The organism is Streptomyces sp. NPDC031340, assembly GCF_055569945.1.
In genome coordinates this window covers 1-109038 of record NZ_JBVIIE010000024.1, presented here as the reverse complement: position 1 = coordinate 109038, position 109038 = coordinate 1, and the positions used below count along the sequence as shown (strand labels likewise).

113 protein-coding genes and 1 pseudogene are annotated in these 109038 nt (G+C 73.4%); 55 read left to right on the top strand and 59 right to left on the bottom strand.

Translation table 11 applies throughout. The features are described from left to right. Positions 1 to 109: 109 nt before the first annotated feature. The 5 genes from ACZ5GT_RS20465 (at position 110) to ACZ5GT_RS20445 (ending at position 6041) form a co-directional block, all read left to right on the top strand. Positions 110 to 1576 (top strand): glycoside hydrolase family 43 protein, encoded by a 1467-nt coding sequence (locus ACZ5GT_RS20465; protein WP_469026301.1) that lies wholly within the window; start codon positions 110 to 112, stop codon positions 1574 to 1576. Between the two features lie 234 nt (positions 1577 to 1810). Next, positions 1811 to 3106: an extracellular solute-binding protein gene (locus ACZ5GT_RS20460; RefSeq protein WP_469026408.1), complete on the top strand. Its 1296-nt coding sequence runs from the start codon at positions 1811 to 1813 to the stop codon at positions 3104 to 3106. A gap of 6 nt (positions 3107 to 3112) precedes the next feature. Further along, the gene (locus tag ACZ5GT_RS20455) at positions 3113 to 4111 is read left to right on the top strand and encodes a carbohydrate ABC transporter permease (protein WP_469026294.1); all 999 of its coding nucleotides are present in this window, start codon (positions 3113 to 3115) and stop codon (positions 4109 to 4111) included. Positions 4112 to 4170: 59 nt separating this feature from the next. Further along, positions 4171 to 4935 (top strand): carbohydrate ABC transporter permease, encoded by a 765-nt coding sequence (locus ACZ5GT_RS20450; protein WP_360754652.1) that lies wholly within the window; start codon positions 4171 to 4173, stop codon positions 4933 to 4935. A gap of 56 nt (positions 4936 to 4991) precedes the next feature. After that, on the top strand, positions 4992 to 6041 hold the full coding sequence (locus ACZ5GT_RS20445; protein ID WP_469026289.1) for an endo-1,4-beta-xylanase: 1050 nt from the start codon (positions 4992 to 4994) through the stop codon (positions 6039 to 6041). Between the two features lie 165 nt (positions 6042 to 6206). Here the strand turns inward: ACZ5GT_RS20445 and ACZ5GT_RS20440 are convergent, their stop codons facing one another. Together ACZ5GT_RS20440 and ACZ5GT_RS20435 are read right to left on the bottom strand one after the other, a co-directional pair. Further along, positions 6207 to 6395 (bottom strand): DUF5999 family protein, encoded by a 189-nt coding sequence (locus tag ACZ5GT_RS20440; RefSeq protein ID WP_324784809.1) that lies wholly within the window; start codon positions 6393 to 6395, stop codon positions 6207 to 6209. A 410-nt stretch (positions 6396 to 6805) separates the two neighbouring features. Then, a complete protein-coding gene (locus ACZ5GT_RS20435; protein WP_469026285.1) occupies positions 6806 to 7387 on the bottom strand; it encodes a hypothetical protein in 582 nt (193 codons plus the stop codon). Between the two features lie 550 nt (positions 7388 to 7937). On the opposite strand from ACZ5GT_RS20435, the gene ACZ5GT_RS20430 reads away from it, so the two are divergent. Next, complete coding sequence (locus ACZ5GT_RS20430) at positions 7938 to 9455, top strand: glutamate-cysteine ligase family protein (protein ID WP_469026281.1); 1518 nt, start codon at positions 7938 to 7940, stop codon at positions 9453 to 9455. Positions 9456 to 9464: 9 nt separating this feature from the next. Here ACZ5GT_RS20430 and ACZ5GT_RS20425 read toward each other — a convergent pair whose 3' ends face one another. Further along, positions 9465 to 11201 carry a substrate-binding and VWA domain-containing protein gene (locus ACZ5GT_RS20425; protein ID WP_469026278.1) on the bottom strand — a complete coding sequence of 579 codons (1737 nt, stop codon included), beginning with the start codon at positions 11199 to 11201 and terminating at the stop codon, positions 9465 to 9467. Positions 11202 to 11388: 187 nt separating this feature from the next. Here ACZ5GT_RS20425 and ACZ5GT_RS20420 point away from each other — a divergent pair, with 187 nt between their 5' ends. Next, the gene (locus ACZ5GT_RS20420) at positions 11389 to 12189 is read left to right on the top strand and encodes a CPBP family intramembrane glutamic endopeptidase (protein WP_469026273.1); all 801 of its coding nucleotides are present in this window, start codon (positions 11389 to 11391) and stop codon (positions 12187 to 12189) included. Here ACZ5GT_RS20420 and ACZ5GT_RS20415 read toward each other — a convergent pair. The 4 genes from ACZ5GT_RS20415 to ACZ5GT_RS20400 all read right to left on the bottom strand — a co-directional run bounded on the left by ACZ5GT_RS20415 (position 12179) and on the right by ACZ5GT_RS20400 (position 15574). After that, positions 12179 to 12997, bottom strand: a complete 819-nt coding sequence (locus ACZ5GT_RS20415) for a PhzF family phenazine biosynthesis protein (protein ID WP_469026266.1) — start codon at positions 12995 to 12997, stop codon at positions 12179 to 12181. The genes ACZ5GT_RS20420 and ACZ5GT_RS20415 overlap by 11 nt on opposite strands. Before the next feature lie 308 nt (positions 12998 to 13305). Beyond that, entirely contained in the window at positions 13306 to 14751 is a 1446-nt protein-coding gene (gene argG, locus ACZ5GT_RS20410; protein WP_469026261.1) for an argininosuccinate synthase, read from the bottom strand. Between the two features lie 131 nt (positions 14752 to 14882). Continuing rightward, positions 14883 to 15275, bottom strand: coding sequence for a VOC family protein (locus ACZ5GT_RS20405; RefSeq protein WP_469026256.1), 393 nt, complete (start codon positions 15273 to 15275; stop codon positions 14883 to 14885). Further along, positions 15272 to 15574 carry an ArsR/SmtB family transcription factor gene (locus ACZ5GT_RS20400; RefSeq protein WP_469026249.1) on the bottom strand — a complete coding sequence of 101 codons (303 nt, stop codon included), beginning with the start codon at positions 15572 to 15574 and terminating at the stop codon, positions 15272 to 15274. Before ACZ5GT_RS20400 ends, ACZ5GT_RS20405 begins: the two co-directional genes overlap by 4 nt. Positions 15575 to 15660: 86 nt before the next feature. Here ACZ5GT_RS20400 and ACZ5GT_RS20395 point away from each other — a divergent pair, with 86 nt between their 5' ends. Together ACZ5GT_RS20395 and ACZ5GT_RS20390 are read left to right on the top strand one after the other, a co-directional pair. Further along, the gene (locus ACZ5GT_RS20395) at positions 15661 to 16098 is read left to right on the top strand and encodes a GNAT family N-acetyltransferase (RefSeq protein ID WP_469026246.1); all 438 of its coding nucleotides are present in this window, start codon (positions 15661 to 15663) and stop codon (positions 16096 to 16098) included. Between the two features lie 212 nt (positions 16099 to 16310). Further along, positions 16311 to 16943: a PadR family transcriptional regulator gene (locus ACZ5GT_RS20390; protein ID WP_469026240.1), complete on the top strand. Its 633-nt coding sequence runs from the start codon at positions 16311 to 16313 to the stop codon at positions 16941 to 16943. 78 nt (positions 16944 to 17021) lie between these two features. Here ACZ5GT_RS20390 and ACZ5GT_RS20385 read toward each other — a convergent pair whose 3' ends face one another. Further along, a complete protein-coding gene (locus tag ACZ5GT_RS20385; RefSeq protein ID WP_469026236.1) occupies positions 17022 to 17450 on the bottom strand; it encodes a type II toxin-antitoxin system Rv0910 family toxin in 429 nt (142 codons plus the stop codon). Positions 17451 to 17663: 213 nt separating this feature from the next. On the opposite strand from ACZ5GT_RS20385, the gene ACZ5GT_RS20380 reads away from it, so the two are divergent. From ACZ5GT_RS20380 to ACZ5GT_RS20370, 3 genes are all read left to right on the top strand, one after another. Further along, entirely contained in the window at positions 17664 to 18221 is a 558-nt protein-coding gene (locus ACZ5GT_RS20380; RefSeq protein ID WP_469026232.1) for a peptidase, read from the top strand. 46 nt (positions 18222 to 18267) lie between these two features. Then, a complete protein-coding gene (locus ACZ5GT_RS20375) occupies positions 18268 to 19272 on the top strand; it encodes an EamA family transporter (protein WP_469026229.1) in 1005 nt (334 codons plus the stop codon). A 169-nt stretch (positions 19273 to 19441) separates the two neighbouring features. Further along, positions 19442 to 20371: a DMT family transporter gene (locus ACZ5GT_RS20370; protein WP_469026224.1), complete on the top strand. Its 930-nt coding sequence runs from the start codon at positions 19442 to 19444 to the stop codon at positions 20369 to 20371. Between the two features lie 9 nt (positions 20372 to 20380). Here ACZ5GT_RS20370 and ACZ5GT_RS20365 read toward each other — a convergent pair whose 3' ends face one another. Both ACZ5GT_RS20365 and ACZ5GT_RS20360 read right to left on the bottom strand, forming a co-directional pair. Continuing rightward, positions 20381 to 21037, bottom strand: a complete 657-nt coding sequence (locus ACZ5GT_RS20365) for an FMN-binding negative transcriptional regulator (protein WP_469026215.1) — start codon at positions 21035 to 21037, stop codon at positions 20381 to 20383. Beyond that, positions 21037 to 21720, bottom strand: a complete 684-nt coding sequence (locus tag ACZ5GT_RS20360; RefSeq protein ID WP_469026209.1) for a pyridoxamine 5'-phosphate oxidase family protein — start codon at positions 21718 to 21720, stop codon at positions 21037 to 21039. Before ACZ5GT_RS20360 ends, ACZ5GT_RS20365 begins: the two co-directional genes overlap by 1 nt. 66 nt (positions 21721 to 21786) lie before the next feature. Between ACZ5GT_RS20360 and ACZ5GT_RS20355 the strand changes: the two genes are divergently transcribed. Beyond that, positions 21787 to 23118 (top strand): aminotransferase class I/II-fold pyridoxal phosphate-dependent enzyme, encoded by a 1332-nt coding sequence (locus ACZ5GT_RS20355; RefSeq protein ID WP_469026202.1) that lies wholly within the window; start codon positions 21787 to 21789, stop codon positions 23116 to 23118. Positions 23119 to 23146: 28 nt separating this feature from the next. Here ACZ5GT_RS20355 and ACZ5GT_RS20350 read toward each other — a convergent pair whose 3' ends face one another. Then, positions 23147 to 24175 (bottom strand): DMT family transporter, encoded by a 1029-nt coding sequence (locus ACZ5GT_RS20350; RefSeq protein WP_469026199.1) that lies wholly within the window; start codon positions 24173 to 24175, stop codon positions 23147 to 23149. Between the two features lie 75 nt (positions 24176 to 24250). Here ACZ5GT_RS20350 and ACZ5GT_RS20345 point away from each other — a divergent pair, with 75 nt between their 5' ends. Next, positions 24251 to 25201, top strand: a complete 951-nt coding sequence (locus ACZ5GT_RS20345; RefSeq protein ID WP_469026196.1) for a LysR family transcriptional regulator — start codon at positions 24251 to 24253, stop codon at positions 25199 to 25201. A 72-nt stretch (positions 25202 to 25273) separates the two neighbouring features. Here ACZ5GT_RS20345 and ACZ5GT_RS20340 read toward each other — a convergent pair whose 3' ends face one another. Beyond that, positions 25274 to 25741 (bottom strand): pyridoxamine 5'-phosphate oxidase family protein, encoded by a 468-nt coding sequence (locus tag ACZ5GT_RS20340; protein ID WP_469026191.1) that lies wholly within the window; start codon positions 25739 to 25741, stop codon positions 25274 to 25276. Positions 25742 to 25881: 140 nt separating this feature from the next. Here ACZ5GT_RS20340 and ACZ5GT_RS20335 point away from each other — a divergent pair, with 140 nt between their 5' ends. Next, a complete protein-coding gene (locus ACZ5GT_RS20335) occupies positions 25882 to 26538 on the top strand; it encodes an isochorismatase family protein (RefSeq protein WP_469026188.1) in 657 nt (218 codons plus the stop codon). Here ACZ5GT_RS20335 and ACZ5GT_RS20330 read toward each other — a convergent pair. Beyond that, a complete protein-coding gene (locus ACZ5GT_RS20330) occupies positions 26525 to 27031 on the bottom strand; it encodes a Rieske (2Fe-2S) protein (RefSeq protein ID WP_469026183.1) in 507 nt (168 codons plus the stop codon). The two genes, ACZ5GT_RS20335 and ACZ5GT_RS20330, sit on opposite strands and share 14 nt — an antisense overlap. A gap of 164 nt (positions 27032 to 27195) precedes the next feature. Between ACZ5GT_RS20330 and ACZ5GT_RS20325 the strand changes: the two genes are divergently transcribed. The 7 genes from ACZ5GT_RS20325 to ACZ5GT_RS20295 all read left to right on the top strand — a co-directional run bounded on the left by ACZ5GT_RS20325 (position 27196) and on the right by ACZ5GT_RS20295 (position 33409). Continuing rightward, a complete protein-coding gene (locus ACZ5GT_RS20325) occupies positions 27196 to 27960 on the top strand; it encodes a HipA family kinase (protein WP_469026176.1) in 765 nt (254 codons plus the stop codon). Between the two features lie 17 nt (positions 27961 to 27977). After that, positions 27978 to 28406 carry a DUF3037 domain-containing protein gene (locus tag ACZ5GT_RS20320; RefSeq protein WP_469026396.1) on the top strand — a complete coding sequence of 143 codons (429 nt, stop codon included), beginning with the start codon at positions 27978 to 27980 and terminating at the stop codon, positions 28404 to 28406. 126 nt (positions 28407 to 28532) lie between these two features. After that, positions 28533 to 29294 (top strand): 3-oxoacyl-ACP reductase FabG, encoded by a 762-nt coding sequence (gene fabG, locus ACZ5GT_RS20315; protein WP_469026169.1) that lies wholly within the window; start codon positions 28533 to 28535, stop codon positions 29292 to 29294. 12 nt (positions 29295 to 29306) lie between these two features. Beyond that, positions 29307 to 30062, top strand: coding sequence for an SDR family oxidoreductase (locus ACZ5GT_RS20310; protein ID WP_469026165.1), 756 nt, complete (start codon positions 29307 to 29309; stop codon positions 30060 to 30062). Between the two features lie 191 nt (positions 30063 to 30253). Continuing rightward, positions 30254 to 31837 (top strand): ABC transporter substrate-binding protein, encoded by a 1584-nt coding sequence (locus ACZ5GT_RS20305; protein WP_469026160.1) that lies wholly within the window; start codon positions 30254 to 30256, stop codon positions 31835 to 31837. Positions 31838 to 31927: 90 nt separating this feature from the next. Continuing rightward, positions 31928 to 32611 carry a uracil-DNA glycosylase gene (ung, locus tag ACZ5GT_RS20300; RefSeq protein WP_469026155.1) on the top strand — a complete coding sequence of 228 codons (684 nt, stop codon included), beginning with the start codon at positions 31928 to 31930 and terminating at the stop codon, positions 32609 to 32611. Between the two features lie 240 nt (positions 32612 to 32851). After that, entirely contained in the window at positions 32852 to 33409 is a 558-nt protein-coding gene (locus ACZ5GT_RS20295; protein WP_469026149.1) for a hypothetical protein, read from the top strand. Positions 33410 to 33469: 60 nt separating this feature from the next. Here the strand turns inward: ACZ5GT_RS20295 and ACZ5GT_RS20290 are convergent, their stop codons facing one another. Both ACZ5GT_RS20290 and ACZ5GT_RS20285 read right to left on the bottom strand, forming a co-directional pair. Further along, positions 33470 to 33916, bottom strand: a complete 447-nt coding sequence (locus tag ACZ5GT_RS20290) for a hypothetical protein (RefSeq protein ID WP_469026144.1) — start codon at positions 33914 to 33916, stop codon at positions 33470 to 33472. Between the two features lie 112 nt (positions 33917 to 34028). Continuing rightward, positions 34029 to 34550 carry a DinB family protein gene (locus tag ACZ5GT_RS20285; protein ID WP_469026137.1) on the bottom strand — a complete coding sequence of 174 codons (522 nt, stop codon included), beginning with the start codon at positions 34548 to 34550 and terminating at the stop codon, positions 34029 to 34031. Positions 34551 to 34693: 143 nt separating this feature from the next. On the opposite strand from ACZ5GT_RS20285, the gene ACZ5GT_RS20280 reads away from it, so the two are divergent. Continuing rightward, the gene (locus tag ACZ5GT_RS20280) at positions 34694 to 35599 is read left to right on the top strand and encodes a Gfo/Idh/MocA family protein (RefSeq protein ID WP_469026129.1); all 906 of its coding nucleotides are present in this window, start codon (positions 34694 to 34696) and stop codon (positions 35597 to 35599) included. Here the strand turns inward: ACZ5GT_RS20280 and lnt are convergent. The 5 genes and pseudogenes from lnt to ACZ5GT_RS20255 form a co-directional block, all read right to left on the bottom strand. Further along, positions 35523 to 37040, bottom strand: coding sequence for an apolipoprotein N-acyltransferase (gene lnt / locus ACZ5GT_RS20275; RefSeq protein WP_469026390.1), 1518 nt, complete (start codon positions 37038 to 37040; stop codon positions 35523 to 35525). The two genes, ACZ5GT_RS20280 and lnt, sit on opposite strands and share 77 nt — an antisense overlap. A 164-nt stretch (positions 37041 to 37204) precedes the next feature. Continuing rightward, positions 37205 to 37693: a nuclear transport factor 2 family protein gene (locus ACZ5GT_RS20270; protein WP_469026123.1), complete on the bottom strand. Its 489-nt coding sequence runs from the start codon at positions 37691 to 37693 to the stop codon at positions 37205 to 37207. 201 nt (positions 37694 to 37894) lie between these two features. Further along, positions 37895 to 38083 (bottom strand): annotated as a pseudogene (locus ACZ5GT_RS20265) (phosphotransferase-like protein); the annotation flags it as partial. Between the two features lie 33 nt (positions 38084 to 38116). Next, a complete protein-coding gene (locus ACZ5GT_RS20260; RefSeq protein WP_469026116.1) occupies positions 38117 to 38296 on the bottom strand; it encodes a hypothetical protein in 180 nt (59 codons plus the stop codon). A gap of 295 nt (positions 38297 to 38591) precedes the next feature. After that, positions 38592 to 39467, bottom strand: coding sequence for an undecaprenyl-diphosphate phosphatase (locus tag ACZ5GT_RS20255; protein WP_469026108.1), 876 nt, complete (start codon positions 39465 to 39467; stop codon positions 38592 to 38594). Between the two features lie 443 nt (positions 39468 to 39910). Between ACZ5GT_RS20255 and ACZ5GT_RS20250 the strand changes: the two genes are divergently transcribed. Further along, on the top strand, positions 39911 to 40846 hold the full coding sequence (locus ACZ5GT_RS20250; protein WP_469026101.1) for a DUF6807 domain-containing protein: 936 nt from the start codon (positions 39911 to 39913) through the stop codon (positions 40844 to 40846). A 21-nt stretch (positions 40847 to 40867) separates the two neighbouring features. Here ACZ5GT_RS20250 and ACZ5GT_RS20245 read toward each other — a convergent pair whose 3' ends face one another. Then, positions 40868 to 41338 (bottom strand): winged helix-turn-helix transcriptional regulator, encoded by a 471-nt coding sequence (locus ACZ5GT_RS20245; protein ID WP_469026094.1) that lies wholly within the window; start codon positions 41336 to 41338, stop codon positions 40868 to 40870. Between the two features lie 193 nt (positions 41339 to 41531). Between ACZ5GT_RS20245 and ACZ5GT_RS20240 the strand changes: the two genes are divergently transcribed. Further along, the gene (locus ACZ5GT_RS20240) at positions 41532 to 42701 is read left to right on the top strand and encodes a thiolase family protein (protein ID WP_469026087.1); all 1170 of its coding nucleotides are present in this window, start codon (positions 41532 to 41534) and stop codon (positions 42699 to 42701) included. A 130-nt stretch (positions 42702 to 42831) separates the two neighbouring features. On the opposite strand, the gene ACZ5GT_RS20235 is transcribed toward ACZ5GT_RS20240, so the two are convergent. Next, positions 42832 to 43608, bottom strand: a complete 777-nt coding sequence (locus ACZ5GT_RS20235; RefSeq protein WP_469026081.1) for a TVP38/TMEM64 family protein — start codon at positions 43606 to 43608, stop codon at positions 42832 to 42834. A 413-nt stretch (positions 43609 to 44021) separates the two neighbouring features. Here ACZ5GT_RS20235 and tuf point away from each other — a divergent pair, with 413 nt between their 5' ends. Together tuf and ACZ5GT_RS20225 are read left to right on the top strand one after the other, a co-directional pair. Further along, positions 44022 to 45203, top strand: a complete 1182-nt coding sequence (tuf, locus tag ACZ5GT_RS20230) for an elongation factor Tu (protein ID WP_469026076.1) — start codon at positions 44022 to 44024, stop codon at positions 45201 to 45203. Positions 45204 to 45339: 136 nt separating this feature from the next. After that, on the top strand, positions 45340 to 46185 hold the full coding sequence (locus tag ACZ5GT_RS20225; RefSeq protein ID WP_469026072.1) for a spermidine synthase: 846 nt from the start codon (positions 45340 to 45342) through the stop codon (positions 46183 to 46185). Between the two features lie 46 nt (positions 46186 to 46231). Here the strand turns inward: ACZ5GT_RS20225 and ACZ5GT_RS20220 are convergent, their stop codons facing one another. Further along, positions 46232 to 47242, bottom strand: a complete 1011-nt coding sequence (locus tag ACZ5GT_RS20220; protein WP_469026066.1) for a DUF8017 domain-containing protein — start codon at positions 47240 to 47242, stop codon at positions 46232 to 46234. Positions 47243 to 47406: 164 nt separating this feature from the next. Here ACZ5GT_RS20220 and ACZ5GT_RS20215 point away from each other — a divergent pair, with 164 nt between their 5' ends. Both ACZ5GT_RS20215 and ACZ5GT_RS20210 read left to right on the top strand, forming a co-directional pair. Then, a complete protein-coding gene (locus ACZ5GT_RS20215; protein ID WP_398283750.1) occupies positions 47407 to 47844 on the top strand; it encodes a DUF4442 domain-containing protein in 438 nt (145 codons plus the stop codon). A 204-nt stretch (positions 47845 to 48048) separates the two neighbouring features. Continuing rightward, entirely contained in the window at positions 48049 to 48705 is a 657-nt protein-coding gene (locus tag ACZ5GT_RS20210; protein ID WP_469026061.1) for a DedA family protein, read from the top strand. Positions 48706 to 48763: 58 nt separating this feature from the next. On the opposite strand, the gene ACZ5GT_RS20205 is transcribed toward ACZ5GT_RS20210, so the two are convergent. Beyond that, positions 48764 to 49297: a gamma carbonic anhydrase family protein gene (locus tag ACZ5GT_RS20205; RefSeq protein ID WP_469026054.1), complete on the bottom strand. Its 534-nt coding sequence runs from the start codon at positions 49295 to 49297 to the stop codon at positions 48764 to 48766. A gap of 108 nt (positions 49298 to 49405) precedes the next feature. Between ACZ5GT_RS20205 and ACZ5GT_RS20200 the strand changes: the two genes are divergently transcribed. Further along, complete coding sequence (locus ACZ5GT_RS20200; protein ID WP_469026048.1) at positions 49406 to 50170, top strand: acyltransferase; 765 nt, start codon at positions 49406 to 49408, stop codon at positions 50168 to 50170. Positions 50171 to 50236: 66 nt separating this feature from the next. Here the strand turns inward: ACZ5GT_RS20200 and ACZ5GT_RS20195 are convergent, their stop codons facing one another. After that, positions 50237 to 51094, bottom strand: a complete 858-nt coding sequence (locus ACZ5GT_RS20195) for an EamA family transporter (protein ID WP_469026040.1) — start codon at positions 51092 to 51094, stop codon at positions 50237 to 50239. A gap of 131 nt (positions 51095 to 51225) precedes the next feature. Between ACZ5GT_RS20195 and ACZ5GT_RS20190 the strand changes: the two genes are divergently transcribed. Together ACZ5GT_RS20190 and ACZ5GT_RS20185 are read left to right on the top strand one after the other, a co-directional pair. After that, positions 51226 to 51798: an XRE family transcriptional regulator gene (locus ACZ5GT_RS20190; protein ID WP_469026036.1), complete on the top strand. Its 573-nt coding sequence runs from the start codon at positions 51226 to 51228 to the stop codon at positions 51796 to 51798. Between the two features lie 50 nt (positions 51799 to 51848). Then, positions 51849 to 52406: a YbaK/EbsC family protein gene (locus ACZ5GT_RS20185; protein WP_469026032.1), complete on the top strand. Its 558-nt coding sequence runs from the start codon at positions 51849 to 51851 to the stop codon at positions 52404 to 52406. 9 nt (positions 52407 to 52415) lie between these two features. On the opposite strand, the gene ACZ5GT_RS20180 is transcribed toward ACZ5GT_RS20185, so the two are convergent. Next, positions 52416 to 53513 carry a cation diffusion facilitator family transporter gene (locus ACZ5GT_RS20180; RefSeq protein WP_469026029.1) on the bottom strand — a complete coding sequence of 366 codons (1098 nt, stop codon included), beginning with the start codon at positions 53511 to 53513 and terminating at the stop codon, positions 52416 to 52418. A 61-nt stretch (positions 53514 to 53574) separates the two neighbouring features. On the opposite strand from ACZ5GT_RS20180, the gene ACZ5GT_RS20175 reads away from it, so the two are divergent. Then, a complete protein-coding gene (locus ACZ5GT_RS20175) occupies positions 53575 to 53934 on the top strand; it encodes an ArsR/SmtB family transcription factor (protein WP_469026026.1) in 360 nt (119 codons plus the stop codon). A 43-nt stretch (positions 53935 to 53977) separates the two neighbouring features. Here the strand turns inward: ACZ5GT_RS20175 and ACZ5GT_RS20170 are convergent, their stop codons facing one another. After that, positions 53978 to 54385 carry a CoA-binding protein gene (locus ACZ5GT_RS20170; protein WP_469026023.1) on the bottom strand — a complete coding sequence of 136 codons (408 nt, stop codon included), beginning with the start codon at positions 54383 to 54385 and terminating at the stop codon, positions 53978 to 53980. A gap of 216 nt (positions 54386 to 54601) precedes the next feature. Between ACZ5GT_RS20170 and ACZ5GT_RS20165 the strand changes: the two genes are divergently transcribed. Continuing rightward, positions 54602 to 55360 (top strand): hypothetical protein, encoded by a 759-nt coding sequence (locus ACZ5GT_RS20165; RefSeq protein WP_469026020.1) that lies wholly within the window; start codon positions 54602 to 54604, stop codon positions 55358 to 55360. After that, positions 55357 to 55923 carry a SixA phosphatase family protein gene (locus ACZ5GT_RS20160; protein ID WP_469026016.1) on the top strand — a complete coding sequence of 189 codons (567 nt, stop codon included), beginning with the start codon at positions 55357 to 55359 and terminating at the stop codon, positions 55921 to 55923. Before ACZ5GT_RS20165 ends, ACZ5GT_RS20160 begins: the two co-directional genes overlap by 4 nt. 92 nt (positions 55924 to 56015) lie before the next feature. Here ACZ5GT_RS20160 and ACZ5GT_RS20155 read toward each other — a convergent pair whose 3' ends face one another. Continuing rightward, a complete protein-coding gene (locus ACZ5GT_RS20155; RefSeq protein WP_469026011.1) occupies positions 56016 to 56306 on the bottom strand; it encodes a hypothetical protein in 291 nt (96 codons plus the stop codon). Positions 56307 to 56466: 160 nt separating this feature from the next. Between ACZ5GT_RS20155 and ACZ5GT_RS20150 the strand changes: the two genes are divergently transcribed. From ACZ5GT_RS20150 to ACZ5GT_RS20140, 3 genes are all read left to right on the top strand, one after another. Further along, positions 56467 to 57093 (top strand): YigZ family protein, encoded by a 627-nt coding sequence (locus tag ACZ5GT_RS20150; protein WP_469026008.1) that lies wholly within the window; start codon positions 56467 to 56469, stop codon positions 57091 to 57093. A gap of 138 nt (positions 57094 to 57231) precedes the next feature. Further along, the gene (locus ACZ5GT_RS20145; RefSeq protein WP_469026004.1) at positions 57232 to 58395 is read left to right on the top strand and encodes an exonuclease SbcCD subunit D; all 1164 of its coding nucleotides are present in this window, start codon (positions 57232 to 57234) and stop codon (positions 58393 to 58395) included. After that, on the top strand, positions 58392 to 61382 hold the full coding sequence (locus ACZ5GT_RS20140; protein WP_469025996.1) for an AAA family ATPase: 2991 nt from the start codon (positions 58392 to 58394) through the stop codon (positions 61380 to 61382). Before ACZ5GT_RS20145 ends, ACZ5GT_RS20140 begins: the two co-directional genes overlap by 4 nt. On the opposite strand, the gene ACZ5GT_RS20135 is transcribed toward ACZ5GT_RS20140, so the two are convergent. After that, entirely contained in the window at positions 61376 to 61822 is a 447-nt protein-coding gene (locus ACZ5GT_RS20135; RefSeq protein WP_360753437.1) for an Lrp/AsnC family transcriptional regulator, read from the bottom strand. The two genes, ACZ5GT_RS20140 and ACZ5GT_RS20135, sit on opposite strands and share 7 nt — an antisense overlap. Positions 61823 to 61916: 94 nt before the next feature. Between ACZ5GT_RS20135 and ACZ5GT_RS20130 the strand changes: the two genes are divergently transcribed. Then, positions 61917 to 62435, top strand: a complete 519-nt coding sequence (locus ACZ5GT_RS20130; protein WP_469025985.1) for a rhodanese-like domain-containing protein — start codon at positions 61917 to 61919, stop codon at positions 62433 to 62435. A gap of 169 nt (positions 62436 to 62604) precedes the next feature. On the opposite strand, the gene ACZ5GT_RS20125 is transcribed toward ACZ5GT_RS20130, so the two are convergent. Then, positions 62605 to 62745 carry a hypothetical protein gene (locus ACZ5GT_RS20125; protein WP_469025981.1) on the bottom strand — a complete coding sequence of 47 codons (141 nt, stop codon included), beginning with the start codon at positions 62743 to 62745 and terminating at the stop codon, positions 62605 to 62607. Between the two features lie 248 nt (positions 62746 to 62993). Between ACZ5GT_RS20125 and ACZ5GT_RS20120 the strand changes: the two genes are divergently transcribed. After that, the gene (locus ACZ5GT_RS20120; RefSeq protein WP_469025978.1) at positions 62994 to 63503 is read left to right on the top strand and encodes an immunity 21 family protein; all 510 of its coding nucleotides are present in this window, start codon (positions 62994 to 62996) and stop codon (positions 63501 to 63503) included. A gap of 201 nt (positions 63504 to 63704) precedes the next feature. Here ACZ5GT_RS20120 and ACZ5GT_RS20115 read toward each other — a convergent pair whose 3' ends face one another. Both ACZ5GT_RS20115 and ACZ5GT_RS20110 read right to left on the bottom strand, forming a co-directional pair. Beyond that, positions 63705 to 65393, bottom strand: coding sequence for a DUF885 domain-containing protein (locus ACZ5GT_RS20115; RefSeq protein ID WP_469025975.1), 1689 nt, complete (start codon positions 65391 to 65393; stop codon positions 63705 to 63707). A gap of 33 nt (positions 65394 to 65426) precedes the next feature. Beyond that, complete coding sequence (locus ACZ5GT_RS20110; protein WP_398264951.1) at positions 65427 to 65918, bottom strand: Lrp/AsnC family transcriptional regulator; 492 nt, start codon at positions 65916 to 65918, stop codon at positions 65427 to 65429. Between the two features lie 60 nt (positions 65919 to 65978). Here ACZ5GT_RS20110 and ACZ5GT_RS20105 point away from each other — a divergent pair, with 60 nt between their 5' ends. Further along, entirely contained in the window at positions 65979 to 67244 is a 1266-nt protein-coding gene (locus ACZ5GT_RS20105) for a trans-sulfuration enzyme family protein (protein WP_469025972.1), read from the top strand. 312 nt (positions 67245 to 67556) lie between these two features. Here ACZ5GT_RS20105 and ACZ5GT_RS20100 read toward each other — a convergent pair whose 3' ends face one another. The 6 genes from ACZ5GT_RS20100 to ACZ5GT_RS20075 all read right to left on the bottom strand — a co-directional run bounded on the left by ACZ5GT_RS20100 (position 67557) and on the right by ACZ5GT_RS20075 (position 76317). Further along, the gene (locus ACZ5GT_RS20100) at positions 67557 to 69032 is read right to left on the bottom strand and encodes a GNAT family N-acetyltransferase (protein WP_469025966.1); all 1476 of its coding nucleotides are present in this window, start codon (positions 69030 to 69032) and stop codon (positions 67557 to 67559) included. A gap of 124 nt (positions 69033 to 69156) precedes the next feature. Next, on the bottom strand, positions 69157 to 71805 hold the full coding sequence (locus ACZ5GT_RS20095; protein WP_469025963.1) for a DUF7824 domain-containing protein: 2649 nt from the start codon (positions 71803 to 71805) through the stop codon (positions 69157 to 69159). Beyond that, positions 71802 to 73205: an SWIM zinc finger family protein gene (locus tag ACZ5GT_RS20090; RefSeq protein ID WP_469025960.1), complete on the bottom strand. Its 1404-nt coding sequence runs from the start codon at positions 73203 to 73205 to the stop codon at positions 71802 to 71804. Before ACZ5GT_RS20090 ends, ACZ5GT_RS20095 begins: the two co-directional genes overlap by 4 nt. A gap of 151 nt (positions 73206 to 73356) precedes the next feature. Beyond that, positions 73357 to 74943: an alkaline phosphatase D family protein gene (locus tag ACZ5GT_RS20085; RefSeq protein ID WP_469025957.1), complete on the bottom strand. Its 1587-nt coding sequence runs from the start codon at positions 74941 to 74943 to the stop codon at positions 73357 to 73359. 185 nt (positions 74944 to 75128) lie between these two features. Further along, on the bottom strand, positions 75129 to 75302 hold the full coding sequence (locus ACZ5GT_RS20080; RefSeq protein WP_469025953.1) for a hypothetical protein: 174 nt from the start codon (positions 75300 to 75302) through the stop codon (positions 75129 to 75131). A gap of 184 nt (positions 75303 to 75486) precedes the next feature. Beyond that, complete coding sequence (locus ACZ5GT_RS20075) at positions 75487 to 76317, bottom strand: alpha/beta fold hydrolase (RefSeq protein WP_469025950.1); 831 nt, start codon at positions 76315 to 76317, stop codon at positions 75487 to 75489. Between the two features lie 265 nt (positions 76318 to 76582). Between ACZ5GT_RS20075 and ACZ5GT_RS20070 the strand changes: the two genes are divergently transcribed. Next, positions 76583 to 77479, top strand: coding sequence for an RNA polymerase sigma-70 factor (locus tag ACZ5GT_RS20070; RefSeq protein WP_469025946.1), 897 nt, complete (start codon positions 76583 to 76585; stop codon positions 77477 to 77479). A 184-nt stretch (positions 77480 to 77663) separates the two neighbouring features. Beyond that, positions 77664 to 78425: a GntR family transcriptional regulator gene (locus ACZ5GT_RS20065; RefSeq protein ID WP_469025941.1), complete on the top strand. Its 762-nt coding sequence runs from the start codon at positions 77664 to 77666 to the stop codon at positions 78423 to 78425. 51 nt (positions 78426 to 78476) lie between these two features. Here the strand turns inward: ACZ5GT_RS20065 and ACZ5GT_RS20060 are convergent, their stop codons facing one another. The 3 genes from ACZ5GT_RS20060 to ACZ5GT_RS20050 form a co-directional block, all read right to left on the bottom strand. Continuing rightward, entirely contained in the window at positions 78477 to 79634 is a 1158-nt protein-coding gene (locus ACZ5GT_RS20060; protein WP_469025934.1) for an ROK family transcriptional regulator, read from the bottom strand. A gap of 121 nt (positions 79635 to 79755) precedes the next feature. Continuing rightward, positions 79756 to 80418, bottom strand: coding sequence for a response regulator transcription factor (locus ACZ5GT_RS20055; RefSeq protein WP_469025927.1), 663 nt, complete (start codon positions 80416 to 80418; stop codon positions 79756 to 79758). Positions 80419 to 80432: 14 nt separating this feature from the next. Further along, positions 80433 to 81602 carry a sensor histidine kinase gene (locus ACZ5GT_RS20050; protein WP_469025923.1) on the bottom strand — a complete coding sequence of 390 codons (1170 nt, stop codon included), beginning with the start codon at positions 81600 to 81602 and terminating at the stop codon, positions 80433 to 80435. Between the two features lie 108 nt (positions 81603 to 81710). Here ACZ5GT_RS20050 and ACZ5GT_RS20045 point away from each other — a divergent pair, with 108 nt between their 5' ends. From ACZ5GT_RS20045 to ACZ5GT_RS20035, 3 genes are all read left to right on the top strand, one after another. Further along, the gene (locus tag ACZ5GT_RS20045) at positions 81711 to 82643 is read left to right on the top strand and encodes an ABC transporter ATP-binding protein (RefSeq protein ID WP_469025920.1); all 933 of its coding nucleotides are present in this window, start codon (positions 81711 to 81713) and stop codon (positions 82641 to 82643) included. A gap of 2 nt (positions 82644 to 82645) precedes the next feature. Beyond that, positions 82646 to 83368, top strand: a complete 723-nt coding sequence (locus ACZ5GT_RS20040; RefSeq protein ID WP_469025917.1) for an ABC transporter permease — start codon at positions 82646 to 82648, stop codon at positions 83366 to 83368. 138 nt (positions 83369 to 83506) lie between these two features. Continuing rightward, the gene (locus ACZ5GT_RS20035) at positions 83507 to 83950 is read left to right on the top strand and encodes a hypothetical protein (protein ID WP_469025908.1); all 444 of its coding nucleotides are present in this window, start codon (positions 83507 to 83509) and stop codon (positions 83948 to 83950) included. A gap of 39 nt (positions 83951 to 83989) precedes the next feature. Here the strand turns inward: ACZ5GT_RS20035 and mug are convergent, their stop codons facing one another. The 12 genes from mug to bioB form a co-directional block, all read right to left on the bottom strand. Then, positions 83990 to 84490, bottom strand: coding sequence for a G/U mismatch-specific DNA glycosylase (gene mug, locus ACZ5GT_RS20030; RefSeq protein WP_469026380.1), 501 nt, complete (start codon positions 84488 to 84490; stop codon positions 83990 to 83992). 44 nt (positions 84491 to 84534) lie between these two features. Continuing rightward, positions 84535 to 85977 carry an adenylosuccinate lyase gene (gene purB / locus ACZ5GT_RS20025; RefSeq protein ID WP_469025903.1) on the bottom strand — a complete coding sequence of 481 codons (1443 nt, stop codon included), beginning with the start codon at positions 85975 to 85977 and terminating at the stop codon, positions 84535 to 84537. A gap of 99 nt (positions 85978 to 86076) precedes the next feature. Next, entirely contained in the window at positions 86077 to 86859 is a 783-nt protein-coding gene (locus tag ACZ5GT_RS20020) for an SGNH/GDSL hydrolase family protein (protein WP_469025898.1), read from the bottom strand. Positions 86860 to 86917: 58 nt separating this feature from the next. Further along, on the bottom strand, positions 86918 to 87931 hold the full coding sequence (locus ACZ5GT_RS20015; RefSeq protein WP_469025893.1) for a hemolysin family protein: 1014 nt from the start codon (positions 87929 to 87931) through the stop codon (positions 86918 to 86920). Continuing rightward, positions 87928 to 89262, bottom strand: a complete 1335-nt coding sequence (locus ACZ5GT_RS20010) for a hemolysin family protein (protein WP_469025890.1) — start codon at positions 89260 to 89262, stop codon at positions 87928 to 87930. Before ACZ5GT_RS20010 ends, ACZ5GT_RS20015 begins: the two co-directional genes overlap by 4 nt. A gap of 203 nt (positions 89263 to 89465) precedes the next feature. After that, a complete protein-coding gene (locus ACZ5GT_RS20005; protein WP_469025887.1) occupies positions 89466 to 89891 on the bottom strand; it encodes a GNAT family N-acetyltransferase in 426 nt (141 codons plus the stop codon). Between the two features lie 173 nt (positions 89892 to 90064). Further along, entirely contained in the window at positions 90065 to 92632 is a 2568-nt protein-coding gene (locus ACZ5GT_RS20000; RefSeq protein ID WP_469025882.1) for an ABC transporter permease, read from the bottom strand. A 4-nt stretch (positions 92633 to 92636) separates the two neighbouring features. Then, positions 92637 to 93554 (bottom strand): ABC transporter ATP-binding protein, encoded by a 918-nt coding sequence (locus tag ACZ5GT_RS19995; RefSeq protein WP_469025876.1) that lies wholly within the window; start codon positions 93552 to 93554, stop codon positions 92637 to 92639. Positions 93555 to 93782: 228 nt separating this feature from the next. Continuing rightward, positions 93783 to 94469 (bottom strand): class I SAM-dependent methyltransferase, encoded by a 687-nt coding sequence (locus tag ACZ5GT_RS19990; RefSeq protein WP_469025871.1) that lies wholly within the window; start codon positions 94467 to 94469, stop codon positions 93783 to 93785. A 198-nt stretch (positions 94470 to 94667) separates the two neighbouring features. After that, the gene (gene bioD / locus ACZ5GT_RS19985; RefSeq protein ID WP_469025863.1) at positions 94668 to 95384 is read right to left on the bottom strand and encodes a dethiobiotin synthase; all 717 of its coding nucleotides are present in this window, start codon (positions 95382 to 95384) and stop codon (positions 94668 to 94670) included. A gap of 1 nt (position 95385) precedes the next feature. Next, on the bottom strand, positions 95386 to 96666 hold the full coding sequence (locus tag ACZ5GT_RS19980; protein ID WP_469025858.1) for an adenosylmethionine--8-amino-7-oxononanoate transaminase: 1281 nt from the start codon (positions 96664 to 96666) through the stop codon (positions 95386 to 95388). Then, positions 96659 to 97897 carry a biotin synthase BioB gene (gene bioB / locus ACZ5GT_RS19975; RefSeq protein WP_469025853.1) on the bottom strand — a complete coding sequence of 413 codons (1239 nt, stop codon included), beginning with the start codon at positions 97895 to 97897 and terminating at the stop codon, positions 96659 to 96661. The genes ACZ5GT_RS19980 and bioB overlap by 8 nt, the downstream gene beginning before the upstream one ends. 147 nt (positions 97898 to 98044) lie before the next feature. On the opposite strand from bioB, the gene ACZ5GT_RS19970 reads away from it, so the two are divergent. Continuing rightward, a complete protein-coding gene (locus tag ACZ5GT_RS19970; protein ID WP_469025847.1) occupies positions 98045 to 99172 on the top strand; it encodes an 8-amino-7-oxononanoate synthase in 1128 nt (375 codons plus the stop codon). 42 nt (positions 99173 to 99214) lie between these two features. Here the strand turns inward: ACZ5GT_RS19970 and ACZ5GT_RS19965 are convergent, their stop codons facing one another. Next, the gene (locus tag ACZ5GT_RS19965) at positions 99215 to 99442 is read right to left on the bottom strand and encodes a DUF397 domain-containing protein (RefSeq protein WP_469025840.1); all 228 of its coding nucleotides are present in this window, start codon (positions 99440 to 99442) and stop codon (positions 99215 to 99217) included. 9 nt (positions 99443 to 99451) lie between these two features. After that, positions 99452 to 100312 carry a helix-turn-helix domain-containing protein gene (locus ACZ5GT_RS19960; RefSeq protein ID WP_469025837.1) on the bottom strand — a complete coding sequence of 287 codons (861 nt, stop codon included), beginning with the start codon at positions 100310 to 100312 and terminating at the stop codon, positions 99452 to 99454. 213 nt (positions 100313 to 100525) lie between these two features. Here ACZ5GT_RS19960 and ACZ5GT_RS19955 point away from each other — a divergent pair, with 213 nt between their 5' ends. Next, entirely contained in the window at positions 100526 to 100984 is a 459-nt protein-coding gene (locus ACZ5GT_RS19955) for an ATP-binding protein (RefSeq protein WP_469025828.1), read from the top strand. A gap of 93 nt (positions 100985 to 101077) precedes the next feature. Here the strand turns inward: ACZ5GT_RS19955 and ACZ5GT_RS19950 are convergent, their stop codons facing one another. From ACZ5GT_RS19950 to ACZ5GT_RS19935, 4 genes are all read right to left on the bottom strand, one after another. Further along, positions 101078 to 101647, bottom strand: coding sequence for a DUF6328 family protein (locus ACZ5GT_RS19950; protein ID WP_469025823.1), 570 nt, complete (start codon positions 101645 to 101647; stop codon positions 101078 to 101080). A gap of 82 nt (positions 101648 to 101729) precedes the next feature. Further along, positions 101730 to 102203 carry a C40 family peptidase gene (locus ACZ5GT_RS19945; RefSeq protein WP_398265079.1) on the bottom strand — a complete coding sequence of 158 codons (474 nt, stop codon included), beginning with the start codon at positions 102201 to 102203 and terminating at the stop codon, positions 101730 to 101732. 549 nt (positions 102204 to 102752) lie between these two features. After that, the gene (locus tag ACZ5GT_RS19940; RefSeq protein ID WP_398265082.1) at positions 102753 to 103061 is read right to left on the bottom strand and encodes a hypothetical protein; all 309 of its coding nucleotides are present in this window, start codon (positions 103059 to 103061) and stop codon (positions 102753 to 102755) included. A gap of 7 nt (positions 103062 to 103068) precedes the next feature. Then, entirely contained in the window at positions 103069 to 103704 is a 636-nt protein-coding gene (locus ACZ5GT_RS19935; protein WP_469025818.1) for an ATP-dependent Clp protease proteolytic subunit, read from the bottom strand. A gap of 98 nt (positions 103705 to 103802) precedes the next feature. Here ACZ5GT_RS19935 and ACZ5GT_RS19930 point away from each other — a divergent pair, with 98 nt between their 5' ends. The 7 genes from ACZ5GT_RS19930 (at position 103803) to ACZ5GT_RS19900 (ending at position 108799) form a co-directional block, all read left to right on the top strand. Then, positions 103803 to 104081 carry a type II toxin-antitoxin system Phd/YefM family antitoxin gene (locus tag ACZ5GT_RS19930; RefSeq protein ID WP_469025810.1) on the top strand — a complete coding sequence of 93 codons (279 nt, stop codon included), beginning with the start codon at positions 103803 to 103805 and terminating at the stop codon, positions 104079 to 104081. A 194-nt stretch (positions 104082 to 104275) separates the two neighbouring features. Beyond that, complete coding sequence (locus ACZ5GT_RS19925; RefSeq protein WP_351894403.1) at positions 104276 to 104578, top strand: urease subunit gamma; 303 nt, start codon at positions 104276 to 104278, stop codon at positions 104576 to 104578. An 11-nt stretch (positions 104579 to 104589) separates the two neighbouring features. Beyond that, on the top strand, positions 104590 to 104901 hold the full coding sequence (locus ACZ5GT_RS19920; protein WP_469025802.1) for an urease subunit beta: 312 nt from the start codon (positions 104590 to 104592) through the stop codon (positions 104899 to 104901). Then, entirely contained in the window at positions 104894 to 106615 is a 1722-nt protein-coding gene (locus ACZ5GT_RS19915; protein ID WP_469025799.1) for an urease subunit alpha, read from the top strand. The genes ACZ5GT_RS19920 and ACZ5GT_RS19915 overlap by 8 nt, the downstream gene beginning before the upstream one ends. Continuing rightward, positions 106615 to 107289, top strand: a complete 675-nt coding sequence (locus tag ACZ5GT_RS19910) for an urease accessory protein UreF (protein ID WP_469025796.1) — start codon at positions 106615 to 106617, stop codon at positions 107287 to 107289. Before ACZ5GT_RS19915 ends, ACZ5GT_RS19910 begins: the two co-directional genes overlap by 1 nt. 62 nt (positions 107290 to 107351) lie before the next feature. Beyond that, positions 107352 to 108029 carry an urease accessory protein UreG gene (gene ureG, locus ACZ5GT_RS19905; RefSeq protein ID WP_469025793.1) on the top strand — a complete coding sequence of 226 codons (678 nt, stop codon included), beginning with the start codon at positions 107352 to 107354 and terminating at the stop codon, positions 108027 to 108029. Then, complete coding sequence (locus ACZ5GT_RS19900) at positions 108026 to 108799, top strand: urease accessory protein UreD (RefSeq protein WP_469025790.1); 774 nt, start codon at positions 108026 to 108028, stop codon at positions 108797 to 108799. Before ureG ends, ACZ5GT_RS19900 begins: the two co-directional genes overlap by 4 nt. Positions 108800 to 109038: the final 239 nt, after the last annotated feature.

Sequence of the window (109038 nt, the reverse complement as noted above, 5' to 3'; positions counted from 1 at the left end):
TGCTGCGGCCCGGCGGGGTGTCGCCGGGCGGACCCAGCTTCTACAGTTCCCCTCCGTAAGGTTCGTCAGTGAGACCGAAAGTTTCGATTCCGTGGAGGGTGTGACGCGCATGCGGACCTTCGACAACCCCGTCATCGGCGGCTTCCACCCCGATCCGAGCGTGTGCCGGGTCGGGGCGGACTACTACCTGGTGTGCTCCAGCTTCGAGTACTTCCCCGGCGTCCCGCTGTTTCACAGCCGTGACCTCGTCCACTGGCGGCAGATCGGCAACGTCCTCGACCGGCCGCGGCAACTGGCGCTGCCGGACGGCACCCCGCCGTCCGCCGGGATCTACGCCCCGACCCTGCGCCACCACGACGGCCGCTTCTACATGATCACGACCAACGTCACCGACGGCGGCACGTTCCTGGTCACCGCCGAGCGGCCCGAAGGTCCCTGGTCCGATCCGGTGTGGATCGACGTGCCCGGGATCGATCCGGACCTCGCCTGGGACGACGACGGCACGTGCTGGTGCGCCGTGTCCGGGGTGGGCCTGGCGCGCATCGACCCCGCGACCGGGAAGGTGCTGGAGGGGCCGGTCGAGGTGTGGTCCGGCACGGGGATGCAGCATCCGGAGGCGCCGCACCTGTACCGCATCGGCGAGTGGTGGTACCTGATGCTCGCCGAGGGCGGCACCGCGCACGGGCACAGCGTCTCCGTCGCCCGCGCCCGCTCCCCGCGCGGACCCTACGAGCCGGCGCCGGGCAACCCGGTCCTGACCCACCGCAGCACCGACCTGCCGGTCCAGTGCACGGGCCACGCCGATCTGGTCCAGGCGCCCGACGGCAGCTGGTGGATGGTGCTGCTGGGCACGCGTCCGCGCGGCTGGTTCCCGTCCTTCCACGTGCTCGGCCGGGAGACCTTCCTGGTTCCGGTGGAGTGGGCCGACGGCTGGCCGCAGGCCGGCCCGGTGCGGGAGCGGCACCCGGCTCCGGCGGCCTGGCACCCCTTCCCGCCCGAACCGGTGCGTGACGATTTCGACGCGGCGGACCTGGCACCGTACTGGATCTCGCCGCGCAGCCGGCCGGAGGGGGCCTTCTCCCTCGGCGGGCGGCCGTCGTGGCTGACGCTGAACACCACGGGCGGCACCCTCGACCTGCCGGGCCACACCTTCGCCGGCCGCCGGCAGCAGCATCCCGACTGCCGCGTCGCGGCGCTGATGGACCCGGGGACGGGCCGCGGCGGGCTCTCGGTGCGCATGGACGAGGCGCACCACTACGACCTCGAGGTCGCCGGGGGACAGGTGAGCGTCGTCGCCCGCATCGGACCGGTCCGGCAGGAACTCGCGCGCCGTCCGGTGTCGCCGGGGCCGGTCACCCTGTGCCTGGAGTTCCGCGCCACGGTCTCCGGGCACGGCGCGGGGCCCGACACGGTCGTCCTCTCGGCCGAGGGCGGCGAACCCCTCGCCGAACTGGACGGCCGCTACCTCTCCACCCAGGTGGCCGGCGGCTTCACCGGCCGCGTGATCGGCATGTACGCCACGGAGGGCAGTGTGGCCTTCGACTGGTTCGACTACCTCCCCCTCGCCGGCGGCTGAGGCACACGGCCGGGCGTTTCCGGAAGCCTTCGGAAACTGTCGGCCCGCCCCGATGCGCCTTGACCACCCCGCGGTCCGCGCGCGTCGGCCGCAGATTCACCGTGCACAAGGGGTTGCCACCGTTCAGCGGCTGTCTCTAGGGTGCGGCAACAACGCATCTTTCTGGATCTTCTTCGAAACTTTCGATCCAGTGGACGGCCGTGGATGCGCCGTCCCGTACCCAAGGAGCGCATGATGGGCGACCGGGCACTGTCCCGCCGCGGCTTCCTCGCGGCCTCCGCCGCGGCCGGTCTCGGCATGACGGCACTGAGTGGTTGCGGCGGAGACTCGGACGGGGGGTCGTCTTCGGGGACGACCACCATCGAGTGGTGGAACATCTCCACCACCCAGCCGACGAAAAGCGTCTGGGCCGGCCTCGCCAAGAAGTTCGAGGCGCAGAACCCCAAGGTCAAGCTGAAGATCGTCCAGCTGGAGAACGACGCCTACAAGTCGAAGATGACGGCGCTGACCGCCTCCGGGAAGCTGCCGGACATCTTCCACACCTGGGGCGGCGGCGTGCTGCAGCAGCAGGTCGACGCCGGGCTCGTCGAGGACCTCACCGACCGGACCAAGCCGTGGGCCGACGGACTGCTGTCGGTCGCGAAGCAGCCGTATCTCCTCGACGACAAGGTGTACGGCATCCCGTTCGACATAGGCATGATCGGCTTCTGGTACAACAAGGCGCTGTTCGCGAAGGCCGGGATCAGCGAACCCCCCACCACCTGGGGCGGGTTCCTCGAAGCCGTGAGCAAGCTCAAGTCGAAGAAGATCACCCCCATCGCGCTCGCCGGCAAGGAGAAGTGGCCCGGCATGTACTACTGGGCGTACCTGGCGATGCGCACCGCCGGCGTCGACGCCCTGAGCAAGGCCGCCGACGACAAGGACTTCACCGGCGCCGGATTCGTCCAGGCCGGACAGCACCTGAAGGACCTCGTCGAACTCCAGCCGTTCCAGAAGGGGTTCCTCGGCGCCGCCTACTCCACGCCCACCGGACAGGCCGCCACCGTGGGCAACGGCAAGGCCGCCATGGAGCTCATGGGCCAGTGGGCCCCCGTCGTGGAGGCGGACGCGGGCAAGGGCCTCGGCGCGGACCTCGGCTTCTTCCCGTTCCCGGCCGTCGAGGGCGGAAAGGGCGCCATCACCGAGGTGTTCGGCGGAGGCGGCGGGCACGCCCTGCGCAAGGGCGCCCCCCAGGCGGCCGTCGACTTCCTGAAGTTCTTCGCCTCCGAGACGACGGATCTCGAACTGGTGAAGAAGACCCATACCCTCCCGGTGGTCCCCGGAGCCGAGAAGGCGCTCTCCGACCCCAACACCAAGTCCGTACAAGCCCAGTTGAAGGCCGCCACCGGCTTCCAGCTCTACCTCGACCAGGCCTACGCGCCCGCCGTCGGCCAGGAGATCAACGACAGCGTCGCCGCGCTCATCGCCGGTTCCAAGTCGCCCGCTCAGGTCACCCAGGCGATCACCAAGACCGCGAAGGAAGAGCAGTAGCCGGCGATGACCTCCACTTTCCTTCCGGACAAGCGGACGGGGCCCGGTGTCGTCGTCCCGCCCCCGGCCGGAGCCGCGGCCCGGGGGCGGGCCCGGCGGCGGGCGCTGAACTGGCTCACCGCGGTCGGCTTCCAACTGCCCGCGCTGGTGCTGTTCGTCACGCTGGTGCTGCTGCCGATGCTGTTCGCCCTCTACGCCGCCTTCTTCCGGTGGGGCGGCTTCGGCATGCCCTCCGACTACGTCGGCGGCGACAACTTCACCCGGCTGTTCGACGACCCGGTCTTCCTGGGCGACCTGTGGCGCTGCCTGATCCTGGTCGTGCTGTCGCTCGCGCTCCAGCTGCCGTTCGCGCTCGCCATGGCGGTGCTGCTGAACCAGCGGCTGCGCGGCCGGGCCGTGTACCGGATGCTGTTCTTCGCCCCGTACGTGCTGTCCGAGGCCATCACCGGCGTGCTGTTCAGCATGGTCTTCGCGCCGGGCGACGGGCTCGCCGACCATGTCCTGGGCGCCGTCGGACTGGACGGTCTGGGCGGGGAGTGGTTCGCCGACCCCTCCTACGTCATGGCCACCCTGTTCCTGGTCATGACGTGGAAGTACTTCGGCTTCCACATGATGCTCTACCTGGCCGGACTGCAGTCCATCCCGGCCGAGTTGACCGAGGCGGCGCTGATCGACGGCGCCGGGCCCTGGCAGCGCTTCCGCAACGTCACCCTGCCGCTGCTCGCGCCCACCCTGCGCATCAGCGTCTTCCTCTCCGTGATCGGAGCGATCCAGCTCTTCGACCTGGTCTGGGTGATCACCCAGGGCGGACCCGACCACCACTCCGAGACGATGGCCGTGACCATGTTCCAGTACGGCTTCAAGCGCTACCAGGTCGGCTACGCCAGCGCGGTCAGCGTGGTCATGTTCGGCATCTGCCTCGCCTTCGCCCTCTCCTACCAGCGGTTCGTGCTCCGCCGCGACCTCGAAGGGGCCACCACGACGATGAGGGGAGCCGGCAAGTGAGCCGCAAGACCGCACGCACCCTGCCCCTGCACCTGATCCTCGTCGCGGTCGGCGCGGTGATGGCCGTGCCCCTGGTGTACGCCGCCCTCTCCGGCTTCAAGTCCACCGACGAGCTCTCCCGCAACCCCTTCGGGCTGCCCGAACACTGGCTGACCGGCAACTACACCGGCATCCTCCGCTCCGGCGACTTCTGGCGGCTGGTCGGCAACAGCACGCTGATCGCGGTGGGCACGACCGTGCTCGTGGTCGCGGTCTCCGCGCTCGCCGCCTTCTCCTTCGCCCGGTTCGCCTTCCGGGGGCGGGAAGTGCTGTTCACCGTCTTCACGATGGGGCTGATGTTCCCCTTCGCGGTGGCCGCGCTGCCGCTGTTCCTGCTGCTGCGCTCCCTGGACCTGCTCGACAACCCGCTGGGCGTGATCCTGCCGCAGGCCGCGTTCGGGCTGCCGATGACGATCATCATCCTGCGGGCCTTCTTCCGGGAGATCCCCGGCGAGCTGGAGGAGGCGGCCACCCTCGACGGCTGCACCCCCTTCGGGTTCTTCTGGCGGGTGCTGCTGCCGATGGCGCGGCCCGCGCTCGGCACGGTCTCCGTGCTCGCGGTCGTCACCAGCTGGAACAACTTCTTCCTGCCGCTGCTGGTGTTCACCGAGAACAAGTGGTGGACCCTGCCCATCGGCGTCCAGCAGTTCCAGGGCGAGTACTCCGCGGAGTACGCCCGGGTCTTCGCCTACCTCGTGCTGGCGATGGTCCCGGCCCTCGCCTTCTACTCGGTCGCCGAGCGCCAGCTCGTCGGCGGCCTCACCGCCGGCGCCACGAAGGGATGACGAGCGCCCGCGGACGTACGGCTCACCCACACCATCCGACCGTGAGGAGTCGCACCATGCGCAAGACCCGTCTCAGACTCGTCGCTGCCGTGGCCACCGTCCTGGTCGCCGCGGGCGTCGGCACCACCTCGCCCGCCCAGGCCCACGACCGGCCGGCCACCCTCGCCGACCTGGCCGAGCGGCACGGACGCTACTTCGGCAGCGCCACCGACAACCCCGAACTCACCGACACCGCCTACACGGCGGTCCTCGGCAGCGAGTTCGACATGATCACGCCCGGCAACGGCATGAAGTGGTACGCCACCGAGCCCGAGCCGGGTGTCTTCGACTGGTCCGCGGGCGACCAGATCGTGGACCTCGCGCGCCGCAACCACCAGCGGTTACGGGCCCACACCCTGGTCTGGCACAACCAGCTGCCGAGCTGGCTGACCGACCGCGAGTGGACGGCCGACGAACTGCGGGCGGTGCTGAAGCGGCACATCTTCGCGGAGGTGCGGCACTACCGGGGCAAGGTCTACTCGTGGGACGTCGTGAACGAGGCGTTCAACGAGGACGGCACCTACCGCGAGACCCTCTGGTACAAGACGCTCGGCCCCGGCTACATCGCCGACGCGCTGCGCTGGGCCCACCAGGCCGACCCGCACGCCAAGCTCTACCTCAACGACTACAACATCGAGGCCGTCGGCCCGAAGTCCGACGCCTACTACCGGCTGGCCCAGGACCTCAGGGCGCAGGGCGTCCCACTGCACGGCATCGGACTGCAGGCCCACCTCGCCCTGCAGTACGGCTATCCGGCCACCCTCGAGGACAACCTGCGCCGCTTCTCCCGGCTCGGCCTCGACACCGCGCTCACCGAGGTCGACGTCCGCATGCTGCTGCCGGCGGACGCGGAGAAGCTCGCCCAGCAGGCCGACTGGTACCGGGATCTGACCGCGGCGTGTCTCGCGGTGCGCCGGTGCGTGGGCATCACGGTGTGGGACTGGACCGACAAGTACTCGTGGATCCCGGCGTTCTTCCCGGGAGAGGGCGCCGCGCTGCCCTGGGACGAGGAGTTCCGGCCCAAGCCGGCGTATGCCGCGATCAGGCAGGCACTCGGCGAAGAATGACGGCACGGACCCGCAACGGGGGGGAAGGGGGGAGGGTGCCTCGCCGCAACAGGGTGGCGGCGAGGCACCCCGGCGCTGCGGGCGTGCGTCAGGGCCGGTTCGCGGCGGGCGTCCGCGACCGGCCCCTGGGAGCTGCGGGCGGTCGGCGGGCCGCCCGTTCGTGAATCAGGCGGCCGTCATCACGCGGTGCGGGGCGATGATCTGACCGTCCGGCAGGAGCTCACCGGTGTCCTCGAAGAGCAGGACGCCGTTGCACAGCAGGCTCCATCCCTGCTCCGGGTGGTGCGCCACGAGTCGGGCGGATTCCCGGTCGGCGGAGTCTGCTGAGGGGCACGGCGGCTGGTGCTGGCACATTGGTGGGATCTTTCGCTCTGTCGTGGTGTTCGAGATGAATGGTGTGTCTGTCTCGCGGCGTGAAGCCTCGTCCATGGCCGCCCCCCGTTGACAAGTCGGTCGGAACCCAGTGTTGCCCCACGGGCGTCGATCCGCAGGGATTTCGCAGCACCGCTTCTCACAGGTTCAGGACGCGCCGTCCACCGCGGACGGTTCAGTTGGGCCGTACTGTCCCTTCGGGTGGTTTCACATGGCCGGATGGGGCTAGTCCTGACCGGTCGGAGCCGGCGGGAGGCTCGTGCGAGCACCCCGCGGCTCGCACGAGCGCAACGGGGGTCGGGCAGGAAGCGGGGCGGTGAGGTGCGGAGGCGACGTACCCCCGCCCCGGGCTTCGGGGACGGGGGTACGCGGGCGGGTCGTGCCGGGTGGGTTCAGGCGGTCTGGCGGAGCAGGGGCGCCGGGGTCACCCGGCGGGTCAGCGTCGGCAGCAGATCGGCGACCCGGTGCTGCTGGTGCGCCGCGATGCCGGGCGGGGCGGGCGCCAGCGGGATCAGGATGTCCGTGGCGGCGGGGTTGCCGGTGGCGCCGTCCGCGGCGCAGTCGCCGTGCAGCCACAGGGTGAGCATGTACAGGCCGGGCACGGACAGCAGACGTGGCTGGTAGGGCTGGGTCAGCGTCTCGGCCTGCCGCAGGGCCTGTTCGGTGGAGGGGATGTAGGGGCCTTCGAAGAAGTGCGAGAAGGCCCAGCCGTCGGCGGTGAGCGTGGTCTCGGCGGCGGCCACCGACCGGTCACCGGAGCGGATCAGGAACCGCCATCCGGCGAGCCGGGTGGCGGCGCCGGTGGCGGTGATCTCCTCCAGCACGTGGACGGGAAGCGGGAGCTCGGGAGTGACGGGTCCCTGGTGACGCAGCAGGGACGGGGTGCGGGCCTCCCGGACGGCGGCGGGGGAACCGAGGGCGGTGAGGACGGAGCGAAGTGCGGGCGCGGGAGCCGGGGGGACATGCAGCGGCATGGTGGGTCGCCTCTCATTCGGCAGGCACGGTGACGCGAGGGCGGGGGCGGACGGCGCTGTCTGCTCACGAGGCCGGAGAGGAGGGGGCCGGGGTCCGGTAACGAGGGATGTGGGTGAGGCCTGCCGCGCGTCGCCTCGACGGCGGGTTCCATGACCGCGGGCGCCAACTCTCCGCCTGTTCGCGGAGTTTATACGAGGTATGTTCAGGGGGTGTTTCATCTAGCCGTTTGCGGTGCACTCGGCAAGGGCGCATTCGGTCGGCGTTACGCGGGAATCATCCCGATTCCCGGTCGGCTCCGCAGCGATGACCTCGGAGAGTGTCCGGGAGGTGGTCGGCCAATTCTCGTCGGCGTTTTTCACGAGTTCGTGAGCTGTCCGCAACTGCGTAGTGACGCATGCCCGGCGAATGTGCCGCGGGTCACTTCCTCCAGCGTAGCGGGGTACGAGCCCGCGTGTGGACGTTATCGATCGGCTGGGCTGGGCATTATCCCACGTGACCAGGACGCCGGCGGCCGATCTTCGGCCCGCCCATTCGAGGAGGGACGCTTCGATGGGGGAGAAGGTCGTGGCAGGCGGGTTCGACCTGTCCGATCGGCAGCACTACCGGGACAAGCTCCGGCGGTGCCTGACGGGGCTCGAGCGGCTGTTGGCTCAGGAGCGCTTCGATCGGCCGAAGAACCTCATGGGTCTCGAGATCGAATTGAATCTGGTCGGCACCGACGGCATGCCCAAAATGCTGAATGCGCAAGTACTCGAGCGCATCGCGAGCCGGGACTTCCAGACCGAACTCGCCATGTTCAACCTGGAAGTCAACATCGCCCCGCACCGATTGGGCGGGCGGGTATTCGACCGCCTCGCCGAAGAACTCCGTACGTCACTGGCATATGCCGACAGAAAGGCGGGGGAGGTCGACGCGGGAATCGTGATGATCGGTATTCTGCCGACGCTCGACCGGGACGACCTGGTCTCCTCCAACCTCTCCGCGGTGGACCGCTACACCCTGCTCAACGACCAGATCGTGGCAGCCCGCGGTGAGGACTTCGCCCTCGACATCGACGGCGTGGAGCACCTCAAGTGCACGTCGAAGTCGATAGCCCCGGAGGCCGCCTGCACCTCCGTGCAACTGCACCTCCAGGTCACCCCGGGCCGTTTCGCCGACGTGTGGAACGCGGCGCAGGCCGTCGCCGCCGCCCAGGTCGCCATCGGCGCCAACTCCCCCTTCCTGTTCGGCCGCGAGCTGTGGCGCGAGTCCAGGCCCCCGCTGTTCCAGCAGTCCACCGACACCCGCCCGCCGGAACTGCAGGCCCAGGGAGTGCGCCCGCGCACCTGGTTCGGCGAGCGCTGGATCAGCTCCGCCCACGACCTCTTCGAGGAGAACCTGCGGTTCTTCCCGGCGCTGCTGCCGATCTGCGACGAGGAGGACCCGCTGGAGACCGTCGACGCGGGCGGCGTCCCCAAGCTCGCCGAACTCGTCCTGCACAACGGCACGATCTACCGCTGGAACCGCCCGGTCTACGGCATCGCCGACGGCGTCCCGCACCTGCGCGTGGAGAACCGCGTGCTGCCCGCGGGCCCGACCATCACGGACGTCATCGCCAACGCGGCCTTCTACTACGGCGTCGTCCGCGCCCTCGCCGAGGAACCGCGTCCGGTGTGGACCCGGCTGCCCTTCGAGGCGGCTGCGGCCAACTTCGACGCCGCCTGCCGGCACGGCATCGACGCCCGCCTGGAATGGCCGCGGCGCGGCCGGTACGCCGGCACCGCCCAGGTCGACGCGGTGACCCTGGTGCGCGACGAACTGCTGCCGCTCGCAGAGGCGGGCCTGACCGCGTGGGGCATCGAACCCGCCGACCGCGACCTGTACCTCGGGGTGATCGAGGAGCGGTGCCGCCGCCGGGTCAACGGCGCCTCGTGGCAGGCGGCCACCTTCCACCGGGCCCTGGAGTCGGGGCTGTCGCGGGAGTCCGCGCTGGCGGCCACCACCCGGCGGTACTGCGAGCTGATGCACGTGGGTGACCCGGTGCACACCTGGCCGGTGGGCCTGCCCAAGCCCGTGCCGCTGGGGTGAGAGGCCGGGTCACTCCGGGCCGCGTACCTTGCCGCTCGCCGCGACGACGGCCTTGAGGATGACCGTGTGGATCTGCGACGGGTCGCTCACCGACTGGCCCGAGCCGCCCGTCGCCTTCGCGATCTGCTCGGCCTCCTCCCGGTCGGCGTCGGGGCCCACGGCGATCACGATCAGCGGCACCGGACGCTCGGGGTCGGTGAGCTTCTCGAGTTCCCGGACGAGCCCGGCGCGGGAGATGCTGCCCGGGTCCTGGTTGACGCCGTCGGTGAGGACGACCAGCGCGTTGAACTTGCCGGGGACGTAGGAGGCGGTGGCCGCCCGGTAGGCGGCGAGCGTGGTGTCGTACAGGCCGGTGGCGCCGTTCGGCACCGGCTGCAGGCCGCGGAACGCCGCCGAGAGCCGGTCGCGCTGCGTGCCGTCGCCCTCGCGGTCGCCGAGCCGCCCGGTCGGCACCAGGACGCGGTAGTCCTTGTCGCCGTCCAGCCGGGTGGAGAACTCCCACAGGCCGATCTCGTCCCGCGGCGTGAAAGTTGCCAGAGCCTGCAGCAGCGATGCCTTGGTGACGTCCATCCGGGACCGGCCGGTGCCCGGCACCGGCTCCGCCATGGACGAGGAGGCGTCGACGACCGTGGTGAGCCGGGCGCTCTGCACCGTGATCGTCCAGATGCCGAGGGCCGTCTGCAACGCGGCGGCCGCGGCCGGCTCGGGCGCGGGCTCGGCGTACGGCTGCGGGGCGGCACCGCCGGCCCCGGCGACCACCGCCTTCGGCGCCTCCTCGTCGTCGGTCCGGAAGCCGTGCCGGTGCAGCAGCCGCAGCTGCTCCGGCCGGCCGAGCCAGTTCAGGAACCGCAGCGCGGCCCGGCTCTCGTCGGTGGTCAGCAGGCCCACCAGCGCGTACGGGTAGTCCAGCCGGGGCGCGCCGTCCTCGGGGTAGAACATGTCCAGCGCCGGGCCGCCGTCCGGCCGCGCGGAGTTGTAGGCGTACGCCGCCTGCTCGGTGAGGACCAGCGCCCGGTTGCGCTCGAGTGTCGCGGGGACCTGGCCGTCGGTGTCGGAGGTGCGCCGCGACAGTGACTTCATCATGGCCGCGGCCTGCGTGTCGCCGTCCTCCAGACCGGCGGCGCCCGTGGTGAGCTGGGTGAGGGCGAGCAGCCCGGTCGCGCTGTGCGCCGGATCGGCCGCGCCGAGCCCGAAGGAGCCGTCCCGCAGCGCGGCACCGGCCAGCTCGGTCCAGTCGTACGTCTTCCGCGGCCAGCCCAGCGACTTCGCGGCCGGCGGCGTCATGGCCACACCCACCGGGGTGGAGGCGACCGAGCCCGCCGGGGCCACCTCGACCGCGCCGGTGTCCGCCCTTAGCGGGTCCACCCACACGTCCGAGTCCGGCACCCACACCTGGACGTCGGTCCGCTCGCCGGTGCGGAGCGCGTCCGCGACCCGGTAGGACTCGCGCGGTGTCACCGTGATCGCGAGGCAGCTGCCGTCGGAGGTGACGTTCTCGTCGCGGGCCCGCTCGGCGGCGGCCTTCAGGGCGGGCGCGATGTCCGGGGAGGCGGCGAGCCGGAGCCGTACGGGGTCGTCGTGGCAGGACGAGCCGAAGGCCGGCAGCCCGCCGCGCACGGCCAGCGCGGTGCCCGCGGCCACGGTGAGCACGACGGCGGTCGCGACGGCCACCGAGCGGCGGCTGACTCGCCGACGGGGGCCGCGGACGCCCGCCCCATACTGATCGGGCAAGCTGTGACGTCCCATGACGGTGGTGCCCTCCCCTTGGTGAACCCTCGCGCCGCACACGGATGCGGGGGCCGCACGAAGGGGGGCACGCCACGTACGGCGTCCGTCCCCCGGCGGCCTGCCGCGCACGATCCTCGTAATTGCTTTCGAGACCCTAGCGGGGCGGCGGTGGGGACGAGGCGGGAACACTCAACTGGAGGCAGGTGTGCAGGCAGAGGCGGGCGCGGTGGCCGGTTCCTCTCCCGAGGAGCGGCCCTCGCGACGGATCTTCCGGGACGAGACACTGCTCGTCCTGGGGCTCTCGCTGGGCGCGAGCGGGGTTTCCGCCCTGATCAGCTTTGTCGGATCGGTCACCCGGCCAGGCGGTCTGAAGGACCAGGCGGCCACGCTCAACGCCTCGGCGGCGCCGGGGCGCCCCTGGCTGGATCTGGCCTGGCAGCTGTTCGGGATCGCCACCGCTCTGGTGCCCGTCGCGCTCGTGGCGCACTTCCTGATGCGCGAGGGGCAGAGCCTGCGCACGCTCGGCTTCGACCGCACCCGGCCCTGGCCGGACCTCGGGCGCGGGGCCGCGGTCGCCGCGGTGATCGGCAGCACCGGCATCGCCTTCTACCTGGCCGCGCGCGGGCTGGGCTTCAACCTCACGGTGGTCCCGGAGGCACTGCCCGACGTGTGGTGGAAGTACCCCGTGCTGGTCCTGTCGGCGGTGCAGAACGCCGTCCTGGAAGAGGTCATCGTCGTCGGCTATCTGCTGCGCCGGCTCGGCCGGCTGGGCTGGACGCCCGGCGCCGCGCTGCTGGGCAGTGCCGTGCTGCGCGGCTCCTACCACCTCTACCAGGGCATCGGCGGTTTCGTCGGGAACATGGTGATGGGCGTGGTCTTCGTCCTGCTGTACCGGCGCTGGGGCCGGGTGGGTCCGCTGGTGGTGGCGCACTCCCTGCTCGACATCGGGGCGTTCGTCGGGTACGCGCTGCTGGCGGGAAAAGTGGGCTGGCTGCCTACGGCGTGAGCAGTTCCCCCTCGATGACCGTGACCGCGCGGCCGGTCAGCAGGGTGCGTTCGCCGCGCAGTTCGGTGCGGACGAGGCCGGGCCGGTGGGAGGCCTGCAGGCCGGTCAGGACGGCGCGGCCGAGGCGCTCGGACCAGAACGGGGCGAGGGCGGTGTGGGCGCTGCCGGTGACGGGGTCCTCGTCGATGCCGACGTTCGGGAAGAAGCAGCGCGAGACGAAGTCGTGGCCGGCGGCCGGGTCGGCGGCTCGCGCGGTGGCGATGACGCCGCGCTCGGAGCAGCCGGCCAGGGCCTTGTGGTCGGGGGCGAGGCCGCGGACCGTCTCCTCGTCGGCGAGTTCCAGCAGCAGGTCGCCCACGTTCGGGCCGGTGTCGAAGGCGGCGCGCGGCGCGGCGCCCAGTGCTTCGGCGACGCCGTCGGGGACCTCGACGGACGTCAGCGGGGCCGTGGGGAAGTCCAGCGTGACCGAGCCGTCCTCACCGGGCGTCGTGACCAGCACGCCGCTGCGCGTGGCGAACCGCGCCGGGCCCTGGTGGGCGCCGGTGGTGCCCAGCACGTGGGCCGTGGCGAGCGTGGCGTGGCCGCACAGGGCGACCTCGGCCGCGGGAGTGAACCAGCGCAGCGCCCAGTCGGCCTCCCCGCCTTCGGGCAGCCGGTGCGCGAACGCCGTCTCGGCGTGGTTCACCTCCCGGGCCACCTCCTGCATCCAGTCGTCGTCCGGGAAGGCGCCGGCGTCGAAGAGCAGGACCCCGGCGGGGTTGCCGGCGAAAGGACGGTCGGTGAAGGCGTCGACGATTCGAATCCGCATGCCCCGACGCTAGGGCGCGCCCCGGCCCCGGACCACGGCCAATCCCGGATACCTGGCACTTGTCCGGTGGTACGACGTCGGAGCCGACGGGGCCGGAGGCCACGGCGGTCCGGAGCGGACGGGCCGCAGGCCGGGGAGCTGGGGATCGCGGCGCCGGCAGCGGGCAGGCCGCGGGCAGGAGGCCCGGACCGGACAGCCGCAGGCCCCGACGCCGTGCGGGCGTCGGGGCCTGGGACTGCGGAGCGGTGTGCGGCGGAGGAGGCGTTCCGCCCGTACCGGAGCCGGGGGACGCCTCCCGCCCGGGACGGTCAGTCCGTGCCGGACTCCATGGCGGCGCGGTCCAGCAGTTCCTCGTCCTCCGAGACCTCGCCGCGGGAGGCGATGGCCTCCGCGCCGCCCTCCGGCATGCTGCCGATCAGGCCGGTCGCGGCCGCCTGGGCGGCGCCGACGGCGGGGTGCGCGGTGCCGATCAGCCCGATCCCGGCGTACTGCTCCAGCTTGGCGCGGGAGTCGGCGATGTCGAGGTTGCGCATGGTGAGCTGGCCGATCCGGTCGACCGGGCCGAACGCGGAGTCCTCGGTGCGCTCCATGGACAGCTTGTCGGGGTGGTAGCTGAACGCCGGACCCGAGGTGTCGAGGATCGAGTAGTCCTCACCGCGCCGCAGCCGCAGCGTCACCTCGCCGGTGATCGCCGCGCCGACCCAGCGCTGCAGCGACTCGCGCACCATCAGCGCCTGCGGGTCCAGCCAGCGGCCCTCGTACATCAGCCGGCCCAGACGCCGTCCCTCGGTGTGGTACTGGGCGACGGTGTCCTCGTTGTGGATCGCGTTGACCAGGCGCTCGTAGGCCGCGTGCAGCAGCGCCATGCCGGGGGCCTCGTAGATGCCGCGGCTCTTGGCCTCGATGATCCGGTTCTCGATCTGGTCCGACATGCCCAGGCCGTGCCGGCCGCCGATGGCGTTGGCCTCCATCACCAGGTCGACCGGGGAGGCGAACTCCTTGCCGTTGATCGTCACCGGGCGGCCCTGCTCGAAGCCGATCGTCACGTCCTCGGTGGCGATCTCGACCGCGGGGTCCCAGAACCGCACGCCCATGATCGGCTCGACGGTCTCCACGCTGGTGTCCAGGTGCTCCAGCGTCTTGGCCTCGTGGGTGGCGCCCCAGATGTTGGCGTCGGTGGAGTACGCCTTCTCCGTGCTGTCCCGGTAGGGCAGGCCGTGGGCGATCAGCCACTCGGACATCTCCTTGCGGCCGCCCAGCTCGGTCACGAAGTCCGCGTCCAGCCAGGGCTTGTAGATCCGCAGGTGCGGGTTGGCCAGCAGGCCGTAGCGGTAGAACCGCTCGATGTCGTTGCCCTTGAAGGTCGACCCGTCGCCCCAGATCTGCACGTCGTCCTCGAGCATCGCGCGCACCAGGAGGGTGCCCGTGACGGCGCGGCCGAGCGGCGTGGTGTTGAAGTAGGCGCGCCCGCCCGAGCGGATGTGGAACGCCCCGCAGGCGAGTGCGGCCAGGCCCTCCTCGACGAGCGCGGCGCGGCAGTCGACCAGACGCGCGACCTCGGCGCCGTAGGTCTTGGCGCGGCCCGGCACCGAGGCGATGTCGGGCTCGTCGTACTGACCGATGTCGGCGGTGTAGGTGCACGGGACGGCGCCCTTGTCGCGCATCCACGCGACGGCGACCGAGGTGTCGAGACCGCCGGAGAAGGCGATGCCGACGCGCTCGCCGGCGGGGAGGGAGGTGAGGACCTTGGACATAGGAAGAGTATGCATGAATCCGCATGGCTATGCAAAGCCCTGTGCGCACATGCTGTGCGAGGCCGTGCGGCAGCCGTGCGGCAGGCGGTCAGGTGGCGCCGAGCGCGTGCTCCGGGTACGCGGACGCGCGCCTACCGGGGGGTGGTCGCGATCTGGATCAGGTTGCCGCAGGTGTCGTCGAGGACGGCGGTGGTGACCGGGCCCATCTCCACGGGCTCCTGGGTGAAGCGGACGCCGAGACCGCGCAGACGCCGGTACTCCGCCGTCACGTCGTCGACGGCGAACTGGGCGACCGGGATGCCGTCCTCGACGAGCGCGTCCCGGTAGGTCCTGGCGGCCGGGTGCTCGGCCGGCTCGAGGAGGAGTTCGGTGCCGTCGGGCTCGTCGGGCGAGACGACGGTCAGCCACCGGTGCTTGTCGCCGAGCGGGACGTCGTGCTTCTTCGCGAAGCCGAGGATCTCGGTGTAGAAGTGCTCGGCCTTGTCCTGGTCGTCGACGAAGACGCTGGTCAGATGGATCCTCATGAGGGGCTCTCCTCCGGTCCGGACGTGTCGGGCGCGGGCCATCGCTCGACGATCTGCCGCAGTGGGGCCGTGTTCAGGTCGTGGAACTTGTAGCGGCCCTCCCGCCTGGTCTCGACGAGCCCGGCGGCCTCCAGTACGGCGAGGTGCTGGGAGACCGCCTGCCGTGAGATGCCGAGCCGGTGCTTCATGCTCAGCCGGGAGCAGATCTCGAACAGGGTCTGTCCGGACTTCTCCGTGAGCTCGTCGAGGATGGTGCGGCGGGTGGGATCGGCCAGGGCTTTGAACAGGTCGTCGGCCACGACCCGAGAATAGGCAAGTGACTGCTTGCCTATCAAGCACGGACACGTGGCCGGTGATCCGGTCCGGCGGTGGATAGGCTCCCGGCATGCACCTTCGTGTGGACGTCGTCGGGGAAGCGAGCCAGGAAGTCGTCGACGCCTTCGGCCGGCTGCTGCCGCAGCTGTCGTCGACGGCGAAGCCCCTCGACCGGGAGGCGGTCGACCGGATGGTGAACTGCGACGCGAACACCGTGCTCGTGGCCCGCACCCCCGAGGCGATCGTCGGGACCCTGACGCTGGTGCTGCTGCCCCTGCCTTCCGGGTTGCGGGCCCGCGTCGAAGACGTGGTCGTCGACGGTGCGGCGCGAGGTCATGGGGTGGCCGCTCTGCTCACCGAGGAGGCCGTGCGGATCGCCCGGGAGGCGGGCGCGCGGACGGTGGATCTCACCTCCCGGCCGGATCGCGCGGCGGCGAACCGGCTCTACGAGCGCGCCGGGTTCCGGAGCAGGCAGTCGACCGTCTACCGCCTCCCGCTCGATCGTTAGCGGAGCCTCCGCCCTGACCCGGCGCTGACGCCCGACCTTCACTGTCCGGGCGTGGCGCCCGGCTGCCCTCGTCCGCCGTGGCGGGTTCGCCGACGCGAAGTCCCGGTCCCTGCATTCTCTCCACTCGCATCATGACGGGTCTTGTCGTCGGAACGATTCCGATATATCGTTGAGCCATCGCGACAGATCAACGATGGAATGGAGTGAGTGCGATGCGCAACCACGGATTCGAGCGTGGACACGGCGGACCCGGGCCCCGGGGGCGGGGCGGTTTCGAGGGACTGCGAGGTGCCTTCGGCCCCTTCGGGCCGGGCGGCGGCCCCGGTCCGGGGTTCGGCTTCGGCGGTCCGGGTTTCGGCCCGGGCTTCGGTCCCGGCCCCAGGGGGCGCGGTGGACCGCGGGGGAGGGCGCGGCGCGGCGACGTCCGCGCGTCGATCCTGGCCCTGCTGAAGGACCGTCCGATGCACGGCTACGAGATGATCCAGGAGATCGCCGAGCGCAGCGGCGGGGCGTGGAAGCCCAGCCCCGGCTCGGTGTACCCGACCCTCCAACTGCTGGAGGACGAGGGGCTGATCATCAGTGAGAGCGAGGGCGGCAAGAAGCTGTTCTCGCTCACCGAGGCCGGCCGCGCGGCGGCCGACGAGGGGCCCGACGCGCCCTGGGAGGAAGCCTCCCGAGGCATCGACTGGGAGGTGCTCGGCGAGATCCGGCAGGCCGGCTTCGGGCTGATGGAGGCCTTCGGCCAGGTCTGGAAGACCGGCACCAAGGAACAGCGCGACAAGGCGCTGGCCGTCATCAACGACGCCCGCAAGAAGCTGTACCTGATCCTCGCCGACGAGGACTGACGGCGGCCTGCCGCCGTGTGCCGGGCGCCCCGTGGACCGGTCCGCGGGGCGCCCTGACGCGTGTACGGGCCTCGGCCCTCAGGTCAGCAGCCCGTCCAGCCTGCGCAGCGACTCGTTCAGCGCGGTCGTGGCCGAGTCCTTGAGCCTGGCCGCCATCAGCGACACCGCGGCCCCCGTGAACTCCCCGTCGATCCGGACCGTCGTGGCGTCGCCGTCGGGCGTCAACGTGTAGCGCGTGGCGAGGTTCACGGCCATCGGTCCCTTGCCGCGGATGGCGAGCACCCGGGCGGGCTCCACCTCCTCGATGGTCCACTCCACCTCGGCCGGGAACCCCATGAGCTTCAGGTTCTCCTGGAACGTGCCCCCGGGCGCGAGTTCGGCCGGCCCGCCCCCGGGGAAGCCCGTGTGGGTCGCGTTCCACTCGCCGTAGGCGGACCAGTCCGTCAGTCGTGCCCACACCTTCTCCGCGGGGGCCCCGATCCGTGCCTCCGCGCTGACCTCGGCCATGCGACCACCTCTTCGTGTCGGGCTGTGGTGTCGCGGAACGTAGCCGCAGGGGCCGCAACATTCAATACTGATGAACCGTCAGATGTAGTCGTGTGCGGCCTGATCTCCTCCGTAAGGAGGAGATTCCGGCCCATGGAGTCCACTCCCTGTCGGACGCGGAAATGCTTCCGCCCGGCGATGACCGCAGGGCCCGGGGCTGATGGGGTAGGGGATGTGCGACCCCGTATCCCCAGGCAGTCGGCGGACGAGCCGGGCCTCGGCCTCCGTGCCGACAGTGATGCCGGACTCAGCGACGAGCTGGCAGCGGTGGTCTCCGGTGCCCGGCGGCGGGCGGTGCGGGACGGGGACCGGCAGATCGACACCGCCCACCTGCTGCACTCGCTCCTCGAGCAGGATCCCGAGGCGCGGGGCGTCTTCGGCGACGGGGCCGGGCTCGCGCGACTGCTCGGCTACCTCGTGCAGCGCAGCATCGGCTACGGCCTGCGCTGGCAGGGCTCGGTGGAGGACTCCGGCGCGGTGCCCCTGACACCGGAGACGGAGGGGTACTCGCCGCTGGCCGCGCGGGCGCTGGAGCACGCCCGCGAGCACGCCCGCGAGCGCGCCCGCGAGCGCGCCGCCGGACCGGCCCGCGGCATCGACCTGCTCGCGGCGATCGTGGCGGACCCGCAGGCCCGCGCGGTCGAGGTGCTCGGCCGCGCCGGCATCGCGGTCGAGGCCGTGCTCGCCCGGATCGAGGAGCTGTCGGCGCAGCCGGGAGCGTCCAGCCGCTGAGACAGGTGTCATCGAGGGTGACGCTCATGTCGTCCCCTGCCATCATGTGCCCGTGCATACGTCTGAGAGCAGTCAGGGCAGCCGCGGCCGGGGCGCCGGGCTCGGCCTCGCGCTGGGGTCCGCGCTGGCCTTCGGCGGATCCGGAGTCGCGGCGAAGCCGCTGATCGAGGCGGGACTGGATCCGCTGCACGTGGTCTGGCTGCGGGTGGCGGGCGCCGCCCTGGTCATGCTGCCGGTCGCGATACGCCACCGCACGCTGCCGCGTCGCCGCCCCGCGCTGCTCGCCGGGTTCGGACTGCTGGCCGTGGCCGGGGTCCAGGCCTGCTATTTCGCCGCGATCTCCCGCATCCCGGTCGGGGTCGCGCTGCTCGTCGAGTACCTCGCGCCCGCCCTGGTCCTCGGCTGGGTGCGGTTCGTGCAGCGGCGGCCGGTGACGCGGGCCGCCGCGCTCGGGGTGGTCCTCGCGGCCGGCGGTCTCGCCTGCGTGGTCGAGGTCTGGTCGGGCCTGAGCTTCGACGCCCTCGGCCTCGTCCTCGCGCTCGGCGCCGCCTGCTGCCAGGTCGGCTACTTCGTCCTGTCGGACCAGGGCAGCGACGCCGGCGACGACGCCCCGGACCCGCTCGGCGTCATCGCCTACGGCCTGCTCACCGGCGCCGCCGTCCTCACCCTCGTCGCCCGCCCCTGGGACCTGGACTGGTCGGTGCTGGCCGGCACCGCCGACATGAACGGCACCCCCGTCGCGGCCGGCCTGCTGCTGGCCTGGATCGTGCTGGTCGCCACCGTCCTCGCCTACGTCACCGGGGTGCTGTCGGTGCGCCGGCTCTCGCCGCAGGTCGCGGGGGTCGTGGCGTGCCTGGAGGCGGTCATCGCGACCGTCCTGGCCTGGGTGCTGCTCGGCGAGCACCTCTCCGCGCCGCAGATCGCCGGCGGGGCGGTCGTCCTGGCGGGCGCCTTCATCGCCCAGTCGTCGACACCCGCCCGGGGATCCGCCGAGCCGGTGGCGAGCGGCGGCCTGGAAAGGGATTTGTCCGCCCGTAGCAGCGCCGCCTAGGCTGCCGATCATGCATGCGAACGTGCTCGTCCTGTCCCCGCCCGCCGCCTGAGGCGGGCCCAGGTCCGACACGCCCGGCACGGCGCCGGGCCGGTCGCTGCTGCCCGCAGAAGCAGTCCACGGTCCCGCTGACCCGGGACCTCCTCACGCACTTCTGCGGAGAACACTCGTGTCGAACGCTGATCACGGCCTGCCCGTCGGGCGAGGCCTGCTCTACCTGATCGTCGCCGGTTTCGCCTGGGGCACCGCCGGCGCGGCCGCCTCCCTGGTCTACCGGACCGGTGACATGGGACCCGTCGCCCTCTCCTTCTGGCGCTGCGCGCTGGGACTCGTCCTGCTGCTGGCCGCCCGCCGGCTGCGCCCGCGCGCCCGGTCCGCCGTCCGTGAGCCGCTCACCCGCAGGGCGCTGCGGGCCGGCCTCACGGGCGTCGGGCTCGCGGTGTTCCAGACCGCCTACTTCGCCGCCGTGGCCGCGACCGGCCTGGCGGTGGCCACCGTCGTCACCCTGGGCGCCGGACCGGTGTTCATCGCGCTCGGCGCCCGGCTGACCCTGGGCGAGCGGCTCGGGCGGGGCGGCGTGGCGGCCGTCGCCGGGGCGCTGGCCGGGCTCGGCGTGCTCGTCCTCGGCAGCGGCGGCGCGACCGTACGGCCGTGGGGCGTGCTGCTGGCGCTGACGTCCGCGGCCGGGTACAGCGCGATGACCCTGCTGACCCGCTGGTGGGGCCGCGGCGGCGGGACGGACGCCGCCGAGACGTCCGTGGGGGCGTTCGCGGTCACCAGCCTGTGCCTGCTGCCGTTCGCCCTGGCCGAGGGGCTGTTTCCGCACACCCCCGACCCGGTCCGGCTGGTCTGGCTGCTCGCCTACATCGCGGCCGTCCCCACGGCGCTCGCCTACGCGCTGTACTTCGCCGGCGCCGCCGTCGTCCGCTCGGCCACCGTGTCGGTGATCATGCTGCTGGAGCCGGTGAGCGCAGCGGTCCTGGCGATCGCCCTGCTCGGTGAACGGCTCACCGCGGCGACCCTGGTGGGCACGCTGCTCATGCTCGGATCGGTGACGGGACTGGCCGCGGCGGAGGCGAGGACGCCGGCCCTCGCGTGACGGCGCGGCTCAGCGGGCCGCCTGCCACGTCCCCCGCCTGCGCAGCTGGTGCTCCCGGGCCGCCGCGTCCCGGGGGCCGCCGCGGGCCGCGAGCCCCGCCACGATCCGGTCCTGCACCTCCCGCGGCCGGTGACCGGCGTACTTGAACTTCGCGCGGACGCCGGTCACCTCCAGCCGCAGGCCCCGGATGCCCGCGAGCATCCTGCCGTACGGCTCCTCACCCACCGCGGCCGGCGCGGAGCCGCCCTCCGGCTGGAAGTGGCCGACCTGGCGGCCCAGCAGGCCGGCCTTCTCGGCCGGGTCGTCCACGATCCGGGCGGTGCAGCGGAGCTGGACGGCGGCGTAGAAGCTCGTCGGGGTGCCGTGCTCGGACGGGCCGTCCGGTTCCGCCTGCCAGGGGCCGGGGACGAACACGTAGTCGTCGACCACGCTCAGCAGCACCTCCGGGTCCGCCTCCAGCGCGGGCCACAGCGGGTTGGGCCGGGCGAGGTGGGTGACGACCTCGCCGTGCTCGCCGCGTCCGGCGTCGTAGAAGAAGTGCAGGGGCTGGACGTGGGGCGGCTCGCCGGGCAGGCCGTTGACGGCGAGCTGCCCGAAGTCGTGCACGGCGAGCCACTGCCGCCATTCGGCGTCGTCGTGGGGCGCGTCCCAGGGGTGCACCAGCATCACGGCACCGCCAGGTAGTCCGGGAGGCCGGTGCCGGGCGCCAGCAGGCCGTCGGCGACCGGGGCCTCGTAGCCCTTGCGCAGCGGGACGACGCCGGCCCAGTGGGGGAGGGACAGGTCCTCGGGCTCGTCGTTCACGCCGCCCGTGCGGACCTTGGCGGAGACCTCGTCCAGGTCGAGGCGGAGCACGGCGGTGGCGGCCAGCTCCTTCTTGTTCGCGGGCCGGGAGTCGGCCGCCCGGCCCGGTACGACATGGTCGACGAGCGCGTCCAGGGCGGCCCGCTTCTCCTGCGGATCCGTCACGTCGTGGGCGACGCCGTGCACCACCACGGAGCGGTAGTTGACCGAGTGGTGGAAGGCGGAGCGGGCCAGGATCAGCGCGTCCACGTGCGTGACCGTCAGGCACACCGGCAGCCCCGCGCCCGCCTGTCCCGTCATCCGCAGCGGGCGCGAGCCGGTCGAGCCGTGCACGTACAGCCGCTCGCCGACCCGGCCGTACAGGGTGGGCAGCACCACGGGCGCGCCGTCGCGCACGAAGCCGAGGTGGCAGACGTAGCCCTCGTCGAGTATCGCGTGCACCAGCTCCCTGTCGTACGAAGCGCGCTCCGCGGAGCGGGTGGGGACGGTGCGGTCGGTCGGTGTGTAGGCGGCGGGCGGTGGCGTCGGGTGCTGGGTGCCCTGCATGGCGGTCTCCGTCGGTACTCGGTGATCCGATTGCGGTCTATATTGCACTAGTGCATAATCTGCTTTGTGCTAGGAGAATATCGGATCGAGGGGCGGCGTGCGGCGGAGATCGCGGCGAGCGTCGAGCGCGCGGTGGGCTCCGGTGCGCTTGAACCAGGTGAACTTCTGCCGCCCATGCGGGAGTTGGCGATGCGGCTGGGAGTGAACGCCAACACCGTCGCGGCCGCCTACCGCACCCTGCGGGAACGCGGGGTCATCGAGACGTCGGGGCGCCGGGGCAGCCGGGTCCGGTCCAAGCCGGCCACCACCGGACGCGACCACATCCGGGTGGACGTGCCCGAGGGGGTGCGGGACGTGGCGAGCGGCAACCCGGATCCGGCACTGCTGCCGTCCCTGGCGAAGGCGTTCGCGGCCGCGGCGGAACAGGGCGACCGGGAGCCGGTGCTGTACGGCGACGCCCTGGTGGAGCCGGAGCTGGCACGCCTGGCGCGGGCCGGGCTGGACGCCGACGGGGTGCCGGACGGACCCCTCGCCGTGCTCTCCGGCTCGCTCGACGCCGTCGAGCGCGTGCTCGCGGCGCACCTCAAGCCCGGGGACACCGTCGCCGTCGAGGATCCGGGATGGGGCAGCCTCCTCGACCTCGTCCCGGCGCTCGGCCTGCGCACCGCGCCCGTCGGCGTCGACGACGACGGACCGCTGCCGGACGACGTGCGGCGGGCCCTGGACTCGGGGGCGCGCGCCCTGATCGTCACCGACCGCGCGCAGAACCCCACCGGCGCCGCGGTGAGCGCCACCCGCGCGGGTGCCCTGCGCGCGGTGCTGCGGGACCGTCCCGACGTCCTGCTGATCGAGGACGACCACGGCCACGGCATCGTGGACCTGCCCCTGCACCCGCTGGCCGGCGCCACCCGCTCCTGGGCCTTCGTGCGCTCGGTCGCCAAGGCGTACGGCCCCGACCTGCGGCTCGCCGTGCTCACCGGTGACACCGTCACCGTCGACCGGGTCACCGGCCGGCACCGGCTGGGGCCCGGCTGGGTCAGCCGCCTCGTCCAGCGCGCCGTCGTACGGTTGTGGACCGACGGCACGCCGGACCGCCGCGCCGTCGCCGCGGCCTACCGGGGACGGCGCGACCTGCTGATCGGCGCCCTGGCGGCGCGCGGCGTGGAGGCCCACGGGCGCAGCGGCCTGAACGTCTGGGTCCCGGTGCCGGACGAGACCGGCGCCGTCGCCCGCCTGCTGCACGCCGGCTGGGCGGTGGCCCCGGGAGCCCGCTTCCGCATGGACGCGCCGCCCGGCATCCGGATCACCGTCTCGGCCCTGGCGGACGGCGAGACGGAGGACCTGGCGGCCGCGATCGCCGCCGCGGTGAGCCCGGCCGCGGGGCGCGGGCACGTGTGAGCGGCCCCGCGCCCGGCCCGGCAGGCCGTCAGGACCTGGCCGCCTGCTCCGCCTGTTCTCTCGGCTCCGCCTGCTCCGCCTGCTCCGCCGGCCGGAGCGGGGAGCGGGCCGGCGTCGCGTCGGCCGTCCGGCGCCTCGGCCGCGGCCGGGCCTGGGTCAGGGCCGCCCCCGCCAGGACGATCAGCGCGCCGACCGGGGTCGACCAGCTCAGCGACTCGCCGAGGATCGCCACGCCGGCGGCCGTGGCGATGACCGGGATGAAGTAGGTGACCATCTGGGCCGTCGTCGGACCGACCTCGGAGACCAGGCCGTACTGGACGAGGACGGCGACGCCCGTGCCGAGCGCCCCGAGAGCGGCGACCGCGAGCAGCGGAACGGGGGAGAAGGTGGCCGGGAACGACGTGAACAACGGCGTGACGACGGCCAGTTGCAGCGTGGCGAGCAGCAACTGGGCGCCGGTCAGGGACAGGTTGGAGTGACCGGTGCCGGCCAGGGTGCGGCGGACGTAGATCCAGCCGACGGGGTAGCTCAGCGAGGCCAGCAGCGCCATCGCGGTGCCCTTCGCGTCCAGGCCGTGGAACCCCTGCCAGGCGCCGAGGACCGTCAGGACGCCGAGGAACCCGATGCCCAGTCCGGCGACCCGCAGCCGGGTCGGCCGGTCCTCGGAGAGGGCGACCAGGGACAGGGCCATGCCCCACAGCGGCGACGTGGCGTTGCAGATGCCGGCCAGCGTCGACGGGACGGTCAGCTCCGAGTACGCGAACAGCGAGAACGGCAGCGCGTTGAGCAGGAACGCGCCCACCGTCAGATGCCCCCAGGTCCGCGCGCCCCGCGGCAGCCGCTCCCGCTTCGCCGCCATCGCCGCCGCCAGCACCGCCGTCCCGAACACCAGCCGCCCGAGCGTCACCTGGAAGGGCGCGTACGCGGCTGTGCCGACCTTGATGAGCAGGAAGCTGAAACCCCAGATCAGGGAGAGGGCGGCGAAGCGCAGACGCCAGTCGAGGGTGCGGCGGCGGCCGGCCGGCCCGGTGGCGGCGACGGTGGTGACGGTGGTCATGACCGCCACCCTGCCGCCGACCCATGTGTTAGCACAATCGAGATTTCCCGCCCGGTATCTCGTAGCATCACTTACATGTTGAACCTGGAGCGCCTGCGGACCCTCGACGCCCTCGCCCGGCACGGCTCGGTCAGCGGCGCGGCCGAGGGGCTGCACGTGACGACGTCGGCCGTCTCGCAGCAGCTGGCCAAGCTGGAGCGGGAGGTGGGCCAGCAGCTCCTGGCCAGGAACGGCCGGGGCGTCCGGCTCACCGACGCCGGCCGGCTGCTCGCCGAGCACGCGGCGCGCATCCTGTCGCAGGTCGCGCTCGCCCAGTCCGATCTGGAGGCGCAGCGCGGGCAGGTGGTCGGCGAATTGCGGCTGGCCGCCTTCCCCACCGCCCTGCGGGGGCTGTTCCCGGCCGCGCTCGCCGCGCTGCGGACCGACCACCCGGCGCTGCGGGTGCGCTCGCGGGAACTGGCGCCGGAGGAAGGCGTGCGGGCGGTGCTCCGGGGCGACGCCGACCTGTCCGTCGTCCTCGACTGGTACAACAAGCCGCTGCCCATGCCCGACGGACTCGCCAAGGCCCCGATCCTCGACGACCCCGTGGAGGTCGCCATGGCCGAGGACCACCCGCTCGCCGGCCGGGACGAGGTCGACCTGGACGACTTCGCGGACGACGAGTGGGTCGCCTGGCCGGAGGGCGAGTTCTGCCACGAGTGGCTGCTCTACACGCTGCGCACCAAGGGCATCGAACCCCGTATCGCCCACTGCGCCGAGGAACACCACACCCAGCTCGCGCTGGTCGCCGCCGGGCTGGGCGTCTGCGTCGCGCCCCGGCTCGGCCGGGACCCGATACCGGCCGGGGTGCGCGCGGTGCCCGTGCGCCACCGCGTCCACCGGTACGTCTACGCGGTCTGGCGCGTGGACGCCGACCGGCGCCCGTCGATCCGCGCGGCGGTCCGGGCGCTGCGGGAAGCGGCGCCGAAGGCGCGGCGAACCACGGGCGCCGTGAACGGCGGGCGGGGTGAGCGCCGGGCGGGGTGAGCGGCGGGCGCCGGGCCGCACCGCGGACGGTGAGCGGCGGGCGCCGGGGTGCACCGCGGACGGCGGCGTCGGCTACCGCGACCCCAGCTTGCGGAAGTCCCAGGACACCGTCTTCGCGGGCGTCAGCCGCATCCAGGCGTGTCGGCCGTCGTGCGGTATCTCCTCCATGCCGAAGTTCTTGCGGGCGAACAGCGTCTCCGGCACGTCGAGTTCGGCGCACAGCTCACCGGTGCGCGGGATCTCGCCCACGAACTCCACGGACCCGGACAGCTCCACGCCCCGCAGCTCGTCGTACTCCTCGCCCGTGTCCACCACGATCGCGACCCGGGGATCGCGGCGCAGATCGCTCCAGCGCTTGCTGCGCACCACCGAGTACAGCCACATCGACGTGCCGTCCCAGGCGAACCACAGGGTGCTCACGTGCGGAGCGCCGTCCGCCGAGACGGTGGCGACCCGGCAGGTGCGCTGGGTGGTGAGGAACTCGTCCAGCTCGCCGGACGTCATCATGATCTTCCGGCCCCGGCGCTGCGTGACGGTCATGCGCCCACCTCTTCTCTCACGTCGTGCCAGAGGAACCCGTGATCCTCTGACATCACGTCAGAAAAGGATGAGCCGTCTTCCCTCCGTGCGCAATGCCGACTAGTCTCGCCCGCTCCCACCGTCGGTGACCAGGGGGACCCGTGCCGTCCTACGAACAGATCGGCGAACTCCTCGATCCGGCGACCACCGTGCTGCTCACCGTGGAGTGCCAGCAGGGCGTCGTCGGCCCCGACAGCGCCCTGCCCGAACTCGCCCGGGAGGCACGCGCCTCCGGCGCCCTCGCCAACGTCGCCCGGCTGGTGGCCGCCGCGCACGCCGCCGGCGTCCAGGTCGTCCACGCGATCGCCGAACGCCGCCCCGACGGCCGGGGCGCGAGCCGCAACGCCCGCCTCTTCCGCGCCGCCGGGAAACTCCCCGTCCAGCAGCTGTCCGGCACCACCGCGGTCCGCGTGGCCGCCCCGATCGAGGTCACCGAGCAGGACTTCGTCGTACGGCGGCTGCACGGGCTGTCCCCGATCCAGGGCACCGACGTCGACGCCCTGCTGCGCAACCTCGGCTGCCGCACCCTCGTCGTCACCGGCGTCTCCGCCAACGTGGCGATCCCCAACGCCGTCTTCGACGCCGTCAACCTCGGCTACACCGCCGTCGTGCCCCGCGACGCCATCGCGGGGGTGCCCTCCGACTACACCCCCGCGATGATCCGCCACACCCTCGCCCTGGTCGCCACGATCGTCACCACGGACGAGGTGCTGGGCTGCTTCCGCGGGCCCCGGCGCCGCCGGATCACCCCAGCGTGATCGAGTCCCCGCTGACGGTGATCTGCTCGGCGGGCAGCGCCTGGGTCGCCGGGCCCTTCTTGACGCTGCCGTCGGCGACGGAGAACTCGCTCTTGTGACACGGGCAGACGATGACGCCGTCGGCGATGCTGCTCACCGCGCAGCCCTGGTGCGTGCACTTGGCCGAGAACGCCTTGAACGTGCCGGCCGCGGGCTGGGTGACCACCACCCCCTGGTCCTTGAAGATCTTCCCGCCGCCTTCGGGGATGTCCGCGGTCTTCGCCAGGACGGTTCCGCCGGAGCCCGACGCGGAGCCGGACGCCGACTCGGACGCCGAGCCACCGCCCGCGGCGTCGCCGCCCGTGTTCGCGCCGGCCTGGGTGCCGGAGGAGCCCGAGGCGTCGTCGTCCGACCCGCACGCGGTCAGCGCGACGGCGAGTCCCGCCGCGCCCACCGCCGCCACGACGGTACGCCGGGCGGGTCCCGGAACGGGATGAAGCGGTTCGCTGGTCATGCTGACGTTCCCTTCATGCGACTTGGTGATCCGCACAGAGGTACGGCCGAACGGCAGGGGTTGTTCAGCCGAACCCGGGATCGAACCGGCCGCGGACCACGGGGAGGCGAGCCCGGGGCGGCGATCCGGGACATCGCTTCGCCGTAGGCCAGTAACCTGGGGCGATGCTCAAGGAAGTCAGCGCGACCCGTTACATCACGCCGTTGCGCGAGGGCGGTTCACTGCCGGGGCTCGTCGAGGCGGACGACTTCGGGACCTACGTCATGAAGTTCACCGGCGCGGGGCAGGGCCGCAAGACGCTGGTCGCCGAGGTCGTCTGCGGCGAACTCGCCCGCAGGCTGGGCCTGCGCACGCCCCGGCTGGTGACGATCGACCTCGACCCGGTGCTGGGGCTCGGCGAGCCCGAGCAACAGGTGCAGGACCTGCTGCGCTCCAGCGGCGGCACCAACCTCGGCATGGACTTCCTCTCCGGCGCCCTGGGATTCGACCCGCTCGCCTTCGCCGTGAGCGCCGAGGAGGCCGGGCGGATCGTCTGGTTCGACGCGCTGGTGAACAACGTCGACCGCTCCTGGCGCAACCCCAACCTGCTGATGTGGCACGGCGAGCTGTGGCTCATCGACCACGGCGCCACCATGATCTGGCACCACAACTGGCCCTCCGCCGATGCCTCCGCGGCCCGCCCCTACGACGCCTCCGACCACGCGCTCGCCCGCTTCCGCCCCGACGTCGCGGGCGCCGCCGCCGACCTGGCCCCCCGCGTCACCGAGGACCTGCTGGCCGAGGTGACCGCGGAGATCCCGGACGCCTGGCTCACCGACGAGCCCGGCTTCGCCACCCCCGACGAGCTCAGACGGGCCTACGCGCGGCCCCTGCTCGCCCGGGCCGCCGTCGTCCACGAGCGCGTGACCGGCATCGAGGAGGGCAAGTGAGCGAGCGGCACATCCACATGGCCGGTCACGTGACCGAGCGCCACATCACCCGGGCCGGGCAGGGCGGCGACCGGGACGTCTTCGAGTACGCCCTGCTGCGCGTCGTCCCCCGCATCGAGCGCGGCGAATGCGTCAACGCCGGGGTGCTCGTGTACTGCCGGGCCCGCTCCTACATCGGCGCCCGCACCCATCTGGACGAAGCGAGGCTGCTCGCGCTCGACCCGGACGCCGACGTGGCCGGCGTCCGGGCGGCCCTGCGGGCGGTGGAGGGCGTGTGCGGCGGCGGCGACGCGGCGGGGCAGGCCGCGGGCGACGACGCCGGGCGGCGCTTCCGCTGGCTGATCGCGCCGCGTTCCACGGTCGTCCAGCCCGGACCGGTGCACACTGGGCTCACCGCCGATCCGGCGGCGGAGGCGGAACGGTTGCTCGAGCTGCTGGTGAGGTAATGGATCACACCCGCCTCGTGTGGCGTTGACACCGAGTGCCAGGGCTTCTAGCGTCACGTCTGCCGAAGGTACTAAGCGGTCGCTCACCAAGCGGGCGTACTTTCTCAAGGGCGAGGAGAAGCAGCAATGTCCACCACTGAGCAGCGGGTCGCCGTGGTCACCGGCGGAGCGCGCGGCATCGGGGCCGCCACCGCCGTACGACTGGCCGCCGAGGGTCGCGCGGTCGCCGTGATCGACCTCGACGAGGCCGCCTGCAAGGACACCGTCGAGAAGATCACCGCGGCGGGCGGCAGGGCGATCGCCGTCGGCTGCGACGTCTCCGACGAGGCGCAGGTCGAGGCCGCCGTCGCGCGCATCGCCGAGGAGCTCGGCGCGCCGACGATCCTCGTCAACAACGCCGGCGTGCTGCGCGACAACCTGCTGTTCAAGATGAGCGTCTCGGACTGGGACACCGTCATGAACGTGCACCTGCGCGGCGCCTTCCTGATGTCCCGGGCGTGCCAGAAGCACATGGTCGACGCGAACTTCGGACGCATCGTCAACCTGTCGTCGTCCTCCGCGCTCGGCAACCGCGGCCAGGTCAACTACTCCGCCGCCAAGGCCGGTCTGCAGGGCTTCACCAAGACCCTGGCCAAGGAGCTCGGCAAGTTCGGCGTCACCGCCAACGCGGTCGCGCCCGGCTTCATCGCCACCGAGATGACCAAGGCCACCGCCGACCGCGTCGGGATGGGCTTCGAGGACTTCAAGGCCGCGGCCGCCACGCAGATCCCCGTGGCACGGGTCGGCGAGCCGGACGACATCGCCAACGCCATCGCCTTCTTCACGGGCGAGGCGGCCGGCTTTGTCTCCGGCCAGGTGCTGTACGTCGCCGGCGGACCACTCGACTAGGGGCAGGGGAACATGACTGCAGAACTCTCCGGCAAGGTCGCCCTCGTCACGGGCGCCAGCCGCGGCATCGGTTACGGCATCGCCGAGGCGCTCGTCGCGCGCGGCGACCGCGTGTGCATCACCGGGCGCAACGAGGAGGCCCTGAAGGAGGCCGTCGACAAGCTCGGCGCCGACCGGGTCATCGGCGTCGCGGGCAAGGCGCACGACCTCGACCACCAGGGCGAGGCCGTCGCGCGCACCATGGAGGCCTTCGGCCGCGTCGACTACCTGGTCAACAACGCCGGCACCAACCCGGTCTTCGGCCCGATCGCCGACCTCGACCTCGGCGTCGCCCGCAAGGTGTTCGAGACCAACGTCATCTCGGCGCTCGGCTTCGCGCAGAAGACCTGGCACGCCTGGCAGAAGGACAACGGCGGCGCCATCGTCAACATCGCCTCCGTCGCCGGTCTCGCGCCCTCGCCGTTCATCGGCGCGTACGGCGTCAGCAAGGCCGCGATGATCAACCTGACCCAGCAGCTGGCGCACGAGTTCGCGCCGAAGGTGCGGGTCAACGCGATCGCCCCGGCCGTGGTGAAGACCAAGTTCGCGGAAGCCCTGTACGAGGGCCGGGAAGCGGAGGCTGCCGCCGCCTACCCGCTGGGCCGGCTCGGCGTGCCGTCCGACATCGGCGGCGCGGCCGCGTTCCTCACCTCCGAGCAGTCCGACTGGATCACCGGCCAGACGCTGGTCGTCGACGGCGGCATCTTCCTGAACGCCGGCGTCGCCTGACGCGAAACACCTTCAAACGGGCGCCGTTGCACGAAAGCGGCGCCCGTTTCGGCGTACAGAAAGATCACAAACCCCTGACAACGTCGTCAAAAGCGCGCTGATCAAGCGGGCCGTGGACGGGCAGGTTCAGCCGGCGTGGGGCTGCGGTATGGTCTGCCAACCCTTGGTACGGCAGATCGAGGAGCGTGCGCGTGTTCAACCGGAACCGATGCCTGCGGAAGGTGGCGGCCATCGCGTCCATGTCGTCCCTGGTGGCCGGGTGTGGCGTTCTCTCGTCGGGCTCCTCCGACGACAAGGGCCCCATCGTCGTCGGGACGACCAGCGCCCCCAGCACCCTGGACCCCGCCGCGTCCTGGGACAGTTCCTGGGAGCTGTTCCGCAACATCTACCAAACGCTCCTCAGCTACCCCGAGGGCGCGACCACCCCGCAGCCCGACGCGGCCGACCACTGCCGCTTCACGGACCGCTCGAACACCACGTACAGCTGTGAGCTGCGTGACGGGCTGAAGTTCTCCGACGGGCACGCGCTGGACGCCAAGGCGGTCAAGTACTCGATCGACCGGATCAGGACCATCAAGGTCAACGGCGGTCCCGAGGGCCTGCTGGGCAGCCTCGACCGGGTCCAGGCGCTGGGCGACAGGGAAGTCGTCTTCCACCTCAACAAGCCGGACGCGACCTTCCCGTTCGTGCTCGCCACGCCCGCCATGTCCATCGTCGACCCCGAGGAGTACCCGGCCGACTCCCTGCGCAAGGACGGCAAGGTCTTCGGGTCGGGGCCGTACACGCTGCAGTCCTACGAGGACGGCAAGAAGGCCGTCCTCGCCCGGAACGGCAACTACAAGGGCTACGCCGACCGGAAGAACAGCGCGGTGACCATCCGCTACTTCCAGGACTCCGCCGAGATGGTCAAGGAGCTCAGAGCGGGCAAGCTCGACGTCGCCTTCCGCGGCCTCAACGCCGACGACATAGTCAACCTGCAACGGCACGACAACGACGGCGCGCTCCAGCTCATCGACGGCGCCGGCACCGAGATCAACTACCTGGTGTTCAACCCGAAGGACCCGTGGGCCGGCAAGCTCGCCGTCCGCCAGGCCATCGCCCAGGTCATCGACCGTGGCGCGATCGCGCACAAGGTCTACCGGGACACCGTCGAGCCGCTGTACTCCATGGTCCCCAAGGGCCTGACCGGGCACACCACCGGCTTCTTCGACGACTACGGCAGCCCCAGCCCCGCGAAGGCCCGCAAGATCCTCACCGAGGCGGGCATCACCCAGCGCGTCCCGCTCACCCTCTGGTACACCACCGACCGCTACGGCTCCTCCACCAAGCTGGAGTTCGAGGAGATCAAGCGGCAGCTGGACGACTCCGGCCTGTTCACGGTCACCCTCAAGAGCCGGCCCTGGAAGACGTACGTGACCGGCTACCAGAACGGCGAGTACCCGGTGTTCGGGCGCGGCTGGTTCCCCGACTTCCCCGACCCGGACAACTTCATCGCGCCCTTCGTCGGCGCCCAGAACGCGCTCGGCACGCCCTACCCGGCCCCCGAGATCACCGGCAAGCTGCTCCCGCAGTCCCGCAGCGAGAGCAACCGGGCCGAGGTGGTCAAGGAGTTCGAGGAGGCCCAGCAGATCCTGGTGAACGACGCCCGGCTGCTGCCCATCTGGCAGGGCCGCCAGTACGTGGCCGCCAGCGACGACATCTCCGGTGCGGAGCGGGCGCTCGACCCGTCGACGATCATGATGATGTGGGCGCTGTACCGCAAGACCAGCTGGTAGGAGCCGGCCGTGCGGTCGGCGGGCTGATTGTCAGTGGCCGCCTGTAGGTTCTGAGACCTGGAAACGACCGCACACCGTAAGGAAGTTGACGTGACCGACATCGCCATGCTGCCCGAGTCCTGGCGCGGCGTCCTGGGTGACGAACTGCAGCAGCCCTACTTCAAGGAGCTGACGGAGTTCGTCGAGGAGGAGCGGGCGAAGGGTCCCGTCTACCCTCCGCGGGAGGAGGTCTTCGCCGCCCTCGACGCGACGCCGTACGACGCGGTGAAGGTCCTCGTCCTGGGCCAGGACCCCTACCACGGCGAGGGCCAGGGGCACGGGCTGTGCTTCTCGGTGCGTCCCGGCGTGAAGATCCCGCCGTCGCTGCGCAACATCTACAAGGAGATGCACGAGGAGCTGGGCACGCCGATCCCGGACAACGGCTACCTGATGCCGTGGGCCGAGCAGGGCGTGCTGCTGCTCAACGCGGTGCTCACGGTCCGGGCCGGCGAGGCCAACTCGCACAAGGGCCGCGGCTGGGAGAAGTTCACCGACGCGGTCATCCGCGCGGTGGCCGGCCGGCCCGACCCGGCGGTCTTCGTGCTGTGGGGCAACTACGCGCAGAAGAAGCTCCCGCTGATCGACGAGACCCGGCACATCGTGGTCAAGGGCGCCCACCCCTCGCCGCTGTCGGCGAAGAAGTTCTTCGGCTCCCGTCCGTTCACGCAGATCAACGAGGCGGTCGCGCGGCAGGGCCACGCCCCGATCGACTGGACGATCCCCGACCTGGGCTGACCGCCACGGAACCGGCATCGGGCGGGACGGGCCCACACCCCTGGGCCCCTCCCGCCACCCGTGGGCCCCTCCGGCCACCTGTGGCTCGGTCCCGCCGCCCGTGGACCGTTCCGCACCCGTGGGACGGTCCCGTCGCCGGGCCGGGCGGCGGGGAGGGGCGTGCCGTGCCGCCGATTCCGCGCGATCCGCCGGGCAGGCGTTAGCGTCGGAGGACCGGACGACGAGCGCGCGGAGGACACGGTGGCGGAGCGACAGGAGCGGGCGGTGCCGGACGCCGTGATGACGCGGATCGGGCAGGTCGTCATGCTGCACCACGCGGGCGACCGCGAGGAGGCCCGCCACCGCTACCTGCGGCTGTGGGCCGAGATCGGCGAGGACGGCGACCCGCTGCACCGCTGCACGCTCGCGCACTACATGGCCGACGCCCAGGACGACCCTGCGGACGAACTGGCCTGGGACCTGCGGGCGCTCACGGCAGCGGAGGAACTCACCGACGAGCGCCTCGCCGAGCACGAGCAGGGGCCCCGGCACGGGCCCCGGCACGAGCACGCGCCCGCGGTGCGGGCCCTCTACCCTTCCCTGCACCTCAACCTCGCCGCCGACTACGTCAAGCTCGGACGCGGCGGACCGGCCCGCACCCATCTGCGCCTGGCCCGCGGGGCGGCCGAGGCGCTGGCGGACGACGGCTACGGCGAGGGCGTCCGGGCGGCTATCAGCCGGCTGGAGCTGCGCCTGGGGGAGGACGGTTCCCCCGGCTCCGGCCCGGAGACGTGGGGGCAGCCGCGACCGCGGCCCTAGGGTCCGGGGCCGCGCCTTCCCGGCTGCGAGGCGAGGGTCCTCGGGCGCGGGGCGGCCCGGTCAGTGGCCGTAGGTCCGCTCGCAGATGGCGGTCTCCGGACTGTCCGCACGCCAGCCGCCGTACCTGCGGCCCAGGGCGCACACGTCCGCCTTCTTCGCGGGAGCCGGGACGGGTACGGCCGGGGGCTCGACGCGGGGACGTGCCGGGTGCGCCGGCCCCTGGGGGTCGGCGCGGGGGACCGGGGGGCGCTGCCGTGACGGCTGCCGGGGCGGCGTCGGGGCCGCCGGCCGCTCCGGCGCCGGCCGGGACCGTTCCGGTGTCCGGGCCGGGCGGGACGGGGCGGTCGTCGCCAGTGCCTCCCGGGCCGGCGCCTGCACGGTCCGCGGCTCCGGGCGCGGCGCCGCCGGCGGCCCGGACGCGGGCGGACGCTGGACCGTCACACAGCCGGCGAGAGCCGAGACGGCCGCGGTGACCAGGAACGTTGCGGTGATCGTCGTTCGATGCACCCGCGCCACGATGTCGAATTCCGCGCGCCCGCGGACACCGGACCGGCGCGGTATGCCCCGCACGGGTGATCTCCGCCCCCGTACGGAGGTCCGGGCCGGGCCGAGGGTGACGTCACTCGCCGGTCGCGCCGTCGAGGCGCTCGCGGAGCAGGTCGGCGTGCCCGTTGTGCCGCGCGTACTCCTCGATCATGTGGGTGTAGATCCAGCGCAGGTTGTACCGCTCGCCGGTGCGCCGGTGCCGGCCCTTGGACACCTCGTCCAGGCGGAAGCCGGCCGCGTGGCGCCGGGCCGCCTCGATCTCGCCCTGCCAGACGGTGTACGCCTCCTGCCAGGTGTCCGCGTCGGTGACGTGGAAGTCGCCGTCCGGGTCCTCGTCGCTGTAGTACAGCGGCCCCGCGACGTCGTCCGGCTCGTCGGCCATGACCCTGCGGAACCAGGACCGCTCCACCTCGGCCATGTGCCGGACCAGCCCCAGCAGGGACAGCGTGGACGGCTCCACCGCGGGGGTTCTGAGCTGGGCGTCGGTCAGGCCCTCGCACTTCCACGCGAGGGTCTGCCGGTGGTAGTCCAGCCAGCCCTCCAGCATGGTGCGTTCGTCGGCGGTGGTCGCGGGTTCGCTGCGCTCGGTCGTCATGACCGGCATCCTCGCCCGGCGACGCCGACGCCGCCAGGAGTTTTCGGCGCGCGGAGGTGCGCGCGGACTCCGCCGGAACCCCCGGCCCGCGCCCCCCGTATGCTTCCGGGCAGGCACCGTCGGCAACTGCGGGAGGTAGGGCCGTGAAGGTCGGCTGCATCGGACTCGGCGACATCGCGCAGAAGGCCTACCTGCCCGTGCTCGGCGTGCTGCCCGGCGTGGAACTGCACGTGCAGACCCGTACGCCCGCCACGCTCGACCGGGTCGGCGACAGCCTCCACCTGCCGCCCGGGCAGCGCCACCGCGACCTCGACACCCTGCTCGCCCAGGGCCTCGACGCCGCCTTCGTGCACGCGCCGACCGTCGCCCACCCCGAGATAGTCGCCCGGCTGCTGCAGGCCGGCGTGCCGACGTACGTCGACAAGCCGCTCGCCTACGAACTGGCCGAGTCCGAGCGGCTGGTGGAGCTCGCCGAGGAGCGGAACGTCAGCCTCGCCGTCGGCTTCAACCGGCGTTACGCCCCCGGGTACGCGCAGTGCGCCGAGCACCCGCGCGATCTGATCCTCATGCAGAAGAACCGGATCGGGCTGCCGGAGGAGCCGCGCTCGATGATCCTCGACGACTTCATCCACGTCGTGGACACGCTGCGCTTCCTGGTGCCCGGCCCCGTGGACGACGTCACCGTGCGCGCCCGTGTCGAGGACGGGCTGCTGCACCACGTCGTGCTGACGCTGGCCGGGGACGGCTTCACCGCGCTCGGCGTGATGAACCGGCTCAGCGGCTCGGCGGAGGAGATCCTCGAGGTGTCCGGGCAGGACACCAAGCGGCAGGTGCTCAACCTCGCCGAGGTGATCGACCACAAGGGCCAGCCCACCGTGCGGCGGCGCGGCGACTGGGTGCCGGTGGCCCGGCAGCGCGGCATCGAGCAGGCCGCGCTCGCCTTCCTCGACGCGGTGCGGACGGGCAAGGTGCTCAGTGCCCGTGATGCGCTGGAGACTCACGAACTGTGCGAGCGGGTGGTACTCGCGGTGCTGGAGCCGAGCGCCTGAGCCGGACCCCGCGCAGGCCCTCCGCCGCGCACCAGACGCCCAGCACCAGGATCGCGCCGCGCACCGCCCAGTCCCCGTGGCGGGCGTACGGGGTGACGCCGTGCGCCAGCGGCACGTCGTACACGTGCGTGGTGTGGGCGCCGGTGCCCAGCCACGGGCCGATGCGCTGCCCGCTCGGCCCGTAGACCGCGGAGACGCCCGTCAGGGTGGCGTGCACCATCGGGCGGCCGGTCTCCGCGGCGCGCAGCGCGGCCAGCGAGGCGTGCTGCTCGGGGGCCCAGCTGTGCTGGAACGTCGACGTGGCCGACTGCGCGACGAGCACCTCGGCGCCGTCCCGGGCGAGGTGGCGGCTCATGTCGGGGAACGCGGACTCGAAGCAGACCATCGGACCGACCCGCAGCCCGTGCCCGACGTTCATCACCACCTGCTCGGTGCCGCGCCTGCGGTCCTCACCCGCCGCCTTGCCCACCGAGGTCGCCCAGCCGAGCAGGGAACGGGCGGGGATGTACTCGCCGAAGGGCACCAGCCGCATCTTGTCGTAGCGTTCGCCGGTGAGGCCGTCCGGGCCGACGAGCACCGAACTCTTGTAGATGCCGGGCTTGTCGGAGCGGCGGGCGTCCACGTTGACCAGGATGTCGGCGCGGGTCTCGCGCGCCAGCGCCGCGATCCTGCGCGCCAGGTCGGGCCGGGCGGCGAGGTCGTAGCCGACGCTGCTCTCGCCCCACACGATCAGGTCGACGTCCTGTCCGGCGAGCCGGCGGGTGAGCGCTTCCTCGCGTGCGAAGCGCTGGTCGGCGCCGTCCATGACGCCGGGCTGGACGACGGCTATCCGGACCCGGCCGTCGGTGCGGGGGCGCGGCGACCACACCCAGGCCGCGGAGGCCGCCACGGCGGTCGCGAGGAGGCCGGCCACCGCGGGCACCCGCGCGGCACGGACCGACACCAGCACGGCGACCGCGACGTTCACCGCGACCACCAGGAAGCTGAGCAGCCACACCCCGCCGACCGACGCCAGCCGCAGCGCCGGCGCCACCTGCCACTGGCTCGAGCCGAGCATGCCCCACGGTCCGCCCAGTCCCTGCCAGGAGCGGACCAGCTCCACCATCAGCCAGCCCGACGGCAGCACCAGCAGGGCGGCCGACACCCGGGCCGGACCGGGCGCCCCGCCCAGGAGCCGGTGCACCAGCCAGCCCCAGGGCGCCCACAGAGCACCCAGCAGCAGGGCGATCAGGAAGATGAACACGTGCAGGCTCGGCAGCAGCCAGTGGTGCACGGCCACCAGGAAGCCGAACCCGCCCCACCAGCCGTCCCAGGCCGCGCGCCGCCCGGTCGGGGCGGACCGGACGAGCAGGATCCACGGGACCAGGGCCACGTAGGCGAACCACCACAGCGAGGGCGCGGGAAACGCGAACAGGGCCAGGGCGCCGGCCAGAGCCGCCATCACCGAACGGCGCCAGGGGGAGGACCGCCAGCGGGAGGTCCGCCAGGGGGAGGTCCGCCAGGGGGAGGTCCGCCATCGACCGAAGATCTTCATATGGCGCCTCTCTACCCAGTGATGACTCCAGTGTGCGGGCATCCGATGATCTGTGACAGGGGACTTCCGGCTCAGTCGGCGGTCCCGGGAGCCGCGGGCCGTGCGGGCAGGCGGCGCCACTTCTCCCGTACGACCACCTCGGTCAGCCGCCAGCCGTCGGAGGTGCGCAGCAGCGCGAAGTCGTACCGGCCGCCGCACACCAGGTCGGGTGCGGAGGAACTCCCGCCGTCCGCCGTGAACCGCATCGGGTTGACGTAGTCGGCCCGCACCCGGGCCGTGTCGCCGGTGTCCTGCTCCAGGACCCCGAAGCGTATCCGGCGGTTGACGATCAGATGCTGCCGCACCGGGAACAGCCGCATGCTCTCCGCGAGCCACTCGGCGACCGTCCCCACGTCCCCCTCGATGCCGCCGGCCGAGCGGTAGTCCGCCCGCCCGCCGGGCGCGAACAGCTTCCGGTAGGCCGCCCAGTCACCGTCGTCCACGGCCACCGCGTAGTCGGTGACCAGCTCGTCCACGGCCACCCGGTCCAGTAAGGCCGCGAGCTCCACACGCTGCGTCATCGCCCCAGTGTCGGACACACCGGCCCCCGGGCCAAGCGGGAGGGCGGCATCGGACGGCGGTCACAGCTGTGGCGGGGGCAGCGGCTACTGACCGTCTCCGCCGGTCAGAAGCTGTTCGAAGGCGGTCGGCCGGGGGCGGTCGGTCAGGAACTCCTTGATGCGTGCGGCGCACTCGCCGGGCGTGAGAAGGCCGGTGTCGCAGTCCAGCTCGTCCGGCGGGAGCGGGACCGGCGAGCGCATCGCATGGAACGCGTCGACCGGCATGTGGAAGTACGGCTCGTCGAGGATCCGCAGCAGCTCGGCCGCGATGGTGGACTTGCCCGAACTGGACGTGCCGTTGAGGAAGACCACGACGCCGCGGCGGGCCGGAACGCGATCGAGGTGCCGCACGGGATCTGCCGGTCCCCTTCTTCTCCTCTGGCGTCAGGCCGCTTCGATGACGTCGGCCCGGATCGCGGCCGCCCACTCGACGACCAGCAACTCGTACTCCGCGCGCTCCTGGGCCGACAGGGAGCCGCCCGCGCGCATCCACAGGGCACGGATCTGCTCGTTGACCTCGGCAGCAGACCGCACGGAACCAGGGGTCACGGATTCGGGGGACATGCGCCCCAGCCTAGGGGCAAGAACTGACACTGCGCTACCGGGCGGCTACGCATCCCGTATGCATTTCGTCACGAATTCTCGGTCGTCCGTTTGAGTCCGGCCAACCCTGCGGTGGCTGAATCGTGCGGCGTCCAGGACAGCGGTGCTGGTCAGGCGCTCGCGGCAGGGGAGTGGGGGGAATGGCGCGATGGGCCGTGCGGGGTGGCGTGCGCCGGTGGCCAGGTGGTGTGCGGCACGGCGCGCGTCGGCGCGTTAGCGCTGTTCTGCCGGCCGCCGGACGCGCGGCGCCGGCGGGTCAGCCGGCCGACTCCGCCGCGTGCGGGCTCAGCACGCCCGCCGCCACCAGGGCGATGATGACGATGCCGAGCACGACGCGGTACCAGACGAACGGCATGAAGCTCCTGGTGGAGATGAACTTCATGAACCAGGCGATGACGGCGTACCCGGAGGCGAAGGCGATCACCGTGGCGAAGAGGGTCGGACCCCAGGAGACATGGTCGCTCTCCATCGCGTCCTTGAGCTCGAAGAGGCCGGAGGCGAGCACCGCCGGAATGGCGAGCAGGAAGGAGTACCGGGCCGCCGCCTCGCGCCGGTAGCCCATGAACAGCCCGCCGCTGATGGTGGCGCCGGAGCGGGAAACGCCCGGGATCAGCGCCATCGACTGGCATATGCCGAAGATCAGGCCGTCCTTCACCCGCAGGTCGTCGAGCGTCTTGCGCTGCTTGGGCGCGCGGTGCCGGCCGCCGTTCTCGTCGCGCGCCGCCAGCCGGTCGGCGACGCCGATCACCACGCCGACGACGATCAGCATCGTCGCGGTGATCCGCAGATCACGGAACGGCCCCTCGATCTGGTCCTTGAACAGCAGGCCGAGCACGCCGATCGGGATCGAGCCGACGATCACCAGCCAGCCCATCTGCGCGTCGTGGTCCTCGCGCATCGCCTTGCTGGTGAGCGAGCGCGCCCAGGCCCAGATGATCCGCCCGATGTCCTTGCGGAAGTAGATGAGCACGGCGGCCTCCGTGCCGATCTGGGTGATCGCCGTGAACGCCGCACCCGGGTCCTTCCAGCCGGAGAAGGCGGCGGTCAGCCGCAGGTGCGCGCTGGAGGAGACGGGAAGGAACTCGGTCAGCCCCTGGACGAGTCCGAGGATGAGGGATTCAAACCAAGACATGGAGGAAGCGGGTCCAAGTGCTGATCGCGGCGCGGGAATTCGGGCAGGTTTCGGGCACACCGCGCCCCGGGCGCGGTGATCACGTGCGTCCAGGGCAGCCTAGCGTCCCGGAACGACAGCCCTCGCACAGGGGCTCGACGGACGAATGTGCTGGGCTCGATCGGACGGAGGTGCGGGGCTCGGTCGGGCGGAGGTGCTGGGCTCGGTCGGACGGAGGTGCTGGGCTCGATCGGGCGGAGGTGCTGGGCTCGGTCGGACGGAGGTGCGGGGCTCGATCGGACGGAGGCGCGGGGCGACGGGGCCGCTCGGGCGGAGGGGGTGCCGGCCCGGCTGCGGGGGTGTTGACCTGCGGCGGGGGCGGCGCTTACGTTGCAGCGGAGGGGGAAAGCGCTTGCTGACACTCCTCGCCGGTTCGCCGTTCCCGAGGAGTGCTGATCACGCCCATGCCCACCGTGACCGGCCCGCGCGTCGTCCACACCCACGGCGACCGGATCACCGTCGCCGAACCGGCCGCCGGCGTGGAGCTGTTGAGCTACGTCTACGCCCCGGAGGCCGCCTGGGAAGCCCCCAAGCCGTACATCCACCCGCTGCGGACCCTGGCGGGCGACGTGGTCACCGGCTACCGGCCGAGCGACCACCGCTGGCACAAGGGCCTGCAGCTGACGGCGTCGCACCTGTCGGGCGCCAACCTGTGGGGCGGCAACTCCTACGTGCACGGCGAGGGGTACCTCGAACTCCCCCAGCGCGTAGGCTCCATGGCGCACGTCGCCTTCGACGAGGTCGCCGCGCACGACGGCCGGGCGGTGATCGCCGAACGGCTGACCTGGCACCCGCACGGCGGTGACCTGTGGGCGGACGAGGAGCGCCGGATCGAGGTGCACGACGTCGAACCGGAGTCGGGCTCCTGGGCCCTGACCTGGACGAGTGTCATCACCAACCGCCGCCGCGAGCCGCTGCGGTTCGGCAGCCCGACCACGGCGGGACGTGAACTGGCGGGCTACACGGGCCTGTTCTGGCGCGGACCGCGCGCCTTCCGGGGCGGGCGGATCATCGGCCCCGACGCCGAGGGTCCCGGTCTCATGGGCGAGCAGGCGCCGTGGCTCGCCTTCTCCGGCGAGCACGACGGCGCCGACGGCCACGCGACCCTGGTCTTCGCGCACGCTCCCGGCAACGACCACCTCGGTGCCCGCGGCGCCCACCCCGCCCACTGGTTCGTGCGCAACGAGCCCTTCGCCGCGGTCGCCCCGTCGTGGGCCTTCTACGACGAACTGGAGCTCCCGCCCGGCGAGTCTCTCACCCGCCGCTACCGGATCGTGGTGGCCGACGGCGTGTGGGAGCGGGCGCGGATCGCCGAGTACCTGGCGGCGCACCCCTGGTGACCGCGCGGGCCTGACGGCCGCTCAGGCCGCGGACGGGCCCGCCACCGTCCAGCCGGGCGCCTGCGGGTGGGCGGTGAGGTCCTCGTGGCGCACCGTCTCGCCGCAGGACCGGCAGGTGACGACCGGGATCAGCTCGTCACCGCAGACGTGTTCGAGCACCATGGGGCGGTCGCCGTCCTGGCGGAGGTGGCGGTCGCCCCACGCCATGAGGGTCATCAGCACCGGCTCCAGGTCGATCCCCGCCTGGGTGGGCACGTACTCGAAACGCTGCGGCCGCTCGCTGTAGACGCGCTTGGCGAGGATCCCGGCGTCGACGAGCCGGCGCAGCCGGGTGGCCAGGACGTCGCGCGGGGCGCCGATGTTGCGCACCAGCTGGTCGAACCGGCCGTTGCCCAGGCAGACCTCCCGCAGGACCAGCAGGGAGTACTTCTCGCCGACCAGCGCCAGGGCGTCGGCGATGGAGCAGGGGCGCGGGTCTTTGGTGGCGGCCATGGCCTCCAGTCTAAGTGCGGCGAGATCAGGGTTGGGATTTCGAACTCACAGGGTTTGTTTTTCCAACCCTACTGGCTATGGTGAGTCCGGATTTCCTACTCACAGGTAACCGCTCAGGCGGCCGGACAGGTGGCCGGACAGCTGAGCACTCAGGTGACCGCACAGGTGACCGCTCCGAACGGAGGCCCGCAGCATGCGTGACGCAGTCATCGTCGAAGCCGTACGCACCCCCATCGGCAAGGGCAAGCCCAACGGCGCCCTCGCGCACGTCCACCCCGTGGAGCTCCTCGCCCACACCCTGCGCACCCTCGTCGAACGCTCGGGCGTCGACCCGGCGCTGATCGACGACGTGATCGGCGGCGCCGTCGACCAGGTCGGCGAACAGGCCATGAACACCACCCGCTACGCCGCCCTGTCGGCGGGCCTGCCGGAGTCGGTCCCGGCGACCACGGTGGACCGCCAGTGCGGTTCCTCCCAGCAGGCCGTGCACTTCGCCGCCCAGGGCGTGATCTCCGGCGCGTACGACATCGCCGTCGCCTGCGGCGTCGAGTCGATGAGCCGCGTGCCGATGTGGTCCAACGTGCCGCCCGGCAAGGACCCCTTCGGCCCGGGCGTCGCCGGGCGCTACCCGGAGGGGCTGGTCCCGCAGGGCATCAGCGCCGAACTCATCGCCGCCAAGTGGTCGCTCACGCGCGAGCAGATGGACGCCTTCGCGGTGTCCTCGCACCGGAAGGCCGCCGCGGCCTGGGCCGCGGGCCTCTTCGACGCCGAGGTCGCACCGCTGGACGGCGTCGCCCGCGACGAGTGCGTACGCCCGGACAGCACCCCGGAGATCCTCGCCGGCCTCAAGCCCGCCTACTACGACCCGGCCTTCGCCGAGCGCTTCCCGCAGATCGAGTGGAACGTCACCGCGGGCAACGCCAGCCCGGTCAACGACGGCGCCTCCGCGGTGCTCGTCACCTCCGGCGAGACCGCCGCCCGCCTCGGCCTGCGCCCGCTCGCCCGTCTGCACAGCTTCGCCGTCACCGGATCCGATCCGCTGCTGATGCTCACCGGAGTCGTGCCCGCCACGGAGAAGGTGCTGCGCAGGGCCGGCCTGACCCTCGACGACATCGACCTGTTCGAGGTCAACGAGGCGTTCTCCAGTGTGGTCCTGGCCTGGCAGCAGGAGACCGGCGCCGACCTCGGCAAGGTCAACGTGCACGGCGGCGCCATCGCCCTCGGGCATCCGCTCGGCGCGAGCGGCACCCGGCTGACGACCACTCTCGTGCACGCGATGCGTGAACGCGGCGCCCGCTACGCCCTGCAGACCATGTGCGAGGCGGGCGGCCTCGCCAACGCGATGATCCTGGAAGCGGTCTGACCGCTCCGCCGGGCGTGCCGCGTCGTGCCGTCGGTCGGCTGCGGCGCCGTCGTGGCGGGTCGCGCGGTTCCCCGCGCCCCTCGGGGCGCTGCCCGGCCGCGGCGGACTTCGCTCGGCCCGCCCCGGCCGTTCAGCGGCGCCGCAGGTGGTGCCGCTTGCGCCAGGCCACCGTCGCGCCCAGCAGGGCGGGCGCGGCGATGCACGCCATGGCGATCAGGAAGGCGGGGGACGTCGGCGCAGAGGCGCGGGCGCCGGCGACGGCGTACGCGGCGGTGTTCGGGACCGAGCCGAGCGCCGTCGCGAGGAGGAAGGAGAACCAGCCCATGCGGGAGACGGCGGCGCAGTAGTTCGCGGCCCAGAACGGCACGCCCGGGAACAGCCGCGCCGCCATCATCGAGCGGAAGCCGTGCCGGCTCAGCTGCCCGTCCGCCGCCAGCAGCAGCCGGCCGCGCAGCAGCGGGCGCAGCGCGTCCTGCCCGAGCACCCGGCCGAGGCCGAAGGCCATTCCGGCGCCGAGCACGGTGCCCGTCAGCGCCGTGCCGAGGCCCAGTCCGGAACCGAAGAGCGCGCCCGCGGCGAGGTTCAGCAGCGGCCGCGGCACGAACGCGACCGTGCACAGCCCGTACGCCACCGCGAACACCACGGCCGCCGCGGTCCCGCCGAGCTGCGGCGGCCAGCCGTGCGTCAGCACTCTCTGCGGCTCGAACAGCAGCACGCAGGACGCGGCCGCCGCGAGCAGGGCGACCAGCAGGGACAGCCGCGACCACGGCGACAGCAGCACGCGTGCGCGGAGGGTCGCCGGTCGTCCCGGTACCGCGGGGAAGGCGACGGGGACGGCGAGTTCCGCGGTGGCGGCCCGGGGAGAGGCCGTGGCCGTGCCCCCAGAGCGGGTGGTGGCATCGAGCATCCGGTGACAGTAACCGACACACGGGTGTGATCGCCGTATGGTCCGTCTCATGTACGTCGTGCGCGTGGGTGTCCGCGCACGGCCGCGTCGCGCGTGTGGGCGTCCGGGCACGGCGGGCGCGGTGCCTGCCGCCGCGGGAAAACCGTTCGACGCCGGGCGGCGCGTCGGCGATGATCGGCCTCATGTTCCGGCACGCCTTCACCCTCGCAGCATCCGCAGCCGCGGATGCGCCGAAGGCTGCCGCCGTTCTCCCGCCGGCCGCCTTCGACGGCGCACGAAGCTGACCCTCTCCGGATCGTCCGGCGGACCCCGCAGGGGGAGGGTCGGCACCTTCTCGGGGTCCCCGTCCCGGCCGGCGTCCGAACCGGCCGGGGCCATCGCTCAGCAGCACTGAGAGGCTTCGAGGTACCGCCATGCCCAAGACGGCGTACGTGCGCACCAAACCGCACCTGAACATCGGCACGATGGGCCACGTCGACCACGGCAAGACCACCCTGACCGCCGCCATCACCAAGGTGCTGGCCGAGCGCGGCACCGGCACGTTCGTGCCGTTCGACCGCATCGACCGCGCCCCGGAGGAGGCCGCCCGCGGCATCACCATCAACATCGCGCACGTCGAGTACGAGACCGACACCCGGCACTACGCGCACGTGGACATGCCGGGCCATGCCGACTACGTCAAGAACATGGTCACCGGGGCCGCGCAGCTCGACGGGGCGATCCTCGTCGTCTCCGCGCTCGACGGGATCATGCCGCAGACCGCCGAGCACGTCCTGCTCGCCCGGCAGGTGGGCGTGAACCACATCGTCGTCGCCCTGAACAAGGCCGACGCCGTCGACGACGGCGAGGACGCGGAGCTCATCGACCTGGTCGAGCTGGAGGTCCGCGACCTGCTCACCCAGCACGGCTACGGCGGCGACGCGGTGCCGGTCGTCCGGGTCTCCGGGCTGAAGGCCCTGGAAGGGGACCCGAAGTGGACGGCGGCCGTGGAGGCGCTGCTCGACGCCGTGGACACATACGTGCCGATGCCCGAGCGGTACCTGGACGCGCCGTTCCTGCTGCCCGTCGAGAACGTGCTCACCATCACCGGCCGGGGCACCGTGGTGACCGGCGCGGTGGAGCGCGGCACCGTGCGCGTCGGCGACCGGGTCGAGGTGCTCGGCGCCGGGCTGGAGACGGTCGTCACCGGCCTGGAGACCTTCGGCAAGCCCATGCGGGAGGCGCAGGCGGGGGACAACGTGGCGCTGCTGCTGCGCGGGGTGCCGCGCGACGCGGTGCGGCGCGGGCACGTGGTGGCCGCGCCGGGGAGCGTGCTTCCCCGGCGGCGCTTCACGGCGCAGGTGTACGTGCTGTCGGCGCGCGAGGGCGGTCGCAGCACACCGGTGTCGACGGGGTACCGCCCGCAGTTCTACATCCGGACGGCGGACGTGGTCGGTGACGTCGACCTCGGCGAGGCGGCCCTCGCACGGCCCGGGGAGAAGGTCACCATGACCGTCGAGCTGGGGCGCGAGGTACCCCTGGAGCCGGGGCTCGGGTTCGCGATCCGCGAGGGTGGACGGACCGTGGGGGCGGGCACCGTGACAGCCGTCGGCTGACGGCGACCGATCCGGGCGGGGGACCGGGAGACCGGGGGACCGGGGGACCACGGGGCCGCAGGACCGCGGGGGCGGTGCGCCGGCCCCGCGACTCCCCGGGTCCCTCGCCGCCCTCGCCCGCCCGCACAATGGACCGGTGAGCGAATCCATACCCGTCACCCGGACCACCGACCACGGCACCGCCAAGCTGATGCCCGACGTCGACCGGAGGCGGGCCTGGCTGCTGACGGTCGACGGGGCGCCGCAGTCGTACGTCGACCTGGACGAGCCGGAGCACCTGGAGTTCGAGTACGCCAGGCGGCTCGGGCACGTCCTCGACATCGTCGCGGAGCCGGGCCGCCCGCTGGACGTGGTCCACCTCGGCGGCGGAGCGCTCACCCTGCCCCGCTACGTGGCCGCGACCCGGCCCGGCTCCCGGCAGGACGTCGTCGAGGCGGACCGCGGTCTGCTGGAACTGGTCGCCGAGCACCTGCCGCTGCCCGAGGGCGCGGGCGTCGCGCTGCACGCCGCCGACGCCCGCGCCTGGCTGGAGGCCGCCCCCGACGACTGCGCCGACGTGCTGGTCGCCGACGTGTTCGGCGGCTCCCGGATCCCGGCCCACCTCACCACGGCCGACTACGTCCGGCAGGCCGCACGGGTGCTGCGCGCGGACGGCGTGTACCTCGCCAACCTCGCCGACTCCGCGCCCTTCGCCTTCCTGCGCTCCCAACTCGCCACTTGCGCGACCGAGTTCGAAGAGCTGGTGCTGATCGCCGAGCCGGCCGTGCTGCGCGGCCGGCGCTTCGGCAACGCGGTGGTCGTCGCCGCGCATCGCCCGGTCGACACGGCCGCCCTGACCCGGCTCACGGCCGCCGACGCCTTCCCCGCCCGCGTCGAACACGGCGCGGGGCTGAGGGACTTCACCGGCGACGCGCGGCCGGTGCGGGACGCGGACGCCGTACCGTCCCCCGAGCCCCCCGACGGCGCGTTCGGCATCGGCTGACCTGGCGTCACCCCGCCGTGAGGCCGTCACCCTTCCGTCGGGTGCGTCACCCTTCCGTCGGGTCGCCGTGCAGGCGCACGGTGCTGAGGATCTTCATGACCGTCTTGTCGGGGACCTCGTCCTTGACGCCCTTGGCCCCGTAGAAGGTCCAGGACACGAAGTCGCCCGCCGAGTTCTTGAAGGCGAACGTGGTGGCCTTGCCGTCGGAGTCGCACTTGCCCTTCTTCGCGACGCCCGTCGAATACGACGTGGCGACGCTGCCCTTGACGCCCGACGCCGTCGTGTAGTCCTCCGGCTTGCCGATGGTGAGGAGCTTCTTGGCGGCGTCCGACTGGTCGGTGTAGCCGCCGAACACCCACCAGGCCGAGTCGTTGCGCGCCACGTCGGAGGTGTTCTTGGCGCCGTCCTGGCCCTTCGTGCCGGCCGCCGCCAGCGCCGTGTCGTCGGTGCGCCCGTCCTTGTCGGCGTCGGAGGAGCACCACTTCTCCTTGAGGTATGCGGGCGCCGACATGCCGATGAGGACGGAACCGTCGCCCTTCTTCTCGTCCTCGAACCCGATGAAGGTGCCGGGCGACTCGACCGCCCAGTCGGCCGGCACGTCGAAGGCGGTGCCCCACTTGGGGTTCACGACGACCTTCCAGCCGGGAATCGTCGCCTTCTCGGTCTCGCCGCCGCGCGGGTTGTCGTCCGTGCCCGTCGCGGACTCGCTCGGGGCGGTGGTGGGCGACTGACTCGCCGTCTGCTTGTCCTTGCCGCCGTCCGCCGTGTCGTCCTCGTTCCCGCCGAGGACCAGGAAACCGGTGACGCCGGCCGTCACGACCACGGCCGTGGCCGCCAGGATCGCGACCAGTTTCGTCCGGCTGCCTCCGCCTCCGGGCGGCTGGGGCGTGCCGACCGAGGTGGGCGCGCCCCACTGCGGTTGCTGCGCATAGGGATTGGGCTGCTGGAAACCGGGCTGCTGATACGGATTCGGCTGCTGGTACCCCGGCTGCTGGTAGGGGTTGTTCTGTGCGTGCGGGTTCTGCTCGCCCCCGGGCGGCTGCTGTCCTGGCCACATGGGCGTTCACCCTAGTGCCGCCCGCGACCCGGTGTGGCCCCCCGGATTCGTCAGGGCGGTGGCACATCGGCAATCCGGGTCCGGGCGCCCCGTGGACGGGAGCGGCAGGGACCTGGCCAGCGCAGGCTACTCATGGGTAACCTTTGGGTATGAGCGCAGATCAGATGTCGATCGGCGAGTTGCTCGCCGCGACGGTGCCGATGGTTCGCACCCTGAACCTGGAGTACCTCGAGACCACGCCGGAGAAGGCCGTGCTGGCCCTCCCGGACCAGAGCGAGTACCGCAACCACGTCGGCGGGCCGCACGCGGGCGCGATGTTCACGCTGGGCGAGTCGGCCAGCGGCGCCGTCGTCCTGGCCGCGTTCGGCGACCAGCTCGCGCGGGCCGTCCCGCTCCCGGTGCACGCCGAGATCGCGTTCAAGAAGATCGCCCTCGGTCCCGTCACCGCGACCGCGACCCTGGGCCGCCCGGTCGCCGACGTCGTCGCCGAACTCGACGCGGGCACCCGCCCGGAGTTCCCGGTGAGCGTCGCCATCCAGCGCCAGGACGGCGCCGTCACCGGCGAGATGACGGTGCTCTGGACCCTGCGCCCCAACGGCTGACCCCCGCTCGCCGCCGGCGCGCCCGGATCGCGTCGTGTCCCGTGATCCGATCCGGGCCTGGTGCGACTCCGGCCGGGCGTGGCCGCCAGGACGTCGTTGCCGGGTGCCGACCCGGTAGGCTTCCCGGGTACGCCCCGCGCGGCGCACGGGGAAGCGCGGGGGGCGCGGAAGCGCGAACAGAGTCACGAACGGGAGGGACCGGCGGTGCACGTCCAGGAGTGGCTCGACACGGTGCCCGCGGCGGCCGTCTACGCCGTGGTGGGGCTGGTCATCGGTCTGGAGAGCCTGGGGATCCCGCTGCCCGGCGAGATCATCCTGGTCTCGGCGGCACTGCTGTCCTCCCAGCACGCCGGCGTCAACCCGGTGATCCTCGGCGCGTGCGCCAGCCTCGGCGCCATCGTCGGCGACTCCATCGGCTACGCCATCGGCCGCAAGGGCGGGCGGCCCCTGCTGGCGTGGCTCGGCCGGAAGTTCCCCCGGCACTTCAGCGAGGGGCACGTCGCCACCGCGGAGCGGTCCTTCGAGAGGTGGGGCATGTGGGCGGTCTTCTTCGGCCGCTTCGTCGCCCTGCTGCGCATCTTCGCCGGCCCGCTGGCGGGCGTGCTGCGGATGCCGTACTGGAAGTTCCTGATCGCCAACGTCCTCGGCGGCATCCTCTGGGCGGGCGGTACGACCGCCGTCATCTACTACGTGGGCGTGGTCGCGGAGTCCTGGCTGAAGCGCTTCTCGTGGCTGGGCCTGGTCGCGGCGGTGCTGATCGGCCTGACCTCGATGCTCGTCCTCAAGCGCAAGGCGAAGAAGGCGACGGCGCACAGCGAGCCGGCCGACACGGAAGCGGAACCCGTCCCGGCCGTCGACTGACGGCCCGCGGACCCACGGCCCTCCGGGGCGCGGGCCCACGGCTCTTCAGTGCTCGGACCTACGGCTTGTCGTGCACCTCTCGGTGCGCCGCCGCCAGGTCCGCGTACAGCGTCCCGTTGAGGGTGACGCCCGCTCGCTCCTCCTCGGTCAGCGGGCGCCTGACCTTCGCCGGCACCCCCGCGACGAGGGAACCCGGCGGCACCCGCATCCCCTGCGGCACCAGCGCCTGCGCGGCGACCAGCGAGCCCTCCCCGATCACCGCGCCGTTGAGCACCGTCGCGCCCATCCCGATCAGGCAGTCGTCACCGACGGTCGCCCCGTGCACCACGGCGTTGTGCCCGACCGACACCCGCTGCCCGATGGTGACCGGGAAACCCGGGTCGGCGTGGAGCGTGCAGTTGTCCTGGACGTTGCTGCGCGCCCCGACGGAGATCCGCTCGACGTCGCCGCGCGCGACCGCGCCGTACCAGAGGCTCGCCCCGGCCTCCAGGGTCACGTCGCCGATCACCGACGCGGTGGGCGCTACGAACGCCTCCGGGTCGATCTTCGGTTCCCGGCCGCCGATGCCCGTGACCAACGCCTTGTGCGTCATCGCCCTCTCCTCGTCGTCGGATGCCCCCGCACGCTACGCCATCCGGTGGGGTGAAGATCACAGGGCCTCGGCCTCTTGAAGGCTCGCCGCGCTGAGTACCGTGACCCCGTGCCGATGCGCAAGAACACGTTCTCATCATGGCGGCGCCGACTGGCGCAGCGCGCCGTTCATGCGGGCTGGGCCTGGGTGCAGCGCACCGGCTCGGTCACCGCGCAGCACCCGGGACGGTTCCGCTTCGGGGCGATCGGGACCGGCACCAGACTGGCCTTCCCGCTCGGCACGGTCTTCGGCGAACCCTGGATCCACCTGGGCGCCCACTGCATCGTCGGCGAACAGGTCACCCTCACCGCGGGGCTGATGCCCGACCTCGACCTCGGTCCCGAGCCGATCCTGCGGATAGGCGACGGCGTCGTCCTGGGCCGCGGCAGCCACGTCATCGCGGACACCACGGTCACCATCGGCAGCGACTGCTACTTCGGGCCGTACGTGTACGTGACGTCCACCAACCACTCCTACGACGATCCCCACCAGCCCATCGGCAAGCAGTGGCCCCGGATGGAGCCGGTGGAGATCGGCGCGGGCTGCTGGATCGGCACCGGCGCGGTGATCCTGCCCGGCGCCCGGATCGGGCGGAACGTGGTGGTCGCCGCGGGCGCGGTGGTCCGGGGCGTGGTGCCCGACCACGCGGTGGTCGCCGGGGCGCCCGCGCGGGTGGTGCGGCGCTGGACGGCCGCCGACGGCTGGCAGCCGCCGCTGCGGACGCCCCCGCCGGTGCCGATCCCCGACGGGGTCACGCCGGAACAGCTGCTGGCGCTGTCGGAGTTGGACGAGGAGACGGCCGCGAGACTGGCGCAGTTGGACGCGGAGTCCTGACTTCCCGACTCAGCCGGTACGTCCCGACTCAGCCGGTACTTCCCGACTCAGCCGGTACGTCCTGGCTCAGCCGGTCGCCAGCAGCAGGGTGCCCACCAGGGCCAGGCCCGCGCCCGCCGCCTGGATCCGGTGCAGCCGTTCGCTGAGGAAGCCGCGCGCGGCCAGGGCGGTGACCACCGGGTAGAGCGAGGCGAGCACGGCGGCGACGGTGACCGGGCCGTACTGGGCGGCGATCGCGTAGGTGCCGTTCGCCGCGACGTCCGCCAGGCCCACGAAGGCCAGCGCCGGGAGCGAGGCCCACGGGAAACCCTCCGTCGGCAGCGCCGCGCCGCCCCGCCGCACGGAGGCGTACAGCGCGGTGCCGCCGACGGCCACGTTGGTCACCCGCTGCACGAGGAGCGCGAGGAAGAGACCGGTGACGTCGGTCGACGCCTCCGCGATGAGCGCGAACACCGCGCCGAAGCCGAGCGCCGCGACCAGCGTGAGCAGGACGGTCTGCCGCCGCACGGGGGTGCCCCGCCGCTGCGGCCCGCCCGCGAGGACCACGCCGGTGACGGCGACCGCGATGCCCGCGGCCTGGACGAGGCCCGGGCGCTCGCCGAGGCACAGGCCCACGCCGACCGGGACGGCCACGCTCAGGGTGGCCAGCGGGGAGACGACGCCCATCGGGCCCTGGGCGAGGGCCTTGTAGAAGCAGATCATCGCGACCGGCCCCACCAGTCCGGCCGCGAAGGCGAACCACAGCCGCGGCCCGGCCTCGCCCCAGCCCCCGGTGGCCGCCACGATCACGCCGAGCACCGCCGCCGCGACCGTCTGCGAGACGACGACCACCGTGAGCACCGGTGCACGCCGGGTCAGCAACCCGCCGCCGAAGTCGGCAAGGCCCCACAGCAGGCTGGTGGCCAGGGCGAAGAATGCTGTCACGGCTCGCCTCGCAGTACAGTTCGGTGCACGATCGGGTGCACCCCACCGTAGTTCAATGCAATGGACTCTGTCATCCAGGATATTGCCCTGGGGTGTGGTGCTCTCATGGGCCTCGACGAGTTGGACGGAATGTGTCGGACCTCGACCTGCTGACCCAGTCCCTGGCGCGCAACGTCAAGCGCTGGCGCAACGAGCGCGGCTTCACCCTCGACGCGCTGGCCGCCCGCGCCGGGGTCAGCCGCGGCATGCTCATCCAGATCGAGCAGGCGCGCACCAACCCGAGCATCGGCACGGTCGTCAAGATCGGCGACGCGCTCGGCATCAGCATCACCACCCTGCTCGACTACGAGCAGGGCCCCAAGGTCCGGGTCGTCCCCGCCGAGCAGGCCGTGCGGCTGTGGCACACCGACGCGGGCAGCTACAACCGGCTGCTCGCGGGCACCGAGGCCCCCGGCCCGCTGGAGATGTGGGACTGGCGCCTGATGCCGGGCGAGAGCAGCCCGTCCGACCCGCACCCGGCCGGCACGGTCGAACTCGTGCACGTCACGGCCGGCGAGCTGACGCTCACCGTGGACGGCGCCGAACACCGCGTGCCGGCCGGCGCCAGCGCCTCCTTCGAGGCGAACACCCGGCACGTCTACGGCAACACGGGCGACGTCCCGATGGAGATGATCATGGCTGTCTCCGTCCCGCCCGTGCGCTGAGCGGCCCGGGGCCGCCGCTGTTGGCGTGCCGCCGTTGTTAGCGTGCCGCCATGGACGCACCCATCGGACACTTCGACCACGCCGCCCCCGCCCCCGACGCCCTCGGCGAACTGATCGGCCCGGTCGCCGACGCCGTACGCCACTGGAGCGGCAGCGTCCCCGCCGACCGGATCGTCTACGTCGACACCGACCCGCGATGGGCCGACACCGCCGTCTTCGTGGAGCACTACGGCCGGGAACTGCTCCAGCAGTCGGCCAACTGCGTGGTGGTCGCGGGCCGGCGCGGCGGCGACACCACGCTCGCCGCGTGCGTGGTGCTGTCGACCACCCGGGTCGACGTCAACGGCGTGGTGCGCCGCCGGCTCGGCGCCCGCAAGGCGTCGTTCGCGTCGATGGACACGGCCACGGGTGAGACCGGCATGGAGTACGGCGGCATCACCCCGATCGGGCTGCCCGAGGGCTGGCCGGTGCTGGTGGATCCGGCCGTGGCCGAGCTGCCGTACGTGCTGGTCGGCAGTGGGCGGCGGCGCGGCAAGCTGCTGGTGCCGGGCAAGGCGTTCACCGAACTGCCCGGCGCGGTCCTGGCCGAGGGGCTCGGGGTGGCCTGACCTCGCTCCTCAGGCGGTCGCGTGGTGCGCCAGCGGCAGGTGCGGGTCCGCTTCTCCCGGGGCCGGCGCCGGATCCGCGTGCACCAGCGCGGCCGTGAGCCCCGGCACGGCGTGCAGCAGGGCGTGTTCGGCGTCGACCGCGATGCCGTGCGCCTGCCGCAGCGTCGCCTCGCCGTCGACGACCACCGCGACCTCGGCCCGCAGCCGGTGCCCGATCCAGCGCAGCCGCAGCTCACCGACCTCCCGCACGCCGGGGACCGCCCGCAGTGCCTGTTCGGCCCGGTCCACCAGGGCCGGGTCGACGGCGTCCATCACCCGCCGCAGCACCTCGCGGGCCGCGTCCCGCAGCACCAGCACGATCGCGGCCGTGATCGCCAGCCCCACCAGGGGGTCGGCCAGGCGCAGGCCCAGCGCCGAGCCGCCCGCGCCCAGCAGCACGGCCAGCGAGGTGAACCCGTCGGTGCGGGCGTGCAGTCCGTCGGCGACCAGGGCGGCCGAGCCGATCTCGCGGCCGACCCGGATCCGGTACCGGGCCACCCACTCGTTGCCCGCGAAGCCGGCCAGGGCGGCCACCGCGACCGCCGGGACGTGGGTGACCGGGCGCGGGTCGAGGAGCCGGCCGGCCGCCGTCCACGCCGCGAAGGCGGCGGACGCGGCGATGGTCAGCACGATCACGATGCCCGCCAGGTCCTCCGCCCGGCCGTAGCCGTAGGTGAAGCGGCGGGTGGCGGCGCGCCGGCCCAGCACGAACGCGATCCCGAGCGGTACGGCGGTCAGCGCGTCCGCCGTGTTGTGCACCGTGTCGCCCAGCAGCGCCACCGATCCGGACAGCACGACCACGGCCGCCTGGGCCAGCGCCGTCGCGCCGAGAACCGCCAGCGAGACCCACAGGGCCCGCATGCCGCGGGACGAGGACTCCAGCGCGGCGTCGAGCTTGTCCGCGCTCTGGTGGGAGTGCGGGGTGAGCAGGTGGCGCAGGCGGGAACCGGCCCGGTGGTGCTCGTGACGGTCGTGGGCGTGGTGGTGGCCCTGATGATCCTGCGGGTGGTCCTGCGGGTGGTGGTCGTGCGGGTGGTGGTGACGGTGGTGGTCGTGTCGGTCGCTCACGCCGGTCCCCTTCCGTTCCGCGGGAATGGACGCCGGGCGCCCACGGGACCATTATGTGCGTATGAGCGCACGCATGCACCTGTCACCTGCGCATGATGCGCACCCGCGCAACCCGGGCGAGGAGCAGTACGCGCTCGCCGCGGAACTCCTCGCCCTGCTCGGTGACCGCACCCGCCTCGCCCTGCTGCACACCCTGACCACGGGCGAGGCCGACGTCGGCACGCTCACCGAGGCGTGCGGCGCGGCGCGTCCGGCGGTCAGCCAGCACCTGGCGCGGCTGCGGCTCGCGGGACTGGTGGACACCCGTAAGGAAGGCCGCCGGGTGATCTACTCCCTGCGCGACGGCCATCTGCGCCGCCTGGTGGAGGAGGCGCTGAACGTCGCGGACCACCGGCTCGGCGGCCGGCCCCCGCACGACTGAGCGGCGTCGCACAGCCCGCCGGGGTGCGGCGCCGCCGGACCGTTCAGCCCAGGCGCGGGATCTCGATGGCGGGGCAGCGGTCCATCACCATGTCCAGACCGGCGGCGCGGGTGCGGTCGTAGGCCGCCTGGTCGACGACGCCCAGCTGGAACCACACGGCGCGGGCCCCCTTGGCCACCGCCTCGTCGGCCACGGCACCGGCCAGGCCGCTGTTGACGAACACGTCGACCACGTCCACGTCGAACGGGATGTCCGCGAGGGAGGCGTACCCCTGCTCGCCGTGCACCGTCTCCGCCTTGGGGTGGACGGGCACGACGCGCTTGCCGAAGCGCTGCAGTACCTGGGCGACGCCGTACGCGGCCCGCCGCGGGTTCGACGACAGGCCCACCACCGCCCAGGTGTCGCCGAGCTCGGTGAGAATCCTGCGAACCGTCGCCTCGTCGCCGTACACGGCCGGCCTCCTGGTGCCTCGGGGAAGATCTGTCCGGTCGCACAACGGCGCACGATCCCGGGGGATTCCCCGCCCGCCCGGTGCGCCGCTCACCCCCCTCGCTCACCCGAACGGCGCCGCCCCGCACCACCGCCCCGGCCGGACGCCGCGCACCGCGACCGGGCCGAAAGCGCGCGGGAGCCTGCGCCCGGCCGCCCGCCCGCCTACGCTCACCCCGTGCTGCGTATCACCGACGCCCGGACCGGCGAACCCGTCGACGCCACCCCGACCCGGCGGGGACTGACCCGTGTCGTGGCCCACGCACCGGGCCACGACACCACCGCCCTGCGCGTCCTGCTGGTCGCCGACCTGCTGGTGCGAGCCCTGGAACTCGGCGGCACCCCGGTGTGGGGGCTGCTGGCGGGCGAGGGCGATGGGGAGCGGGAGGGCCTGCGGGCCTCGGCGGCGGCGCTGGGCATCCGGCCCTTCGAGGACGGTGCCCACGCGGGCCCGGGCCCGGGCGGGGCCCAGGTCATCCACGTGGCGGCGGCGGAGGAGGAGGGGCCGGCGCCCGACGGCGTCCAGGTCGCCGTCGCCGCCGCGACCGCCGACACCCCGGCAACCGGCACCCCGACCGCCGGCACTCCGGCCACGGACGATCCGTCGGTGCTGCGTCTCGCTCTGCTCTCCCGGCGCCGCACCGAGCCCGCACGGCTCGACGCGGCCGCCCTCACCGACGCCCGCGACACCCTCGCGCGCTGGCGCGGCGCGGTCGCCGCCTGGGCACGCCGGCCGTCCCGGCCGGTCCCCGACGAGGTCCGCGGCCGGCTGCGCGCCGCCTGGGAGAACGACCTGGACCTGCCCGCCGTGCTGGACGTCCTGGCCTGGGTGGAGAGCGATCCGGGCCTGCCGGACGGCGCCCGCTTCGAGACGTACGCCTATGCGGACCGGCTGCTCGGCCTCGACCTCACCCGCGACCTGGGATCCACGGCGTGATCGCGCGCGCCGGAGCGGGCCCGCTGCGCCGCCTGGTCGTCGTGCGGCACGCCAAGTCGGCCTGGCCGGCCGGCGTCCCCGACCACGAGCGTCCGCTGGCGCCCCGCGGCCGCCGGGACGCCCCGGCCGTCGGCCGCGCCCTCGCCGCGGCCGACTGCCTCCCCGACCTCGCCCTGTGCTCGACCGCCGTCCGTGCCCGCCGGACCTGGGAGCTGGCCTCCGCGCAGTGGGGCACGCCGCCGCCCGTGCGCCACGACCCGCGGCTGTACGCCGCCGACGTGCCGGAACTGCTGGAAGCGGTGCGCGAGACGCCTCCCGAGGTCGAGACGCTCCTCCTGATCGGGCACAACCCCGGCCTCGAGGACCTGGTGCTGGAACTCGCCGGGGACGGCCTCGGCGGCACGCTGGAGCGGGTGCGGACCAAGTTCCCGACGTCCGCGATCGCCGTGCTGGCCTGGCACGGCACCGACTGGCAGGCGCTCGCCCCGGGCGTGGCGCTGCTGACCGGGGTGCTCGTGCCGAGGGGAGAGAAGAAGCGCGGCGGGAAGAAGAAGCAGGGCTAGCCTCAAGGCCGTGAGGGAGGTGGCTGCTCGACCCGCTGCGCGGACCGGCCGCCCCAGTGTGGGCCGGCGGCCGCGCCCGCTCCGCCGTGACCTCAGGCCGGCGCGGCTTCCCCGGCGGCATTGTCGGCGCCGCTCGCGTCCTCCTGGGCCATGCCGAGGAAGCGCCGGATCGCTTCGACCGGCATATCGAGCTCCTCGGACGCGGACAGCTCGTCGCCGAACACCTGCACCGCCTCGGTGACAGCCACGGCCAGTTCGACCTCTGCCTTGCGAACCTTGGCCTCGGCCTTGTCCACCGTGTCGACCACCGCCAACTGGCGGCGCTGCTTCTCCTGGAGCCTCTGCTTGCGGGAGACGGACTTGTCAGAGTTCTGCGCTGTCATGAAACAAGATCATAATCAGTCGTGCGAGCGCTCCTGAAATCGGCAACCGACCTGCTGTTCGCGGGAGTTCACGGCCGCAGAGCGCGGCCGGCGGCGGCCGGCGGCCGGCGCGGTCCGGTGGCCGCCGGGGGCCCCGTCGGCCACGGACTAGGCTGGTCCGATGCAGGACGAGTACCGCACAGTCGCCCGCGCGGGCGTGCACGAGACCGAGGTCAACCGCTCACGCTTCCTGTGCGCCCTCGCTCCGGCGGCCACCGAGCGGGAGGCCCAGGACTTCATCGCGTCCGTGCGCAAGGAGCACGCCGACGCCACCCACAACTGCTGGGCCTACGTCATCGGCGCGGACGCCTCCGTCCAGAAGGCGAGCGACGACGGCGAACCGGGCGGCACCGCGGGCGTCCCCATGCTCCAGATGCTGCTGCGCCGCGACATGCGGTACGTCGTCGCCGTCGTCACCCGCTACTTCGGCGGCGTCAAGCTCGGCGCGGGCGGGCTCATCAGGGCGTACGGCGGAGCGGTCGGCGAGGCGCTGGACACGCTCGGCACGATCACCCGGCGACGGTTCCGGCTGGCCACGCTGACCGTCGACCACCAGCGGGCCGGCAAGGTCCAGAACGACCTGCACGCGACCGGACGCGAGGTGCGTGACGTCCGCTACGGCGAAGAGGTCACCATCGAGATCGGCCTGCCGGACGCCGACGTGGACGCCTTCCGCGCCTGGCTGGCCGACGCGACCGCCGGGACGGCCGGGTTCCACCTGGGCGGGGAGGCGTACGGGGACGCCTGAGATCCGGGGGCAGAGAGGCCTGAGATCGCGGGCAAAAGGTGCGTAACAGGCATAGGTGGGGCGGATCGTGACGGGCGGTACGAGCGTGAGCGTCCGTCGCGTCCGTGATGTCAGACCCGGCCGTTAGTCTCGGGGATCATGAGGCTGCTGCACACTTCCGACTGGCATCTCGGCCGGGCGTTCCACCGGGTCGGCATGCTCGGCGCCCAGGCCGAGTTCATCGGTCACCTCCTCGACACCGTGCGCGAGCACCGGGTGGACGCGGTGGTCGTGTCGGGAGACGTGTACGACCGTGCGGTGCCGCCGCTGGCCGCCGTCGAGCTGTTCGACGACGCGCTGCACCGGCTCGCCGCCCTCGGCGTACCCACGGTGATGATCTCCGGCAACCACGACTCGGCCCGCCGCCTCGGCGTCGGCGCCGGACTCATCGGGCGCGCGGGCATCCACCTGCGCACCGAGCCGTCCGCGTGCGCGACCCCCGTGGTGCTGTCCGACGCGCACGGCGACGTCGCCTTCTACGGGCTGCCGTACCTCGAGCCGGCTCTGGTCAAGGACGAGTTCGGGGTGGCGAAGGCGGGCCACGAGGCGGTGCTCGCCGCCGCCATGGACCGGGTCCGCGCCGACCTCGCCACGCGCGCGCCCGGCACCCGGTCCGTCGTCCTCGCGCACGCCTTCGTCACCGGCGGCGAAGCCAGCGACAGCGAACGGGACATCACCGTCGGCGGGGTGGCCGCCGTCCCCGCCGGGGTCTTCGACGGCGTCGACTACGTGGCGCTCGGCCACCTGCACGGCTGCCAGACCATCACCGAGCGCGTCCGCTACTCGGGCTCGCCCCTGCCGTACTCCTTCTCGGAGGCCGGCCACCGCAAGACCATGTGGCTCGTCGACCTGGGCGCCGACGGCTCCATAGGCGCCGAGCGCGTCGACTGCCCGGTGCCCCGGCCGCTGGCCCGGATCCGCGGCCGCCTGGAGGACCTGCTCGCCGATCCGGCTCTCGCCCGGCACGAGGAGGCGTGGGTCGAGGCGACGCTCACCGACCCGGTCCGCCCGGCCGAGCCGATGGCCCGGCTCACCGAGCGCTTCCCGCACACCCTCAGCCTGGTCTTCGAGCCCGAGCGCCCCCCGGAGGACCCCGGCGTGTCCTACGCCCGGCGGCTCGCGGGCCGCAGCGACCAGCAGATCGCCGAGGACTTCGTCGCACATGTGCGCGGCGCCCGACCCGACGCGGACGAACAGGCCGTGCTGCGGGAGGCGTTCGACGCGGTGCGCGCGGACGAGGCCGTGCGGGAGGTGGCGCGGTGAGGCTGCACCGGCTGGACGTCACCGCCTTCGGACCGTTCGGCGGGTCGCAGCGCGTCGACTTCGACGAGCTCTCGGCGGCCGGTCTGTTCCTGCTGCACGGCCCGACCGGCGCCGGCAAGACCTCCGTCCTCGACGCCGTCTGCTACGCGCTCTACGGCGCCGTGCCGGGCGCCCGCCACAGCGGCCAGGGCCTGACCCTGCGCAGCGACCACGCCGCACCCGGCACCCGCACCGAGGTCACCCTCGAACTGACCGTCGCCGGACGCCGGTTGGAGATCACCCGGCAGCCGCCCTGGGAGCGCCCCAAGAAACGCGGGTCGGGCACCACGCTCGACAAGGCCCAGAGCGGGCTGCGCGAGTACGACGCCACCGCCGGCGCCTGGAAGCAGCTCAGCCGCTCGCACCAGGAGATCGGCGAGGAGATCACCCAGCTGCTCGGCATGAGCCGTGAGCAGTTCTGCCAGGTCGTGCTGCTGCCGCAGGGCGACTTCGCGCGGTTCCTGCGCGCGGACGCCGAAGCGCGCGGCAAGCTGCTCGGCCGCCTCTTCGACACCCGCCGCTTCGCCGAGGTCGAAAAGCGCCTCGCCGAGAGCCGGCGGGCCGCCGAGGCCCAGGTGCGCGACGGGGACGCCGCGCTGCTGGCCGACGCGCACCGGATGCAGCAGGCCGCGGGCGACGCCATGGAACTGCCCGCGCTGCAGCCGGGCGACCCCGGCCTGGCGGCGGCGGTCCTGACCGCGGCGGCCGTCGCCCGCAGCACCGCCCGGGAACAGCTGACCGTCGCCCGGTCGCGCCTCACGGCAGCGGAGTCCGCGCAGGCCGCCGCCGAACACGCGCTGGCGGACGCCCGCGAACTGGCCCGCCTGCAGGACCGGTTCACCCAGGCGCGGGAGCGGGCCGCCCGGCTCCAGGAACACGCCGACGCCCACCGGCAGGCCCAGGACCGCATGGAGCGCGCCCGCAAGGCCGAGGCGGTGGCCCCCGCCCTGGACCTCAGGGAGGCGGCCGAGGCCGAACACCGCCGGGCGGCCGGGGCGGAGGCGCGCGCGCGTGCTCTGCTGCCGGACGGCCACGCGGACGCGGGCGCGACCGGGCTCGCCGCCGCCGCACGCCGCAGCGCGGAGGAACTGGGCGGCCTGGAGTCGGCCCGGCGCGCCGAGCGGCGGCTCGCCCAGCTGGTCGCGGAACGCGCCGGCCTGGACCGGCAGGAGCGCGCCGACGACGAGGTCCTCCAGGAGGCCGACGCCTGGCTGGCCGGCTGGGAGGAGCTCCGCGCCGGGCTGCACGGCCGTATCGAGGCCGCCCAGGAGGCCGCAACCCGGGCCGAGCAGCTGGCCGTGCAGCGGGAGCCCGCCCAGCGGCGGCTCGGCGCCGCCCGGCAGCGCGACCAGCTCACCCGCGACACGGACACGGCCCAGGCCCGCGCCCTCGCCGCCCGGGAACGCGCCGCCGAGGCCCGCGCCCACTGGCTCGACCTGAAGGAGCAGCGGCTGAACGGCATCGCCGCCGAACTGGCCGCGAACCTCGCCGACGGCGAGCCCTGCGCCGTCTGCGGAGCCACCGAGCACCCCGCCCCCGCCCGCAAGGTCGCCGGGCACGTCGACCGGGAGGCGGAGGAGCGCGCCCTCGCCGCCTACCAGCGCGCCGACGAGCAGCGCGCCGAGGACGAGCGCCGGCTCGGCGTCGTCCGGGAGGCGCTGGCCGCGGCGAGCGCCGAAGCCGGTGACACCCCGACGGACCGGCTCGCCGCCGAGGTGGCCGACCTGGAACGGCGCTACGCACGCGCCCGCGACGCCGCGTCCGGTCTGCACACCGCGAGCGAGGAACTGCGGCGCGCCGAACACGAACACGAGCGGCGCACCGCCGTGCGCCAGGAGGCGGCCGTCCGCGCCGCCGCCCGGGTCGGCCACCGGGAGCGCCTCGACCGCGAACGGGCCTCGCTGGAGGAGGAGTTGACCCAGGCCCGGGGCGCCGCCGACAGCGTGGCCGCCCGCGCCGCCCAACTGGAGCGCGGGGTCGCGCTGCTCACCGAGGCCGCCGACGCCGCCCGCGCGGCCGAGGACGCCGCCCAGCGGCTCAAGGACGCCGACGCCCGGCTCGCCGACGCCGCCTTCCGCGCCGGGTTCGACACCCCGCAGGCCGCGGCGGCCGCCCTCCTCGACGACGCGGCCCACCGCGAGCTCCAACGCCGTCTGGACGCCTGGCAGTCCGAGGAAGCCGCGGTGCGCGCCGTCCTCGCCGAGACCGACACCGCTGCCGCCGCCCGGCAGCCTCCCGCGGACCTGGCCGCCGCGCAGCGGGCCGCTGCCGCCGCGGCCCAGCACCTGCGCGAGGCGGCCTCCGCGCGCGACGCCGCCGCCCGGCGCTGCACCGAACTCGACCGGCTCTCCGCCGGGTCGGCCGCGAGCGTACGGCGGCTCGCCCCGCTGCGCGCGGAGTACGACCGGGTCGCCCGCCTGGCCGCCCTGACCGCGGGCACCTCGGCGGAGAACGAGCGCAGGATGCGCCTGGAGTCGTACGTGCTGGCGGCGCGCCTGGAACAGGTGGCGGCCGCGGCGACGGTGCGGCTGCGGCGCATGTCGTCCGGCCGTTACACGCTGGTCCACTCCGACGACCGGGCCGGCCGCGGCCGCAGCGGGCTCGGCCTGCACGTGGTGGATGCCTGGACCGGGCGCGAGCGGGACACCGCGACCCTGTCGGGCGGCGAGACGTTCTTCGCCTCGCTCGCCCTCGCGCTCGGTCTCGCCGACGTCGTCACCGACGAGGCGGGCGGCGTCCGCCTCGACACCCTCTTCATCGACGAGGGGTTCGGCAGCCTCGACGACCAGACCCTCGACGAGGTCCTCGACGTCCTCGACTCCCTGCGTGAACGCGACCGCAGCGTCGGCATCGTCAGTCACGTCGCCGACCTGCGCCGCCGCATCCACGCCCAACTGGAGGTGGTGAAGGGCAGATCCGGGTCGGTGCTGCGGCAGCGCGGTCAGTGACCCAGCGGGCGGCGGGGCAGCGGCGAGGAGTACACGACGCTCGTGGTCACCGAGCCCAGCGCGCCGATCTTGCCCGACACCTCCTCCAGGTGGCGCATCGAGCGGGCGGCGACCTTGATGACGAAGCAGTCGTCGCCCGTGACATGGTGCGCCTCCAGGATCTCCGGCGTCGTGGCGACGAGATCGTGGAAGGGCTTGTAGTTGCCGGTGGGGTACCGGAGCCGCACGAAGGCCAGGATCGGCAGGCCGAGCCGTTCCGGGTCGACCACCGCCGCGTAGCCCTGGATGACCCCGGCCTCCTCCAGGCGCCGCACCCGCTCGGTCACCGCGCTCGCCGACATGGAGACGGCCCGGGCCAGTTCGGCGAAACTGGCCCGGCCCTCCCGCTGGAGGACGTCGAGGATGCGCCAGTCGGTGGCGTCCGGGGAATACACGGTCATGGGGGAGGAATAGCAGGGAGATCCACGGCCGATCAAGCGGAACGCCGGGGATCGTCAGTTCAGGACGCCGATCGGCGCCCGTAGTTTTCTGCCCATGACCACGACCTCAGCCGCCACCGCCACCGCCACCGCCACCGCCGTCAATACGGTCCTGCGCGTCCCCCCGGCGGCTCCCGCCGCGGCCGCCGCCCACTTCCGCGCGAGCCTCGCCTTCCACGCGGACGCCTCCGACGTCGCCGCCGCGCTCGCCGCCGCGCTGGCCGCGGGCGGCGACGCCGGGTTCGTCGTCGTGGACTCCCGCTCCACCGAGTCCTGGGACCAGGGGCACGTCCCGGGCGCGGTCCACCTGCCGACCGCGCTCATCCCCGAACAGGCCGAGGGACTCCTCGACAGGTCCGTGCCGGTCGTCACGTACTGCTGGGGCCCCGGCTGCAACGGCGCCACCCGGGCGGCCCTCGCCCTCGCCGAACTGGGCTACCAGGTCAAGGAGATGCTCGGCGGCTTCGAGTACTGGGCACGCGAGGGCTTCGAGTACGAGACCTGGCGGGGCCGCGAACGCCGCCCCGCCGACCCGCTGACCGCACCGGCCGACACCGACGACTGCGGCTGCTGACCGTCCGCGCGGCGCGGGGCGTCACCGGCCGGCGATGACCCGCGGTGCTCCGGGGCCGGCAGTGCCCTCACCTCACCCGGGGCTTCCGGTCCGCCGGTTCCGGTGGGAACGCACAGGACCCCCGCGGTGATCACCACGGGGGCCCTGCGGGTTGGCCGGCGCCGGCCGGTCAGCAGTTGCGGATCGAGTACACCGGGCTCCACGGGTCCCAGGCCGGCTCACACAGGTTGCCGGCCACGCAGGTGCAGGTGCCGCCGGGGTTGACGTGCCCGGCGGTGGACCCGGGCGACGTGTACGGAGACGTGGCCATGATGCCGACGTCCTGAGCTCCGACGGGCGCGGGCGGCGCGGTACGGGTGACGGCCTGGCTGCCCGCCGTGGTGGTGGCGGCCGGGCCGGCCGGTGCTTCCGAAGGGGGCAGCGGTGCAGGTGGTGGACGGCTGGAACGACCCTCCCGAACCCCGGTCGGCGGCCCGGGGAACCCCGGGTCCGGAGTGGTCCCGGGGAACCCTGGAGATCTTGGGATCACCGGGCCGTCGTGCGTGTAGGTTCTGCGCCATGGTGCGATACGCGGATCCCGGTGCGCTGGAGTGGGTGGAGTCGGGCGGCGGCCCGCTCATCGCGGTACCGGAGACGGTGCTGCCGTTCTGGGCGGGGGCCGACGGCGACGAGACCGCCTCCGACTACGACCGGGCCTGCGAGGTCGACGGCAGCGTGGGGCTGCTCCCGGTCGGGGACTGCGCCGCCCTGGTCCTCGGCGACGAACCGGCCTCGACCGCCTATCTCCCGCAGCACGCCGCCTTCGTACGGTGGTGCGCCGCCGGCAGCGAGGACGAACTTCTCGCCGGTGTGCCCGAAGCGCTCGCCACCGCCGACTGGGAGGACGAGGTCCGCTGGGACGTGCCGGGCCCGGTCCTGCTGTTCGACTCGGCCTGGCCGGGGACCGAGACGGAGCGCACGGACGCACTGCGCGTCGCGCTGGAACCCGGCCGCTACGCGGTGCGCGCGGCCAGTGTCCAGCCGGGCCCGGAGACCTGGCTGGGCCTCGTCCGGCTGCACCGCCTCTGACCCGGGACCTCGCGTACGGCGCGCGGGCGCGCACCCCGTCAGTATCAGGGCCTGCCGGACCGTCGGCCCGCCTCGTCGCGTGGCTCACCACGGACGAGGCGGACCGGCTCACGGGGTCACGGGCTCACGGGCCTATGGGCCCATGGGCCGGGGTGAGAGCCCGGGTTCGGCTTCCGGTTCTGATCGGCGGGTGGACGCCGGTCAGAGCGCGGACAACTCGTCCACCAGGTCGTCCAGGCCCAGCGAGCCCTGCGACAGCGCCGCCATGTGCCAGGCCTTGAGGTCGAACGCGTCACCGTGCCGCTCGCGCGCGTTCTCCCGGCCCAGCAGCCAGGCGCGCTCGCCCAGCTTGTAGCCGATCGCCTGCCCCGGCATGGACAGGTAGCGGGTCAGCTCGCTCTCCACGAAGTCCGCCGGGCGGCTGCTGTGCGCGCCGAAGAACTCCTGCGCCAGCGCGGGCGTCCAGCGCTCCCCGGGATGGAAGGGGGAGTGGTCGGGGATGGTCAGCTCCAGGTGCATGCCGATGTCGATGACGACCCGCGCGGCCCGCATCATCTGCGCGTCCAGGTAGCCCAGCCGGCGCTCCGCGTCGGTGAGGAAGCCCAGCTCGTCCATCAGCCGCTCCGCGTACAGTGCCCAGCCCTCGGCGTTGGCGCTGACCATGCCCACGCTGGCCTGGTAGCGGGAGAGGTCGGCCGCCACGTGCTTCCACTGCGCCAGCTGGAGGTGGTGGCCGGGCACACCCTCGTGGTACCAGGTGGAGACCAGGTCGTAGACGGGGAAGCGGGTCTGACCCATCGTCGGCAGCCAGGTGCAGCCCGGACGCGAGAAGTCGTCCGACGGGGCCGTGTAGTACGGCGCCGCCGCGCTGCCGGGAGGCGCGATCCGGGACTCGACCCGCCGGACCCGCTCGGCCAGGTCGAAGTGGGTGCCGTCCAGCTTCTCGATCGCCTCGTCCATCAGGGCCTGCAGCCAGCGCCGCACCTCGTCGACGCCCTCGATGTGGGTGCCGTGTTCGTCCAGGTGCGCCAGCGCCACCCACGGCGTGGCGGCGCCGGGCAGGATCTTCTCGGCCTCGGTCCGCATCTCGCCGAGGATGCGGTGGAACTCGGACCAGCCGTACGCGTACGCCTCGTCGAGGTCGAGGTCCGTGCCGTTGTAGTAACGGACCCAGCGCGCGTACCGTTCGCGGCCCACCACGTCCGGCGCGCCCTCGACCGCCGGCGCGTACACGTCCCGCATCCACTCGCGCAGGGCCACCACGCCCTGGGTGGCCTCGCGGGCCGCCGCGTCCAGGTCGGCGCGCAGCGCCTCGGGCCCCGCGTCCGCGAAGTGCTCGAACCAGCCCCGGCCGTCGCCCGTGTCCGCCCACTCGCCGAGCTGCCCGACGAACGTCCTGGTCGCGCGCGGACCGCCGTACAGCTTGCGCTCCAGACCGAGCGCGAGCGACTCCCGGTAGCCCTCCAGGGCCGCGGGCACCGCGCGCAGCCGCTCGGCGACCGCCGTCCAGTCCTCCTCGGTGGCGGTGGGCGTCACGGTGAACGCCTGGCGCACCCCGTGGGCGGCCGAGCTGAGGTTGCTGACGTCACGCAGGCCCTCGTCCGCCTCGTCGATGGCGAGCGAGGCGGTGAGCCGCTCGCGCAGCAGCCGCGCGCAACGGCGCTCGATGTCGCTGTCCCCGCCGGGCCGGCGCTCCGCCTCGTCGAGCCGGGCGAGCGTTTCCCGCTTCAGCCGCGCGAGCGCCTCCTGGCCCGCGGGCGAGAGGTCGGGCAGACGGCCGGCGCTCTCCTTCACACCGAGGTAGGTGCCGATGACCGGATTCAGGGCGATGAGTCGGTCGACGTACGCGTCGGCGACCTGACGGGGCAGCTGGCTGTTGGTCTGAGACATGCGGACCATCCTCGTACGAGGGGCCGCCGCGCGTCACCGGGATTGAGCCGACGGCGTAGGCGGCAGCAGCGGCCCGCAGTCCCACTGCTGGAAGATCAACCGGGTCTCCACCCGGGCCACTTCGCGGCGGGCCGTGAACTCGTCCAGCACCAGCCGCTGCAGGTCCGCCATGTCCGCGACGGCGACGTGCACCAGGTAGTCGTCGGGCCCGGTCAGATGGAAGACGGTCCGCGACTCCGGCAGCGCCCGGATCCGGTCCACGAACGGCCCCACCAGCTCCCGCCGGTGCGGCCGGACCTGCACCGACAGCAGCGCCTCCAGACCCCGGCCGAGCTTGGCCGGATCGAGCCGCAGCTGATGTCCGAGGATCACCCCCGCCCGGCGCAACCGGGTCACCCGGTCCAGGCAGGTCGACGGCGCGACCCCGACCTGCGCGGCGAGGTCGCGGTAGGTGGTCCGGGCGTCGTTCTGCAGCAGCCGCAGCAGATGCAGGTCCACCGGATCTAGTGCGACGGATTCGGTCATATGCCGAACGTAACACGGGTTCCGGGCCCCGAGGCCCGGCCGGTGTTCACCCTTGCGCCCATGGACTCTGCGCGCACGGACACCTCGCACGACGACGCACGCACCGCACCCGGAGCTCCGGCCACCGCACCGAGAGCACTGGCCACCGAGGCCGTCCACGCCGGCCGCGACGACCTCGCCCGGCAGGGACTGCACGCCCCGCCCATCGATCTGTCGACCACCTACCCCTCCTACGACAGCCGGGGCGAGGCCGCCCGCATCGACGCCTTCGCCGCCACCGGCGCCGAACCCGCGGGACCGCCGGTCTACGGCCGGCTCGGCAACCCGACCGTCGCCCGCTTCGAGACCGCCCTGGCCCGGCTGGAGGGCACCGAGGCGGCGGTCGCGTTCGCCAGCGGCATGGCCGCGCTGACCGCCGTCCTGCTGGTCCGGGCCTCCCTGGGGCTGCGGCACGTGGTGGCCGTCCGTCCGCTGTACGGCTGCAGCGACCACCTGCTCACCGCGGGACTGCTCGGCTCCGAGGTCACCTGGACCGACCCGGCGGGGATCGCGGACGCGCTGCGCCCGGACACCGGACTGGTGATGGTCGAGTCGCCGGCCAACCCGACGCTCGCCGAGGTCGACCTGCGGGCCGTCGCCCACGCCTGCGGCTCGGTCCCGCTGCTCGCGGACAACACCTTCGCCACGCCCGTGCTGCAGCGGCCCGCCGAACAGGGCGCGCGGCTGGTGCTGCACAGCGCCACCAAGTACCTCGGCGGACACGGCGACGTGATGGCCGGTGTGGTGGCCTGCGACGAGGAGTTCGCCGGACGGCTGCGGCAGGTACGGTTCGCCACCGGCGGCGTCCTGCACCCGCTCGCCGGCTACCTGCTGCTGCGCGGTCTCTCGACGCTGCCGGTCCGGGTGCGTGCCGCCTCCGCGAACGCCGCCGAGCTCGCCCGCCGCCTCGCCGCCGACCCGCGCGTCGCCCGCGTCCACTACCCGCGCATCGGCGGCGCGATGATCGCCTTCGAGGTCGCCGGCGACCCGCACGAGGTGATCGCGGGCGTCCGCCTGATCACCCCGGCGGTCAGCCTGGGCAGCGTCGACACCCTCATCCAGCATCCGGCGTCCATCAGCCACCGCATCGTCGACGCGGACGACCGGCGCGGCGCCGGGGTGAGCGACCGGCTGCTGCGGCTGTCGGTCGGCCTGGAGGACGTCGAGGACCTGTGGGCCGACCTGGACCGGGCGCTGGGGGACCGGGCACCGGGGGAGCGGGCGTTGGGGGAGCGGACACCCGCCTCGGAGACGGGCGCGCTGCGCGAAGCATCCGTCACGGGGTGAGCTTCCACGACAGGGCGTCCACGACAGGGCGTCCACGACAGGGCGTCCACGACAGGGCGTCCACGGCGGGGCGTCCGTGACGGGATGAGCCTCTGGCACGGGGGCGTCGGTGACGGAGTGAGCGTCCGGCACGGGTGAGCGTCCGTGACGTGGGCTTCCGAGCCGGGGGTGCCTGTGACGGGTGCGCCCCTGACGGGTGCGCCCGTGGAGGGGACCCGTGAAGGGTGGCCCGTGAAGGGGTGAGCGTCCGTCAGGACGCGAACGGCCCGGCGTCTTCGCGCCGGGCCGTTCGCCGTGGTGCGGTGCCGTGCCTCAGTCGCGCGCCCCGCGCCCGCCGGACCGGCCCTCCGCCACCTCGTGCGGCAGGGCCGAGCCGATCACGGCCGTGTCCAGGCGGGCCGTGATGACCAGCGTGCCCTCCTCGATCTGGTAGTCGAGGGGCAGACCGAGGCCGCGCATGGCGGCGACCATGCCGGTGTTGGACGCCTGCGTCACCGCGTACACGCTTTCGCAGCCCGCCTCGGTCGCCATCGCCACCAGGCGGCCCAGCAGTTCACCGCCGATGCCGCGCCGCTGCCAGCTGTCCTCGACCAGCAGCGCGACCTCCGTCTCGTCGCCGTCCCACAGCAGATGGCCGAGGCCGACGACCCGGCCGGACGCCGTCTGCACGGCGAGCGTGCGGCCGTAACGCGGGCTCAGCAGGTGGCTGAGGTAACGGTCCGCGTCACCGACCGGCCCGTGGTACCGCATGCCGAGCGTCCGCGCCGAGCAACGCTCGTGCATCGCCTTCGCGGCATCGATGTCACGGACGTCGGCCCGGCGCACGGTGATCTCGTTGCCCTCGGGCAGCGTCAGCACGTCCTTACCGCGCGGCACGCGCGGTCCCAGCCGGGCGTCCAGCTCCACCAGCGCCCGCGCCCGGGCGAACTCGGTCGGGGTGAAAGGCAGATACGGCCGTTCCACGGTGATCACTCCGCCCTCCGGGGCCCGCAGCCGCATCACGGTGTCCTCCAGCACCCCCTCCACGGGAACCCCCTGCGGCGCCCGGCCCCCGCCGAACGGCGAGGCGGGCAGCTGGCGGATGGTGCACCGGCCCAGCAACTGCCTTAGCGCCAGCGGCAGTTCCGCCGCGTCCAGCGCGGTACGGGCGGCCAGGCCCAGCACCCGGGTCGGCGCGTCCACCAGATCGTGGGCGTCGGCCCGCTCGATCCAGGTGTCGGTGCCGCCGGCCAGCGACACCACGCGGGTGAGCCCGGACGCCGCCAGCTCGCTGGGAGCCCGCAGCAGGAACTCGTCCACCGTGCCGTCGGCCAGCGGGTGCGTCTGCAGGCTCAGGATGTCCACCCGCTCCCCGGCCAGCGCGGTGCACAGCGCGGCCAGCGAGCCCGGTTCGTCCCTGACCGTCGTCCGCATCCGCCACAGCGTGCTCTGCACGGGCGCGGTCCGCGTCGTCGTGGCGGACGGGCCGGACTGTTCGCCCAGCCCCGTCTGCCCGCTCTGCCCGGTCTGCCGCCCTGTCGGCAGCGGCCGGGCCCCGGTATCACTCGTCGGCGGTGCGTGGCCGTGGCGGCGTGCCCACCATGTGTGGAACCCCGCCGTCGCGGCCAGCGCGATCGCCGAGATCACCAGCAGGGCCGGTCCGTCCGGCCCGTGTCCGACCAGGTTCGCCACGGCGTCCGCCACCGCGACCGCCGTGAAGAGGGCGGCCAGCTCCACCACGTCCCGCCGCCAGTGGTGCACGGGACGTCCGTGCTTCGCACGGGTCACATTCGACATTTCTCGACTCATGCACTCACTGTGAAGGAACGGTGTTGCGTGATCGCGAACGCTTTGTGACTGATCGGTAAAGCGTACTTATGCCCTTTTTGTTGATTCTTTTACGGTTCTCTCGCCGTGCGGACGACAGGGCAGGTCAGGCGGCCTCCCCTGCGGTCAGCGCGCTGTGCAGCCGCCGGGCCTGCGCCACCAGCCGGGACGAGCCGGACCGCCGCGCCGTCCGCTCCAGGTGCGGCAGCTGCCCCCGCGCCCCGGAACGCTCGGCGCACTCCGCCGCGACGCCCAGCAGATCCGCGAGCCCGCGGGGCGCCGTCCCCGCCCCGTCGGCCGCCTGGCCGGCGAGCAGCGCCGGCAGGGTGTGCCGCAGCACCTCCCACACCGTGGCGTGCGCCCCCGTGGCGGCGGCGGTGCGCGCCGCGTCCGTCAGCCGCAGCGGCTTCACCGCGCCGAGCCCCGCCAACTCCCCGAGGTCCGCGCCCAGCCGGGCCGCGTCGAGCTGCCCGCGCGCCGCCAGCGTCAGCAGCGCGTCCACGGCCGCGAGCCGGTCCTCCGGATGCCGCGCGCCGAGCCCGTACGCCAGGCACAGGTGCACCGACTCGCCCGCCTCGCCGCCGGACTCGGCGAGCCGGGGCAGGACGGCGGCGACGCCCCGGACGTCGTTCACGGCCGCGCCGGACAGCTCCCGCAGCATCCGCAGCGCCACCAGTTCGCGTCGCTCGGGGAGCAGGGCCAGCCAGTGCGGGCGTATGGAGTCGTTCCAGGCGTGGCAGTACCAGGGGTCGGCGACGGCGTCGGTCGGCCGGCCGAGGGCGCGGAACTCCGCGGGGAAGTCCTCCCGCAGTTCCGGCAACTCGCCGGCGTCGACCAGGACGCGTGGTCCGGCGACGCGCCTGCGGGTCTCCGGCAGGGCGGATCCGTCCGACCTCAGCCACCGGGCGAGCCGCGTGCCCTCCGCCGTGCCGAGAGCCGCCGCGCGCCCGGCCGCCGCCGCGGCCGCCGCCCGGTCCGACCGCCGGACCCGCAGCAGCGCCTGCGCGAAGTCCGCCGCCGCAGGCCGCGCGCCCGTGCGCCGGTAGGCGTCGAGCCGGTCCACGAGCTCGTCCGGCTCCAGCAGGCCCGTGCTCCACGTCGGCGTCGACAGCAGGAACGGCAGCGGCTCGGTGCGGATCCGGTACGCCAGCTCCCACAGCCGTGCGTCGAAGGCCCGGCACAGGGCGCTGTGGGTGCAGCCGTCGGTCATGGTCCCCTGCTGGACCGCCGCGAGGAGGGTGCTGGTGTCCACGCGCCCCAACAGGGTCGCCAGCAGCAGGTCGACGGCTTGCTCGGTGTCGAGGAGGCTGCGCCTGCGGGCGAAATGGGTGTCCGGGCGGACACCCTCCAGATGCCACCAGCGGTGGACGGCCACCGGGGCGAGCGCCTCCAGGAGGTCGTCGCGGCGGTCGTGGGCGTGCCGCACCAGGCCGTCCAGCGCACGCTCGAACACCGCGACGTCCGTGCCCGCCGCCAGCAGCGCGCTCACCTCCTCGGCGAGCTCCGCCGCCGACCGCGGTGCCGGTTCGAGGCGGAGCGGCTCCGGCGCCGGAGGCAGCACCTCCTCGTGGACCACCGGACCGGGGGCCGCCGGTTCGATGCCGAGCGCCCGGGCGGCCCGGACACGGAGCGTGGGAATCAACTGTTCGGCAGCAACAGCCAGTTGTTTCCGTACGTCCGCGGAATCCGCCTTCCGCAGATGACGTTCGACCAGTTTCAGCGCCCGCTCCTGCACCTCGGGGTCAGGGTGCCCGAAGGCCTCGGCGGCGGCCGGCAGCAGCTCCGCGGCGGCGGCCGGGTCCTTGGCGAGGACCTTGCCGAGCAGCACGAGCTGCGCCCGCACGAGCTTCTTCTCGGTGCGGAACAGCACCGCCACCGACATCTCCACGAGCAGGCGTCGCGTCAGCTCGCCCGCGAGCGCGCAGGACGCCAGCACCGACTGGGCGTGCGCGGCCACCGGCGAGACGGCGTCCGAGGCGAGCGCCAGCCAGTCGGCCGTCCGCTCCCGCTGCTCCTCGTCCGTGAGCTCCAGAGCTTTCAACAGCTTCAGGAACGCCCGGTGATCGGCGGCCGGTCCGCCCCTCAGCAGCCGGGCCACACAGGCTTCGACCACCACCTTCCGGTCGAGGTCGCCGGAGGCGGTGAGCTCGTTCAGCGCCTGGAACCAGGTGTGCGGGCCCTCACCGGGCAGCCACTCGAGCAGACCGCCGATGTCCGCGGTCTCGAACATCGCGGCCACCAGCTCGGGAAGATGCGGATCCTCACGAAGCCGGCCGACGACCGTCCCATGGCTCTTCCAGGTGCCCGAGATGTGCACCATCCAGCCCCGCACATAGGCATCGGTCGTCGGCACCGGACAGCCCGAGAGCCGCACCAGGCCCGCCGTCAGCTCGTACGGCACCATCGCGGAGTCCGCGCGTTGCGCGAGCCGGTGCGCCAGATCCGCGAGCCAGGCCGGGTCGCGGTCGCCGACGATGCGCAGCAGCAGCGCGGGCGCCGCCTGTGACCAGCGCATGTCCGCGCCGGCCATCCAGTCGGCCACGGCCGCCGCGCCGGTCTGGCACGCCGCCCCGGCCGCCTGCAGCGCCGGATGGGCGCGGCGGGAAGCCCTGCTCCACGGCTCCTTTCTCAGCTCCTTGCGCAGCGCCTTCAACTCGGGGAAGACGGCGCGCCGCTCGGCAGCCGTCATCTCGTCGAGCAGGTCCACCACCTCCGGGGTCCGGCCCGCCCGTACCGCCTCCAGCAGCGCACTCATCGCACACCTCCGCCGACCCGCGCCGTGTCCCGCTCTGTCGCGGCGCCCCGCCGCACCATCCGCACCGCCAGCGCGTGCTTGCACGGCCCGCGCCCGCCCCGGTACCTCGCCCACCACAGGCAGGTGCAGCTGAGCACCCCCGCCTCGTCGCGCACCCGGTGCACGTGCCCGTCCTCCGCCGTGACCGTGGCGAGGGCGCCGTCGACGGTGACCGCTCCGGCGGCCACCAGCGCCCGGGCCGCGCGCAGTCTGGGGTTGTGGCGCTCCACCCGCTCGGCCTCGTAGGGCAGTTCGCGGTGGAAGTACGCCGCCTCCGCCGTGTCGTACCCGACGCGGCCCGACGTGCCCAGGCGGACCAGGGCGGCCCGGACCCGCTCGGGTGTGAGGCCGGACGCGGCGGCGAGGCCGGTGACGTCGACGCGGGGCTCCCACGCCAGGAGCACCGAGACCAGCTCCGCGTCCTCGGCGGCCTCCTCGCCGGCGAGCGCGTCCAGGACACCGCCCTCACCGGAGAACCCGCGCGAGGCGTCCGGCGACAGCGTGAGCGTGAGCCGCATGCCGGGCAGCACGGCCTCCCACGCACTGGCGGTCGCGGCGGCGCCGGCGACCGCCGGGCCGTACACCCTCAGTGCGGTGGCGTGGCGCAGCACGCGCTGGAGCGCCACCAGCCGCTCCGGACCGGGCAGGCACACCGCGCCCGGCACCGCCCGCGTGGTCGGCCGCAGCCCGCGGCCCGCGGGCACCACCCAGCGCGGGCCGGCCGACGCGCCCCGTCCTCCCCCGCGGGGCAGGGCGCGCAGGAAGCGGACGGCCTCCGCGGCCGGCAGCTCGGCCCGCAGCTCGAAGCCGGCGGCGATCACCTGGGCCTCCGCGAATCCGCGCAGCCAGCGGTCGGGCAGCGGCACCTTCTTCTCCACGACCGGACCGTCCAGGGTGGTCACGGCCAGCTCGTCCGGCCCGACCCGCAGATGCAGCGGATCGTCCGTGCCGATCCGGGAGAGCGCCTCGCGCAGGGGGTTGTTGACGTCCACGTTCGTCGTGCCGTGCCCCACCTCGCCGCCGTCGAGGCCGGCCTCCAGGACGTCCAGGCGGGCGTAGACCCCGCCGCATCCCGAGAAGGACTCGAACCGCAGCCGGTCGCCGTTGCCGGTCACCACCGGGTCGAGCGAGGCCCGCAGCTGCGGCTGGTAGTACCGGGCGGCCGCCACGTCCGCCACCGCCAGCAGCCCCGCGGAGGCCATCTGAGGGGAGGTCAGGAAACCGGCGAAGAACCGCGGATGGTCCGTGACGCCGGCCGGCGTCGCACCCCGTGAGGTCTCAAGTCCCAGCCGTCGCCCACCCGGCGCCGACTCCAGCACGGAGGATCGGCGATAGGCCACGGCCTGCAAAGATCGCGTCATGGAAAGACCGTAGAGGCGACCACTGACAATCGGTCCGACCTGCTAGGACGCCCGGCCGGAGGGTGCGTTGCGGGATATGCGGCAGGGCCGCGCACCGGGGGATGACGCCGGTGCGCGGCCTGCCGCAGAGCGTACGGGAGTCACTACGCGATCACTGACCGACCAGGCCCGGCCGCAGCACCTTCGTGAACAGCACGGTGCCGTCCTGCTCGCGCAGCCGCACCGTCATCTCCCCGCTGTCGCCGTCGATGTCGACCTCGCCGAAGAACTGGTAGCCGCCGGCCGGGGAGACGTTCGCCGCGGTCGGCGCCTTCACGAACACCCGCTCCGGGCCGAACGTGCCGTCCAGCGCGTTGGCGGGGAAGGCGCCCGCGTTCAGCGGACCGGAGACGAACTCCCAGAACGGCTCGAAGTCGGTGAACGCCGCCCGGGACGGCTGGTAGTGCTGGGCGGAGGTGTAATGCACGTCCGCCGTCAGCCACACCGTGCCGGTGATCCGCTGGTGCTTGATGTACCGGAGCAGCTCGGCGATCTGCAGCTCCCGCCCGAGCGGCGCGCCCGGGTCGCCCTGCGCGACGGCCTCGATGTTGGCCTTGCCCTCGGTGGTGTCCGGCACGACCAGGCCGAGCGGCATGTCGGCGGCGATCACCTTCCACACCGCGCGCGAGCGCGACAGCTCCCGCTTGAGCCACGCGAGCTGTTCGGCGCCCAGGATGCCCTGCGGGTCCACGGTCTGGTCGTCGGGGGAGTTGGCGTTGCGGTACGTCCGCATGTCCAGCACGAACACGTCCAGCAGCGGCCCCTGCCGCAGCACCCGGTACACGCGTCCCTCCCGGGCGCCCGGCCGCAGCGTGGACAGCGGGAAGTACTCGCTGAACGCGCGACGCGCCCGGGCCGCGAGCACGTCCACGCTCTTCTCCGTGTACCGGGTGTCGGTGGTCGCGATCACCTCGCCGGGGTACCAGTTGTTGCGGACCTCGTGGTCGTCCCACTGGATGATCGACGGGACCTGCGCGTTGAACCGCCTGAGGTTGTCGTCGAGCAGGTTGTAGCGGAAGTTGCCGCGGAACTCCGCCAGGGTCTCGGCGACCTTGGACTTCTCCTCGGTGGTGACGTTCCGCCAGGTGCTGCCGTCGGGCAGGGTGGCCGTCGCCGCGATGGGGCCGTCGGAGTAGACGTTGTCGCCGCTGCAGATGAAGAAGTCGGGGTCGAGCGCGGCCATCGCCCGGTAGATCGTGTAGCCGCCGAAGTCGGGGTTGATGCCCCAGCCCTGCCCGGCGAGGTCGCCCGACCACAGGAAGCGCACGCCGTCCCGGCGGTGTGCCGGCACCGTGCGGAAGGTGCCGGTCACCGGCTCGCCGGTGCGGCGCGGGTCGTCCGGGTCCGCCAGCAGCACGCGGTAGTGGATCTGCTCGCCGGACGGCAGCCCGTGCAGCCGGGTCGTGCCGGTGAAGTCCGTGCCCTCGCCGAGCAGCGGGCCCTGCCACCGGCGCGGGTTGCGGAACGACTCGGTCGCGGAGGTCTCGACGATCATGCGGGCGGGGCGGTCGGAGCGCACCCACACCAGCCCCGAGTCGGAGGTCACGTCGCCCGCCTGCACGCCCCAGCCCGCCCTGGGACGGCCGGACAGGGCGAACGCCGGGGCCGCGCCGAGGGCGGTGGGCAGGGTCAGGGCCGCCGAAGCGGCGAGGGAGCCGCGCAGGACGCTGCGGCGGCCGGGGAACGGACGGTGTGACATGGATGCGCCTCCAGGGACGAGATCCGGCCAGTGTGCGATGCCACAACTACTGGGGCGCCGCGGCGCACACGGAAACCGCGGATGAACAACCGGCCGCGGCGGCGAGGGAACCGGCCCCGGGCGCTCGATCGCGCCGGTCCGCGGGTCCGCTCGCCCGCCCCGTTCCCGCACCGGTCGACTCGCGGTCACCCGCCAGCCGCCGCCCGGACCGTGTGCGGCATCGCGGCGGCCGGGGCCGCGGCGGCGGGCCCGGTCATGGCCGGCACGGCGTGGCCGCGCCGGCCCGACGCCACCGAGACCGGCGCGCTGCTGTGGCAGGCCGCGGTCGTCACCGTCGTCGGGTTCGGGTGCCGGTACATGGGCGTGCGGCGCCTCGGCGCCGAGCGCGCCACGCTGTTCTCCGGGCTGATTCCGGTCGCCGCCGCCTGCACCGGACCGCTGGTCGCGACGGGCTCCTACGGTGCCGTCCGGGCTGCGGGCAGCGCCCTGGCCGGCGCCGGAGTCGCTGGCGGGTCCGGCGCGCTGACCAGGCGGCGGCGGGGCTCAGCGGCTGCCGTCGAGGATGACGCGGGCGACCAGCGCCGGATCGTCGTTCATCGGGCAGTGCCCGCAGCCCGGCAGCCGCACCAGCCGGGCCCGGGGGATGATCTGCTTCGCGCGCACCCCCTGACGGCGCGGCAGCAGCAGGTCCCGGGTGCCCCACGCGACGGTGACCGGGAGTCCCGGCACGTCGTCGGCGAACCGGACGGCGGTGCCCGCCAGGAGGGTGGCGTCGAATCCGGTGGCCCCCGCCAGCGCGAGCGTTTCGGCGACCACGGCCTCGGCCGACCGCCGGGCCGGACGGGCGTAGATGGTGCTGGTGAGCATCGTCCGGCCGGCCGCCGAGCGGGACAGACGCTCGACCAGCGGCAGCGGCAGCCGCTGCGAGATCCGCCGCATCGCGAGCAGCACCGTGAAGGCGTACCGCCGCTCGGCCTCCGACCAGAACCCGGCCGGGGACAGGGCGGTGACGGACCGTACGAGCCGCTCCCGGCCCAGTTCCAGCGCGAGCAGACCGCCGAGCGAGTTGCCCGCCGCGTGCGGCCGGTCCAGTTCCAGTGCCTCGCAGAACGCGGCGAACACGGCCGTCGTCGTGGGCAGGTCGTAGGCGAGCCCGTCCGGCAGGCCCGGCGACGCGCCGAAGCCGGGCAGGTCGACGGCGATCACGTCCCGCTCGGCCGCGAGGATGTCCACCACCGGGTCCCAGGCCTGCCGGTGGTGGCCGATGCCGTGCAGCAGGAGCAGCGGTTCGCCGCTGCCCACGCGCGCGTAGGAGACGGTGACGGGCTGCGGGCCGCGCGGGGAGGGGACCTTCAAGGAGACGGTGGCGGACATGGGGCTGCTCCTCGTGTGGGACTCGCTGTCTGGGCCGTGCTGTCTGAGCCGTGCTGTTGGGCCGTGCTGTCCGGGCCATGCCGTCCGGGGCGTACTGCCCGGGTCGTGTCGGCGGACGTCGTGAGACAGCTTGTCAGCAATTGCTACCGACAGGTAGCCCCCGAGTGGTGATGGCCGGGTGATGGTCCGTCTGCTCCGTGGTCATTCTGCTCACGCCCCGCGATTTCTTCTGGACACGACCGGATGTGTCGCATGGGATGGGACGGTGACGACCGACACCGACACCGACACCGAAGTCTTCGAAGAGCACCGCCCCGTCCTGCTGGGGGTCGCCTACCGCATGCTCGGACGGGTGACCGACGCGGAGGACGTGGTCCAGGAGGCCTGGCTGCGCTGGTCCCGCGCCGACCGGGGCGAGGTGCGCGAGCCCCGCGGCTACCTGGTGCGCGTCACCACCCGCCTCGCCATCGACCGGCTGCGCCAGGTCAAGGCGCGGGGCGAGACGTACGTCGGACCGTGGCTGCCGGAGCCGTACGTCACCGACTTCGGGGACACCGTCCCCGACGCCGCCGAGCGGGCCGTGCTCGCCGACTCCGTCTCGCTGGCCCTCCTGGTCGTCCTGGAGTCCCTGTCGCCGCTGGAGCGTGCGGTGTTCGTCCTCAGGGAGGCCTTCGCCTACCCCTACGCGGAGATCGCGGCCATGCTCGACCGCGGCGAGTCGGCGGTGCGCCAGCTCGCCGGACGGGCCCGCAAGCACGTCGACGAGCGGCGGCCGCGCTACGAGGTCGACGACGCCCAGCGCCGCGAGCTCACCGAACGCTTCCTCGCCGCCGCGGCCGAGGGCGACCTGGCGGGACTCATGTCGCTGCTCGCGCCGGACGTGCGGCTCGTCGGCGACAGCGGCGGCAAGTCCAAGGCGCCGCTGCGTGTGCTGGAGACGGCCGACCATGTGGGCCGCTTCCTCGTCGGCGCGGCGCGCAAGGGCGTCCCCGACCTGTCCTACCGCTTCCTGGAGGTCAACGGCGGCCCCGCCGTCCTGCTGCTGTCCGCGGGCAAGCCCGACAGCGTCTTCCAGATCGACGTCCTCGAAGGACGCGTCCAGGCGGTGTACATCATCCGCAACCCCGACAAGCTGCGGGCGCTGGACGCCGTCGGGCAGTAGCCGGAGCGACATCACGCCGAGAGCCCCCGTTCCCCGACTGGGGCTCTCGGCGTCACCCGTGCGACGCAGGATTGGTCTTGACCAAGGGTGGGGGCCGTCCTATGGTCGCAGACAAGTGCAACAACCTTTAATAAACAAGGGCGCTTAAACGCCGCGGGGGGCCACGGCGGATGCGGAGGACAGGGTGGGGACCACGCAGCTGGAAACGGTGCCGGAACCGAAGTACTGGCACCTGAAGACCGTGCTGACCGAGGCACTGGACTCCGAGTTCTCCGTGGGGGAGATCCTGCCCAACGAGCGCGACCTGGCCGCCCGCTTCGGCGTCGCCCGCGCAACCCTCCGGCAAGCCCTCGAACAGCTCGAACTGGAAGGCCGGCTGCAGCGCCGCCGCGGCGTCGGGACGACCGTCGCGCCGCCGCGCGTGGGCGTGGCCGTCGGCACCGGGCAGCACGCCTGGCCCGGCGCCCCCGGCGACGTCTGGCAGGCCGTCGACTGCGTCCTGGCGGTCCCGCCCGCGGCAGTCGCCGCCGCGCTCGGCACCGCGCCCGACGAGCCCGTGCACACGGTGCGCCGTACGCGCGTCTCGCACGGGCAGTCCGTCGCGGCGGAACTGCTCCACATCCCGGCCGCGTCAGTGCCCGACCTGTCCGCCATAGACGCCCCGTCCGGGCCCGCGCGCGTGCGGGCCGTGCTGCGCGAGCTGCACCGGCTGGAGCTGGAGGGCCGCGACAGCTCGGTGGAGCTCGGCTCCGCCCGCGCGGAGGACGCCAAGGAACTGGACCGGCTGCCGGGGGCGCCCGTCCTCGTCGTCACCACCCGGTACCTCTCCGGCGGCCGCAGCGCGGCGCTGTCCGTCGCCACCTACCGCGCGGACACCTGCCGGCTGACCTTCGGCGACTCGGGCGGTGTGGAGATCCACCAGAGCCCGGAGCGAGAGGCCTCCTGAACACCCCTCAGCCGCGTCGCACCCCACGACCGCCGAGGGGCGCGACGCGGTTCAGCGCCGGGCGGTGACCGTGCCCTCGACCGCGAACAGTTCCTCCTCCACGTGGTCCAGGGCGAGCCGCAGCGCGCCCATCGCCACCGCCGCCTCACCCAGCAGGGACAGGGCGACCTTCGGCGGGCGCAGGCAGTAGCGCGCCAACTCGCCGCGCAGCGGCTCCAGTACGCCGTCCAGGCCGGCCGCCCAGCCGCCGACCACCACGAGTTCGGGGTCGAGGGCCAGCACGAGCGCGGCCACGTCGTGCACGAGCCGCTGGATGAACCGGTCGACGGCCGCGCGGGCCCGCCGGTCGCCCTCGCGGGCCCGCGCGAACACCCCGGCGACCGCCTGCTCGTCCAGCGGGTGCAGCGGCTCGTCCGTCGTGGACAGCAGCGCCTCCGGGGTCGCCTCCCGCCCGAGCAGGTGCAGCGCGCCGATCTCCCCGGCCGCGCCGCCGTACCCGCGGTGCAGCCGGCCGCCGATCAGCGAACCCGCCCCCGGGCTCAGCCCCGCCAGCACGAACACCACGTCGTCGGACTCGGTGGCGGCGCCCTTCCAGTGCTCGGCGACGGCCGCCGCGTTCGCGTCGTTCTCCACCAGCACCGGGCACTTGAAGGAACGGCTCAGCCGCTCGCCCAGCTTCAGTCCCGTCCACCCGGGCAGCGCCGTGCCCAGCCGTACGATGCCGCCGGCCTCGACGATCCCGGGTGTCGCGACGCCCACCGCCCGCAGCGAATCGCGCGGCACCCCGGCCCGGCGCAGCAGCTCGGCGACCGCGGTGCGCAGCCGTTCCAGGCGCTCGTCGGCCGGCGCGGTCTCCTCGACGTCCTTCGCCTGCGCCCCGATCACCCGGCCGTGCAGGTCGGCCAGCAGCGCGGCCACCCGGTGCGGACCGATCTCCAGCCCCAGCAGATGACCCGCCTCGGCCCGGAACCGGTACCTGCGCGCCGGCCGCCCCTGACGCCGGGCCACGCCCTCGTCGGCGGCCTTCTCGACGACGTACCCCGCCTCCACGAGCCCCTCTACGACGCCCTCGACGGTGGGCCGGGACAGTCCGGTCACCCGGGTGATCTCCGTCAGCGTCGCGCAGTCCGCGGCACGCAGCGCGTGCAGCACCACCGCGGAGTTGATCCTCCGCAGCAGCGAGGGATCCCCGCCGGTCAGCCGCCCCAACGTCCGTCCTCCCAGCTCGTGCGCGTGTTGGGCGGATGGTACTCGGCAGGCCGGGCCCCGGCGAGCCGCGCCCCCGCAGGGGACGGCAATCCGAGCGCCGGGCCCGCCCGCACCGGCCGGATCAGCCCGGCGCCACGAACCCCGACTCGTACGCGACGATGACGGCCTGCGTGCGGTCCCGCGCCCCCAGCTTCGCCAGCACGGCGCTCACATGCGACTTCACCGTCTCCGTCCCGACGACCAGCCTGGCCGCGATCTCCGCGTTCGACAGGCCGCGGGTCATCAGCCGCAGCACCTCGGCCTCCCGTTCGGTCAGCCCTGCCCGGTTTAGCACGGCCCGGGCCGCCCGGTTCCCGCCTGCGTCGCCGTGGTCCGCGGCCAGCCGCCGCACCGACGCCGGGAACAGCAGCGACTCGCCCTCGGCGACCAGCCGCACCGCGTGCACGATCTCGGCCGGCCGGGCCCGCTTCAGCAGGAAACCGTCGGCGCCGGCCCGCAGCGCCTCGTAGACGTACTCGTCGTTCTCGAACGTCGTCACCACGAGGATCTTCGGCGGCGCGTCCACGGTCCGCAGCACCGCGCGGGTGGCCTCGATGCCGTCCAGGAGCGGCATCCGCACATCCATGGCGACCACGTCCGGGCGCAGCCGCCGCACCAGCGGGATCACCGCCGCCCCGTCGGCGGCCTCCCCGACCACCTCGATGTCCGGCTGCGCCTCCAGCACGGCCCGCAGACCGGCCCGTACCAGCGGTTCGTCGTCGACGAGGAGAACGGTGACCGGCATCCGGCCAGCGTAGATCAGTCCAGCGGCAGCTCCACGCGCACCTGCCAGTCGCCCTCGTCGGGGCCGGTCCACGCCCGGCCGCCGAGCAGGGCCGCGCGCTCGCGTATGCCGCGCAGCCCGCTGCCGCGGCCGGGTCCCGGCACGTCGGCGGTCAGCGCGTTGCGGACCTCCAGTGCGAGCAGGCCGTCGGTGACGTCGACACGCACCAGCACGGGGACGGCGCCCGCGTGCCGCAGCACATTGGTGAGCGCCTCCTGCAGGATGCGGTAGCCCTCGCGGGAGAGCGGTCCGGGAACCCTCTCCAGCGGACCCGACAGCTCCGCGTCGACCTTCGCGCCCGAGGCACGGGCCGACTCCAGCAGGCGGTCGGCCTCCGCGAGCGTCGGCCGGGCGCTCACCGGCCGTTCGGACTCGCGCAGGACGCCGAGCACGCGTTCCAGGTCCTCCAGGGCGGCCCGGCCCGTCTCCTCGACGGCCGCCAGGGCCCGGCCGGTGAACGCCGGGTCGCCGGACGCGCGCGCGGCACCCGCCTGGACGACGCAGACCGTCAGGGCGTGACCGATGGAGTCGTGCAACTCGCGGGCGATACGCGTGCGTTCCAGCAGTCGCTCGGTGCGCTCCTCCAGGGCCGCGAGCCGTTCGGCGGGGGAGGGGCCCAGCAGACGGCGCGCGACGGCGGTGACCAGGCTTCCGGAGCCGGCCACGATCGCGGCCAGCAGGACCAGCGGCAGCGGCGCCAGCAGCGCGTACCACCAGTGGTGGCCCGGTACGTGCAGGAACGTGGCCTCGTCCGGCCCGCCTCCGCGCGCCGTGCGCACCAGGTCGACGGCGAGCATCGGCAGTTGGACGGTGAGGAAGGCGACGGGGCAGCCCACCAGCAGCCGGGTCTCCAGCCACAGCACGGTCCGCCCGCGGTCCGCCCACGTTGCGGACGGCGCGATGACGATGTCCGCCTGCCCGCCGTCGTGCCGCTGACCGAGCAGCAACAGCCTGGCCTGCAGGCCCTCCACGGTCCGCATCGCGGGGACGGCTCCCGCGCAGGCGAGCAGCGCGGCCGCGGTGAACCAGGCCCCCGGCCGGTCGAAGACGTACCACCACATGGCCGGCCACACGACGGCCATGAACAGATGCAGCCACCGTGTGTACGTCACCGCCCGGCCGAACGGGCGCAGCATGCGGTCCATCACGTCATCGTGGCAGCCCGCACCGACAACCGTCCTCCCCCGCCCGGGGGAGACGGACCCCACCGCAAGGGGAGGCGGGCGGTGCGCTCGGCCCGTCACGCTGCTGCCATGACCAGCATCGACGTGCGGAACCTCACCAAGAAGTACGGCGCCCGGAAAGCCGTGGACGACCTCACCTTCAGCGTCCGTCCCGGCCGGGTCACCGGCTTCCTCGGCCCCAATGGCGCCGGAAAGTCGACCACCATGCGGCTCGTGCTCGGCCTCGACCGGCCCACCTCCGGGACCGCGGCCATCGGCGGCCGCCCCTACCCGGCGCTGCGCGAACCGCTGCGGCACGTCGGCGCCCTCCTCGAGGCGCAGGCCGCGCACGGCTCCCGGACCGGCCGCGACCACCTGCGGGTACTGGCCGCGAGCAACCGCATCCCGCGCCGCCGGGTCGAGGAGGCACTGGAGGAGACCGGCCTCGCGCCGGTCGCGCGGCACCGGGTGCGGACGTACTCCCTGGGCATGCGCCAGCGGCTGGGCATCGCCGCCTCACTGCTCGGCGACCCCGGCGTCGTCATGCTCGACGAGCCGTCCAACGGGCTCGACCCCGAGGGCATCATCTGGATGCGCGAGCTGCTGCGCCGGCTCGCGGCGGAGGGACGCACGGTGCTGGTCTCCAGCCACCTGATGAACGAGACCGCGTCCTTCGCCGACCACCTCGTCGTCCTCGGGCGGGGCCGTCTGCTGGCCGACACCCCGGTCCGTGACCTCATCCGCGCACGCGTGCGGCCCCGGGTGCGGATCCGCACCACCGACGCCGCGGCGCTGAAGGACGTCCTCGCGCGCCACGGTCACGACGCCGTCGAGCACCACGACGGGCTCTGGACCGTGGACCACGCACGCGTGGAGGACATCGGGCGCCTGACGTCCGCCGCGGGTGTCCCGATCCTGGAACTCGCCGCCGAGGAGGCCACCCTGGAGGAGGCCTACCTCGATCTCACCGCGCGCGAAGCCGAGTTCACCACGCGACCGACCGCACACCCCCAGGAGGCCTGACCATGGAATTCACGCCCGTGCTCCGTTCGGAGTGGCTCAAGATCCGCACCCTGCGGTCGCTGGTCGGCACGCTGTGCGCGATCCCGCTCGCCACCGTGGCGTTCTCCGCTCTCGCGGGCGCCGACAGCGACGCGGCGGACACCGACGCGCTCTTCCCGGTGTTCTTCGGCGTCAGCTTCGGCCAGATCGCGGCGATCGCCTTCGGCGCGACGGCGGTGGCCGGCGAGTTCCGGGGCGGCGCCCTGCGCACGACCCTGGCCGCGGTGCCGCGGCGCGGCCGGTGGTTCGCGGCCAAGGCGGTGGCGATCGCCGCACCCGTGCTGGCCGTGGGGCTGGCGACGGGCGGGACGACCCTGACCGTCGGCAGGACGGTGCTCGGCACCCGGGCGGACGGGCTGACCTGGACCGAGGAGGCGCGTGGTGTCGTCGGCTGCGCGGTCTACCTGACGCTGATGGCCCTGCTCGCGGCCGGTCTCACCGCCCTGTTGCGCAGCGGCGTCGCCACGTTGAGCGTCCTGATCCCGTTCCTGCTCGTCGTCTCGTTCGTGGTCGGGGACGTCTCCGGCTCCGCGGCGGACGTCCTGCCGGACAAGGCGGGCCAGGTGGTGCTGCACGAGACGTGGGACGGTGCGCTGGGACCGTGGAGCGGACTGGCGGTGACCGCGCTGTGGGCGTCGGCCGCGCTGCTGACCGGAGGGTGGCGGCTGAACCGCCGGGATGCCTGACCCCGGGCCGTGCTTGACGGCGGCCGCGTGCGACGGTGGCCGCGTGTGACGGTGGCCGCGTGCGACGGCGGCCGCGTGCGACGGTGGCCGCGCTTGACGCCCCGCCAATTGTCAGTGGCGGCGGGTTTACTGGAGGCCATGGACATCGCGCGGTGCCTCGCCACGATCGACGTGCTGTGCGTCCGGGAGTTCCCCGCGGCGCACGGCAGGACCGACGTGGGCAGCGGGGGACCCGGCTACCTCGTGGCCGAGTTACTGACCAGCGACGGTTTCTGGGAGGACGACGGGACGCGGTGGGAGGAGACGCAGACCCAGTACGAAGCCGACAGGGACGGTCTGAGCGAGCGGCTGGCCGGGCGCTGGGGGCAGCCGCACGCCGTCAGCCTGGCGAGCACCTTCCTGCGGTCCCAGGACGGGCAGGACACGGCCGAACCCTGGGCCACGCTGAGCGCCCACGTGCCGGACATACACCTGTGGAAGATACCCGGCACGAGCCGCTGGCTCGCTCTCGGCGTGTCCCAGTGGGACAAGGAGCTGCCGTTCCAGCTGCTCGCGGTGGTCACGGAGACCGATCCACCGTGAGGACGCGAAGACGTGACGTCGTGACGATGTGACGACCGGTCAGGAGGCCTCCGCCGCCGCCCGCAGCCGTGCGAACTCCTGCGCCATCGTCTGCGCCGTCCAGTGCGCGTTCAGCCCGCTCGGATTCGGCAGCACCCACACGCGCGACTCCCCGATCACCCGCTCCTGCGGGCCCACCCGGGCCTTGCGGTCGTCGAAGGCCGCCCGGTACGCGGTGACGCCGACCACCGCCAGCCACCGGGGCTTGTGACGGGCCACCTTCAGCGCCAGCCGCCGCCCGCCCTCGCGGTACTCCTCCGCGTCCAGCTCGTCGGCCCGCGCGGTCGCCCGCTCCGCCACGTTCGTGATGCCGAGCCCGTACGACAGCAACTCCCGCTGCTCCGACGGCTTCAGCAGCCGGGGCGTGAACCCCGACAGGTGCAGCACCGGCCAGAAGCGGTTGCCGGGGCGGGCGAAGTGATGACCCGTGGCCGCCGACATCAGACCGGGGTTGATGCCGCAGAACAGCACCTTGAGGCCGTCCGCGACCACGTCCGGTATGACGCGGTCGCGGGCGGCCTCGAGCTGTGCCGGGGTGAACCGGGTCAGAGGATCGCTCCCGGCGTGTAGCCCGCGGCCTCCGGACGCTGCTTGACGATCTCCTCGACGCGGCCGACGACGACGGCGACCTGGCCGGCGGCGGCGCCGGTGAAGGACAGCTTGTCGGCCATCAGCGCGTCCAGCCGGGCGCGGTCCAGCGGGATGCGCTCGTCGGCGGCGAGTTTGTCGAGCAGTTCGTTGCGCTCGGCGCCCTGCTCCCGCATCGCCAGCGCGGAGGCGACGGCGTGCTCCTTGATGGCCTCGTGCGCGACCTCCCGGCCGACGCCCGCGCGCACCGCGCCCATCAGCACCTTGGTGGTGGCGAGGAACGGCAGGTAGCGGTCCAGCTCACGGGCCACGACGGCGGGGAAGGCGCCGAACTCGTCGAGCACCGTCAGGAACGTCTCCAGCAGGCCGTCGAGGGCGAAGAACGCGTCCGGCAGCGCGACCCGGCGCACCACCGAGCAGGACACGTCACCCTCGTTCCACTGGTCGCCGGCCAGCTCGCCGGTCATCGAGGCGTAGCCCCGCAGGATCACCATGAGGCCGTTGACGCGCTCGCAGGACCGGGTGTTCATCTTGTGCGGCATCGCCGAGGAGCCGACCTGGCCCGGCTTGAAGCCCTCGGTCACCAGCTCGTGCCCGGCCATCAGCCGGATCGTCTTCGCCAGCGACGACGGGGCCGCGGCCAGCTGCACCAGCGCGGTGACGACCTCGTAGTCCAGCGAGCGCGGGTAGACCTGGCCGACCGAGGTGAACGCCTGCGAGAAGCCCAGGTGGCCGGCGATCCGCTGCTCCAGCTCGGCGAGCTTCGCGACATCCCCGCCCAGCAGGTCCAGCATGTCCTGCGCCGTGCCGACCGGGCCCTTGATGCCGCGCAGCGGGTACCGGACCAGCAGCTCCTCCACCCGGCCGTGGGCCACCAGCAGCTCGTCGGCGGCGGTCGCGAAACGCTTGCCGAGGGTGGTGGCCTGCGCGGCGACGTTGTGCGAGCGCCCGGCCATGACCAGCTCGCCGTACTCGCCGGCCAGCTTGCCCAGGCGGGCCAGGACGGCCACCGTGCGGTCGCGCATCAGCTCCAGGGACAGCCGGATCTGGAGCTGCTCGACGTTCTCGGTGAGGTCGCGGGAGGTCATGCCCTTGTGTACGTGCTCGTGCCCGGCGAGGTCGTTGAACTCCTCGATGCGGGCCTTCACGTCGTGCCGCGTGACCTTCTCGCGCTCGGCGATGGAGGCCAGGTCGACGGTGTCCAGGACGCGCTCGTAGTCGGCGATCGCCGCGTCCGGCACCTCGATCCCGAGGTCCTTCTGGGCCCGCAGCACGGCGAGCCAGAGCTGCCGCTCCAGCTTCACCTTCTGCTCGGGGGACCAGAGCGTGGCGAGCTCGGCGGAGGCGTAGCGTCCGGCGAGGACGTTGGGGATGCGGGGCTTGGCGGGAGCGGAAGTCACGTGTCCAGATTCTACTGGCGATTCGTGCAGGCCAGCGCCACCGGGTTGTTCGGCGGAACCTACGAGACGCCCGTCACCCGCCCCCGTAGGGCGCCCCGCCTAGAGGAGCGGACCCTCGTACGGCAGCAGTTCGGGGCGCTTGGGCGCGCGGCCGTCGCCCGAGGAACGGCCGGTGAGGCGGCGGCCGATCCACGGCAGCAGATGACGACGGGCGAACCGGACGTCCGCGATCCGCCGCGCGCCCCAGCCCGGCGGCGGCGTGGCCGGGATCGGGGTGTGCCACTCGGGGTCCTCGGCCTCGTGGCCCAGCGTCTGCCACACCGCCTCCGCGACCCGGCGGTGCCCCTCGGCGGTCAGGTGCAGCCGGTCGACGTCCCACAGCCGGGGGTCGGCGAGCGAGGGCGCGGCGTACAGGTCGACGACCAGCGCGCCGTGCCGCGCCGCCAGCTCGTCGACGCAGACGAACAGCTCCTCCATGCGCGGCCGGAACCGCTCGAGGACCGGCCCCTGCCGCCCCGGGCTGCGCATCAGCACCAGCTGCTTGCAGGACGGGGCCAGCCGCTCCACGGCCTCGGTCAGCAGGCCCCGCACCCGCCCCATGTCGCACTTGGGGCGCAGGGTGTCGTTGAGCCCGCCGACCAGCGTGATCACGTCCGCCTGCATGGCCGCCGCCACCGGGACCTGCTCGTCGACGATCTGCCCGATGAGCTTGCCGCGCACCGCCAGGTTGGCGTACCGGAAGCCGGGTGCGCGGACGGCCATCCGGGCGGCCAGGAGGTCGGCCCAGCCCCGGTAGGAGCCGTCCGGGAGCAGGTCCGACATGCCCTCGGTGAAGGAATCGCCTACGGCGACCAGGCTGGAATAGGTGGGGTTCGTGTGCATGGCGACAGCGATGGTATCCCGGCTCCATACCCGCCGGTCGGTCGGTCCCGGCGGCCGCTCACGCCGGCTGCCCGAACAACTGCCGCAGCACGTCCTCCATGGTCACCAGGCCGGACAGCCGGCCGTCGGCGCCGATCACCGCGGCCAGGTGCGTGCGGCTGCCCCGCATCGCGGTGAGCACGTCGTCCAGCGGCGTGCTCTCCCGTACCCGTGCGATCGGCCGCATGTCGCCCACCTGGAACGACATCTCGCGCGGGGAGGCGTCGAGGGCGTCCTTCACGTGCAGGTAGCCGACGATCCGGCGGGAGTCGTCCACCACCGGGAAGCGCGAGAAGCCCGACTGCGCGGACAGCCGCTCCAGTTCCTCGGGCGTCACGCCCACGCGCGCGTAGACGACGCGTTCCAGTGGGAGCACGACGTCGCGCACCGGGCGGCTGCCCAGCTCCAGCGCGTCGTGCAGCCGCTCCCGGGCCCGCTCGTCGATCAGGCCCGCCTCGCCGGCGTCCTTGACGATCTGGGCCAGTTCGGAGTCCGAGAACGTCGCGGTGACCTCGTTCTTCGCCTCCACCCGCAACAGTTTCAGCAGGGCGTTGGCGAAGGCGTTCACCGTGAAGATCACCGGGCGCAGCGCCCGGGACAGCGCGACCAGGGGCGGGCCGAGCAGCAGCGCGCTGCGCACCGGCTCGGCGAGCGCGATGTTCTTCGGCACCATCTCGCCGAGCAGCATGTGCAGATACGTCGCCGCGGTCAGCGCGATGACGAAGGACACCGCGTGCCCGGCGCTCGCCGGCACGCCCGACGCGTGGAACACCGGCTCCAGCAGGTGCGCGATCGCCGGTTCCGCGACCACGCCCAGCACCAGCGTGCACAGGGTGATGCCGAGCTGGGCGGCGGCCAGCAGCGCCGACACGTGCTGCAGACCCCACAGCACGCTCCGGGCCCGCCGGTCGCCCTCCTCGGCGTACGGTTCGATCTGCGAGCGCCGCACCGAGATCAGCGCGAACTCGGCGCCGACGAAGAAGGCGTTGACGACCAGGGTCGCCAGGCCGATCAGCAGTTGTACGGCGGTCATCGCTGGTCCTCCTGCTCGCGCGCGTCGTCGAGCGGCGCGTGCAGCAGCACCCGCGCGGCCCGGTGCCCGGACGCGTCCACCACGTCCAGGTGCCACCCGGTGACCTCCACGCGGTCACCGACGGCCGGGATGCGGCCCAGCTCCGTCGCCACCAGACCGGCCAGCGTCTCGTACGGTCCGTCGGGCGCCTTCAGGCCGACCCGCGCCAGATGGTCCACGCGGGCCGAGCCGTCGGCCGAGTACACCGCCCGGCCCTCGTCGTCGCTGCCCGCCGGGGCCAGGTCGGGTGTCTCGTGCGGGTCGTGCTCGTCCCGCACCTCGCCGACGACCTCCTCGACGATGTCCTCCAGCGTGGCCACGCCCGCGGTGCCGCCGTACTCGTCGATGACGACGGCCATCGTGCGTCTGCCGGACAGCCGGTCGAGGAGCCGGTCGACGGTGAGCGTCTCCGGCACCAGCAGCGGTTCGCGCATCAGCTCGGAGACGGGCACGCGGGCCCGTCGCTCGGCGGGCACCGCCAGTACGTCCTTGATGTGCGCCGTGCCCACGACCGCGTCGAGGCTGTCGCGGTAGACCGGGAACCGGGACAGGCCCGTCGCCCGGGTCGCGTTCGCCACGTCCTCGCAGGTCGCCTGGGTGTCGAGGGCGACTACCTGTACGCGCGGCGTCATCACGTTCTCCGCGGTGAGGTCGGCGAGGTTCAGGGTGCGTACGAACAGTTCGGCGGTGTCGGCCTCCAGCGCGCCCTCCTTGGCGGAGTGCCGGGCGAGCGCCGCGAGCTCCTGCGGTCCGCGGGCGGCGGCCAGCTCCTCGGTCGGCTCCACGCCCAGCCGGCGCACCACCCGGTTCGCCATGTTGTTCAGGTGGGAGATGAACGGCCGGAAGGCCGCGCTGAACCAGCGCTGCGCGTTGCCGACCCGTTTGGCCACGGCCAGCGGCGAGGAGATCGCCCAGTTCTTGGGCACCAGCTCGCCGACGACCATCAGGAACACCGTCGACAGGGCGGTGCCGAGCACCAGCGCCACGGAGCCGGCCGCCGAGCGCGAGATGCCCAGCGCCTCCAGCGGACCGGCGATCAGCGCGGCGATCGACGGCTCGGCGAGCATGCCGACGACCAGGTTGGTGACGGTGATGCCGAGCTGCGCGCCGGACAGCTGGAACGTGAGGTTCCGTACGGCCTTCAGGGCGCCCGGCGCGCCGCGCTCGCCGCGCTCGACCGCCCGCTCCAGCTCGCCGCGCTCGACCGTGGTGAGCGAGAACTCGGCCGCGACGAAGGCGCCGCAGGCGAGCGAGAGCAGGACCGCCACCAGCAGCAGGAGCACTTCGGTCATCGGGTCACCTCCGTCCCGCGGTCGGACGGGGCGGGGAGGGTCGCTCGGCTCCGGCGACTCCGGTGACTACTGGGGGGCTCGCCCATGGGCGGACGCTCACACCTTTCATGGAGAACGGGTGGTCCGCGGGGGGCGGACCGAAGGGTCCCTCAATGGTAAAGGATGAGCAAAGGGCGTCGGAGGGTGTGCTGCGGCGGCCCGCGTCAGCCGTAGAGCGGCTTCACCCAGCGCCGCCAGTGCTCCTCCGGCGCGTAACCGGCCGCACGCCACGCGTGGTGCGCCCGCTCGTTGCCGGTGAGCACCATCGCGTCCCCGCGCCGCCCGCCGAGCCGCACGAACCGCTCCTCGGCCGCGGCGAGCAGCGCCGAGCCGATGCCCCGGCGCCGCCGCTCGGGGTGCACCGCGAGCCGGTAGAGATGGCAGCGCCAGCCGTCGAACCCGGCGATCACCGTGCCGACGAGCTCGCCGTCCTGCTCGGCCAGGATCAGCGCTCCGGGATCGCGGGCCACCAGCCGCTCCACGCCGTCCCGGTCGTCGCTGATGCTGGTGCCCTCGGCGGCCGTCTTCCAGAAGGCCAGCACCGTGTCGAGGTCGGCCGCCGTCGCGGCTCGCACGCGCAGATCGCTCATGTGCCGATCCCACCATCCCCCGACGGCCCGGGCCCGGAATTCCGTCATCCGGACAGTCACCGGCCCCGCGCCGCGGCCGCGACCGGCGCGAAACACCTCCGGGTACGGCTCCGGCGGACCAGGCGCGGCCCGAACTCTCAGGCTGCTTGGAGTGTCCGCCGGAATTCCGTCACTCACTCGTGCGCGATGGCCGCCAGCACGTTCATGCGGGAGGCGCGCAGCGCGGGCAGCAGCGCTGCCACGATGCCGACCACCGCCGAGCCGACGACGACCGCGACGACAGTGCCCCACGGGATCGCGAGCGCCTTCATGCCCTGCAGGGCCAGCACCTGCTGCGTGCACACGCCCCACACCAGCCCCAGCGCCAGCCCCAGCACCGCGCCGAACACCGCGATCACCACGGACTCCAGCCGGATCATCCGGCGCAACTGCCGCCGGGCCAGGCCGATGGCGCGCAGCAGCCCGATCTCCCGGGTGCGCTCGACGACCGACAGGGCGAGGGTGTTGACCACGCCGAGCACCGCGATGACGATCGCCAGCCCGAGCAGCGCGTAGACGAGGTAGAGCAGCACGGCGATCTGGTCGTGCACCAGCTGCTTGTAGTCGGCCTGGTCGCGGACCTGCACCTGCGGGTACGGGGCGAGCGTCCGCTCCAGCGCCTGGCGCAGCCGGTCGGGGCTCGTGCCGGAGGCCGCGTTGATGTACAGCGCGGCGTCCTGGCCGCCCGGCAGGTACTTCTCGACCGTCGCGACGCCGAGGAGCACCCCGCCCTGCGTGCCGAACCCGTCGGAGGACTCCTGGTCGGTGAGGGCGCCGACCCGCAACTCGGTCTTCCGCCCGGCCGGGAACTCGACGGGGATCGTGCTGCCGACCCGGACGCGGTGCTTCCTGGCGAAGTCGGCGTCCATCCCGAGGCTGCCGTCCGCCAGCGCCGCCGCCGAGCCGCCGGCCGCGTAGGGCACGTGCGCGACCTCGTCGAGGCGGTCGTCGTAGCCGGTGGCGGTCGTCTCCACCCGCTTGCCGTCCGGCAGCCGCAGGGCGACCGGGGCGAACCGCTGCCGCACGACGAGCCCGACGCCCCGCGTGCCGCGCACCTTGTCCGTGACCTCCTGCGAGAACGGCAGAAAGTTGCCGTTCATGATCACGAAGTCGGCGCCGAGCGTCTTGTCGATCTGCTGGTCGAAGGACTTCGACATCGAGGCGCTCGCCACCGACATGCCGCCGACCAGGGCGAGGCCCACCATCAGGGCCGCCGCGGTGGCCCCGGTGCGGCGCGGGTTGCGCAGGGCGTTGCGCTGGCTCATGCGGCCGATCGAGCCGAACAGGGCGGGGAAGGCGCCGCCGAGGACCCGGATCACGGGGCGGACCAGCAGCGGCCCGGCGATCACGGTCGCGATCAGGGTCAGCACCACACCGAGCCCCAGCAGCGAGGCGGCGGTGGCCGTCCGCGACGCCACGGCGCAGCCGGCGAGCGCGGCCGCCCCGATCGCCCCGACGGCCGCGCCGGCCACCGCGCGGGTGCGCAGCGGCCGTCCCGTGCCGGCGATCTCGGCGTCCGCCAGCGCGGCCATCGGGGAGACCGCCGCCGCGCGCCGGGCCGGGAGATACGCCGCCACGAAGGTGACGCCGACGCCGACTACGTACGCCGCGACCGGCGTGCCCCAGCCGACGACCATCTCCGTCGCCTTCAGGTTCATCCCCAACGCGCCCATGAGCTTGATCAGTCCGGCGGCGAGCCCGATGCCGGCCGCCAGGCCCAGCGTCGAGCCGACCAGACCGAGCAGGGCCGCCTCGGTCAGCACCGACCGCCGCACCTGCCGCCGGTCCGCGCCGAGGGCCCTGAGCAGGCCGAGTTCGCGGGTGCGCTGGGCGATCAGCATGGAGAAGGTGTTGACGATCAGGAAGACGCCGACCAGGACCGCGATGCCGGCGAAGCCGAGCATCACGTACTTGATGACGTCGAGGAACCCGCCGAGGCTCTGGGTGGCCGACTTGGCCTGCTCGTCGGCGGTCTTGACGTCGTAGGCCCCGGTGCCGACCGCGGCGACGATCCGGTCCTTGAGCCGCGCGTCGCTCACGCCCTTCACCGCGTCCACCGAGATGCTGGTCGCCTTGCCCGCCGAACCGAGCAGCCGGGCCGCCGCGGTGTCCGGGTCGAGGAAGACCAGGGCCGCGCCCGGGTTGGTGGTGGTGAAGGTCGCGATGCCGACGACCCGGACCTTGAAGGAGCCCGGCTGCGCGAGCACCGTCAGGGTGTCTCCGATCCGCACGTGCTTCTTGTCGGCGGTGTCGGCGTCCAGGAGCGCCTCGCCGGGGCCGTGCGGGGCGTGCCCGGAGGTCAGCTTCAGGGGGCTGCGGTCGGTGACGAACCAGTCGGTGGCCATGGTGGGCGCGCCGGTGGTCGAACCGACGGACCGGTTCCTGCTGTCGACGACCGTGACGTTCTCGACGCTCACGTCCGCGTGCGCGGACGCGACCCCGTCGACCTTCGCCACGCGGTCCGCGAGCGCGGCGGGCACGGTCCGGACCGCTCCCGTCGGCACCCGGGACGCGAGGTCCTTCCTGGGCTGGACCGTCACGTCGGCGGCGGTGGAGGCGAACAGCCGGTCGAAGGTGCGGGTGACGGTGTCGGAGAAGATCAGGCTGCCCGCGACGAACGCCACGGACAGCAGGACGGCCAGCGCGGACAGCAGCAGTCGCCCCTTGTGCGCCAGGAAGCTCCTGAGCGTCGCCTTGAGCACGGTGTCAGTCTCCCTCGGTGGCGGACGTGCACTGGCCGGCGGCGGGCGTGTCCTCGCTGATGGCGGGCGCGTTCCCGTCGGCGGCCGGCGCGTCCTCGCCGGCGGATGTGTCCTCGCCGGTGGCGGGGGTGTCCTCGTCGGCAGGGCCGCGGATCACGTCGAACCGCTTCATGCGCTCCAGCACCGCCTCCGCCGTCGGACGCTCCATCTCGTCGACGATCCGTCCGTCGGCGAGGAAGAGCACCAGGTCGGAGTGGGCGGCGGCGCCCGGGTCGTGGGTGACCATGACGACCGTCTGGCCGAGATCGTCGACGGCCTGGCGCAGGAAGGCGAGCACCTCCAGGCCGGCCCGCGAGTCGAGGTTGCCGGTCGGCTCGTCCGCGAAGATCAGCTCGGGCCGGGACACCAGTGCCCGCGCGCAGGCCACCCGCTGCTGCTGACCGCCCGACAACTGCGCGGGCCGGTGCCCCAGCCTGTCCCGCAGCCCCAGGGTGTCGACGATCCGGTCCAGCCACTCCGGGTCCGGCCTCCGGCCCGCGATGTCCATGGGCAGGGTGATGTTCTCCGCCGCGGTCAGGGTCGGAATGAGGTTGAACGACTGGAACATGAACCCGATCCGGTCCCGCCGCAGCCGGGTCAGCTCACGTTCCCTGAGCCCCGTTGTCTCGGTGTCGCCGAGCCAGACCTGCCCGGCCGAGACCGTGTCGAGCCCCGCCAGGCAGTGCATCAGCGTCGACTTGCCGGACCCGGACGGCCCCATGACCGCGGTGAACCGGCCGCGCGCGATGTCCACGTCCACCGAGTCCAGGGCGAGGACGGTCGTCTCGCCCGAGCCGTAGGCCTTGGTCAGTCCGCGGGCGCGGACCGCGAACCCGGCGGCCGACGCATGGCCCGGCGCGTGCTGCGCAGCAGGTGTGGACAAGGCCGTCTCCCTCTGGACGTGTCGGTTCCCCCGGTTCGCGCTGAGCCTAGTGTGGCCCGTTCCGCGCCCGGTACCCGCCGAAGGTCCCGGCTGATCGCCGGCACGGGCCTGCCCCGGACGCCCGTGCGGTGTTCTCGTCCTCGACGTGCGGGCTGGGCGAGGCAGCCGGGCGGACACGTGGTGGCCGGGGTGGCCTCCGCGTGGACGGTGCGCCTGACCGGGCCGTGACTACCCGGTGCCCTCCGGCCGCCACGCGGTGCCCAGCACGCAGTAGGAACTGGGCAGCACCGGCCCGTTCTCCGGCATCATCATCCGCCGGTAGGGGCCGAGTTCGAACCCGGCGTCGCGCAGGGCGGCGACCGGCTCCCGGGCGAGATGGCAGCCGCCGCTCACCGCCGGCCACAGGGTCCGGTCCAGCGTGCGCTGGGTGAGGACCATGAACCGCCCGCCGCCCCGCCCGTGCTCGAAGAACCGCACGACCCCGCCCGGCCGGAGCACCCGGCGCACCTCGCCGAGGGCCCGCGGGACGTCCCGCACGCTGCACAGCACCAGCGAGATCACCGCGGCGTCGTAGGCCTCGCTCTTGACCGGCAGCGCCTCGGCCGTGCCCGGCACCACGTCCACGGGCACCTCGGCGCGCACGGCCGCCTCGACGGCCAACTGCCGCAGCCGCCGCTCCGGTTCGATCGCGACGACCTCGGAGACGGCGTTCGGGTAGCGGGCGAAGTTCAGCCCGTTGCCCGCGCCGATCTCGATGACCCGCCCGGCCAGCCCGGCCAGCAGCCGCTCCCGGACACCGGCCATGCCCATCCGCGTCTCGGCTCTCACACTGACCCGGGCGTAGCACCGGGCGAACAGCGGGTGGTGCACGGGATCCCGGGCCACCTTCGCGGAGCCGGACGGCCGAAGCGGCATGAGGACCTCCCCGTCGGAGTTCTTACCGCGATTCTGCCCCGGAACGGGGCCCGCGCACCCCTGCCGGGGCCGGTCGGACAGCCGCGGGGAACCGCGCGACCGGTCCCGACCGCACCGTGACCGGCCCCGACGGCACCGCGTCCGGCTGACGGCACGGTGGCCGGCCGACGGCGCGACGCGGCACAGCAGGCGGAGCGCTCAGGCGGCCTCCCGCGTCCGGAACGCCTGTGCCTCCCAGGTACCGGACAGGCGCGGGGCCAGCCAGCCGGGCGCCGCGGCGCGGAAGGCGGCGGGGGACAGCGCTCCCGACCCGGCCGGCAGGGCGCCCAGCAGCGGGGCGCCGGAGACCTCCGGCAGGTCGGTGACGTTGCACCGCATCGCCAGGTCGGGCGCAGCGGGCCAGCTGCCGATGACCACGCCCAGCAGCTCCAGGCTCCGGCTGCGCAGTTCACGGGCCGTCAGCTCGGTCGCGTTGAGCGTGCCGAGCCCGGCCGGCGCGACCACCAGCACCGGCGCCCCCAGCAGGACGGCCGCGTCGGCCAGTGTGCCGCCGGTCTCGTCGAAGCGGACGAGCAGCCCGCCCGCGCCCTCCACGAGCACCAGGTCGTGGTCGGCCGCCAGCTTCTGCGCGGCCTCGGCCACCTGGTGCGGGCGGACCGGCGCCAGCCCCGCCCGCCGGGCGGCCGTCGCCGGCGCCAACGGCTCGGGGTAGCGGGCGATTTCGGCGGTCGTCACGGCGCCCGCCAGCCGGGCGACCTCGTCGGCGTCCCCGCGCTCGTCGGGCCGTACCCCCGTCTGCGCGGCCTTCAGCACCGCCACCGACCGGCCGGCGGCCAGCGCGGCGGCGGCGACCGCGGCCGTCGTGACCGTCTTGCCGACCTCCGTGCCCGTGCCCGTGATCACCAGTACCGGCATGTCATCCCTCCCGTGCGGCGACGCACACCGCGCGCGTGATCCGTGCCACGTCCGCGTCGTCCGTGACGTACGGCGGCATCGTGTAGATCAGGTCACGGAACGGCCGCAGCCACACGCCCTCGCGCACGGCGGCGGCCGTGGCGGCCGCCATGTCCACCTCGTGGTCGAGCTGGACGACCCCGATGGCGCCGAGGACCCGTACGTCCTTCACGCCCGCAAGCTCCGTGGCCGGCGCCAGCCCCTCGCGCAGCCCCGCCTCGATCCGCCGGACCTCGGCCCGCCAGTCCTGGCCGAGCAGCAGCTCGATGGAGGCGCAGGCGACGGCCGCGGCGAGCGGGTTGCCCATGAAGGTCGGGCCGTGGGCGAGCACCGGGACCTCGCCCCGCGAGATGCCGTCGGCCACCCGGGACGTGCACAAGGTGGCCGCCATCGTCAGATAGCCGCCGGTCAGCGCCTTGCCCACGCACATCACGTCCGGCGTCACCGCCGCGTGCTCCGCCGCGAACAGCGTGCCCGTGCGCCCGAACCCGGTCGCGATCTCGTCGAACACCAGCAGCACGTCGTGCGCGTCGCACGCCTCGCGCAGCACCCGCAGGTACGCGGGGGAGTGGAACCGCATCCCGCCCGCGCCCTGTACCACCGGCTCGACGATCACCGCGGCCAGTTCGTCCGCGTGCTCCGCGATCGCCGAACGCAGCCGCTCGGCGTACGCCTCGTCCCAGTCCGCCGGCGGCGAGTCCACGAACACCTGCCGGGGCAGCACCCCGGCCCACAGGCCGTGCATCCCGCCCTCGGGGTCGCACACCGACATCGGCTGCCAGGTGTCGCCGTGGTAGCCGCCGCGCCAGGTCAGCAGCCGCTGCTTGGCGGGGCGGCCCAGCGAGCGCCAGTACTGCAGGCACATCTTGACCGCCACCTCCACCGACACCGAGCCGGAGTCGGCGAGGAAGACGTGCTGCAGGCCGTCCGGCGACATGTCGACGAGGAGCTTCGCCAGGCGTACGGCGGGCTCGTGGGTGAGCCCGCCGAACATCACGTGGCTCATCCGGCCGAGCTGCTCGCGGGCGGCCTCGTTCAGCACCGGGTGGTTGTAGCCGTGGATCGCCGACCACCAGGACGACATGCCGTCGACCAGCTCGCCCGAGCCGTCGGCCATGCGCAGCCGCACCCCGTTCGCCGACTCGACGACGAGCGGTTCGGCGCGGCCGGGCATGGGACCGTACGGATGCCATACATGGCGCCGGTCGAGCTCCAGCAGTTCGGCGACGGGCAGGTCAGGCATTGGGCGCGAGGTCCGTTCCGGCGCCGCGACGGCGTACGGCGACCAGGTCGGGGCGCGGTTCGGCGGCCGTCGCCGCGGCGGCCGCCGCCGTACCGCAGACACTGCCGCCCTCGTGCGTCCCGCACCCGGCGCCCTCGGCACCCTCGTGGGACCCGCACCCGGCACCCTCGTGGGACCCGCACCCGCCGCTCTCGTGCGACCCGCACCCGCCGCCGGCCGCCGCCGTCCGGTGCTCCGGCAGGGTCACCTGGTCCCCGCCCTCGATCTCGAACCCGGCGTCGGCGATCATCTCCAGGTCGGCCTTGCCCGCCTGGCCCTCGCTGGTCAGGTAGTCCCCGAGGAAGATCGAGTTGGCCAGGTGCAGGGCGAGGGGCTGCATGGTGCGCAGGTGCACCTCGCGGCCGCCCGCGATGCGGACCTCGACGTCCGGGCACACGAACCGGACCATCGCCAGGATGCGCAGGCAGCGCTGCGGGGTGAGGTTCCACTCCTTGGCCAGCGGCGTGCCCTCGAACGGGATGAGGAAGTTGACCGGCACCGAGTCCGGGTCCAGCTCGCGCAGCGAGAAGACCACGTCCACCAGGTCCTCGTCGGTCTCGCCCATGCCGGCGATCAGGCCCGAGCAGGCCGACAGGCCCGCCGCGTGCGCCTTGTGCACGGTGTCCACGCGGTCGGCGTAGGTGTGCGTGGTGGTGATCTCCCCGTACGTTCCCTCGGACGTGTTGAGGTTGTGGTTGTAGGCGTCCGCGCCGGCCTCCCGCAGCCGCTCGGCCTGGCCGTCGGAGAGCAGGCCGAGGCACGCGCACACCTCGACGTGCTCGTTCTGCTCCTTGATCGCCTTGATGGTGTCCGAGACCCGGTCCACGTCGCGGTCGGTCGGCCCGCGCCCGCTCGCCACCAGGCAGACCCGCTTGGCGCCGCCCGCCAGACCGGCCGCGGCGGCCCGGGAGGCCTCGTCGGGCTTGAGCCAGGTGTACTTCAGGATCTCGGCCTTGGAACCGAGCCGCTGGGAGCAGTAGGAGCAGTCCTCCGGACAAAGCCCGGACTTCAGGTTGACGAGGTAGTTGAGTTTGACCCGTCGGCCGAACCAGTGCCGGCGCACCTTGCCGGCCGCGGCCACCACATCGAGCAGGTCGTCGTCGGAAGTGGCGAGGACGGCCAGAGCTTCCTCGCGGGTCGGCAGCTCGCGCCGAAGCCCCTTGTCCACCAGCGTGTTCAGCAGCAGGTCCATGGGAGCCGATCCTGTCCTACGAGGCCGCCCGGGGCCAAGGAGAGTTTGAACAACGGAGACACTTCGACGTGTGGGTATTGCCACATCATGAGCCGGGGGACGTGCGGCTAGGGTCTGTCCACTGCCTACAAATGCCCCGGAGGAGCCATGGCGTTCGGCTGGATCGACGAGCAGGCGGAGCTGCGCCGGCGTGCCGGACTCGTGCGGACCCTGCGCCCCCGGCCCGCCGAATCGCCGCTGCTGGACCTCGCGAGCAACGACTACCTGGGCCTGGCCCGTCATCCCGAGGTCGCCGAGGGCGCCGCGCGGGCCGCGCGCGTCTGGGGCGGCGGGTCCACCGGGTCCCGGCTGGTGACCGGCACCACCGAACTCCACGCCGAGCTGGAGCGCGAGCTGGCCGGTTTCTGCGGCTTCGAGGCGGCGCTCGTCTTCTCCTCCGGCTACGCGGCCAACCTGGCCGCCGTCACCGCGCTCGCGCCGCACGGCTCGCTGATCGTCTCCGACGCGGGCAACCACGCGTCGCTGATCGACGGCTGCCGGCTGGCCCGGGGCGCCACCCAGGTCGTCGGGCACGCCGATCCGGAGGCGGTGCGCAAGGCGCTGAGCACGCACGAGGGCACGGCCGTCGTGGTGTCCGACACGGTCTTCTCGGTCGACGGGGACGCGGCCCCGCTGGCCGGGCTCGCGGCGGCCTGCCGGGAGCACGGCGCCGGGCTCGTCGTCGACGACGCCCACGGGCTGGGCGTCCTCGGCGACGGCGGCCGCGGCGCCCCGCACGCGGCGGGGCTCGCGGGCGCCGACGACGTCGTCGTCACGGTCACCCTGTCCAAGTCGTTCGGCAGCCAGGGCGGCGCCGTGCTGGGCCCCGCCCGGGTGATCGACCACCTGGTGAACGCGGCCCGGACCTTCATCTTCGACACGGGGCTGGCCCCCGCGTCCGCGGGCGCCGCCCTGGCGGCCCTGCGGCTGCTCGGCCGCGAGCCGCAGCGGGCGGCGCGGGCCCGCGCGGTGGCGGCCGACCTGCACGCACGCCTGACGGCCGCCGGTCTGCGGGCGGTACGACCGGACGCCGCGGTCGTGTCCGTGCGCGCGCCGTCCCCGGAGGGGGCCGTGCGATGGGCGGCCGACTGCCGGGCGGCAGGGCTGGCCGTGGGCTGTTTCCGTCCTCCTTCCGTGCCCGACGGCGTCTCGCGGCTCAGGCTGACCGCCCGCGCGGACCTCTCCGAGGCGCAGATCGAACGTGCGGTGCGCGTGATCGGCGAAACTCGACCATGAGTCGGCGTGACACGGCCGGGCTCCGCACGACGTGCGTCCCGATCAGCGTTTCAAGGCGGCCGTGAAACCCGCCCAGCTCCCGGGGGAGAAGAGCAGCGCGGGTCCGGCCGGGTCCTTGGAGTCCCGTACGGCGAGCAGACCGGCCCATGGGCCGGAGCGCGGCGCCGCCGTCTCGACGCAGTTGTTCGCACCGGTGCTGTAGCTGCTGCGCAGCCACCGCACGTCGTGCGGGGCGGTGCTGAACGGAACGTTCCGAGGCAGTGCTGACATGGTGCCTCCTTACCCGCCGACGACTGTCCCGGCGAGGTAATCCAATGAGTCCTCGGGCGAAAGGGCTTGGATCTGAAGGGAATTGAAGGCCTCGGTGTAGGCCTGGAGGTCTTCTTTCCGTTCCAAGTGGAGGCTACTCGTCAGGTGGTCGAGAACGACCACGTCCAGATCAGAAGTGCTCGAAAATGAGAAAATAACGAAAGACCCGGTGACGCCGACGTGCGCTCCGGCGCCGAACGGCAGGATCTGCAGCCGTACGTTCGGCAGGCGCGCCGCCTCGACCAGCCGTTCGAGCTGCCGCGCCATCACCTCGGGGCCGCCGATCTCCCGGCGCAGCACCGCCTCGTCCAGCACCGCGCTGAACTCCAGCGGCGGATCGGCCCGCAGCACGCCCTGCCGGGCCAGGCGCACCTGGACCAGCGCGTCGAGCTCCGCGTCGTCCAGCCCGCGGGTCGCTGCCCGGGTCACCGCCCGCGCGTACTCGGGCGTCTGCAGCAGCCCCGGCACCACCGAGGTCTCCAGGGTGCGCATCGCGTCGGCCTGGGACTCCAGGCTGATGAAGTCGCTGTAGTCCGGCGGCAGGACGCCGCGGTAGGCGTGCCACCAGTGGTGCCGGCCGGTGTTCTCGTCGGAGCCCGCCAGCACCAGCATCAGCTCGCGCAGCCGCGGGTCGGACACCCCGTAGGCGTCCAGGAGCAACCGCACATCGGCCGGTTTCACCCCGCTGGTGCCGGTCTCGATGCGACTGACCTTCGACTGGTGCCAGCCCACCAGCCGCGCCGCCTCACCACTGGTGAGCCTCGCTTCGGCGCGCAGCGCGCGCAGTTCGGCGCCCAGCTTCCTGCGGCGCACCGCGGGACCGTGCTGCATGGGTCCCTCCTTACTCCTCATGAGGCGCCCCGATGCGGTCTCTCGTGGCAGAGTTCACCGCTTCGAGGGACAGATATATGCATATCCAGGTGGATCGCCAGCCGTGACCGGCGCGGTGATGGCAGTCTGACGGCGAAGCACCAGTCCGGGACCGTACTCGAACCATCCGCTCCGTGTCGGACCGCGGTCCCGCGGGAAAGGGACGACGTCGCCATGGCAGACCATCTGGAAGCATCCGTCACTCTGTCGAGCGATCCCGCCTCGGTCTGCGCGGCCCGCACCTACGTGATCGACACCCTCGCGGAGTGGGGTCTGGCGCCGCACACGGAGGTGGCCGACACCGTCCGGCTCATCGTCTCCGAACTCGCCACCAACGCCGTCCAGCACACCCTCGGGCAGTCGCCCACCTTCACCGTCGGACTCGAACTCGACCGCGACGAACACCTGCGCATCGGCGTCACCGACAGCCACCCGCGGTTCCCGAAACGGCTGCCCGCCGCCGTCCAGCAGGACAACGGCCGCGGCCTGGTGATCATCCGTTGGCTGACCGCCGAGTGCGGCGGCAGGCTGTGCGTGCGCCCCACCCGGGAGGGCGGCAAGACGGTCTCCGTCGAACTGCCGTGGAAGGCGCAGGCCCGGCCGGTGCCGACGGCCGGGCAGCAGGAGTCGTAGCGGCCTCGGCGAGGAGTCGGCGGCGTCGCACGTGCCTCGCACGTGCCTCGGCCGAGGAGGGCAACGGCGTCGTACACGCGTCGGCCGAGGGGCTCAGCGGCGTCGTACCGGCGGCTCGCGGTGCACGGCCGCGTCGCGCGGCGGTCCCGGCTGCCGGACGACGGGCACGGGCTCCTGCTCGGCGGACAGGCCCGCACGCCGCACCAGGCGGGGCAGCAGCCACCACAGGCCGAGGCACACGCACAGGGTCGCCGCGCCCGCGGCCACCCCGCCCGCCCGGCCCGTCGTCACGTCCACCACGAGCAGCACCGAGCCGGTGAACGCCAGCACCAGCACACCCATGCCGATGGTGGCGAGCCGCGAGGAGACCTGGACGATGCGCGGCTTGGCGCCCCGCTGGAACAGCGAGCGGTGCAGCGCGGCCGGCGCGGTGAACAGGGCGGCGGCGAGGACCGCGAGCAGCAGTGTGGTGACGTAGGTGGCCCGCTGGACCGGGTCCAGGGACGGGAAGCGCGGGGTGAAGGCCAGGGTCAGCAGGAAGGCGAAGAGGATCTGCACCCCGGTCTGGGTGACCCGCAGTTCCTGGAGCAGCTCGCCGAAATTGCGGTCGGCACGCTCCAGCGGGGTCTCGTTGCGTGCGGTGCAGGGGACGTGGTCGGCCATGGTTGAACGGGTAACCAGCCAGGGCCATGTCACGCCTCGTGGGGTGGCGGCGGGTCAGGGGCGCCGCCACACCACGCAAGGATCAGCTCACCCGGCCGTACCAGACGCTCTTCGTCCAGATCTTCTGCAGTCTCACCACGTCCCCGGTCTTCGGGGCGTGCCAGATCTTCCCCTTTCCGGCGTAGATGCCGACGTGGTAGACGTACGAACCCGAATGGAAGAACACGAGGTCTCCGGCCTTGCGGCTCTTGGCGGAGATGTGGCGGGTCTTGTTGTACTGCTGGGCCGCGGTACGCGGCAGGCTCTTGCCCGCCTTCTTGAACGAGTACAGCGTGAGCCCGGAGCAGTCGAACCGGTACGGCCCGGTGGCACCCCACCGGTAGGGCGCACCCTTCTTGGAAGCCGCGATCTGCAATGCCTTCGTCGCGGGCGTCGCGGCGGCCGCGTCGGAGGCGAAGCCCGGGACCACGACCGAGCCGCCCACCGCGGCGATGGTGAGGGCCGAGGCCGTGCCGGCCCGGACCATCATCGACGGGACACGATTGAGCGCAGTCATGCGCAACCCTTCGTCAGCCGCCTGTGAAGGATGACCTGTCGGATTCGGGCTGGCGAAGTTGCCCGGCCGCGTGCGCGGCTTCACCCCAAGGGCTGCTCGGCCCGGTCATGGCGTGACCGTTCCGGCGACCCGTCGTGCTTGGGTCCTCCACTCCTGCCGATCCACTCCTGTCGACCGGTCATCCGGGCGGCGGCAGGACTCGGCGTCCGCCCGGATCGCCCCGCCGCGGCGGCGGGGACTTGTCGTCAGACACGGATCTTGGCTCACGGATTTCCGAAAAGCCCAACGGAAACGGGGATTTGTGTTGTTACTCACCACTCACCCGTTCGGGTGCCCACTGCTGCGTTCGGACGCGCGTCATCACCTCCGAAACCGCCCGGACCAGCGAAGAAGGGCCTCATCCCGCCTTGGGGCCGGGCCCGTTGCGCAACCCGACCGGTCAAAAAAGAGGAGGTGTGTCTAGTCCGGAAGGCGGTACGCCGTTTGGTCCGTTTCGGCCCCGGCCCGGACACCGCGCCGGGCGACCGCGGCCCGGGCCCGGCGCGTGCCTCAAGTGCCGGACTGCGGGGGCACGGTGACCCGGGCGGTGCGCCGCTCGCCGTCCAGCACCCGCAGCGCCCGCGCCAGGGTGGGAGCGTGCAGTTCGGTCTCGCCCCGTTGGTGCATCAGGGCGAGCGCGTCGCGCAGTTCGGCCGCCCGGGCCACCAGCGCCTGCGCGGCCCGCAGCCCGCCGTAGGTGTCGCCGTGGCGGGCCGGATTGATGCGGCCGAGCAGGTCGGCCACGTCGAGATAACGGTCGATCAGCTCGCCCTCGGCGCGGGTCAGCGCGGGCAGTGGGGGGAGTTCGGGCGGGAGCACCGGCCGCTCACCTCCCGGCGGGCGGGGCGAGGGGCGTCCTGCGGCCGGGGACGATCCGGTCCACCAGGCCGTAGTCCACGGCCTGTCGGGCGTCGAAGACCCGGTCCCGCTCGATGTCGGCGCCGATCTTCTCCCGGCTGTGTCCGGTGGCCCGGGCCAGCATCTCCTCCACGAGACGGCGATTGCGCGTCAGTTCCTCCGCCTGCACCGCCAGATCACTCGCCTGGCCCCGCACCGGCTCGGCGAGCGCGGGCTGGCGGATCAACACCCGCGCGCCCGGCAGTGCGGAGCGCTTGCCCGGAGTCCCGGCGGCCAGCAGCACCGCGGCCGTGGAGGCGGCCTGCCCCAGGCACGTCGTCTCCACGTCGCAGGAGACGTACCGCATCGTGTCGTAGAGCACCGTCATGGCGCTGAACGAGCCGCCCGGCGAGTTGATGTACAGCGCGATGTCCCGGCCGGGGTCCTTGTGCTCGAGGTACATGAACTGGGCCGTCAGATCGTTCGCCGCGGTGTCGTCGAGGGGCGTGCCGAGGAAGAGGATCCGCTCCTCCAGCAGCTTCGAGTACGGATCCATCGACCTGTGCCCGGACGAGGTCCGTTCGGTGAACTCGGGCAGGACGTGGCGGGCGGACGGTCGGGTCATGGCATACCCCTCCTCGCGGCAGAGCTGTCCCCGGAGCTGTCCCCCGGAGCTGTCCCTGTAAAAAATGTACAGGACGTACATGACGTTATGATGGAGGTATGGCCTACGAGATTCCGGTGACGCAAGCCAGGGCTGAGCTCGCCGACCTGATCAACCGGGTGGTGTACGGCGGTGAGCGCGTCGTGGTGACGCGGCACGGCAAGCCCCTCGTCGCCCTCGTCTCCGCCGCCGACCTGGAACGGCTCGACGCGCTCGACCAGCCGGCGGAGGACCAGGTGATCAGCGCCGTCTCCACGGTCCGCGAGGTCGGCTCCGCGCCCCGCGAACCCCGGCGGTTCGGCATCGCGGCGGAGCACCGCCGGCCCGGCACGTCGTAGGGCACGGGCGCGCGCCGACGTCGCACGTGTGCGCGCCGACGCTCCCCCCGGGCGCCGGCCGGAAGGTCACGGCTCGGTTAACGTGCCCGAAACCCGGCCCAACTAGCCTGCCCTCCCACGCCACCAGGGACTTTGCCCGTGGCCGCGGCAGCCGGGCCCCGCACGGCCCGGAGCGAGGACTGTGAGGTGGTTACGTGCAACTGACGCCGCACGAGCAAGAGAGGCTGCTGATCCACGTGGCGGCCGACGTCGCCGAGAAGCGCCGGGCCCGCGGGCTCAGACTCAACCACCCCGAGGCGGTCGCCCTGATCACCTCGCACATCCTCGAAGGCGCACGTGACGGCCGCACCGTCGCCGAGCTGATGGCCTCCGGGCGCACGCTGCTGACCCGGGACGACGTCATGGACGGCGTGCCGGAGATGATCCACGACGTCCAGGTCGAGGCGACCTTCCCGGACGGCACCAAACTCGTCACCGTCCACGACCCGATCGTCTGAGAGGGGCGTCGATGATTCCCGGAGAGATCCTGTTCGCCGACGGCCCGATCGTCTACAACGAGGGCCGCGAGGTCACCCGGCTGACCGTCCTCAACGCCGCCGACCGGCCCGTCCAGGTCGGCTCCCACTACCACTTCGCCGAGGCCAACCCCGGCCTGGAGTTCGACCGCGCCGCGGCCCGGGGCAAACGGCTGAACGTCGCCGCCGGCACCGCCGTGCGCTTCGAGCCCGGGATCCCCGTCGACGTCGAACTCGTCCCGCTCACCGGCGCCCGCGTCGTGCCGGGGCTGCGCGGGGAGACCGGAGGTGCCCTCGATGCCTGAGATCTCGCGCGCCGCGTACGCCGACCTGTTCGGCCCGACGACCGGCGACCGCATCCGGCTCGCCGACACCGACCTGCTGATCGAGATCGAGGAGGACCGCAGCGGCGGCCCCGGCCTCGCCGGCGACGAGGCCGTCTTCGGCGGCGGCAAGGTCATCCGCGAGTCCATGGGCCAGTCGCGTGCCACACGCGCGGACGGCACCCCCGACACCGTCATCACGGGCGCCGTCGTCGTCGACCACTGGGGCGTCGTCAAGGCCGACATCGGCATCCGCGACGGCCGCATCACCGGAATCGGCAAGGCGGGCAACCCCGACACCATGGACGGCGTCCACCCGGACCTGGTGATCGGCCCGGAGACCGAGGTCATCTCGGGCAACGGGCGCATCCTGACGGCCGGGGCGATCGACGCGCACGTCCACTTCATCTGCCCGCAGATCGCCGACGAGGCGCTGTCCGCCGGCATCACCACCCTGGTCGGTGGCGGCACCGGACCGGCCGAGGGCTCCAAGGCCACCACCGTCACACCCGGCCCCTGGCACCTGGCCCGGATGCTGGCGGCGATGGAGGCCTACCCGCTGAACATCGGCTTCCTCGGCAAGGGCAACACCGTCTCCCAGGAGGCGATGCTGTCCCAGATCCGCGGCGGCGCGCTGGGCCTGAAGCTGCACGAGGACTGGGGATCCACCCCGGCCGTCATCGACGCCTCGCTGACCGTCGCCGACCGGACCGGCATCCAGGTCGCCATCCACACCGACACGCTCAACGAGGCCGGGTTCGTGGGCGACACCCTCGCGGCGATCGCCGGGCGCGGCATCCACGCGTACCACACCGAGGGCGCGGGCGGCGGGCACGCGCCGGACATCATGACCGTGGTCTCCGAGCCGCACGTGCTACCCAGCTCCACCAACCCGACCCGGCCGTTCACCGTCAACACCGCCGAGGAGCACCTCGACATGCTGATGGTGTGCCACCACCTCAACCCGGCGGTGCCGGAGGACCTGGCCTTCGCCGAGTCCCGGATCCGGCCGTCCACCATCGGCGCGGAGGACATCCTGCACGACCTCGGCGCGATCTCGATCATCTCCTCCGACTCCCAGGCCATGGGCCGCGTCGGCGAGGTGATCCTGCGGACCTGGCAGACCGCGCACGTGATGAAGCGGCGCCGGGGCGCGCTGCCCGGTGACGGGCGCGCGGACAACCGGCGGGTGCGCCGGTACGTCGCCAAGTACACGATCAACCCGGCCCTCGCGCAGGGCCTGGCCCGGGAGATCGGGTCCGTGGAGACCGGCAAGCTCGCCGACCTGGTGCTGTGGGAACCCGCGTTCTTCGGCGTGAAGCCGCACCTCGTCCTCAAGGGCGGCCAGATCGCCTACGCGCAGATGGGCGACGCCAACGCCTCCATCCCGACGCCGCAGCCGGTCCTGCCGCGGCCCATGTACGGGGCGATCGGGCGGGCTCCGGCCGCCAACTCGCTGAACTTCGTGGCCCCGCTCGCGATCGAGGACGGGCTGCCGGAACGGCTCGGGCTCGGCAAGCGGTTCGCCGCCATCGACTCGACGCGCGGGGTGACCAAGGCGGACATGCGCGAGAACGACGCGCGGCCCGAGGTGCGGGTCGACCCCGACAGCTTCGCCGTGCACATCGACGGCGAACTCGTCGAGGCCACGCCGGCCGCCGAACTGCCCATGGCCCAGCGTTACTTCCTCTTCTGATGTCCCGGGCGGCGCTTCTCGTCCTGGCCGACGGCCGCTTTCCCGCCGGAGGGCACGCGCACTCCGGCGGGGCGGAGGCGGCCGTGAAGGCCGGACGGATCACCTCGGCGGCGAGTCTGGAGGACTTCTGCCGGGGGCGGTTGCACACGACCGGCCTCGTCGCGGCGGCGACGGCCGCGGCGGCGGTGCTCGGCGTGGACCCGTCGGCGCTGGACGCCGCCGCCGACGCGCGGACGCCCTCGCCGGCGTTGCGGCTGGCCGCGCGGAAGCTGGGGCGGCAGCTGACCCGGGCCGCCCGGGCGACCTGGCCCTCCGGTGAACTCGACGCCCTGGCAAGGGAGTTCCCCAAGGGGGCGCATCAGCCCGTGGTGCTCGGGCTCACGGCACGGGCGGCGGGCCTCTCGCCGCAGGACGCGGCGCACTGCGCGGCGTACGAGAGCGTGAGCGGGCCGGCGAGCGCCACCGTACGGCTGCTCGCCCTCGACCCCTTCGACGCGACGGCGGTGCTGGCGCGGCTGGCGCCGGAGCTGGACCGCGTCGCGGACCGGGCGGTCGAGGCGGCCCGGCGCGTCACCCGCGAGGGCGTCGACGCGCTGCCCGCGGCGTCGGCCCCGCTGCTGGAGATCGGCGCGGAGGCGCACGCGGCCTGGGGCGTGCGGCTGTTCGCCTCGTGAGTTCCCCGAATCTCCCGCTCACGCTCACTTCCCTGCCCGACGACGACCCATGGAGCCGTCCGATGCACCTCGACCACTCCCACGACGGCCCCTCCGCCGTCAGCGCCGACGCCCGGCGCCCCGACGGCTCCCGCCGCGCGCTGCGGATCGGCCTCGGCGGGCCCGTCGGCTCGGGCAAGACCGCCACCGTCGCCGCCCTGTGCCGGGCGCTGCGCGACGAGTTCTCCCTCGCCGTAGTCACCAACGACATCTACACGCGCGAGGACGCCGAGTTCCTGCTCCGCGAGGCGGTGCTGCCGCCCGAGCGGATCACCGCCGTGGAGACCGGGGCCTGCCCGCACACCGCGATCCGCGACGACATCTCCGCCAACCTGGAGGCGGTGGAGGACCTGGAGGACGAGGTCGGGCCGCTCGATCTCGTCCTCGTCGAGTCCGGCGGGGACAACCTCACCGCGACCTTCTCCAAGGGGCTGGTGGACGCCCAGATCTTCGTGATCGACGTGGCCGGCGGGGACGACATCCCGCGCAAGGGCGGCCCCGGCGTCACCACCGCCGACCTGCTCGTCGTCAACAAGACCGACCTCGCGCCGTACGTCGGCTCCGACCTCGGACGGATGGCCGCCGACGCCGAGGCGCAGCGCGGCGAACTGCCCGTCGTGCTGCAGTCGCTCAGGAGCGAGACCGGCGTGCGCGACGTCGCGAACTGGGTGCGGGCGCGGCTGACGGCGTGGACCGCATGAGCGCGACCGGCGTCACGGGAACCGGGGTGCGCGCCACCGCACGGCTGCTCGCGCGGGCCGACGGACGCGGCGGTACCGCGCTGCCCGTACTGGAGAGTGAGGGACCGCTCGCGCTGCGGCGCACCCGGGGGAGCGGCGCCGAGGCACGCGTGATGCTGGTCGGCGCGATGAGCGGCCCGCTCGGCGGCGACCACTTCACCGTGCGGGCCGACGTGCGGGACGGGGCCGCGCTGCGGGTCGGGTCGGCCGCCGCGACCATCGCGCTGCCCGGACAGGCGGGCGGCGAGGCCCGCTACGACGTCCGGCTCAGCGTCGCCGACGGCGGCGAACTGCACTGGCTGCCGGAGCAGTTGATCTCCGCTCGGGGCAGCGACCTGCGCGTCACCACGCGGGCCGAACTGGGCGCGACGGCGCGGCTGGTGCTGCGCGAGGAGCAGGTGCTGGGCCGGGCGGGGGAGGAACCGGGGCGGCTGACCAGCCGTCTCACCGTACGGATCGGACAGCGGACGGTTCTCGACCAGGAGCTCGGCTGCGGACCCGGAGCGCCGGCCGGATGGGACGGACCGGCCGTGCTCGGCGGCCACCGAGCCGTCGGACAACTACTCGTCGTGCGACCCGAGTTCACAACCCAATCGGTGCGCCCCCAGATGCTCACGGACGACGCCGCCCTACTGCCGCTCCCCGGCCCCGCCGCGCTGGTGACCGCGGTCACCACGGACGCCCTCCGCCTGAGACGCGTCCTGAACGAGGCGTTGGCCGCTCTCGCTTGAGCCCCGGTCGGGCAGCGCCCTGAAGCTTGAGTTTTTACCTTAGGTTCGTTTTCTGTCGCGGTCGGTTTGCTGCTTCATGGCCACGGGGTGCCGCTGGCGTGGGGGGCGGGTGGTGCCTTTGGGGCGTCCGGGGCCTGGCGTGGTGGGTTTTGGCTGTTTGGCGGGAGTGCCGAGTCGGCGTGCCAGGCGGGCAAAACTTCGCCGGACTCGTCCGGGTGTCGGTGTTCGGCCTGCGGGGG

What these genes read in the sequence shown, in the direction of transcription:
- ACZ5GT_RS20330 (WP_469026183.1), bottom strand. Translation starts at nt 27,031, where the DNA reads ATGACCAGCGAACCGCTTCATCCCGTTCCGGGACCCGCCCGGCGTACC.
- ACZ5GT_RS20450 (WP_360754652.1), top strand. Translation starts at nt 4,171, where the DNA reads ATGGCCGTGCCCCTGGTGTACGCCGCCCTCTCCGGCTTCAAGTCCACC.
- ACZ5GT_RS20395 (WP_469026246.1), top strand. Translation starts at nt 15,661, where the DNA reads ATGCACCTTCGTGTGGACGTCGTCGGGGAAGCGAGCCAGGAAGTCGTC.
- ACZ5GT_RS20235 (WP_469026081.1), bottom strand. Translation starts at nt 43,608, where the DNA reads ATGCTCGATGCCACCACCCGCTCTGGGGGCACGGCCACGGCCTCTCCC.
- ACZ5GT_RS20385 (WP_469026236.1), bottom strand. Translation starts at nt 17,450, where the DNA reads ATGGCCGAGGTCAGCGCGGAGGCACGGATCGGGGCCCCCGCGGAGAAG.
- ACZ5GT_RS20015 (WP_469025893.1), bottom strand. Translation starts at nt 87,931, where the DNA reads ATGACCGCCGTACAACTGCTGATCGGCCTGGCGACCCTGGTCGTCAAC.
- ACZ5GT_RS20435 (WP_469026285.1), bottom strand. Translation starts at nt 7,387, where the DNA reads ATGCCGCTGCATGTCCCCCCGGCTCCCGCGCCCGCACTTCGCTCCGTC.
- ACZ5GT_RS20050 (WP_469025923.1), bottom strand. Translation starts at nt 81,602, where the DNA reads ATGGACCGCATGCTGCGCCCGTTCGGCCGGGCGGTGACGTACACACGG.
- ACZ5GT_RS20185 (WP_469026032.1), top strand. Translation starts at nt 51,849, where the DNA reads ATGGACGCACCCATCGGACACTTCGACCACGCCGCCCCCGCCCCCGAC.
- ACZ5GT_RS20175 (WP_469026026.1), top strand. Translation starts at nt 53,575, where the DNA reads ATGAGCGCACGCATGCACCTGTCACCTGCGCATGATGCGCACCCGCGC.
- ACZ5GT_RS20205 (WP_469026054.1), bottom strand. Translation starts at nt 49,297, where the DNA reads ATGACGCACAAGGCGTTGGTCACGGGCATCGGCGGCCGGGAACCGAAG.
- ACZ5GT_RS19950 (WP_469025823.1), bottom strand. Translation starts at nt 101,647, where the DNA reads ATGGCCGACCACGTCCCCTGCACCGCACGCAACGAGACCCCGCTGGAG.
- ACZ5GT_RS20425 (WP_469026278.1), bottom strand. Translation starts at nt 11,201, where the DNA reads ATGGGACGTCACAGCTTGCCCGATCAGTATGGGGCGGGCGTCCGCGGC.
- ACZ5GT_RS20445 (WP_469026289.1), top strand. Translation starts at nt 4,992, where the DNA reads ATGCGCAAGACCCGTCTCAGACTCGTCGCTGCCGTGGCCACCGTCCTG.
- ACZ5GT_RS20320 (WP_469026396.1), top strand. Translation starts at nt 27,978, where the DNA reads ATGGCCGGTCACGTGACCGAGCGCCACATCACCCGGGCCGGGCAGGGC.
- ACZ5GT_RS20075 (WP_469025950.1), bottom strand. Translation starts at nt 76,317, where the DNA reads ATGTCCGCCACCGTCTCCTTGAAGGTCCCCTCCCCGCGCGGCCCGCAG.
- ACZ5GT_RS20105 (WP_469025972.1), top strand. Translation starts at nt 65,979, where the DNA reads ATGGACTCTGCGCGCACGGACACCTCGCACGACGACGCACGCACCGCA.
- ACZ5GT_RS20045 (WP_469025920.1), top strand. Translation starts at nt 81,711, where the DNA reads ATGACCAGCATCGACGTGCGGAACCTCACCAAGAAGTACGGCGCCCGG.
- ACZ5GT_RS20100 (WP_469025966.1), bottom strand. Translation starts at nt 69,032, where the DNA reads ATGAGTCGAGAAATGTCGAATGTGACCCGTGCGAAGCACGGACGTCCC.
- ACZ5GT_RS20040 (WP_469025917.1), top strand. Translation starts at nt 82,646, where the DNA reads ATGGAATTCACGCCCGTGCTCCGTTCGGAGTGGCTCAAGATCCGCACC.
- ACZ5GT_RS20430 (WP_469026281.1), top strand. Translation starts at nt 7,938, where the DNA reads ATGGGGGAGAAGGTCGTGGCAGGCGGGTTCGACCTGTCCGATCGGCAG.
- bioD (WP_469025863.1), bottom strand. Translation starts at nt 95,384, where the DNA reads ATGCCGGTACTGGTGATCACGGGCACGGGCACGGAGGTCGGCAAGACG.
- ACZ5GT_RS20150 (WP_469026008.1), top strand. Translation starts at nt 56,467, where the DNA reads ATGCAGGACGAGTACCGCACAGTCGCCCGCGCGGGCGTGCACGAGACC.
- tuf (WP_469026076.1), top strand. Translation starts at nt 44,022, where the DNA reads ATGCCCAAGACGGCGTACGTGCGCACCAAACCGCACCTGAACATCGGC.
- ACZ5GT_RS20125 (WP_469025981.1), bottom strand. Translation starts at nt 62,745, where the DNA reads ATGGCCACGTCTCCGTACACGTCGCCCGGGTCCACCGCCGGGCACGTC.
- ACZ5GT_RS20130 (WP_469025985.1), top strand. Translation starts at nt 61,917, where the DNA reads ATGACCACGACCTCAGCCGCCACCGCCACCGCCACCGCCACCGCCGTC.
- ACZ5GT_RS20390 (WP_469026240.1), top strand. Translation starts at nt 16,311, where the DNA reads ATGCGCAACCACGGATTCGAGCGTGGACACGGCGGACCCGGGCCCCGG.
- ACZ5GT_RS19970 (WP_469025847.1), top strand. Translation starts at nt 98,045, where the DNA reads ATGGCGTTCGGCTGGATCGACGAGCAGGCGGAGCTGCGCCGGCGTGCC.
- ACZ5GT_RS19965 (WP_469025840.1), bottom strand. Translation starts at nt 99,442, where the DNA reads ATGTCAGCACTGCCTCGGAACGTTCCGTTCAGCACCGCCCCGCACGAC.
- ACZ5GT_RS20250 (WP_469026101.1), top strand. Translation starts at nt 39,911, where the DNA reads ATGCCCACCGTGACCGGCCCGCGCGTCGTCCACACCCACGGCGACCGG.
- ACZ5GT_RS20145 (WP_469026004.1), top strand. Translation starts at nt 57,232, where the DNA reads ATGAGGCTGCTGCACACTTCCGACTGGCATCTCGGCCGGGCGTTCCAC.
- ACZ5GT_RS20310 (WP_469026165.1), top strand. Translation starts at nt 29,307, where the DNA reads ATGACTGCAGAACTCTCCGGCAAGGTCGCCCTCGTCACGGGCGCCAGC.
- ACZ5GT_RS20005 (WP_469025887.1), bottom strand. Translation starts at nt 89,891, where the DNA reads ATGAGCGATCTGCGCGTGCGAGCCGCGACGGCGGCCGACCTCGACACG.
- ACZ5GT_RS20460 (WP_469026408.1), top strand. Translation starts at nt 1,811, where the DNA reads ATGGGCGACCGGGCACTGTCCCGCCGCGGCTTCCTCGCGGCCTCCGCC.
- ACZ5GT_RS20090 (WP_469025960.1), bottom strand. Translation starts at nt 73,205, where the DNA reads ATGACGCGATCTTTGCAGGCCGTGGCCTATCGCCGATCCTCCGTGCTG.
- lnt (WP_469026390.1), bottom strand. Translation starts at nt 37,040, where the DNA reads ATGGCGGCTCTGGCCGGCGCCCTGGCCCTGTTCGCGTTTCCCGCGCCC.
- ACZ5GT_RS19955 (WP_469025828.1), top strand. Translation starts at nt 100,526, where the DNA reads ATGGCAGACCATCTGGAAGCATCCGTCACTCTGTCGAGCGATCCCGCC.
- argG (WP_469026261.1), bottom strand. Translation starts at nt 14,751, where the DNA reads ATGTCCAAGGTCCTCACCTCCCTCCCCGCCGGCGAGCGCGTCGGCATC.
- ACZ5GT_RS20095 (WP_469025963.1), bottom strand. Translation starts at nt 71,805, where the DNA reads ATGAGTGCGCTGCTGGAGGCGGTACGGGCGGGCCGGACCCCGGAGGTG.
- ACZ5GT_RS20270 (WP_469026123.1), bottom strand. Translation starts at nt 37,693, where the DNA reads ATGACGCAGCGTGTGGAGCTCGCGGCCTTACTGGACCGGGTGGCCGTG.
- ACZ5GT_RS20360 (WP_469026209.1), bottom strand. Translation starts at nt 21,720, where the DNA reads ATGCAGGGCACCCAGCACCCGACGCCACCGCCCGCCGCCTACACACCG.
- ACZ5GT_RS20055 (WP_469025927.1), bottom strand. Translation starts at nt 80,418, where the DNA reads ATGCCGGTCACCGTTCTCCTCGTCGACGACGAACCGCTGGTACGGGCC.
- ACZ5GT_RS20110 (WP_398264951.1), bottom strand. Translation starts at nt 65,918, where the DNA reads ATGACCGAATCCGTCGCACTAGATCCGGTGGACCTGCATCTGCTGCGG.
- ACZ5GT_RS19980 (WP_469025858.1), bottom strand. Translation starts at nt 96,666, where the DNA reads ATGCCTGACCTGCCCGTCGCCGAACTGCTGGAGCTCGACCGGCGCCAT.
- ACZ5GT_RS19915 (WP_469025799.1), top strand. Translation starts at nt 104,894, where the DNA reads ATGCCTGAGATCTCGCGCGCCGCGTACGCCGACCTGTTCGGCCCGACG.
- ACZ5GT_RS20115 (WP_469025975.1), bottom strand. Translation starts at nt 65,393, where the DNA reads ATGTCTCAGACCAACAGCCAGCTGCCCCGTCAGGTCGCCGACGCGTAC.
- ACZ5GT_RS20325 (WP_469026176.1), top strand. Translation starts at nt 27,196, where the DNA reads ATGCTCAAGGAAGTCAGCGCGACCCGTTACATCACGCCGTTGCGCGAG.
- ACZ5GT_RS20350 (WP_469026199.1), bottom strand. Translation starts at nt 24,175, where the DNA reads ATGACCACCGTCACCACCGTCGCCGCCACCGGGCCGGCCGGCCGCCGC.
- ACZ5GT_RS20080 (WP_469025953.1), bottom strand. Translation starts at nt 75,302, where the DNA reads ATGTACCGGCACCCGAACCCGACGACGGTGACGACCGCGGCCTGCCAC.
- ACZ5GT_RS20465 (WP_469026301.1), top strand. Translation starts at nt 110, where the DNA reads ATGCGGACCTTCGACAACCCCGTCATCGGCGGCTTCCACCCCGATCCG.
- ureG (WP_469025793.1), top strand. Translation starts at nt 107,352, where the DNA reads ATGCACCTCGACCACTCCCACGACGGCCCCTCCGCCGTCAGCGCCGAC.
- ACZ5GT_RS20455 (WP_469026294.1), top strand. Translation starts at nt 3,113, where the DNA reads ATGACCTCCACTTTCCTTCCGGACAAGCGGACGGGGCCCGGTGTCGTC.
- ACZ5GT_RS19910 (WP_469025796.1), top strand. Translation starts at nt 106,615, where the DNA reads ATGTCCCGGGCGGCGCTTCTCGTCCTGGCCGACGGCCGCTTTCCCGCC.
- fabG (WP_469026169.1), top strand. Translation starts at nt 28,533, where the DNA reads ATGTCCACCACTGAGCAGCGGGTCGCCGTGGTCACCGGCGGAGCGCGC.
- ACZ5GT_RS20135 (WP_360753437.1), bottom strand. Translation starts at nt 61,822, where the DNA reads ATGACCGTGTATTCCCCGGACGCCACCGACTGGCGCATCCTCGACGTC.
- ACZ5GT_RS20010 (WP_469025890.1), bottom strand. Translation starts at nt 89,262, where the DNA reads ATGACCGAAGTGCTCCTGCTGCTGGTGGCGGTCCTGCTCTCGCTCGCC.
- ACZ5GT_RS20085 (WP_469025957.1), bottom strand. Translation starts at nt 74,943, where the DNA reads ATGTCACACCGTCCGTTCCCCGGCCGCCGCAGCGTCCTGCGCGGCTCC.
- ACZ5GT_RS20220 (WP_469026066.1), bottom strand. Translation starts at nt 47,242, where the DNA reads ATGTGGCCAGGACAGCAGCCGCCCGGGGGCGAGCAGAACCCGCACGCA.
- ACZ5GT_RS20245 (WP_469026094.1), bottom strand. Translation starts at nt 41,338, where the DNA reads ATGGCCGCCACCAAAGACCCGCGCCCCTGCTCCATCGCCGACGCCCTG.
- ACZ5GT_RS19900 (WP_469025790.1), top strand. Translation starts at nt 108,026, where the DNA reads ATGAGCGCGACCGGCGTCACGGGAACCGGGGTGCGCGCCACCGCACGG.
- ACZ5GT_RS20365 (WP_469026215.1), bottom strand. Translation starts at nt 21,037, where the DNA reads ATGCTGGTGCACCCCTGGGACGCGCCCCACGACGACGCCGAATGGCGG.
- ACZ5GT_RS20285 (WP_469026137.1), bottom strand. Translation starts at nt 34,550, where the DNA reads ATGACGACCGAGCGCAGCGAACCCGCGACCACCGCCGACGAACGCACC.
- bioB (WP_469025853.1), bottom strand. Translation starts at nt 97,897, where the DNA reads ATGGACCTGCTGCTGAACACGCTGGTGGACAAGGGGCTTCGGCGCGAG.
- ACZ5GT_RS19930 (WP_469025810.1), top strand. Translation starts at nt 103,803, where the DNA reads ATGGCCTACGAGATTCCGGTGACGCAAGCCAGGGCTGAGCTCGCCGAC.
- ACZ5GT_RS20120 (WP_469025978.1), top strand. Translation starts at nt 62,994, where the DNA reads ATGGTGCGATACGCGGATCCCGGTGCGCTGGAGTGGGTGGAGTCGGGC.
- ACZ5GT_RS19935 (WP_469025818.1), bottom strand. Translation starts at nt 103,704, where the DNA reads ATGACCCGACCGTCCGCCCGCCACGTCCTGCCCGAGTTCACCGAACGG.
- ACZ5GT_RS19990 (WP_469025871.1), bottom strand. Translation starts at nt 94,469, where the DNA reads ATGCCGCTTCGGCCGTCCGGCTCCGCGAAGGTGGCCCGGGATCCCGTG.
- ACZ5GT_RS20405 (WP_469026256.1), bottom strand. Translation starts at nt 15,275, where the DNA reads ATGAGGATCCATCTGACCAGCGTCTTCGTCGACGACCAGGACAAGGCC.
- ACZ5GT_RS20215 (WP_398283750.1), top strand. Translation starts at nt 47,407, where the DNA reads ATGTCGATCGGCGAGTTGCTCGCCGCGACGGTGCCGATGGTTCGCACC.
- ACZ5GT_RS20155 (WP_469026011.1), bottom strand. Translation starts at nt 56,306, where the DNA reads ATGACAGCGCAGAACTCTGACAAGTCCGTCTCCCGCAAGCAGAGGCTC.
- ACZ5GT_RS19960 (WP_469025837.1), bottom strand. Translation starts at nt 100,312, where the DNA reads ATGCAGCACGGTCCCGCGGTGCGCCGCAGGAAGCTGGGCGCCGAACTG.
- ACZ5GT_RS20255 (WP_469026108.1), bottom strand. Translation starts at nt 39,467, where the DNA reads ATGTCTTGGTTTGAATCCCTCATCCTCGGACTCGTCCAGGGGCTGACC.
- ACZ5GT_RS20440 (WP_324784809.1), bottom strand. Translation starts at nt 6,395, where the DNA reads ATGTGCCAGCACCAGCCGCCGTGCCCCTCAGCAGACTCCGCCGACCGG.
- ACZ5GT_RS19920 (WP_469025802.1), top strand. Translation starts at nt 104,590, where the DNA reads ATGATTCCCGGAGAGATCCTGTTCGCCGACGGCCCGATCGTCTACAAC.
- ACZ5GT_RS20340 (WP_469026191.1), bottom strand. Translation starts at nt 25,741, where the DNA reads ATGACCGTCACGCAGCGCCGGGGCCGGAAGATCATGATGACGTCCGGC.
- ACZ5GT_RS20240 (WP_469026087.1), top strand. Translation starts at nt 41,532, where the DNA reads ATGCGTGACGCAGTCATCGTCGAAGCCGTACGCACCCCCATCGGCAAG.
- ACZ5GT_RS19945 (WP_398265079.1), bottom strand. Translation starts at nt 102,203, where the DNA reads ATGACTGCGCTCAATCGTGTCCCGTCGATGATGGTCCGGGCCGGCACG.
- ACZ5GT_RS20260 (WP_469026116.1), bottom strand. Translation starts at nt 38,296, where the DNA reads ATGTCCCCCGAATCCGTGACCCCTGGTTCCGTGCGGTCTGCTGCCGAG.
- ACZ5GT_RS20020 (WP_469025898.1), bottom strand. Translation starts at nt 86,859, where the DNA reads ATGCACACGAACCCCACCTATTCCAGCCTGGTCGCCGTAGGCGATTCC.
- ACZ5GT_RS20035 (WP_469025908.1), top strand. Translation starts at nt 83,507, where the DNA reads ATGGACATCGCGCGGTGCCTCGCCACGATCGACGTGCTGTGCGTCCGG.
- ACZ5GT_RS20345 (WP_469026196.1), top strand. Translation starts at nt 24,251, where the DNA reads ATGTTGAACCTGGAGCGCCTGCGGACCCTCGACGCCCTCGCCCGGCAC.
- ACZ5GT_RS20415 (WP_469026266.1), bottom strand. Translation starts at nt 12,997, where the DNA reads ATGCGGATTCGAATCGTCGACGCCTTCACCGACCGTCCTTTCGCCGGC.